The sequence below is a fragment of the Buttiauxella sp. genome (assembly GCF_049686335.1).
In the GTDB taxonomy this organism is placed as follows: Bacteria; Pseudomonadota; Gammaproteobacteria; order Enterobacterales; family Enterobacteriaceae; genus Buttiauxella.
On sequence record NZ_JBAVHX010000004.1, the window covers coordinates 1 to 115,343 of the forward strand.

The 115,343-nt window shown below is 51.0% G+C and carries 89 protein-coding genes and 2 pseudogenes (1 of these 91 running past the window's edge); 39 read left to right on the forward strand and 52 right to left on the reverse strand.

Annotated elements, in window-relative coordinates; all coding sequences use genetic code 11:
* The 4 genes from WBL83_RS00410 to WBL83_RS00425 all read left to right on the forward strand — a co-directional run.
* The coding region (locus WBL83_RS00410; protein WP_424587277.1) for a bacteriophage T4 gp5 trimerisation domain-containing protein at window positions 1–1,017 on the forward strand (1,017 nt) is incomplete at its 5' end.
* Between the two features lie 3 nt (window positions 1,018–1,020).
* A complete protein-coding gene (locus tag WBL83_RS00415) occupies window positions 1,021–2,226 on the forward strand; it encodes a hypothetical protein (protein ID WP_424587278.1) in 1,206 nt (401 codons plus the stop codon).
* A 63-nt stretch (window positions 2,227–2,289) separates the two neighbouring features.
* Window positions 2,290–2,685, forward strand: coding sequence for a hypothetical protein (locus tag WBL83_RS00420; RefSeq protein WP_424587279.1), 396 nt, complete (start codon window positions 2,290–2,292; stop codon window positions 2,683–2,685).
* Window positions 2,686–2,700: 15 nt separating this feature from the next.
* On the forward strand, window positions 2,701–2,970 hold the full coding sequence (locus WBL83_RS00425; protein WP_424587280.1) for a PAAR domain-containing protein: 270 nt from the start codon (window positions 2,701–2,703) through the stop codon (window positions 2,968–2,970).
* A gap of 223 nt (window positions 2,971–3,193) precedes the next feature.
* Here WBL83_RS00425 and WBL83_RS00430 read toward each other — a convergent pair whose 3' ends face one another.
* Window positions 3,194–4,792: an ABC transporter substrate-binding protein gene (locus WBL83_RS00430; protein WP_424587281.1), complete on the reverse strand. Its 1,599-nt coding sequence runs from the start codon at window positions 4,790–4,792 to the stop codon at window positions 3,194–3,196.
* Window positions 4,793–4,993: 201 nt separating this feature from the next.
* The gene (locus tag WBL83_RS00435) at window positions 4,994–5,707 is read right to left on the reverse strand and encodes a glutamine amidotransferase (protein ID WP_424587282.1); all 714 of its coding nucleotides are present in this window, start codon (window positions 5,705–5,707) and stop codon (window positions 4,994–4,996) included.
* A gap of 195 nt (window positions 5,708–5,902) precedes the next feature.
* On the opposite strand from WBL83_RS00435, the gene WBL83_RS00440 reads away from it, so the two are divergent.
* The 3 genes from WBL83_RS00440 to WBL83_RS00450 are packed head-to-tail and all read left to right on the forward strand — an operon-like array spanning window position 5,903 to window position 12,345.
* The gene (locus tag WBL83_RS00440) at window positions 5,903–7,237 is read left to right on the forward strand and encodes an SrfA family protein (protein ID WP_424587283.1); all 1,335 of its coding nucleotides are present in this window, start codon (window positions 5,903–5,905) and stop codon (window positions 7,235–7,237) included.
* Between the two features lie 3 nt (window positions 7,238–7,240).
* A complete protein-coding gene (locus WBL83_RS00445) occupies window positions 7,241–10,213 on the forward strand; it encodes a virulence factor SrfB (protein ID WP_424587284.1) in 2,973 nt (990 codons plus the stop codon).
* A complete protein-coding gene (locus tag WBL83_RS00450) occupies window positions 10,210–12,345 on the forward strand; it encodes a virulence factor SrfC family protein (protein WP_424587285.1) in 2,136 nt (711 codons plus the stop codon). Before WBL83_RS00445 ends, WBL83_RS00450 begins: the two co-directional genes overlap by 4 nt.
* A gap of 215 nt (window positions 12,346–12,560) precedes the next feature.
* Here the strand turns inward: WBL83_RS00450 and WBL83_RS00455 are convergent, their stop codons facing one another.
* The 6 genes from WBL83_RS00455 to WBL83_RS00480 all read right to left on the reverse strand — a co-directional run bounded on the left by WBL83_RS00455 (window position 12,561) and on the right by WBL83_RS00480 (window position 20,570).
* Entirely contained in the window at window positions 12,561–13,358 is a 798-nt protein-coding gene (locus WBL83_RS00455; RefSeq protein WP_424587286.1) for an MBL fold metallo-hydrolase, read from the reverse strand.
* 47 nt (window positions 13,359–13,405) lie between these two features.
* Window positions 13,406–14,245 (reverse strand): sugar phosphate isomerase/epimerase family protein, encoded by an 840-nt coding sequence (locus WBL83_RS00460; RefSeq protein WP_424587287.1) that lies wholly within the window; start codon window positions 14,243–14,245, stop codon window positions 13,406–13,408.
* Window positions 14,246–14,327: 82 nt separating this feature from the next.
* The gene (locus WBL83_RS00465) at window positions 14,328–15,971 is read right to left on the reverse strand and encodes an alpha-glucoside-specific PTS transporter subunit IIBC (protein ID WP_424587288.1); all 1,644 of its coding nucleotides are present in this window, start codon (window positions 15,969–15,971) and stop codon (window positions 14,328–14,330) included.
* Window positions 15,972–16,012: 41 nt separating this feature from the next.
* On the reverse strand, window positions 16,013–17,086 hold the full coding sequence (locus tag WBL83_RS00470; protein WP_424588006.1) for a glycoside hydrolase family 88/105 protein: 1,074 nt from the start codon (window positions 17,084–17,086) through the stop codon (window positions 16,013–16,015).
* Window positions 17,083–19,545 carry a hypothetical protein gene (locus tag WBL83_RS00475; protein ID WP_424587289.1) on the reverse strand — a complete coding sequence of 821 codons (2,463 nt, stop codon included), beginning with the start codon at window positions 19,543–19,545 and terminating at the stop codon, window positions 17,083–17,085. The genes WBL83_RS00470 and WBL83_RS00475 overlap by 4 nt, the downstream gene beginning before the upstream one ends.
* Window positions 19,546–19,805: 260 nt before the next feature.
* Window positions 19,806–20,570, reverse strand: a complete 765-nt coding sequence (locus WBL83_RS00480; protein WP_424587290.1) for an oligogalacturonate-specific porin KdgM family protein — start codon at window positions 20,568–20,570, stop codon at window positions 19,806–19,808.
* Window positions 20,571–20,851: 281 nt separating this feature from the next.
* Between WBL83_RS00480 and WBL83_RS00485 the strand changes: the two genes are divergently transcribed.
* Complete coding sequence (locus WBL83_RS00485) at window positions 20,852–22,318, forward strand: aldehyde dehydrogenase (protein ID WP_424587291.1); 1,467 nt, start codon at window positions 20,852–20,854, stop codon at window positions 22,316–22,318.
* A 353-nt stretch (window positions 22,319–22,671) separates the two neighbouring features.
* Window positions 22,672–24,402 (forward strand): ABC-F family ATP-binding cassette domain-containing protein, encoded by a 1,731-nt coding sequence (locus tag WBL83_RS00490; protein WP_424587292.1) that lies wholly within the window; start codon window positions 22,672–22,674, stop codon window positions 24,400–24,402.
* A gap of 177 nt (window positions 24,403–24,579) precedes the next feature.
* Here the strand turns inward: WBL83_RS00490 and WBL83_RS00495 are convergent, their stop codons facing one another.
* Window positions 24,580–26,271: a methyl-accepting chemotaxis protein gene (locus WBL83_RS00495; protein ID WP_424587293.1), complete on the reverse strand. Its 1,692-nt coding sequence runs from the start codon at window positions 26,269–26,271 to the stop codon at window positions 24,580–24,582.
* A 241-nt stretch (window positions 26,272–26,512) separates the two neighbouring features.
* On the opposite strand from WBL83_RS00495, the gene WBL83_RS00500 reads away from it, so the two are divergent.
* Window positions 26,513–28,810, forward strand: coding sequence for an FdhF/YdeP family oxidoreductase (locus tag WBL83_RS00500; RefSeq protein ID WP_424587294.1), 2,298 nt, complete (start codon window positions 26,513–26,515; stop codon window positions 28,808–28,810).
* Between the two features lie 300 nt (window positions 28,811–29,110).
* Window positions 29,111–31,501 carry a glucose/quinate/shikimate family membrane-bound PQQ-dependent dehydrogenase gene (locus WBL83_RS00505; protein WP_424587295.1) on the forward strand — a complete coding sequence of 797 codons (2,391 nt, stop codon included), beginning with the start codon at window positions 29,111–29,113 and terminating at the stop codon, window positions 31,499–31,501.
* Between the two features lie 153 nt (window positions 31,502–31,654).
* On the opposite strand, the gene WBL83_RS00510 is transcribed toward WBL83_RS00505, so the two are convergent.
* The gene (locus tag WBL83_RS00510; protein WP_424587296.1) at window positions 31,655–33,256 is read right to left on the reverse strand and encodes an ABC transporter substrate-binding protein; all 1,602 of its coding nucleotides are present in this window, start codon (window positions 33,254–33,256) and stop codon (window positions 31,655–31,657) included.
* A gap of 124 nt (window positions 33,257–33,380) precedes the next feature.
* Here WBL83_RS00510 and pepT point away from each other — a divergent pair, with 124 nt between their 5' ends.
* From pepT to WBL83_RS00535, 5 genes and pseudogenes are all read left to right on the forward strand, one after another.
* Window positions 33,381–34,610 carry a peptidase T gene (pepT, locus tag WBL83_RS00515; RefSeq protein WP_424587297.1) on the forward strand — a complete coding sequence of 410 codons (1,230 nt, stop codon included), beginning with the start codon at window positions 33,381–33,383 and terminating at the stop codon, window positions 34,608–34,610.
* A 228-nt stretch (window positions 34,611–34,838) separates the two neighbouring features.
* Window positions 34,839–36,068 carry a sensor histidine kinase gene (locus WBL83_RS00520; protein WP_424587298.1) on the forward strand — a complete coding sequence of 410 codons (1,230 nt, stop codon included), beginning with the start codon at window positions 34,839–34,841 and terminating at the stop codon, window positions 36,066–36,068.
* 17 nt (window positions 36,069–36,085) lie between these two features.
* Complete coding sequence (locus tag WBL83_RS00525) at window positions 36,086–37,138, forward strand: response regulator (RefSeq protein WP_424587299.1); 1,053 nt, start codon at window positions 36,086–36,088, stop codon at window positions 37,136–37,138.
* Between the two features lie 138 nt (window positions 37,139–37,276).
* Entirely contained in the window at window positions 37,277–38,434 is a 1,158-nt protein-coding gene (gene metK, locus WBL83_RS00530; RefSeq protein WP_424587300.1) for a methionine adenosyltransferase, read from the forward strand.
* 20 nt (window positions 38,435–38,454) lie between these two features.
* A pseudogene (locus WBL83_RS00535) lies at window positions 38,455–38,718 on the forward strand (BMC domain-containing protein); the annotation flags it as partial.
* A 469-nt stretch (window positions 38,719–39,187) separates the two neighbouring features.
* Here the strand turns inward: WBL83_RS00535 and WBL83_RS00540 are convergent.
* The 13 genes from WBL83_RS00540 to WBL83_RS00600 form a co-directional block, all read right to left on the reverse strand.
* On the reverse strand, window positions 39,188–39,994 hold the full coding sequence (locus WBL83_RS00540; RefSeq protein ID WP_424587301.1) for an MIP/aquaporin family protein: 807 nt from the start codon (window positions 39,992–39,994) through the stop codon (window positions 39,188–39,190).
* Window positions 39,995–40,043: 49 nt separating this feature from the next.
* The gene (locus WBL83_RS00545; RefSeq protein ID WP_424587302.1) at window positions 40,044–40,961 is read right to left on the reverse strand and encodes a glycyl-radical enzyme activating protein; all 918 of its coding nucleotides are present in this window, start codon (window positions 40,959–40,961) and stop codon (window positions 40,044–40,046) included.
* Window positions 40,962–41,058: 97 nt separating this feature from the next.
* A complete protein-coding gene (gene grpM / locus WBL83_RS00550; protein WP_424587303.1) occupies window positions 41,059–43,596 on the reverse strand; it encodes a glycyl radical diol dehydratase GrpM in 2,538 nt (845 codons plus the stop codon).
* Between the two features lie 77 nt (window positions 43,597–43,673).
* A complete protein-coding gene (locus tag WBL83_RS00555) occupies window positions 43,674–43,973 on the reverse strand; it encodes a BMC domain-containing protein (protein WP_424587304.1) in 300 nt (99 codons plus the stop codon).
* Window positions 43,974–43,994: 21 nt separating this feature from the next.
* On the reverse strand, window positions 43,995–45,521 hold the full coding sequence (locus WBL83_RS00560) for an aldehyde dehydrogenase family protein (RefSeq protein ID WP_424587305.1): 1,527 nt from the start codon (window positions 45,519–45,521) through the stop codon (window positions 43,995–43,997).
* 49 nt (window positions 45,522–45,570) lie between these two features.
* A complete protein-coding gene (gene pduB, locus WBL83_RS00565) occupies window positions 45,571–46,356 on the reverse strand; it encodes a propanediol utilization microcompartment protein PduB (protein WP_424587306.1) in 786 nt (261 codons plus the stop codon).
* 21 nt (window positions 46,357–46,377) lie between these two features.
* A complete protein-coding gene (gene grpH, locus WBL83_RS00570) occupies window positions 46,378–46,659 on the reverse strand; it encodes a propanediol utilization system shell hexameric protein GrpH (RefSeq protein WP_424587307.1) in 282 nt (93 codons plus the stop codon).
* Between the two features lie 303 nt (window positions 46,660–46,962).
* The gene (gene tdcD, locus WBL83_RS00575; RefSeq protein WP_424587308.1) at window positions 46,963–48,162 is read right to left on the reverse strand and encodes a propionate kinase; all 1,200 of its coding nucleotides are present in this window, start codon (window positions 48,160–48,162) and stop codon (window positions 46,963–46,965) included.
* Between the two features lie 110 nt (window positions 48,163–48,272).
* On the reverse strand, window positions 48,273–48,782 hold the full coding sequence (locus WBL83_RS00580) for a GlcG/HbpS family heme-binding protein (protein WP_424587309.1): 510 nt from the start codon (window positions 48,780–48,782) through the stop codon (window positions 48,273–48,275).
* A gap of 12 nt (window positions 48,783–48,794) precedes the next feature.
* Window positions 48,795–49,064 carry a EutN/CcmL family microcompartment protein gene (locus WBL83_RS00585; RefSeq protein ID WP_424587310.1) on the reverse strand — a complete coding sequence of 90 codons (270 nt, stop codon included), beginning with the start codon at window positions 49,062–49,064 and terminating at the stop codon, window positions 48,795–48,797.
* An 8-nt stretch (window positions 49,065–49,072) separates the two neighbouring features.
* The gene (locus WBL83_RS00590; RefSeq protein ID WP_424587311.1) at window positions 49,073–49,819 is read right to left on the reverse strand and encodes a hypothetical protein; all 747 of its coding nucleotides are present in this window, start codon (window positions 49,817–49,819) and stop codon (window positions 49,073–49,075) included.
* Between the two features lie 12 nt (window positions 49,820–49,831).
* A complete protein-coding gene (pduL, locus tag WBL83_RS00595; RefSeq protein ID WP_424587312.1) occupies window positions 49,832–50,515 on the reverse strand; it encodes a phosphate propanoyltransferase in 684 nt (227 codons plus the stop codon).
* Between the two features lie 129 nt (window positions 50,516–50,644).
* Window positions 50,645–51,763 carry a 1-propanol dehydrogenase PduQ gene (locus tag WBL83_RS00600; RefSeq protein ID WP_424587313.1) on the reverse strand — a complete coding sequence of 373 codons (1,119 nt, stop codon included), beginning with the start codon at window positions 51,761–51,763 and terminating at the stop codon, window positions 50,645–50,647.
* A gap of 172 nt (window positions 51,764–51,935) precedes the next feature.
* Between WBL83_RS00600 and WBL83_RS00605 the strand changes: the two are divergent.
* Window positions 51,936–52,046, forward strand: a pseudogene (locus tag WBL83_RS00605) (methyltransferase); the annotation flags it as partial.
* Here WBL83_RS00605 and WBL83_RS00610 read toward each other — a convergent pair.
* On the reverse strand, window positions 52,043–52,807 hold the full coding sequence (locus WBL83_RS00610; protein WP_424587314.1) for an SDR family oxidoreductase: 765 nt from the start codon (window positions 52,805–52,807) through the stop codon (window positions 52,043–52,045). The pseudogene WBL83_RS00605 and the gene WBL83_RS00610 sit on opposite strands and share 4 nt — an antisense overlap.
* A 176-nt stretch (window positions 52,808–52,983) precedes the next feature.
* Entirely contained in the window at window positions 52,984–56,883 is a 3,900-nt protein-coding gene (gene hrpA / locus WBL83_RS00615) for an ATP-dependent RNA helicase HrpA (protein ID WP_424587315.1), read from the reverse strand.
* Window positions 56,884–57,206: 323 nt separating this feature from the next.
* Here hrpA and azoR point away from each other — a divergent pair, with 323 nt between their 5' ends.
* The gene (azoR, locus tag WBL83_RS00620) at window positions 57,207–57,812 is read left to right on the forward strand and encodes an FMN-dependent NADH-azoreductase (protein ID WP_424587316.1); all 606 of its coding nucleotides are present in this window, start codon (window positions 57,207–57,209) and stop codon (window positions 57,810–57,812) included.
* Between the two features lie 586 nt (window positions 57,813–58,398).
* Here the strand turns inward: azoR and WBL83_RS00625 are convergent.
* The gene (locus WBL83_RS00625) at window positions 58,399–59,868 is read right to left on the reverse strand and encodes a pyridoxal phosphate-dependent decarboxylase family protein (RefSeq protein WP_424587317.1); all 1,470 of its coding nucleotides are present in this window, start codon (window positions 59,866–59,868) and stop codon (window positions 58,399–58,401) included.
* Between the two features lie 18 nt (window positions 59,869–59,886).
* Window positions 59,887–61,272, reverse strand: a complete 1,386-nt coding sequence (locus tag WBL83_RS00630; protein ID WP_424587318.1) for a diaminobutyrate--2-oxoglutarate transaminase — start codon at window positions 61,270–61,272, stop codon at window positions 59,887–59,889.
* Between the two features lie 525 nt (window positions 61,273–61,797).
* Between WBL83_RS00630 and dgcJ the strand changes: the two genes are divergently transcribed.
* A complete protein-coding gene (gene dgcJ / locus WBL83_RS00635; RefSeq protein WP_424587319.1) occupies window positions 61,798–63,279 on the forward strand; it encodes a diguanylate cyclase DgcJ in 1,482 nt (493 codons plus the stop codon).
* Window positions 63,280–63,285: 6 nt separating this feature from the next.
* Here the strand turns inward: dgcJ and WBL83_RS00640 are convergent, their stop codons facing one another.
* From WBL83_RS00640 to WBL83_RS00650, 3 genes are read right to left on the reverse strand one after another with little or no spacing between them, the layout of a single operon-like run.
* Window positions 63,286–63,609, reverse strand: coding sequence for a YdbL family protein (locus WBL83_RS00640; RefSeq protein WP_424587320.1), 324 nt, complete (start codon window positions 63,607–63,609; stop codon window positions 63,286–63,288).
* Between the two features lie 5 nt (window positions 63,610–63,614).
* Window positions 63,615–63,815, reverse strand: a complete 201-nt coding sequence (locus WBL83_RS00645) for a YnbE family lipoprotein (protein ID WP_424587321.1) — start codon at window positions 63,813–63,815, stop codon at window positions 63,615–63,617.
* Window positions 63,812–66,466, reverse strand: coding sequence for a YdbH family protein (locus tag WBL83_RS00650; RefSeq protein WP_424587322.1), 2,655 nt, complete (start codon window positions 66,464–66,466; stop codon window positions 63,812–63,814). Before WBL83_RS00650 ends, WBL83_RS00645 begins: the two co-directional genes overlap by 4 nt.
* Window positions 66,467–66,688: 222 nt before the next feature.
* Here WBL83_RS00650 and WBL83_RS00655 point away from each other — a divergent pair, with 222 nt between their 5' ends.
* Window positions 66,689–67,678 carry a 2-hydroxyacid dehydrogenase gene (locus tag WBL83_RS00655; protein WP_424587323.1) on the forward strand — a complete coding sequence of 330 codons (990 nt, stop codon included), beginning with the start codon at window positions 66,689–66,691 and terminating at the stop codon, window positions 67,676–67,678.
* Between the two features lie 290 nt (window positions 67,679–67,968).
* Window positions 67,969–68,394, forward strand: a complete 426-nt coding sequence (gene hslJ, locus WBL83_RS00660) for a heat shock protein HslJ (protein WP_424587324.1) — start codon at window positions 67,969–67,971, stop codon at window positions 68,392–68,394.
* 5 nt (window positions 68,395–68,399) lie between these two features.
* Here the strand turns inward: hslJ and WBL83_RS00665 are convergent, their stop codons facing one another.
* Complete coding sequence (locus WBL83_RS00665; RefSeq protein WP_424587325.1) at window positions 68,400–68,684, reverse strand: DUF333 domain-containing protein; 285 nt, start codon at window positions 68,682–68,684, stop codon at window positions 68,400–68,402.
* A gap of 290 nt (window positions 68,685–68,974) precedes the next feature.
* Between WBL83_RS00665 and nifJ the strand changes: the two genes are divergently transcribed.
* Entirely contained in the window at window positions 68,975–72,505 is a 3,531-nt protein-coding gene (nifJ, locus tag WBL83_RS00670; RefSeq protein WP_424587326.1) for a pyruvate:ferredoxin (flavodoxin) oxidoreductase, read from the forward strand.
* 286 nt (window positions 72,506–72,791) lie between these two features.
* Here the strand turns inward: nifJ and WBL83_RS00675 are convergent, their stop codons facing one another.
* The 3 genes from WBL83_RS00675 to WBL83_RS00685 form a co-directional block, all read right to left on the reverse strand.
* Window positions 72,792–73,853 (reverse strand): YncE family protein, encoded by a 1,062-nt coding sequence (locus WBL83_RS00675; RefSeq protein WP_424587327.1) that lies wholly within the window; start codon window positions 73,851–73,853, stop codon window positions 72,792–72,794.
* A 189-nt stretch (window positions 73,854–74,042) separates the two neighbouring features.
* Window positions 74,043–75,482, reverse strand: coding sequence for an aldehyde dehydrogenase (aldA, locus tag WBL83_RS00680; protein WP_424587328.1), 1,440 nt, complete (start codon window positions 75,480–75,482; stop codon window positions 74,043–74,045).
* 212 nt (window positions 75,483–75,694) lie between these two features.
* The gene (locus WBL83_RS00685) at window positions 75,695–76,639 is read right to left on the reverse strand and encodes a sugar-binding transcriptional regulator (RefSeq protein WP_424587329.1); all 945 of its coding nucleotides are present in this window, start codon (window positions 76,637–76,639) and stop codon (window positions 75,695–75,697) included.
* A gap of 210 nt (window positions 76,640–76,849) precedes the next feature.
* Between WBL83_RS00685 and WBL83_RS00690 the strand changes: the two genes are divergently transcribed.
* The 8 genes from WBL83_RS00690 (at window position 76,850) to WBL83_RS00725 (ending at window position 85,887) form a co-directional block, all read left to right on the forward strand.
* A complete protein-coding gene (locus WBL83_RS00690; RefSeq protein ID WP_424587330.1) occupies window positions 76,850–77,791 on the forward strand; it encodes a D-ribose ABC transporter substrate-binding protein in 942 nt (313 codons plus the stop codon).
* Window positions 77,792–77,804: 13 nt separating this feature from the next.
* Complete coding sequence (locus WBL83_RS00695; RefSeq protein WP_424587331.1) at window positions 77,805–78,407, forward strand: DUF2291 family protein; 603 nt, start codon at window positions 77,805–77,807, stop codon at window positions 78,405–78,407.
* On the forward strand, window positions 78,407–79,924 hold the full coding sequence (locus tag WBL83_RS00700) for a sugar ABC transporter ATP-binding protein (protein WP_424587332.1): 1,518 nt from the start codon (window positions 78,407–78,409) through the stop codon (window positions 79,922–79,924). The genes WBL83_RS00695 and WBL83_RS00700 overlap by 1 nt, the downstream gene beginning before the upstream one ends.
* Before the next feature lies 1 nt (window position 79,925).
* Window positions 79,926–81,026 (forward strand): ABC transporter permease, encoded by a 1,101-nt coding sequence (locus WBL83_RS00705; RefSeq protein WP_424587333.1) that lies wholly within the window; start codon window positions 79,926–79,928, stop codon window positions 81,024–81,026.
* A gap of 86 nt (window positions 81,027–81,112) precedes the next feature.
* Complete coding sequence (locus WBL83_RS00710) at window positions 81,113–81,943, forward strand: transketolase (protein ID WP_424587334.1); 831 nt, start codon at window positions 81,113–81,115, stop codon at window positions 81,941–81,943.
* Window positions 81,936–82,880, forward strand: a complete 945-nt coding sequence (locus WBL83_RS00715; protein WP_424587335.1) for a transketolase family protein — start codon at window positions 81,936–81,938, stop codon at window positions 82,878–82,880. Before WBL83_RS00710 ends, WBL83_RS00715 begins: the two co-directional genes overlap by 8 nt.
* Before the next feature lie 2 nt (window positions 82,881–82,882).
* A complete protein-coding gene (locus WBL83_RS00720) occupies window positions 82,883–84,388 on the forward strand; it encodes an FGGY family carbohydrate kinase (RefSeq protein ID WP_424587336.1) in 1,506 nt (501 codons plus the stop codon).
* A gap of 80 nt (window positions 84,389–84,468) precedes the next feature.
* A complete protein-coding gene (locus tag WBL83_RS00725) occupies window positions 84,469–85,887 on the forward strand; it encodes an L-fucose/L-arabinose isomerase family protein (protein WP_424587337.1) in 1,419 nt (472 codons plus the stop codon).
* Between the two features lie 116 nt (window positions 85,888–86,003).
* On the opposite strand, the gene WBL83_RS00730 is transcribed toward WBL83_RS00725, so the two are convergent.
* From WBL83_RS00730 to WBL83_RS00760, 7 genes are all read right to left on the reverse strand, one after another.
* Window positions 86,004–86,810, reverse strand: coding sequence for a YdcF family protein (locus WBL83_RS00730; protein WP_424587338.1), 807 nt, complete (start codon window positions 86,808–86,810; stop codon window positions 86,004–86,006).
* 223 nt (window positions 86,811–87,033) lie between these two features.
* Entirely contained in the window at window positions 87,034–88,683 is a 1,650-nt protein-coding gene (locus WBL83_RS00735; protein ID WP_424587339.1) for an alpha-glucosidase, read from the reverse strand.
* Window positions 88,684–88,685: 2 nt separating this feature from the next.
* Window positions 88,686–90,326, reverse strand: coding sequence for a glycoside hydrolase family 13 protein (locus WBL83_RS00740; RefSeq protein WP_424587340.1), 1,641 nt, complete (start codon window positions 90,324–90,326; stop codon window positions 88,686–88,688).
* Window positions 90,327–90,464: 138 nt separating this feature from the next.
* Window positions 90,465–91,559: an ABC transporter ATP-binding protein gene (locus WBL83_RS00745; RefSeq protein ID WP_424587341.1), complete on the reverse strand. Its 1,095-nt coding sequence runs from the start codon at window positions 91,557–91,559 to the stop codon at window positions 90,465–90,467.
* A 2-nt stretch (window positions 91,560–91,561) separates the two neighbouring features.
* Window positions 91,562–92,407: a carbohydrate ABC transporter permease gene (locus WBL83_RS00750; RefSeq protein WP_424587342.1), complete on the reverse strand. Its 846-nt coding sequence runs from the start codon at window positions 92,405–92,407 to the stop codon at window positions 91,562–91,564.
* A complete protein-coding gene (locus tag WBL83_RS00755; protein ID WP_424587343.1) occupies window positions 92,407–93,324 on the reverse strand; it encodes a carbohydrate ABC transporter permease in 918 nt (305 codons plus the stop codon). The genes WBL83_RS00750 and WBL83_RS00755 overlap by 1 nt, the downstream gene beginning before the upstream one ends.
* Window positions 93,325–94,590: an ABC transporter substrate-binding protein gene (locus tag WBL83_RS00760; RefSeq protein WP_424587344.1), complete on the reverse strand. Its 1,266-nt coding sequence runs from the start codon at window positions 94,588–94,590 to the stop codon at window positions 93,325–93,327.
* 317 nt (window positions 94,591–94,907) lie between these two features.
* On the opposite strand from WBL83_RS00760, the gene WBL83_RS00765 reads away from it, so the two are divergent.
* The 3 genes from WBL83_RS00765 (at window position 94,908) to WBL83_RS00775 (ending at window position 97,058) form a co-directional block, all read left to right on the forward strand.
* Window positions 94,908–96,086 (forward strand): hypothetical protein, encoded by a 1,179-nt coding sequence (locus tag WBL83_RS00765; RefSeq protein WP_424587345.1) that lies wholly within the window; start codon window positions 94,908–94,910, stop codon window positions 96,084–96,086.
* The gene (locus WBL83_RS00770) at window positions 96,083–96,529 is read left to right on the forward strand and encodes a hypothetical protein (protein ID WP_424587346.1); all 447 of its coding nucleotides are present in this window, start codon (window positions 96,083–96,085) and stop codon (window positions 96,527–96,529) included. The genes WBL83_RS00765 and WBL83_RS00770 overlap by 4 nt, the downstream gene beginning before the upstream one ends.
* A 103-nt stretch (window positions 96,530–96,632) precedes the next feature.
* Window positions 96,633–97,058, forward strand: a complete 426-nt coding sequence (locus WBL83_RS00775) for a hypothetical protein (protein WP_424587347.1) — start codon at window positions 96,633–96,635, stop codon at window positions 97,056–97,058.
* Between the two features lie 57 nt (window positions 97,059–97,115).
* Here WBL83_RS00775 and WBL83_RS00780 read toward each other — a convergent pair whose 3' ends face one another.
* Genes WBL83_RS00780 through WBL83_RS00795 form a run of 4 tightly spaced genes read right to left on the reverse strand, consistent with a single transcriptional unit; the run spans window position 97,116 to window position 101,617 of the window.
* Window positions 97,116–98,231 (reverse strand): Gfo/Idh/MocA family protein, encoded by a 1,116-nt coding sequence (locus WBL83_RS00780; protein ID WP_424587348.1) that lies wholly within the window; start codon window positions 98,229–98,231, stop codon window positions 97,116–97,118.
* Window positions 98,232–98,233: 2 nt separating this feature from the next.
* Window positions 98,234–99,292, reverse strand: coding sequence for a sugar phosphate isomerase/epimerase family protein (locus tag WBL83_RS00785; protein WP_424587349.1), 1,059 nt, complete (start codon window positions 99,290–99,292; stop codon window positions 98,234–98,236).
* Entirely contained in the window at window positions 99,292–100,380 is a 1,089-nt protein-coding gene (locus WBL83_RS00790; protein WP_424587350.1) for a Gfo/Idh/MocA family oxidoreductase, read from the reverse strand. Before WBL83_RS00790 ends, WBL83_RS00785 begins: the two co-directional genes overlap by 1 nt.
* Window positions 100,370–101,617: an MFS transporter gene (locus WBL83_RS00795; RefSeq protein ID WP_424587351.1), complete on the reverse strand. Its 1,248-nt coding sequence runs from the start codon at window positions 101,615–101,617 to the stop codon at window positions 100,370–100,372. The genes WBL83_RS00790 and WBL83_RS00795 overlap by 11 nt, the downstream gene beginning before the upstream one ends.
* A 306-nt stretch (window positions 101,618–101,923) precedes the next feature.
* Here WBL83_RS00795 and WBL83_RS00800 point away from each other — a divergent pair, with 306 nt between their 5' ends.
* Window positions 101,924–102,895: a LacI family DNA-binding transcriptional regulator gene (locus WBL83_RS00800; protein WP_424587352.1), complete on the forward strand. Its 972-nt coding sequence runs from the start codon at window positions 101,924–101,926 to the stop codon at window positions 102,893–102,895.
* Window positions 102,896–103,003: 108 nt separating this feature from the next.
* On the opposite strand, the gene WBL83_RS00805 is transcribed toward WBL83_RS00800, so the two are convergent.
* On the reverse strand, window positions 103,004–103,783 hold the full coding sequence (locus WBL83_RS00805; protein ID WP_424587353.1) for a hypothetical protein: 780 nt from the start codon (window positions 103,781–103,783) through the stop codon (window positions 103,004–103,006).
* A gap of 363 nt (window positions 103,784–104,146) precedes the next feature.
* Between WBL83_RS00805 and WBL83_RS00810 the strand changes: the two genes are divergently transcribed.
* Window positions 104,147–104,950, forward strand: a complete 804-nt coding sequence (locus WBL83_RS00810; RefSeq protein WP_424587354.1) for a hypothetical protein — start codon at window positions 104,147–104,149, stop codon at window positions 104,948–104,950.
* Window positions 104,951–105,183: 233 nt separating this feature from the next.
* On the opposite strand, the gene WBL83_RS00815 is transcribed toward WBL83_RS00810, so the two are convergent.
* Both WBL83_RS00815 and WBL83_RS00820 read right to left on the reverse strand, forming a co-directional pair.
* Window positions 105,184–105,654: an NUDIX domain-containing protein gene (locus WBL83_RS00815; RefSeq protein WP_424587355.1), complete on the reverse strand. Its 471-nt coding sequence runs from the start codon at window positions 105,652–105,654 to the stop codon at window positions 105,184–105,186.
* 107 nt (window positions 105,655–105,761) lie between these two features.
* Complete coding sequence (locus WBL83_RS00820; RefSeq protein WP_424587356.1) at window positions 105,762–106,520, reverse strand: hypothetical protein; 759 nt, start codon at window positions 106,518–106,520, stop codon at window positions 105,762–105,764.
* 563 nt (window positions 106,521–107,083) lie between these two features.
* On the opposite strand from WBL83_RS00820, the gene WBL83_RS00825 reads away from it, so the two are divergent.
* Window positions 107,084–108,037, forward strand: a complete 954-nt coding sequence (locus WBL83_RS00825; RefSeq protein ID WP_424587357.1) for a hypothetical protein — start codon at window positions 107,084–107,086, stop codon at window positions 108,035–108,037.
* A gap of 74 nt (window positions 108,038–108,111) precedes the next feature.
* Here the strand turns inward: WBL83_RS00825 and WBL83_RS00830 are convergent, their stop codons facing one another.
* Complete coding sequence (locus WBL83_RS00830) at window positions 108,112–109,470, reverse strand: esterase-like activity of phytase family protein (protein WP_424587358.1); 1,359 nt, start codon at window positions 109,468–109,470, stop codon at window positions 108,112–108,114.
* 184 nt (window positions 109,471–109,654) lie between these two features.
* Between WBL83_RS00830 and WBL83_RS00835 the strand changes: the two genes are divergently transcribed.
* Window positions 109,655–111,193 carry a methyl-accepting chemotaxis protein gene (locus WBL83_RS00835; protein ID WP_424587359.1) on the forward strand — a complete coding sequence of 513 codons (1,539 nt, stop codon included), beginning with the start codon at window positions 109,655–109,657 and terminating at the stop codon, window positions 111,191–111,193.
* Window positions 111,194–111,461: 268 nt separating this feature from the next.
* Here the strand turns inward: WBL83_RS00835 and WBL83_RS00840 are convergent, their stop codons facing one another.
* The gene (locus WBL83_RS00840) at window positions 111,462–112,574 is read right to left on the reverse strand and encodes a cobalamin-independent methionine synthase II family protein (protein WP_424587360.1); all 1,113 of its coding nucleotides are present in this window, start codon (window positions 112,572–112,574) and stop codon (window positions 111,462–111,464) included.
* Window positions 112,575–112,814: 240 nt separating this feature from the next.
* Here WBL83_RS00840 and WBL83_RS00845 point away from each other — a divergent pair, with 240 nt between their 5' ends.
* The gene (locus tag WBL83_RS00845; protein WP_424587361.1) at window positions 112,815–113,735 is read left to right on the forward strand and encodes a bestrophin family protein; all 921 of its coding nucleotides are present in this window, start codon (window positions 112,815–112,817) and stop codon (window positions 113,733–113,735) included.
* A 16-nt stretch (window positions 113,736–113,751) separates the two neighbouring features.
* Here WBL83_RS00845 and WBL83_RS00850 read toward each other — a convergent pair whose 3' ends face one another.
* Together WBL83_RS00850 and WBL83_RS00855 are read right to left on the reverse strand one after the other, a co-directional pair.
* Window positions 113,752–114,255 (reverse strand): DUF1993 domain-containing protein, encoded by a 504-nt coding sequence (locus WBL83_RS00850; RefSeq protein ID WP_424587362.1) that lies wholly within the window; start codon window positions 114,253–114,255, stop codon window positions 113,752–113,754.
* Window positions 114,256–114,333: 78 nt separating this feature from the next.
* Window positions 114,334–114,723 (reverse strand): rhodanese-like domain-containing protein, encoded by a 390-nt coding sequence (locus WBL83_RS00855; RefSeq protein ID WP_424587363.1) that lies wholly within the window; start codon window positions 114,721–114,723, stop codon window positions 114,334–114,336.
* A 128-nt stretch (window positions 114,724–114,851) separates the two neighbouring features.
* Here WBL83_RS00855 and ftrA point away from each other — a divergent pair, with 128 nt between their 5' ends.
* Window positions 114,852–115,343, forward strand: the 5' portion of a protein-coding gene (gene ftrA / locus WBL83_RS00860) for a transcriptional regulator FtrA (protein ID WP_424587364.1). 489 nt of this gene lie beyond the right edge of the window; the window shows 492 of its 981 coding nt (coding positions 1–492); it begins with the start codon at window positions 114,852–114,854; its stop codon lies off the right edge, out of view.

Consider the following 115,343-nt stretch of genomic DNA (forward strand, 5'->3'; position numbering starts at 1 on the left):
GTCGGTCAGGAAGTGATTGTCGACTTCCTCAACGGCGACCCGGACCAGCCGATTATCACCGGGCGCACCTATCACGCCGCCAACCGCGCGCCGGGCGACCTGCCGGGCACCAAAACGCAGATGGCAATCCGCTCGCAGACCTATAAGGGTAACGGTTACAACGAACTGATGTTTGAGGACCAGACCGGCCAGGAATTGCTGTCGATGCATGCCCAGAAGGACATGAAAACGGTGGTGCTGAATAGCCAGTTTTATAACGTTCAGCGTGACCGAGAAAAGTGCATTGGTAACGATCAGCGTCTGTCTGTCGGACGAGATGACACCATTGTGGTAGAAAGGGACCGACACACTACGATAAAAGGTGGCTGGCATCTGGATGTAAAGACCCATCGCGAGGAATATTCCCAGGCCAATTTTCATAATGAAATTGCAGGCGACTACTCACGGTTAACTGAAGGGAAAGAAACTATTTTAACCGGAAAGGAAAATACCACTCAGGCCAAAAAAATAATTCTGAAAGGAAATGAAAAAATTGATATTTATGGGCCAATGGGGAGGATCACTATAGATGATAAAGGGATAACTCTTGACGCTCCCGTTATTAATCTGTGTGGCATAGTCAAAATCACACCACCAACAGCGAATGTTCTGGCTAAAATGAACAACGCTGGACAAAGTTTTACAGATTCAGAAATAAATCAGTCCGCATTTACAGAAAATACTGAAAATACCGAATCCCAACCACCAGAAAATGACAACCCGAATTCTGACATTCCTCCGCCCCAGGATGACGGTGATGACGAAGATGAAAATGCACCTTATCAGTTACGCTTCCAGCTTACTGATGATGAGCATAAACCATTCATCACCAAAAATTACATCGCATTTCTTAAGGATGGAAGTACCACCAGCAGTACCACAGACAGCCAGGGATACACTGAAATATTTCAGGCTGAGGAAGTAGAAAATATACATATTGATGTGATACTTGATAACAACCAAAAGGACATCTTATAGCCTATGAATATATATGCTAAATTCTCCGTAAAAGCTGTCGGTATCGATGACTGCTCCGCTATCGATTTCAGTCGATACAGTTATATAATTAAACTTTGTCATACATCAGATCGCGATAATGTCATTTCCTCCGAACCTGAAACAAAATTTTCTCAATCAGGTGAATCCTCGCTGCACTGTATTAATTATACAGACTCCTCATCCGAATTCCCTGTTACCTATTGCGATATCTATTGTGCAGGTGTTTGTACGGATAAAATTTATATAAAATCTTTTCCCGACGCAGGAAGTAGTCACGACTGGACGGTACTGAATAAAAAATTCAGCAAAGGTGAAACGACTCAAAGTAAGAACTACGATAAAATCTGTAATATTTCCAGTCATCGCATCTTTATTGATTCGCAGTTTCCAGTGGGCCATCCGGATGACCCATTTGAGAAAAGTAAGATAGAACGACAACTGGCGGCACGGTTGAAGTTTCAGCCATCGCCAGTAGATTTTATGCATTATCAATTTCCTGACCAAGGAAATGCAAGTATTTGTGGTCCAGCAGCATTTTTTTATACCTTGCTAAAAGATCGTCCTGATCTATATAGCCAATATATAAAGGATCTGTGGAACAATGGTGAAGCAAGTTTAGGTAAACTAAGAATCACTCCATCCAAAGGTGTATGCCATCCTAACAATTATACAGAACGTACGGGGGACACCAGGGTACCCGCTATTGATTGGATATCTATGGCCAGTTTAAGAGATGATGAAAATATTTTTTTAGATTATGACAATCCTGACAATGAATTGAGTGGATTAACCATGCCAGAGGGTATTATAAAATGGGTTAAAGCAGTTGGCTCAGATGTAATTTTTCATGAAATGTCTCTTTTTCACTGGCCAAAAAATATGGTTGCAAAATTAAGTGATTACGTTGACGCAACTAACCATGTAGCTGTGTTGATCCATCATGGCATGCTTAAAGGCATTGATAGCCAATATCCAACTCACTGGATAGTTTGGGATGGTAAAGTTACTGTTGTTAATACACAGAAACCAGTGGATGAACACACGCCAGATAATGAACTGGTTGATGTTAAACTTTTCTCTTGGGGACAATCTAAAAATATGAGTTCATACTCTATATCCAGAACACTACCATTCAAAAAACTCTGTTCTTACATATATGGAGGGGTGGTGTTTAACAAAATACCATAAATCATGATGAATAAATTATATCTACTTCCCTTTGTTTTTACCTTGTATGGATGTTGCTCATTCGTGAGCGATAATGAATTAACATTCACTCCGGACAAGTTATCTTACGCAGTTATGGGGCAACCATACACTGCAGAAATAAAAAATTCTGGTTCAAATATTTCTAGTTTATGGGTAAAAGGATATAAACCTCATTACCAAACTGCTGACCTCCGAAATGGTTTGGTGGTAAATACTTATAATCCAGAATCTAACTGGAACATTAAAATATCTGGAACGCCTAATAAAACCGGGACTGAGAGTTTTACAATTGAAGGCTTCACATCAGGCACCCAATGCCCAGGACTTCAGTTCAGTAAAACCTACACCATCACCACCGTAACAAATAAACTAGAAGCAAAGACACCAACAATAACAGTCCAGGATAATCAACTGACACCGGCATGCCGCAGAAAATAGCGAAGGAACGATACTATGGTCGATATACCCATCATTCTGAAAGGCGACAAAACCACTCACGGAGGAATAGTATTAGAAGGGTTTTCAGGGGTTACCTGGCAAGGCATTCCTGTTGCAGGTGTTGGGCATATGGTCGTCTGTCCTCTATGTGATGGCAAATTCCCTATTATGGCGGGATCACCACAAATGACTTTTTGTGGCGTAAATGTTGCTACACAAGATATGAAAACTGCCTGTGGTGCTAGCTTGATTCCCTCTCAGCAATTGTTTTGCATTTCGGTTTGAGGTTTATCCAATTCAAGTTAGGAGTAACTGTGGGAATTTCTCTCTCCGCATTACTACCCGCTAAAGCGCGATGAACCCTATTCTTTAATGGTGGATGACGCTTGCGCTTATCCACCCTACAACTTCGGTCCAGCTTTCACTGGTCGTATAAACGCAAGCGTCATCCACCCTACAAAACTGAGTAGGTCGGATAAGCGCAAGCGTCATCCGACATTTCCTGGCGTTAATTCAATTTCGCTTTCGAGAAATCGCTACCGTTGGTGCTGACCGTATAACCCGTCACATTGCTGCGCGTGGCGTAGAAGGTTTTGCCATTCGCCAGTGGGATCCACGGCGCTTGCTCATAAAACACTTCTTGTGCCTGCTCGTAAAGTTTGGCGCGAGCCGCAGGATCGCTGATTAATTTCGCCTTCTGCGTCAAGGCATCGTACTGCTTGTCGCACCAGCGCGCCGCGTTCGAGCCGCTTTGGATGCTGCCGCAACCGAGCAAGGTATCTGCAAAGTTATCCGGGTCACCGTTGTCGCTCATCCAGCCAAACAGTGCGGATGAGTGTTCGCCCTTGCGCATGCCCGACAGATATTCGCCCCACTCGAAGGTGACGATTTTGGCGTTCACACCGACTTTCGCCCAGTCCGCCTGAATCATTTCCGCGATGCGGCGCGAGTTCGGGTTGTACGGACGTTGCACTGGCATTGACCACAAATCGGTCTCAAAGCCCTTTTCTAAGCCCGCCTGCTTCAATAAAGCTTTCGCTTTTTCCGGATTGTAACTGCGATCGGCAAGATTTTTATTAAACCCTAACATCGCTGGCGGTATGGGTGATTTTGCGATGGTGCCGGAGCCCATAAACACCGCATTAATAATCGCCTGTTTATCGACGGCGTAATTCAGTGCCTGACGAACCAGCACATTATCAAACGGTTTTTTGGTGGTATTAAACGCCAGATAACCGACGTTCAGGCCATCAACGGTGTGCAGCGCCAGATCTTTATTCGCTTTAATCGCGTCAAACTGGACCGGTGCCGGAGCCGGGATAATCTGGCATTCGTTCTTTTGCAATTTCGCCATACGGGTTTGCACGTTTGGCGTGATGGAGAAGATCAGGTGTTTAGTCGGCACTTCGCCATTCCAGTAATTCGGGTTCGCCACAAAGCGAATCAACGAATCAACTTTGTACTCCTGCAATGCATACGGGCCGGTGCCGATAGGTGCGGTATCCACCTTTTCAGGCGTGCCCGCTTTCAGCATCGCGTCGGCATATTCAGCTGACAGGATCGACGCAAAATCCATTCCCCAGTCCGCGAGGAATGCCGCATTAGGCTCGCTCAGGGTGAACTGCACGTGATTGTCATCGATTTTCTTCACTTCAGTGATGAGCTTATCGAAGCCAACATCATTGAAGTATTCGTAATTAGCTTGCGAGACGTTGTGATACGGGTTTTTCGGGTCTTTCTGGCGCATCACCGAGAAAACCACGTCGTCGGCGTTAAAATCGCGCGTCGGTTTAAACTCTTTATTGCTGTTGAACTTCACCCCTTTACGCAGAGTAAAGGTATAGGTTTTGCCATCCTTGCTGATGTCCCATGCGGTTGCCAGAGACGGCACCGGCACGTTATCGCTTGGGCGAAACTCTACCAGGCGGTTGTACAGCGTTTGCGAGCTGGCAACAAAGGTTGGGCCGGAACTGGCGATTTGCGGGTTAAAAGATTCTGGAGAGGCTTCTGAGCAGTAAACCAGCGTGTTATTTGCAGCAGCAAATGCAGCACTGGCGGGTAATAAACTGGTTAATAGCAGTGCGAGAAGAGTTTTCCCTGTCGACATATTTTTGCCTTTTGTTTGTGCTTGCCAAATGAAACGTGATGGGGCTGATATTGCCAGGTGCATGACCTGGCTTTTTTAGGACAGCAATAACACCATAGCTCATCATCGCTGACAAATAACAAAAGGCTCTCACGTTATGCAAAACCAGTGAGATTTGTGTAGTTTTACGCCAGGCGCAGCAGGATATCGCGCCATCTGCGTTTACAATGATGCAACAAACCGCTGAAGGATCGCGCGGGCTGACGGTGTGTCGCTGACTTTGCCCAACAATTCATCACGGTCTTTGCCCTTCATCGCCACCCTTTCACTGCGGCTGGTAATGATTTTATTCATCACCGCGGCATTAAATTCTGGATGGAATTGCACTGATAAGGCATTTGCGCTGTAACGGATTATCTGGTGCGGATCGTGGCTGGATGCGCCTAATACCACCGCATCTGGCGGCAGCGTCAGGACACTTTGCTCATGGCTTAAAAAGGTATCGAAGTTGTATGGCAAACCACTCAGCAACGGATCGTGCAGGGCGGCATCGTTTAGCGTGACGGGGAGTTGCCCCACTTCGCTGCCCTGCGGATGGTAATCCACCACACCGCCCAGCGCATACGCCATTAACTGATGCCCGTAACACACGCCAAGCACCGGAACGCCAGCCTGAATGATGTCCCGCACCCATTCGGCGGTGCGCTCGCTCCACGGCAGTTTGTCCGTCACCATCGCCCACGAACCTGAAATCACCGCACCGCTAAAGGTACCAACGGCCGGCAGTGGTTCATCGTCAAACGGACACACCACGCGAATCGGCCCAACATCACCTAATGCGGCGTGAAACCACTGCGGTTGCTCACCCACGGCGGTGCGGATATCTAACGGCGGATGACCCATTTGAACCAATAGTAACGGCAGTTTATCTGACATTTTTGAGTGCTCCCAAACGTGTTGCGAAGTTTAATCAGTAGCACAAAACCGGAGAACGCCCCAAAGACTTAAGTGCAATCGCCCGATAATTAGAAAAAAACCCCGTCTCTTCCACCGTTTAATTGCGCAAAGAGTCAGTACAGTGGCAAGCGTGAAGATGGCTCAAGTTGAGCTGAAAACAGCAGGATTGATGACGTGGCAAAAACATTATTGCGCAGCGGATGCCTTGATGACTTCCTTTCGCTTGGCGAAAACGGGCAGACGGTGTTCGACTCAGCGCTACAAATTCGCGAAACTTTGCGCTTACGCAAACAGCAGGCGGTGGTCGATAGCCTCGCCATCCCTCAGCCAAACGATGAGGGCGACAGAGTTGACTGGTATGCGCCTTTTGAAGGCAACGTTGTCAGTTGGGCTGCGGCCAGTGACGAACAACGCAAAAAAGCCCTGCGCTATCTCGATAACTGCCAGGCCAACGTCGCGTCGTTAATTCAGCGCTGCCAGCAGGCGGAAAAAACCGCCATCCAACTGTTTGGTTCGTTGCTCGCCAATGCGTTGCAGTTCCCCGGCAGCCAGCATGTCTATCTTGTCGATGGCAAACCGGTGCTGACGTTCTGGGGTTTCGTCAATCTCAATAGTAGTGCCCGCACTGACGCGCTGGATTGCCTGCGCAACACGCAAGAGCATGAACCCGTCATTGAGTTTCTCCCGGAACCACCACCAGCCGCCCCGCCAGTGATTGTGCTAAGCGAGCCAGATGAACCGCTCTATTCGGTCGCACCAACGACTGTTGCCGCCCCCGTCAGCGAAACGCCCGTGGAACCCGAGCCCGTGCCTGAAATCGTGCCGCAAGCGTTGCCTGCTAAAAAAACCAGACGCTGGATATTGCCGGTCGCGGCCATGATAGTTGCCTGCATCGCTGCCCCGCTCACTTACTATCTGGTATCGGCACCACTTGCAGAACCTTTAGCGCAGGTTGCGCCAGACGTTAAACCGAAGCCTGTCGCGCCTGCAGTGATTCAGGCTGAACCCGCAGCCCCGGTTGCAACGCTGCCAGTTTCGACTTTGCCCGTCAGCCAGGCCGCGGTGGCAGAAACGCCAGCGCCAGAACCTGTCGCGGCTGTCACCCCACCGCCTGCGGACATCCCTAAAGGGACGATGATTTTACCCGCTGATGCCTTAAAACTCGGCTCCACCAAATTCCTCAACGGCAACTGGCGTGTGGCCATCAACGTTAAAGATTCCATCACCGGTAAACCGCCAACGCTGCGTTATCAGATTGCCAGTAACAAAGGCACCGTGCGGCTGGTGCATGGTGACAATATTGTCTGCAAAGCGGAAGTGTTCTCCGGGTTGATGCAGTCAGGCACGCTGATGATCAAAACCCGTGGCAATGCACGCTGTAGCGATGGTTCGCGTTATCCGTTGCCAGAGATTTCCTGTAATGCCGGCGCGAACGATGTGGCTGAGTGTACCGGGCGCTACGAGGGCGACACCGTGGTTCCTGTGACGTTTAAAAAAGTGAGTGATTAATCCATGTTTGCCACCCTGTATCCTTATAAGCCGAGCGTCACGCTCATCAAAGACAGCGGCATTCAGTTTCTGGATTTCGGCCTTGCCCCGCAGCCAAACGCCCCGCACACCGGTCGCTTTGTGCGCAAAACGGCGAATGGCCCGCTGCTGCGCCTCGATTATGATGTGGTACCTGGCAAATTTACTCTGCCCGGTACGCAGGGTGCGGCTCACGAAGTCGTCAAACCTGAAAGCACCATTACGCTCGGTCATTCGCTGAAACTACTGGATAAAACCTGGTTGCCGCTGCCTTTCCTGCGTTTTAACCCGCCGCGTACTTTTGTCGGCGGCCCGGATAACTGGGCGCGCGTACAAATCCGCTGCCTGGAAACGCCAGACTCCGCAGGCAACACGGTGCGCATTACGCTTGCGCTGGATACCAAAATCCTGGCCGATGACAACCCTGCCGCGCACCTCGCACCGACACAGAACGATGTGCGTAACGGCGCACGCTTTGCGCTGGCCTGGCAGAACGAAGAAATTAACGATTTTATCGACCAGACCTGGGTCGATGGCTGGCTGCGCGAAGTGTTCACGCAGTATGCTTCGCGCCATGAATCACGCAGCGAGCGCGATATCAGTAATGCGCTGAAAACCTTTGAATATCAGGCGCATTACCTCAATATTATCGAGATGCTGGGCGCACAACTTGCGGTGCCAGAAGTGAAAATCGTCACCGCGACCCTGCAATCCCCGGCGATCCCGGTCGATCTGGTGCTGGATGTCGGTAACACCCACACCTGCGGCGTTTTGATTGAAGATCATGGCGAAGCCAACGACGGCCTGCGCCAGACTGCCGAGCTGCAAATTCGCTCACTCAGCGAACCGCAAACCATCAACGAAGCGATGTTCACCAGCCGCCTCGAATTCTCAGAAGCTAAATTCGGCAAACAGCATTTCTCGGTGGAAAGTGGCCGCGATGACGCGTTTGTCTGGCCGTCGATTGCTCGTGTCGGCGATGAAGCGCGCAGTATGGCTTCCGCCCGTTTAGGCACCGATGGTGCCAGCGGGATTTCCAGCCCGCGCCGCTACTTGTGGGATGAAACTCCCGCCAATCAGGACTGGCGCTTTAGCCAGATGGGCGTGAAAACGCAACGCGAGCCGCTGGCCACGGCTTATCCATTGATGAACCTGATGAATGACGATGGACAGCCGCTCTATTCGCTGCCGTTAGAAGAGAGGCTGCCGGTGTTTTCGCCGCAATACAGCCGCAGTTCGTTGATGACCTTGATGCTGTGCGAACTGCTGGCGCAGGCGTTGATGCAAATCAACAGCGTCGGCTCCCGGCAAAGCATGGGACATCTTAATGCGCCACGTCAGTTGCGCAGTCTTATCCTCACGCTGCCTTCAGCGATGCCGAAACAAGAACGTGAAATCTTCCGCCAGCGTATGCAGGAAGCGGTCGGTCTGGTGTGGAAAGCGATGGAATGGCACCCGACTGACGAGAGTTTTAGCAACGATCGGGATTTCCAGAAAAGTGTGGTTCCGGTACCAGACGTGCAGATGGAATGGGACGAAGCCACCTGTGGGCAACTGGTGTGGTTGTATAACGAAGCGCTGGTTAACTATGCCGGACAGAGCGGTAACTTCTTCCAAAGTCTGGCCCGACCTGACCGCAAACTAGCCGCCGATGAGCTACCGGGCAAAACGCTGCGTGTCGCCTCGATTGATATTGGCGGCGGCACTACGGACATGGCTATCACGCAATATCATCTGGATGATGGTGTTGGCAGCAATGTAAAAATCACGCCGCGCTTGCTGTTCCGCGAAGGCTTTAAAGTCGCGGGTGACGACATTCTGCTGGATGTTATTCAGCGTTGCGTGCTGCCCGCGCTACAGGCGCAAATCCATCAGGCGGGTGTTGCGGATACCGCAGGACTCATGACCACGCTGTTTGGCGAGTCCGGACGCATGGATACCCGTGGCACGCTGCGCCAGCAAACTGCGCTGCAACTGTTTATCCCGCTGGGCCATGCGGTGTTGTCGTGCTGGGAAAACAGCGATCCGGACGACAGCCATGCCATGCTGGAAGCGACTTTTGGCGAGCTGTTAACCCAGCGCCCAACCGATAACGTTATCAACTATGTGCAACAGGCGGTGCAGCATGCACTGCCAGCCGACGCGCCAGCATTTGATCTCTTTAGCGTGCCGCTGCATGTGGAAATGGCGGAGTTGCAGGAAGCGATGCTCGCGGGTCACTTTACGCTGACCACGCCGCTGCAAGCCCTGTGCGAAGTCATCAACCACTACTGCTGCGATGTGTTGCTGGTCACCGGGCGACCGGGCTGTTTGCCAGGCGTTCAGGCGCTATTGCGCTACCAACAACCGGTGCCGGTAAACCGCATCGTCTGGCTGGATAACTATCAGACTCATGAATGGTATCCGTTTAGCCAGCAAGGCCGCATCGGCAACCCGAAATCCACCGCTGCCGTCGGCGCGATGTTATGCAGCCTGGCAATGGATTTACGTCTGCCTGGCTTTAACTTTAAGGCCTCCGACATTCAGGCTTACTCCACAGTGCGCTATCTGGGGATGCTGGATGGCAACAATACGTTGGTTGAGAAGAACGTCTGGTATCGCGATATCGATCTCGACGATCCTAAATCCACGCTCGATACGCGTCTGCATTTTCCACTGCGCGGCAATGCGTGCCTCGGGTTCCGTCAGCTTGATGATGCGCGCTGGCCAGCCACGCCGCTTTACACCCTTGCGATTAATTCCCCGCAGCTGGCAAAAGCCATCGCTGGCGAAGGCGTGCTGAATGTGCGTTTACAGCAGACCCGTGAAGCCGACGCCTTTGTGCTGGCAGAAGCGTGGTTGCAAGACGGCAGCAAAGTGCCGCTCAACCAATTAAGTTTTAAATTGAATACCCTGGCAGGTAGCTATAGCGGTGCCAGCCATTACTGGATTGACAGCGGGAGCGTGTATCAAAAATGAATTCAACAACCTCAACGCTGCAACAGTTAGTGGACTGGGTACAACAGATGCGTGTGTCGGTGCCGTTAGTGGACAACGAAGCTGACGGACTGTTGCAAAAACTGGCTGCCTTTCAACAACGCCAGAAACAGATTGACTTGCAGGCGGAGCAACCACTAACCATCGGCTTGTACGGCCACTCGGTTGAAGGAAAACATCATCTGCTCACCACGCTGCTGGGCGATAATCATGATCGCATTGAGATTATGCTCGGCGGGAAAGTGCTGGATTACCTGACACACATTAATCCCGGCCACCCACCCGGTGTGGCGGTGCGTTTTACACGTCGTGAACTCACCGTGGCGGAACATTACCCACTGCTGCTGACGCTGTATAGCGCAAGCGAACTTGCCCAGCGCATGATTCGCCAGTATCACACCGCACCAGCGGCACGTTTTGCGCAGCCAGAAGTTATCGCCGCGAAGTTGAAAGAGTTGCAGACCCGACGTCTGGCACAACCGACTGCCGGTATGACATCGCTTCAACTGTCTGACATTGCCCGGACTTATCATCAACTGGTGCGCCGCCAGTATCATCTTGATAACGCGCTGTGGCAGCAAATGGCGGAACTGCTGCCATGGTTAAGCAGTACCGATCAGGCATCGTTACTGGCACCGCTGTGGGGCGACAACGCCACCCAGACCACGCGCTGGCAACAGCTTGCTGAAATGCTCAATCACCTCGGTCACGCGCGCAAGATTTTGGCTCCGGCCAATTTGTTAGTCGATACCTTCCTGCTACCGGTTGAGGGGTTCCTGTTCCCGGCGACACCGGACGTCGAAGAAATTAACGCCGATGTTCTGGTGTGCCCACTGGTCAATGACGAAATCGGCAGCCAGGTGAGCCTCGCACAGCTTGATTTGCAGCAGCTTTGCGCGGAAATCACCCTGACGCTGAACCATCCGCCGAAACTTACCCAGGTGGATGTGGTGGACATTCCGCTGCTGCAACTCGACGATTACGGCCACTATCTGCAGCCGGATAAATTAGTGGTGTGCAATGCCGCATCCGAGCGACACGAAGTTAACGCTGCGGGTAAAATGCTGGCGCGGTGGGTGGATAAAACCCAGGCGAGCAACGCCACCACACCGGGCTTAATTTGGGCGATTACCCCGCGTGATGCGCGTTTTACCGGCGCGAATCTGGATGAAGGCGTGCAACGGATCATCGGCCTGCCGGGGAAACGCTGGGGCACGCTGCAAGCGCTCGACAGCCGCAATATGCACCGTTTGCTGGATTGGCTCACCGATGCGCTGATTCCGGCACAACGCACGCTGCGCATTGAGATGCTACAGGCGGCGCTGAACAGACAAATCAACGCCCTGTTCGCTCATATTATTGAAGGCGAAAACCTGACGCCGGAGCGTGCGCGCCTGCAGGCAGAAGATCTGGTGCGTACTTTACAGGCCCGTGCCGCTATTCATGGCGAACTCCTCGCCAGCCTGCTGCCGGAGCGCCATGCGCTGCAACAAAGCTGGCTGAGCCATCAGCAGTTACGCAAACAACAACCCGCCGGATTTAGCCTCGATATCGACCTGTTCGCCGACGAAGAGAGCCATCACGCACAAACAACGGGCAGCGACAACTTTGCCAGCGTCGTGCATCTGTTATGGATTAACCATTTGCGCCAGTGGGTCACGCGTCGGGAAATCACCCAACTTTCAGGGCTCGATAACACCCAACTGCAGGCGCTGTGCCAGTTGCTGATAATCGCCAGTTATCGCCTGAAATTGTCGGAACAACTCGACACAGCCTTGCGCCACGGCGATGGCGGAATGGCGCAGGAAATCACCTGCGTCAGTGCGGTGTTAGGGGATTTTGTCAGCTGGTTAGGCTACGCGCATATTGAACCGGCATTACGTCCGGCAAGCCGCGTTAATAAAGGCTCACCGGTGTTTACCCCGCAAACCCAGGCAACCGCCAATACCCGGCTGGTACGTTTGGGTGACCAGCCTGCTCGCGGCAACACACTCTATGTCTACGACTGGCTGGTTGCGCTGTATACCCGGGCGCTGGAGAACATCGGTTATCGCCACCCGCAGGATGTGAGTGACGCGCAAAGAGCGCGGTTAAAAGCAATATTGGGAGAGTAAGCGCCTGATGTGATTCCGGGTGAGCGAGATTATTCTCACCCGGATGACGGACAGCGGCAAAGTCGCGTCTATAGTTTCCATTCTGACGAGTCCGCCAGGCTAATGAGGTTAATTCGTACTGGAGTTAATTCGGCGTGATTTTCCCCGTGTGCCTCGCCCGTCAGATTTAAAAGCACATCTCACGCTCTGTGGATATAAACGAGCCAGCCGCCCTGTTACAAAACAAAAGTCGCGCCTGTTGCCGGAGAAATCATATCCGGCAGCCACCAGCGTCCCCATGCGCCGGTGCAATGGCAACCCATGAGTTTGGTTATTTGTTGCTGGTTAATAAATCGCCTGACACGCAGCAACTCCCACGGCGTCGCGCAGCGTAGATGGAAACCGCCGATCAACGCGTAGATTTTCCTGACGCCAGTGATGTTCTGGCAGTGACGCACGATATGGGTGATCCCTCGATGGCCGCAGCCGGTAATAATCACTAAACCCTGATCCGATTTATAAATGAGTACGCCTTCGTCAATAACGTAATCCACTGCCGAATCGTTGCCATTAATAATCCCGTATGCCCTGGGTTCATCCACTTTAATCTCCCCCGACCATAAGAAATGTTCGCTTATTTCTACAGGCGAACGGGTGTACTCCATCTGGTGACGTGAGTAATCAATATCCAACGATAATTTCTTGAGTTTTCGGGTGAAGCCCGCAAACTGGACTGCCGCGTAGCGTTCATTGGCGATCTGTGGGTGGCAGATGATACGGCTGTTGTCAGGCAACCAGGGAACACCACCGCAATGGTCATAATGGCCGTGGGAAAGAACCGTCGCGGTTAACCGTGTCAGGTCAACCCCCATCCGTTCAGCGTTATGCAGGAAGGTACCATCAGGGCCGGTGTCGAATAAAATCGAGGTGGCCTCATCCTGAATCAACAGACTTAGCCCGGCCTTAGCGACCAATGAACTCTCTGCGCCATCGGCGAGCCGGTTTTCCAGTAATACCTTGATAGTTAATGCCATGTTTGCTCGTTCCTGAGAAGAAATCCCTTTCGCCCCAGTATGCGAGATTATTCTGAACGATTCAAACGACGCAGGTACGCCACGCTTTCCCGCAGTGGCTCGCCAGTCAGCTCTTCTACAATGACCGGAATATGGGTCAGTTGGCGTTGCTCCAGCACAGAAAGCACCTGCGCATAATCGATAAGCCCCTGTTCCAGCCCTGTCGGTATCTTGTTCCGTCCCTCAAGGATGAAATTCTTGAAATGGAACAGTCGGATGCGACCAACATGCTTGTTGAGGAAATTGACCAGCACGTTGTGCCAGTCTGCTGCATTATCCGCATACAGCAGGTTAGCTAAATCGAGAGTCACTTTGAAATGCTTGCCCAACTCGCTGTTCAGGCGCAAAAGGCAATGGGAGTCGTGAATGATATGGTCTCTGACTGCTTCGACCAGGAAGTCACAATCGGCCAGCGCCAGATGGGGCTTTAACAACGTGAGGCTCCGCTCCACTTTGTTAAAAGCGTCGATGCCATGGTTATCCGGATGCCAGGTCCAGTCATTATCGTTAAGCGAGCCCGTCTCACTCCCCACAACGCCGACATCACAGATTTGAGCAAGCTCAATATTAATACGCACGCGCTCAATTTCGCTCGCAAGGAACCCGGCGTCAGAGTGGGCTGGGTTGAAGTAGCTGGCCAGCAGGAATATGGAGATACCGGCCTGCTGGATCTGTTTGATATTGGCGACCAAAGTGGGAATGTCGCGAGCCTGCCAGGCCTCTGGCCAACTCTTATGTACCGCCAGTTGTAGTCCGTCAATCCCCAGCAGGCGAGCCTGAAAAATCAGCTTCTCCGGGGACTGCTCTGCAAAATCATGGGCGCGTGCGCCAATCTGTAGCGTTGTCATATGATATTCCTTTGAGACCCTGGAATGACTTGCGAGCCCGGACAGGCTCGCAAGTTAAATCGATAATTTACGTCCGGTGATATCAGATAGCCGGAACCGGGGCGACCATATCCGGTTGATTGACCGGCCCCTTATTGTACTCCTGCTCGAAATACTCGCGCACCATCGGGGCCGACAAACCGACGACGACCTGCAAGTTTTTACCAGAGCGCATCACCCCCAGTGCACCAGCCTGCTTCAGGGCTTTATCATCCTGCACCAGAGCAGCATCCTTTACCACCAGGCGCAGACGGGTCTGGCAGTTGCCGATTGTCTCGACGTTTTCACACCCTCCCACACAACGCAGGATAGCGGCGGCTCGGAGGCGGTCCGGCTCTTGTCCGGCTACTGCCTGGCCTGACTGTTTACCACGGTAGTCCTGTTTGGAGTAAAGGCGGACATCATCCTCCTCTTCATCATTAGCACGGCCTGGTGTCAGGAAGTTGAACTTCAGGATCATGTAGCGGAACACGAAGAAGTTGATGGCAGCAAAGCCCAGGCCCAGAGCAAGGTGGATCCAGATAAGATGAGCGTGATTCTTCGCATAGAAGACCCAGTTGAACAGGATGATATCGTTCAGACCGCCGCCCATGAAACCGACGACCCCGCACAGATAAAGCGCGACACAAAGGGTGGCACCAATCAGCGCATTCACCAGATACAACACCGGTGCGACAAACAGATAGGTAAACTCGATTGGTTCGGTAATGCCGACCGCCATCGCGGTGATAATGGCCGGGATAACCAGGGCGGCAATCTTGCGTTTCATCTTCTTCTTAGCAGTGGCATAAATCGCCAGACCAGAACCCAGAGAGCAGAACACGCTGATGTTGCCATATAGCGAGTAACCCGCGGCCGGGAACTGTTCGACCAGAGGCGTGGTTGACGCTGCATAAGTCGAAACGTTTTCAATCCAATGGGTGTAAAGGCCCCCATCTACCACGGCCGGGCCGAAGAAGAACGGGAAGTAGACGAAACGGTGCAGGCCGGTTGGAACCAGCATGCGTTCTACGAAGGCAAGCATCCACATCCCGAAGGCATCGGCTTCAACGTAGAAACCCTGCATGGCATTGATGCCAACTTGAACCTTTGGCCAAAGCTCGCAGGTCAGCCACGCCATAGGCAACATGACGCAGAAGGAAACGATAAAGACCAGACTCATCCCCTGGAAAATGGTGAGGTAATCCGGCAGTTTCTTTTCGAAGAAACGGTTGTGAATCCAGGTCACCACGCCACCGATAATGAGCGAGAAGACGATACTGGTATCGAGCGTTTTAACGCCGCCCACCATCGCCAGGCCGCTGGAGCCGCCGACATTCTGATTAAAATCGACCCCGAACTCAGGCCCCCAGAAGGTCAGCATGCTGTTGGTGAAGTAGTTGTAAGCCATGTAGGCAAAGAAGGCGACCAGTGCCGCACGTGCCTGCCCCGTCCTGGCCAGTCCCACGGGTAAGGCCATACAGAACAGCAACGGGAAATTGCGGAAAATGGTCCAGCCACCAGACTTGATGATGGTCATCACTTTGTAAAAGTTCGAGTCCGGGTGAGCAAGACTGCCCATGATATCGGGCATGGTGAGCAGCCCGGTTATCGCAAGCAGCAAACCGGTGAAAGGTAAAAAGGCAATGGGGACTGCCATAGCACCGCCAAAAGTCTGGAAGGCCCCCATAAAATTCCGTTTAGACATCTCTCTGTTTCTCCAAAAAAAATAACAAATAAATCAAATCGTTATGCCAGCCACTGACCTTGCTCGAGTTCGAGCAGCAGCAACATGGTCAGCGCCTGCGCATAGGGAACCGGTGCAATGGGAATGTCGCAGTAGTATTGGTGGTCATGGCCTACCATCGTGCCCTTTGAGGCCTTGAGTACGATGCCGTCCTCGTCAATGCACTCCCACACGGCGCGCGCGGCTTTCAGCGCCGGTTCAATCACGCTTTCATCCAGCAAACCGAGCCGCACGCCGCGCAACATGCCGTAGGCAATACCCGCGGTTGCCGAGGACTCTTGAGGTGACCATGGATCATCAAGAACCGTATGCCACATGCCGTTTTCAGCCTGCAGTTCGCACAAAGAACGCACCTGGCGTGTCACCACCTGGGTGAGGTAGCGCCTGACGCCAGCGTCCAGGTGCTCGCCCATCAGATCGATAAATTCGGGAATAGCGACGGTTATCCAGGCATTGCCTCTCGCCCACAAAACGCCAGCAAAATGGTGTTGTTCGACATAGCTCCAGCCGTGATACCAGAGCCCACTTTTGGGCTCGCTCAGGTAGCGGGTGTGCAACAGAAACTGATAGACCGCCTCGTCAATCAAATCCCGCCGCTCCAGCACGGTCCCGGCGGTGCCGAGGAACAGGCACGTCATGAAAAGGGTGTCATCCCAAAGCTGACCGGTGTTGGGCTGCTCTTTCACCACATGCTGGAATCCGCCCTCTTCGGTTCTTGGCAGATTTGCCATGAGGTCATCGGCCCAGGCGTTCACCGTTTCGCGCAAATCGGCGCGACCGCTGTGGCCCGCCAGCAATGCCAGGGTGATCATTGGCGCCGTGGTATTGATCTGCATCTCGGGAAGACCTTTGCGGATCTGCCCTTCGTACCAGGCCAGCAGAGAGGCATGAAGTTCGGCATCGTTCTGGTAACGGGCGTAACCCCAGAAACCGTAAAGCCCGACACCAACTTCCCATTCCCACTCCTCAAAATGAATGGCCAGGCCTTTACTGGCCGTTAACTCACCCATGCCTTTCAACTGGCAGAAACCACGAACCACCAGCTCCAGGGTGTGGATCAGATCTTGTTGCTTCATGTTGCGTCTCCACAGTAGGTCACGATGGGGTCGCATCCCGCCTCAATGGGGAAACTATGTACAACCCCCTTGACCAGGCATCTGCCCTGCCATTCCAGGCGCATAACTTCACCTTCCGCCGTAGCGACGGTGGCGATTTCGCCATCAATAGTGACCTCGAGCGTTGCCATGTGATGACAGAACGCGGCAAAGGCCGCGTCATCGCCATGACCAACCTCGGTATACCAGGCCACACGATGCGCTTCGGCACGGTATTCGTTACCCGCAGTCATCCCGGTCGTGACCGCATTGAGCGGCGCTGAACAGCCGATGACAGCAAAGGCGTTACCCGCGCGAACCAGACAGGCACGCGGCAGTGCAATGACCTCATCAAAGGCTTCTGCGGGTAAATAGAGGTGGGTCCATGGGAAGGCGGCATCTTCGCCCAACTGATAGAACTGCAAGGCGCGATTCTCCACCTGCATCAGCTGTGGCAGCACACCGTTACCGGACCAATACGACGGACGCTGCTCCCCGCCAGGCTCGGCTTCACCCGGGTGATTGACCCACAATTTGGCATCGTGATGGGAGGCAAATTGCACATCGACCAGATGCTGCTGGTGACCCCGCTTGCCGGGATGGTGATCCACACAACTGGAGAGGCTGACGCCAGGCTCTTTCCAGACGACGATCTTGCCGCCGCCTGCCTGATAGAAGGCTTGCAGCGTGCCTTTTGACAGCATGGCGTAGCGGTTTGACTCAACCGGGGGTTGATAATCGCTGGCACAAAACAGCGGCAAAGAGGCACATTTACGGTTATACCAACCGCCGCCCCAGGCGACATTACCGTACGCTGATAACTCCGTGAGAACGCCCGCCAACAGCTCTTTCTCGTAGACTCGTCCCATGGTGCCGGCGGCAATCCCATCCTGATAATGCAGAGCACTGAGCAGCATCAGGCGATCGATAAGCCCTTTCGCACGCTCACGCACCCAGGCATCTCCCGCCAGTTGATAAAGCGCAAACAGACCGATGTAATCGACCGGATAATAAGGCGCAGAATTCCACTCGACGAAGCCGTGTTGTTCAATGGCATCGAACCAAAGCGCCAGGCGTTGGGCTGCGATTTCGCGCTGCTGTTCGCCACTGCGCCCGGAGGCCAGAAACAGCTCGTTGGGGAACATCTGCCCTGCCAGATATTGGGCAGTATGGAAGCAGAGCGTATGGTTCTCACTCCAGAACCACATCACGTCGTTGCCCTGCTCGTCCATCCAGTATCGATAGCCAAGGATAGAGCTGCGAACCCGTCGCCAGAGAACTGGCGGGAAATGTTCACCCTTGTGCTGGTGCCAAATCCAAAGCAGTGGAACCAGAGAAAAGTCGGAGCAATCTTCACGGGCGCTGATCCGCTTGAGTGTGTCGAGCAACAGCTGATCCGCTTCGGAGGTGATTTCGCCGCAGTGCATCATGGCGAGCAGACGCGCGGTGCGCTCCATGCCATTTTGAGCCGTGTGCTGCAGCGCCTTCAGTTTGCGGTCGGCAAGGCTACCAGACCGTTCGGCGTCGCCAGACGGCTGCATAAGGTTCACACCAAAACTGCGGTTAATGGCAACGCCCGCACAACGCATGTGCAGCACAACCTGATAGTGCGCGGTACCAATCTCATCGGGCAGCGACAGCGTCAGTACCTGGTTGTCTGGTGTGACGGTCCCGAAATCCACCTGGCGTGGGGTGAAGTTATCATTGCCCATGCCGTGGATTTCACCATGCAGATGAATGGGTTGCGACGGTGCCTGCTCACCCAGCCGAACCTTGACCTGGTTGCTCCAGGCGGTGAGTTCCGGGCGCATGGCTAAAGCAAACTGGCTTAATTCATCAAGCAAAGTCGCATCAATATGCGGCAGCGAAACAGCCAAAGGCACGTTGCCACGGTAAATAAACCGCAGCGCAAACACGGTATCCCGTTCAAACAGCTCATCCAGATGGATCAACAGCGTGTTTTTACCCGCCTGCAAGGGAAGCATCAGCTCACAATTTTGCATTTTGTTGCGCGTAAAAGGGGTGAACCGGGCAACAGGAACTTCATTGCACCAGAGTCGGGCCCCACCGCACGTCGACAGCTCGAAGGGGTAATGACCCGCGTCATTGGCGTGAAGTTCCACCTCGAGCCAGCGTTGCACATGAGTAGGTACTCGCTGGAACGACGAGAAAGAAACGGTGTCGCTTTCCCCCGTAAAACTGACCTGAGTACGTGGCAGAGCCGCGCTTATTTCGACGTTACGTTCAGCCATCTTCTGGCGAAAAATACGCCGACAAAAGGCATCCTCTTGCGGCCCGCTTCCATTCTGGAAGCGGTAATTCATCGCCATATCCATCGGCTCACCGGCATAAAACTCGGCGAATCGCTCCTCCCGGGGAGCTGAGACACAAAAACGGGTGAGAGCTGAGTTAGGCTCAAGCACCCAATTCCCAATTTTCATACAACATTCCTTTAAGCTATTAGCACGCGGCGGGTGCTAATAGAGTTAAATCACCACCCCCCTTTTCCTGGTTCGAAAATTAGGGGGTGAGTTTTGGTAAGGTCAAAACATTGCCATTAATGAGGCGCGATTTTTATTTCACCGTTTAATCTTTTCCATGATTCTCCCACCAGATAACCCACCAGAAATAGAATGGTGTCTCAAATACAAAGAATTCACAGATAGATTTATTAAGTTACAATTAGAGGCCAGGGGTAATTTTAGAACACATATTCAATCCCGACGCGCCAACGCCACTGCCAGTCATTAGGATAAGGGCTATTGTCAGCGGGATCGTTGTAGGACACATATCCTATTTCGGTATACGGTCGCCAGTTTTTATTAATTGGGACGCGAATAGTGACATTATTAAGATATGAATATTCTTCCCCGTTAAAATCAGGATAATCGAGTCTCTTATACTCGAAGTCATAGGCAATAGACCATTTTTCAGTATTGTAGCCGAGGTAATAGTTCAGCTGAAAATAATGGCCATTATCTTTATTGACATCATCGGTATAGTTTCGCTGGCCAACACGGAAACGAGCCGCGGTATACAAATTTTCGTTGAACCAGTAAGTTGGCTTGAAATGGACTCGCAGATCTTGCACGGTATCGGTAATTTCAGTATTAAATCCCGCTTCCCACCACCATGTCTCATTGGGTTTGGCAAGATAACTCAAATCATACTCAGTACCCGTGGTGTGGAATTCATCGAAAGCGCCTTCATTCTCACCTCCGTTGGTAAATTTGGACTCAACACCAAAACCCCAGCCATTGTCGAAACGATGCGAAACGACCAATCGGTCGCTTTGCTGCTCCTGTTTTTCCAGAAACTCGTGGCGATAATTAAGGCTCCATGCATTGGCATTCATGCTGGTTAACACCGAACAAACGGCAATAGCGGCACATGCTAATTTTAACTTCATACCTTTTGAAAAATCTCCTGTGAAAACGGCAAAAAATAGCCAAAGCGGCATCACCATGAACGCCACTTTTAATTTTTTTAACTATCAATCTATTTTTCGAAACAGCGGTTTGAATATACTGTTATTGCTTTTCAGATTCAATTAGATAACCAGCGGTGATATTTAAAATGAGACTTCGCTTCAAATTAAATAAAACAATGACTATTATTTTATTTAATTATAAATTTATAATTAAATAACAGAACAAAAATACACCGCAGGTTAATCGCTGGGAAAACAAGCTGATTCTGACTACACTCGATGGCACCTTAACATTTCAATAACAAAAGAGGTGTCGCATGCAGCACACATCCCCTGTCTCTATTTCTATGCTCATCAATGGATTAGCTGTTGAAGCCCAAAACCAGGCGACGTTTGAACGCCACAACCCGCTCGATGAACAGGTGGCCACCATCGCACCAGCCGCGACTGCCAGCGATGCCCGTGCAGCGGTGGACGCCGCAAGCCAGGCGTTCGTCAGCTGGTCGCAGACCGGGCCGAATCAACGCCGCGCTCTGCTGTTGAAAGCAGCGGATGCGCTGGAAGCAAAGCAAGCTGCGTTTGTCGCCGCGATGGAATCAGAAACCGGTGCTACGGCGCAGTGGGCAGAATTTAACGTGCATCTGGGTGCCGGGTTGTTGCGTGAAGCCGCCGCACTGACTACGCAAATAAATGGCGAAGTGATCCCCTCCGACGTGCCCGGAAATCTGGCCATGGCCATCCGTCAGCCTGCTGGTGTGGTTCTGGGGATCGCACCGTGGAATGCGCCCGTAATCCTGGGCGTGCGGGCAATTGCTACCCCGCTCGCCTGTGGCAACTGCGTGGTGTTGAAAGGCTCAGAAATCTCTCCTGCCACTCACGGCTTAATTATTGAAGCGCTGTGTGAAGCCGGATTCCCCGCAGGCGTGGTCAACTTTGTCACCAACGCGCCAAAAGATGCAGCAACGGTCGTCGAGGCGATGATTGCTCATCCGGCGGTGCGACGGGTGAATTTCACCGGTTCGACACACGTCGGGAGGATCATCGCGCAAACTTGTGCCCGCTACCTGAAACCGGTGATTTTAGAACTGGGAGGCAAAGCCCCATTGCTGGTGTTACACGATGCCGACCTTGAACTGGCGGTGAACTGCGCGGCCTTCGGTGCCTTTGCCAACTCGGGGCAAATCTGTATGTCGACTGAGCGAATTGTTGTCGACGAACGCATCGCCGATGAATTTGTCGCGCAGTTTGCCGCAAAGGCTGCCAGCTTGCCGTGCGGCGACCCACGCCTCGGCCCGACCGTTTTGGGTTCAGTCGTTGATGTGCAGACGGTTTCGCGTTGCAATGATTTGATTGATGACGCGCTGGCAAAAGGGGCAAAAATTGTCGCCGGGGGTAAAGCGTCCTCCACGTTGATGCCTGCCACCGTGCTGGATTTTGTCACCGCTGAGATGCGCATTTACCACGAAGAATCCTTTGGCCCGGTTAAAGGGATCATTCGCGCGAAAAGCGATGACGAAGCGGTGGCTATCGCCAATGATAACGACCTCGGACTTTCTGCCGCCGTATTTAGCCGCGACACCGCGCGGGCGTGGAATATTGCCAGCCGTATTCAAAGTGGAATTTGCCACATCAATAGCCCAACGGTACACGATGAGGCGCAAATGCCATTTGGCGGCGTTAAAGATTCAGGATATGGGCGTTTTGGCGGGCTTGCGGGCGTCAGGGAATTTACCGAATTACGCTGGATAACCATGCAAATGCAGCCCCGCCCGCTGCCGTTCTGATTCTGCTAGTGCTTGTCACGTACGCTGGCACAAGACTCGCGTACGTTTCTCGCTAAACAATCGTCATGCTGGCGAAATGTTCAGGGAAGAAATCAGTAGCTGGAATTTATTACTTTTTTCTGCCAGGATTTGTCTAACCATTAACCAACTGAATATAAGGAGGATCCCATGCTGTTTTGTGAAATGTTATTTATTTCGCAGACTTTTGGTGATCGCCATAGCTCAAGCGTTATCGATATCGCACTGCGATAATCCGGCTTGAGCGAAGCAAACCCTTTTCTCGGGCTTACCGGGTTATCGTCAGCCATATTTGACGAGGCGTTTTATCGCCAGTAACTCTTGAGTAAGCAACAATGAGCACTTTATTAACCGCACAATCTCTAAACCTTGATACCGCTTTTGGCCCGCTGCTGGCCGATATCACCTTTACCCTGAAAAAAGGCGACCGCCTCGGCTTAATCGGTCACAACGGTTGCGGTAAAAGTACCCTTCTGAAACTGCTCGATGGCACGATTTCGCCCAATGCTGGCGGCGTGACGCGTGCACATCATTGCCTGCTGGCGCGGGTCGAACAGCATCTCCCTGAAGATTTGCACGCCCTGACGCTGCTCGATGCGGTCATGGCGCGTTTAAGCGAGGCGCAACAGCATACCGATTCCTGGCGTGCGCAGGCGCTTCTGGCGAGCATGGGGTTTGATGAAACCGCGTGGCAACTCACCGCTGGCACCCTCAGTGGCGGCCAACATACGCGTTTATTGCTGGCGCGTGCGTTGATAACCCAACCGGATCTGCTGCTTCTGGATGAGCCGAGTAACCACCTCGATTTGCCGACTTTGCTGTGGCTGGAGCAGTTCTTGCGTAACTGGAATGGCAGCTTTGTGCTGGTTTCCCACGATCAACATCTGTTGGATAGTGTCACCAACGGCACGTGGATCTTGCGCGACCGCACGCTGAGTTTCTTCCAGTTACCCTGCTCTGCTGCACGTGCAGCGCTGGAAGAACGTGATCGTACCGATGCCCACCGCCATCAGTCGGAGCAAAAGGAAATCGACCGCATTGCCGCCAGTGCGAAGCGTCTCGCCATTTGGGGACGGGTGTACGATAACGAAGACCTGGCGCGTAAAGCCAAACAGATGGAAAAGCGCGTCGACAAATTAAAGGACAGCCAAACCGAACTGGCGGCGGCGAATCTGTGGCAACTGATTTTAAAAGGAGAAGCGTTACCGGCGGATCGTCTGCTGGAAATGGAAAACCTCGCCGTCAGCCCGGCACCCCATTGCCCTACGCTGTTTAATCTGGATGTGCAGCGAGTGAAAAGTGGTGATCGGGTGGCAATAATCGGGCGTAACGGCTGTGGTAAATCGTCGTTGCTGCGTCTGCTTTGGCAGCAATATCAGCAACCGCAGACAGACGATGGGATTCGCCTGCATCCTCGCGTCGAGATGGGCTATTACGACCAGACCTTGCATCAGCTTAAAGACGGTGACACGTTGCTCGAAGCACTCGAACCTTTTGCGCCATTAACCGAGAGTTCCCGCAAAATGGCGCTAATTAGTGCTGGTTTTGCGTGGCTACGTCACGGGCAAACGGTCAGCACCTTAAGCGGCGGCGAGCGTTCCCGGCTGTTATTTGTTGGCCTGACGCTGGCGCGTTATTCGTTGCTGCTGCTTGATGAACCGACCAACCATCTGGATATGGAAGGTAAAGAAGCGCTGGCCGAAACGCTGCAAAGTTACGAAGGTGGCGTGTTGCTGGTAACGCACGACCGGACGTTAATCGCGAAAAGCTGTAACCGCTTCTGGTTGATTGATGATGGCAAGCTTAGCGAGTGGCACAGTTTGGATGGGCTATATGCACAGCTGACAAGTGAAACCGCCGAGGTGACGTTGTCACCTTCACCGCCGGAGATGTCAGCTGTTGCGGCAACTTCCGGGGCGGCAGACGGCTGGCTGGAGCGACTGGTTGAACTGGAGGAGAAGCTTGCGCAGGATTTAGCGCGCAAAGCCAGCCATCAGAAACCCGCGTTGCAGCAGCAATGGCGCAAGGAGATAGCCGCACTGAATGTCCGGCTGGATCTGGAGTAAAGACTGCGTCGGATGACGCTTCGCTTATCCGACCTGGGTAAGCTGGTTTTGCGGCGGTTGCGTCGGATGACGCTGCGCTTATCCGACCTACGGTTTCGATTTCGATTTCGGTTTCGATTTCGGTTTCGATTTCGTAGGGTGGATAAGCGTTAGCGTCATCCACCGCTTTTACTGTGATTAAAACGTCGCCCAATTGTCGTCATCGTTCACCACGGTGCGCGACAATGGCGACGACTTCTTCGGCGTCTCGCGCTTCGCCACCACCTGGTGATGATGACTGTCTAAACGGAAAATACCCACCGCGGCGGTTAACCGCGCGGCCTGCTCTTCGAGGGACGACGCGGCCGCTGACGCCTCTTCAACTAACGAGGCGTTCTGTTGCGTCACATTATCCATCTCGTTGATGGCAATACCCACTTGCTCGATACCCCGGCTTTGTTCATCCGATGCGGCCGCAATTTCCTGCATGATATCGGTGACACGCCGCACTGCGCTCACGATACCGGTCATGGTTTCTCCGGCATGTGCCACCTGGCTTGAACCGCTATCAACCAGCGAAACCGACTCGCTAATCAGCCCCTCGATCTCTTTCGCCGCCTGCGCACTGCGTTGTGCCAGGGTGCGCACTTCGGTTGCAACCACTGCAAAACCGCGCCCCTGCTCACCGGCACGCGCCGCTTCTACCGCCGCATTGAGCGCCAGAATATTGGTCTGGAAGGCGATGCTATTGATGACCGCGGTTATCTCAGAAATTTTCTTTGAACTGGATGAGATATTGTTCATGGTGCTGACCACACCCGAGACAATACGCCCGCCATCACTGGCTTTGTGCGAGGCTTCCTCAGCCAGTTTGGTGGCGTGATGAGCGTTATCCGCGTTCTGTTTCACTGTGGCGGTTAACTGCTCCATGCTGGCGGCCGTTTGTTCCAGTGCCGCCACTTGTTGTTCGGTGCGGGCAGACAAATCGGTATTGCCCGCAGAAATCTCGCTGGTGCCCTGATAAATCGCTTCGGCACCTAAACGCACCTCGCCGACGGTATTCACCAGTGACGCCTGCATTTCTTGTAAGTTCTGATTGAGCTTGCCGATTTCACTACGACCATGGGCTAGCGGTGCCAGGGTTAAATCCCCCTGAGCGATATGCTCGATGCGCGTAGCCGCTTGTTGCAGCGGTTGTATCACCACACGACGCAGCACCACAAAGGTGAAAGCAGTCATGAAAATGGCCAGTGCAAACGCGCCTGCCATCAACATCACACTCAAATGCGAGCGTTCCTGAGCCTGCTCTTTCAGGGCAATCGCCCGTTCGGTACGGATCTGCGCCGCCTGTTCCAGAACCTTGCTGTAGTCCGCATCCAGCTTTCGTGCCTCTTCGTTTTCATGGTTGATGATGGCTTCAAACATGCCGTTTTTGGCATATTTCATCATTGGCTCCATGCCTTTCTTCAGGTAGTCGCTGAAGCGGGTGCGCAGCTGGCTATCCAGCGCATCACCTTCATCAACATTGTCGGCACGCGCCATATAAATGTCGAAACCGGCCTGTGCTTGCTTCATCAGTCTGTCGGCTTCAGCAATATTGAACTTCATATCCTCCATGTCAGCCACGCGCCCTGCCGCACCCGCATGAATGATGTTTAAACGCGCACTGCGCAGATTGGTTGAGCTGTCGGAAAGACCGATGCGCACCTGAATTTCATCGGTGACGTCTTGCAACGCCTTGTCACTTTGCACCAAAAAGTAGCTCGCCAGCCCAACGCACAAGGCGAACAGCACTAAAATCCCAACCAGAATGGAGGTAAACAGTGGCACCAAACGAATGTGATGCCAGAAACGCACAGTCCCCTGCGGGGAGATTTTTGTCTTTGCCATGTCCTTGGTTTCTCTTTTGTAAAAGGATATTGCTGTAAGCAGGTCATCGGCCTGGCGAAACCAAAGGTTGAAGATAAAGTCGTCGTTTTGTGGAGGGGTTAACAAAATTATGTTTAAAAGATAACCAGATCACAGTTTCTTATGAAATTAACCGGGCTTACATGAGGGTTAAACAGGAGTAAACTATTTGTAATGATTAATGGTGGACCGCGTGCGGTCGCCCAAAGGATGTACCGTTAATATGAAATTTAAATCTGCAATAAAACCCTATCATGCTGCCGCCGGTGGCTGGGGCTCGCTTGAAGCTACCACTCGCTTTGTTATCGATAGCAAACACGCCTTAAAAAACCTGCGCAACCTGATGCGCATGAACAAAGCCAAAGGGTTTGACTGCCCGGGGTGTGCATGGGGTGATGATAATAAAAGTACCTTTAGCTTCTGCGAGAATGGCGCGAAAGCCGTCACCTGGGAAGCGACGCGCCGTTTCATCGACCATGAATTTTTCGCCCGGCACAGCGTCAGTAAGCTCTACCAACAAAGCGATTATTTCCTTGAATATCAAGGACGCCTCACCGAACCTTTGTCATACAACCCGCAGACCGACCATTACGAAGCAATAAGCTGGGATGACGCGCTTGCGCTTATCGCTCAACATATCAAAGCGCTGGATAATCCCGACCAGATGGAGCTGTATACCTCCGGTCGCGCCAGCAACGAAGCCTCTTATCTGTATCAATTGTTTGGCCGTATGGTGGGGACGAACAACTTCCCTGACTGCTCGAACATGTGTCACGAAGCCAGCGGATCAGGGCTTAAGCGCAGCATTGGCGTGGGTAAAGGCACTATTCATCTCAATGATTTTGATAAAGCCAGTGCAATTTTCGTGTTTGGTCAAAACCCGGGCACCAACCATCCACGCATGTTGCACAGCCTGCGTCACGCCGCAGAAAACGGCGCGCAAATCGTCACCTTTAATACGCTACGCGAACGTGGCCTTGAGCGTTTTGCCGATCCGCAAAAGCCATTAGAAGTGGTCACGCCACTTGCTGGAAACATCAGCACCTATTACTACCAGCCGAATTTGGGCGGTGACATGGCGGCCATTCGCGGTATGGCGAAAGCGTTGCTGGAAACCCATCGTGCGCAACTGGCGCAAGGCGGCACGGGCATTTTTGACCGTCAATTTATCGATGAACAAACCCATGGCGTGGAAGCGTGGTTTGCCGAAGTCGATAACACCCGCTGGGAACACATCATCCAGCAGTCTGGTTTGAGCGAACAGCAAATACGCGATGCCGCCGCAGTCTGGCAGCAGGCCGGGCGTGTGATTTGCACCTGGGCGATGGGAATAACCCAGCATAAACATTCGCTCAATACGGTGCGTGAAATCGTTAACCTGCAACTATTGGGCGGCCATTTGGGTAAAGAAGGTGCCGGACTTTGCCCGGTACGCGGCCACAGTAATGTGCAGGGCAACCGCACCATGGGTATTGATGAAAAACCTTCTGCGGCGATGCTCGACAGTCTGGCTGCGCATTTTGATTTTGAACCGCCACGCGCGCAGGGCCATAACACCGTCGAAGCACTTGCCGCCATGTTGCGCGATGAAGTGAAAGTGCTGATTACCCTTGGCGGGAATCTCGCGGCGGCGGCACCTGACAGCCCGCGCACCGAAGAAGCGTTGCAGCGCTGCGGCCTGACCGTCCATATCAGCACCAAACTTAACCGTAGCCATCTGGTGCCGGGTCAAGCCGCGCTTATTTTGCCAACCCTTGGGCGTACTGAAGAAGACATGCAAGCCAGCGGACGTCAGTTCATTACTGTCGAAGACTCGTTCAGCATGGTGCATGCCTCCGAAGGGATCGGCAAACCGATTGCAGACACGCAACGTTCAGAAACCGCGATTGTCTGTGGGATCGCCAACGCCGTGCTGGGGCGTGAGAAGCTCGACTGGCTGGCACTGGCTGATGATTACAATCTGATTCGCGACCATATCGCCGCCACCGTGCCGGGCTTTAAAGACTTCAACCAGCAATGTGAGAAACCCGGTGGTTTCTATTTGGGCAATGCAGCGGCCGAATTGCGTTTTAATACGCCATCGGGCAAAGCTGAATTCAGCGCCGCCCCGCTGCCAGCGTCTCTGTTCGGGGAGGTAAACGCACCGTTTGTACTGCAAACTTTGCGCTCCCACGACCAGTACAACACCACCATTTATGGGCTGGACGATCGTTACCGTGGTGTTTACGGCCAGCGTGAAGTGTTGTTTATCAATCCGGAAGATCTTGCGGCACTGGAATTACGTGACGGCGATTTAGTGGATATTGAAACTATCTGGAATGACGGAATTACCCGTAAAGTCAGCGGATTCAAAATCGTGCCGTACAATATTCCCCGTGGCAATCTGGCTGCGTATTACCCTGAAACGAACCCATTGGTTCCCCTGACCAGCGTCGGTGATGGCACAGGCACGCCAACCTCAAAATCTGTACCGGTCAAAATCAGCCGTAGCGCGGCTGTGGCAGATAAACGCATCGCTTAAAAGCAAAAACCTCGTGTCGGGTAACGTTCAGCTTACCCGACCAATCCCCTCATCCAGTTACCCATTCGCAATAAATGCGAAATTTCTCATTAACAACTTTGCAATATCATAACGGGAGATTATGATATCCGCACATTAACCATTTGGTTCATTAATATGTAATCGCTTCCATTTAACCCCCGTTAAACGCGAGTCGCTACGTTAATCATGACACCAGGCGGTACAAATCGAACGATCTCCTGCGACAAGGAGACGTTGTTGCAAATGAAGTGTGCGGACACACTTCGACAGGAGAATGGTATGGAAAGGTACACTCCCCCGCGCGGCCTGGCATTAGGGCTGCTCTGGGTTCTTGGCGGGCTGATGGCTTTAATTGGCCTCGCGATAGGTATTGGCGGAGCTTATCTCGTCGCACTGGGCGGGAGCTTTTACTTCCTGCTGATGGGCATCGCGATGCTTATCTCCGCTGTTTTGATTCTGAGAAAGAAAATCGCAGGCCTGGTACTTTATGGTCTGGCATTCATCTGCTCTATATTTTGGGCGATTAGCGATGCGGGCATGGATTTCTGGCCGCTGTTTTCGCGCCTGTTTACCTTCGCGGTGCTGGCTTTCCTGGCCGCCATTGCCTGGCCAATTTTACGTGCAGCACGTACTCGTGCGCCGGTAAAAAAAGCGCCAGCTTATGGCATCGCCGCCCTGCTCGCGGTTTGTATGTTGGTGAGCGCGGGCTGGATGTTTGTGCCACAGGTACAAGTTGCCGCCAATGAAGAGGTGCCGGTAAAACCGGTTACGGCGGATACTGCGCAAAAAGACTGGAAGCACTGGGGGAATACCACCCATGGCGACCGTTTTGCCGCACTTGATCAAATCAACAAAGGCAACGTTAGCGAGCTGAAAGTAGCGTGGACTGCCCACACGGGTGATATTCCACAAAGCAACGGTTCAGGTGCTGAAGATCAAAACACCCCATTGCAAGTTGGCGACACGCTGTTTGTCTGTACGCCATACAGCAAAGTGCTGGCGCTGGATGTGGATTCCGGTAAAGAAAAATGGCGTTTTGACAGTAAAGCGACCGCGCCAAACTGGCAGCGTTGCCGTGGCCTCGGTTATTTTGAGGAAACCACTCAACAAGCCACAGCACCGGTAGCTGACACCGCACAACCTGCGGCCTGCCCTCGCCGCCTGTTCCTGCCAACCACCGATGCACGCCTGCTGGCGATTAACGCCGATAACGGCAAATTATGCGAAGACTTTGGTGACCACGGTACCGTGGATTTGAAAGTCGGCATGGGTGAAGTCAAACCGGGCTATTACCAGCAAACTTCTACGCCACTGGTGGCGGGGAATGTCGTGGTGGTAGGCGGTCGTGTGGCGGATAACTTCTCCACCGGCGAGCCTCCGGGTGTCGTGCGCGCTTATGACGTTCACACCGGCAAACTGGCGTGGGCATGGGATCCGGGCAACCCGGCGATTACCGGCGTTCCGCCGGAAGGTCAGACCTATACGCGCGGCACACCGAACGTCTGGTCTGCCATGTCTTACGACGAGAAACTCGGCCTGATTTATCTGCCGACGGGTAACGCGACGCCTGATTTCTTCGGCGGCACACGTACCGCGCAAGACGATAAATACAGCTCCTCAATTGTTGCAGTGGATGCAGCAACCGGACAGGTACGCTGGCATTTCCAGACCACTCACCACGACCTGTGGGATTTCGACCTGCCATCACAGCCGCTGCTGTATGACTTGCCAGACGGCAAAGGCAGCACCACACCGGTGATTGTCCAGACCTCAAAGCAAGGCATGATCTTCATGCTTAACCGTGAAACCGGTGAACCGGTCGCGAAAGTGGAAGAACGTCCGGTTCCGCAGGGCAATATCGAAGGCGAACGCTACTCGAAAACCCAGCCGTACTCTGTCGGGATGCCAATGATTGGCAATCAAACCCTGAAAGAGTCGGATATGTGGGGCGCAACCCCTATCGATTTGCTGATTTGCCGTATCGAATTTAAAGGGATGCGTCATGAAGGCGTCTACACGCCGCCAGGTCTGGATCGTTCCCTGCAATTCCCCGGTTCGCTGGGCGGGATGAACTGGGGCAGCGTTTCTGTTGATCCGAACAACAGCCTGATGTTCGTTAACGATATGCGTCTGGGGCTGGCAAACTACATGGTGCCGCGGGCAAACGTCGCCAAAAATGCCAGCGGTATCGAGATGGGTATCGTTCCAATGGACGGCACACCGTTTGGCGCGATGCGCGAGCGTTTCCTCTCGCCGCTGGGTATTCCTTGCCAGAAACCACCGTTCGGTACCATGTCTGCGGTTGACCTGAAATCCGGGAAAGTGGTCTGGCAGGTGCCGGTAGGTACGGTGCAGGATACCGGCCCGCTGGGGATCCGCATGCATATGCCTATTCCAATCGGTATGCCTACGCTGGGTGCGTCGCTTTCGACACAGTCCGGCCTGCTGTTCTTCGCCGGTACCCAGGATTTCTATCTGCGCGCCTTTGATACGGCGAACGGTAAGGAAATCTGGAAATCACGTTTGCCAGTGGGCAGCCAGTCCGGCCCAATGACTTACGTGTCACCGAAAACCGGCAAGCAATACATCGTGATTAACGCAGGCGGTGCTCGTCAGTCTCCAGACCGTGGCGATTACATCATTGCTTACGCGTTACCAGACGCGAAATAAGCGATAAAAAAACGGGTGCATTTGCACCCGTTTTACTTTTTATCATTTGTTGGCTGCGTTGACGTAAATGGTGGATGACGCTAACGCTTATCCCCCCTACTACGAGCGTTAGCGTTTCACAGGTCGGATAAGCTTGCGTCATCCAACAACCAATTACTTCACATCTGCCTGATAAAAAATGTGCTTACCAAACGGATCGACTTCGTATCCGCTGACTTCTTTGCGAACCGGCTCGAAAATCGTCGAATGGGCAATCATCACCGCTGGCATTTGGTCATGCATCATCTGCTGCGCTTCTTTGTATAACGCCACACGTTTTTCGTGATCGCTCGAGGTTCTCGCTTCCAGAATCAATTTATCAAATGGCTGGTAACACCATTTTGCTGAGTTGGAACCGCCATCTGCCGAACGGCAGGTGAATAACGGGCCAAAGAAGTTATCCGGGTCGCCCGTGGCTGTCGTCCAGCCCATCAACGCCGCCTGATGCTCGCCGTCTTTCACGCGTTTTAAATACTCGCCCCACTCGTAGGTCACCACTTTTGCCGTCACGCCAATTTTCGCCCAGTCGGCCTGAATCATCTCGGCCATACGTTTAGCATTCGGGTTATACGGACGCTGCACCGGCATCGCCCACAGGTCGATGGTCATGCCGTTGGCAAAACCCGCCTCTTTGAGTAACGCTTTGGCTTTTTCCGGAGAATATTCATAATCTTTCAGCGAGTCGTCAGCGCTCCAGATCCCCGGCGGTAACAGATTTTTAGCCGCCGTGCCGGTGCCACGGAATACCGCTTCAATAATGGCTGGTTTATTAATCGCCATCGCCAACGCCTGGCGGACTTTGACGTTGTCCAGCGGTGCTTTCTGGGTGTTGAATGCCAGGAAGCCAGTATTCAGCCCCGCTTTTTGCATCAGATTAATGTCGGCGTTTTCCTTCAGGCGCGGCAGATCTGCCGGATTCGGGAAGGGCATCACCTGGCACTCGTTCTTCTCGAGTTTTGCCACGCGCACCGAGGCATCTGGCGTTATCGAGAACACCAGTTTGTCGATTTTAGCTTTGCCCTGCCAGTATTCCGGGAATGCGGTGAACAGAATGCGCGAGTCTTTTTGATATTGCGCCAGGCGGTATGGCCCGGTGCCGACAGGATCCATATCCACACGTTCCGGGGTACCGGCTTTTAGCATCGCATCGGCGTATTCAGCAGAAAGAATGGAGGCGAAATACCAACCCAGATCGGCAATAAATGGTGCCTCTGCGTGTGCCAGCGTGAAACGCACGGTATTATCGTCGACTTTATCAATCGCCGTAATTAATTTTCCGAACTCAAGACTTTCGAAATTAGAATAGTTTCCGTTGGAAACATTATGATAAGGGTGTTTGGGATCTTTCTGGCGCATAAACGAGAAGATGACATCGTCTGCGTTAAAGTCGCGGGAGGGTTTGAAGTATTTATTGCTCTGGAACTTAACCCCTTTGCGCAGATGGAAAGTGTAAACCTTACCGTCTTGGCTAATGTCCCAACTTTCTGCGAGGCTGGGCTGCAACTCTGTGGTGCCTGTTTTGAAATCAACCAGACGGTTATAAACCGGCACCGCGCTGGCATCCACACTGGTACCCGATGTATATAACTGCGGATTAAAGTTTTCCGGTGATCCTTCGGAGCAATATACCAAAGTCTTTGCCGCGACAGTGGAACTGACTGTCAGCGCCGCTATTATCAATGCAAGTTTTGTGGTTGTTGTGGTGATAGTTTTCATGCCTGCCCTTATATTTATATTTTTCACCCAGAATAATGCTTGTACAAAGCAACTTAATAAATAACATTAAAAGTCGCATGCAAACAAATGAATATATTCGTCGATACTAAAAGAAGGAATAACGATGACCACGCAACTCACTGACCAATTAACCAGGCGGTTCTTCCGCTATCTGGCCATTACCAGCCAAAGCAAGGCGGGTACTGCCACGTTGCCAAGCACACCTGGGCAACATGAAATGGCGCAACTACTGGCGCGCGAGCTGCGTGAACTGGGTCTGGATAACGTGGTTATTGATGAGCACGCCACCGTGACTGCCGTCAAAAAAGGCAATGTTGCGGGTGCCCCACGCGTAGGGTTTATCACGCATATTGATACGGTGGATGTGGGTTTATCGCCAGATATTTATCCGCAAGTGTTACGTTTTAACGGCGAAGATTTATGCCTCAATCAAGAAAAGGATATTTGGCTACGCACCGCTGAGCATCCGGAAATTCTCGCCTATCCAGACGAAGATATTATTTTTAGCGATGGCACCAGCGTACTGGGAGCGGATAATAAAGCCGCCGTCACCGTGGTCATGGCGATGCTGGAAAACCTGACGCCAGAAATGCGACATGGCGATATTGTCGTCGCGTTTGTTCCCGATGAAGAAATTGGATTATGTGGTGCAAAAGCGTTGGATCTTGCGCGCTTTGATGTGGATTTTGCCTGGACTATCGACTGCTGTGAATTAGGTGAAGTGGTGTATGAAAACTTTAATGCCGCGCATGCTGAGATTCGTTTTACCGGTGTAACCGCCCATCCGATGTCCGCAAAAGGGGTATTAGTGAACCCGCTGTTGATGGCCCATGATTTCATCAGTCATTTCGACCGCAATCAAACCCCGGAAAACACCGAAGGCCGTGAAGGTTATATTTGGTTTAACGGCATGCATACCACGCAAAATGACGCGGTATTAAAGGCGAATATCCGTGATTTTGATACCCAGTCGTTTGAAGCACGCAAACAACAGATCCGCGACGTTGCGGCTAAAATTGCCGCTCAACACCCAACCGCAAAAGTTGATGTCGAGATAAGCGATACTTACAGCAATATCAGCAACGCTATCAAAGAGGATCGTCGGGCCATTGATCTCATCTTCGACGCCATGAAAGAGTTGAATATCGAACCCAAGATCATTCCTATGCGCGGCGGCACTGACGGTGCGGCACTGTCCGCAAAAGGATTATTAACGCCGAACTTCTTTACCGGTGCGCATAACTTCCATTCCAAATTCGAATTCCTGCCCCTGCGCGCCTTTGAAGCCTCTTACAACGTCGCGTTAAAGCTATGTCTATTAGCGGCTAAATAAAGAATGTTACGGGTAAACGCTTAATCGTCTGCCCGTTCATTATCCCATCGTGATTGTAAAAATATTGTTGTCAGAAATTTAACACATCAACTTAATTAACAATCGCTCAGTCATGTTAACACATAGTTTAGAGTATTCCTGCCCGATGTGACCCGATTCAATCTTTATCTGGAATCTTTAGTGTATATTTTCGAGTGCAATAGAGAATATCTGCAGTCGGAAACCAAAATGAAAAACAAATATATATTACAAGAATTTCTGGATGTGAATCGTCTTCAGACATTACAGGATAACTTTAGTAAATCGATGATGATTGCACTTGTCGTGGTCGATCAAGATGGGATCCCTGTTACCAAACCAAGTGGGTTCTCCGACTTTTGTGCACATTCACGTCTCAATCCGACCCTTGCCCAACATTGCCATGTCAGCGACAACGCAGGTGGGCGAGCCGCGATGGAATCGCTTAAACCTGTTGTCTATCGCTGTTATTGTGGTTTTGTCGAATTTGCCGTTCCGATCATGATTAATGACCATTATCTCGGCGCTTTTATTTCCGGCCAGGTGAAAGTCGAGGAGGAAAAAGAGCAAACCATTCCTTATATTTTAAATGACAATCAGATTTGGCGTGAGAATCCGCAGCTTATTCATTTACACGAAAACACTAAAAGAATGCCGTATGATCGGTTTGAATCCACAGCTTCAACATTATTACACGTCTCTTCTTATTTGGTTGAGCAGGCACATGCAAATAATATTCAACGCGAACTCCGTAAAAAAGATCTTGAGTTAACCGATGAATTGCGAAAACGTGTCGAGATTGAACGTTCATTACATGAAGCTGAATTTAAAGCGCTCTCATACCAAATAAACCCGCACTTTTTATTTAACGTGTTAAACACCATCGGCCGCCTTGCTTATCTGGAAGAGGCGCAACGTACCGAAACCATGGTTCATGATTTCTCTGACATGATGCGTTACTTATTACGGAAAAATAACCATGGTTTGATCACCATGAATCATGAGATTAATTACGTTAAAAGTTATATGTCGATACAAAAAGTCAGAATGAGAGACCGCTTTGACTATCATTGTGACATTCCTGAAAAGTATCTTAATATCGTTTGCCCATTTTTGATTCTGCAGCCGCTGGTCGAGAACTTTTTTAATTACGTGGTCGAGCCGCGTGACATCAGCAGCTTCCTGGAGATTAGAGCGAACGACGATGGGCACGATGTCATACTTGAATTGACTGACAATGGCGATGGCATTTCACAACAAGATATCGCTAACATTTTATCGGGTGATCAAAATCGCCAGAAAGGTTCTATCGGTATTAATAACATTCAAAATCGTCTTCGTTTATTATTTGGTGATAGTTATGGATTGGAAATAATCAGTGCACATCAACCTGCAATGGGCACCACCATTAAACTACGATTTCCTATGCTACCAGCCTGATTACAAGGAGAGTAAGCATGTTTAACATTGTGATTGTAGAAGATGAACTGATTGAATCGGAGTCACTGCGTCGCATTATTACACGTTGTGTGGATAATTCTGTGATTCATGAAGCCTCTACCGGAAAAAAAGCGATTCAACTTATCGATACTTTAGATCGTATCGATATGATTTTTGTCGATATAAATATCCCCTTACCTAATGGTAACCAGGTTATTGAATATCTGAAAAGCAAAAAAAATGACACTAAAGTTATTGTCACCACCGCGAACGATGATTTTGATATCGTACGCAGTATGATTAACCTGAAGGTTGATGATTATTTACTCAAACCGGTTAAGCAAAGCATTCTCACCGAAACCATTAAGAAGACACTTAATGTAAATGAAGCTGATGTTGCTGCATTAAAAGCACTAAAGCAAACCATGATAACACTGATTGAAAGCTGCGATTATGCACAGTGGCACAGCTTTTTATTTGAAAGGCTAAATGATGCTTGCACGCGCAAGGCCCTTACTTCGGATCAACGTAAAACCGTAACGGATGTGCTGGAGTTGTTGAACCAATATATTGCGACCCAGGGCGAGAAATTGTTGCCTACCGAAAAAAAAGTCTCAGCTTTGATTCAAGATATTAGCCATCACGGTTTAACCAGCACAGGTTACTATCGAATTATGACTAGCCTGATGTCCATTAGTGAAGACGTATTTGACCAGGCGTTAAAAAAATATAATGGCAATATGGACTTCACCGAACGAGCAAAATTCCACATTGAAAAAAATGTGCTTAAAAACCTGACGCTCGATGATATTGCGACCAAATCATTCGTCAGTGCTTGTTATTTAAGCCGGGCATTTAAGAAAAATATTGGCGCGGGTTTCTCAAATTATATTGCGAATCGCAAAATCAGTATTGCTAAGTCGCTGCTGCAATTCAGTAATTTAAAGGTTAATACTATCGCGCTGGAGTTATCTTACCAGGATGCGAATTATTTCTGTCGCATATTTAAAAAAGAGACCGGTGTGGCCCCTTCTGACTATCGCAAAATCGTCTCGCCGGAATTGCATTAATGACTGCCCTGCTCGCCTTTGCTATCTTGCACAAGGCGCGCCAGGTAAGGCAAGAAAGTCCACTATACCAACAAGATAGTTTACTGTTGTCAGAGGGGTTAGCTCCTAAAATAGGCATACCCTTCTCTTAACAGTGGTATGCCTTTGGACGATTATCTGTTTACCTCTGAATCGGTGGCCGAAGGGCATCCGGACAAAATGGCCGACCAGATTGCGGATGCAATTCTGGACGCGTACTTGCTCCAGGATCCCTGGTCAAAAGTCGCCTGTGAATGCATGGTGAAAACCGGTATCGCCATTGTTGCCGGGGAAATATCTTCTGCGGCTGTGGTTGATATTGAGTCCATTGTTCGCAGCACGATTAAAGCTATCGGCTACGATCATTCCGATCTCGGTTTTGACGGCAACACTTGCGGCGTGCTGAATATCCTCGGTAAACAATCGACTGATATTGCTCATGGTATTGCGGGCAATTCAGCTGATTCCTTTGGCGCAGGTGATCAAGGAATTACCTTTGGATTCGCCTGCAACGAAACACCGGAAGCCATGCCAGCCACGCTGGTTTATGCGCATCGTTTAATGGCGCGACAAGCGATGCTACGCAAAACCAAACGTCTCCCATTCTTATTTCCTGATGCCAAAAGCCAGGTGACTCTGCGTTATTCCAACAACCATATACAGTCGGCTGACACTATCGTGGTTTCCACGCAACACCGCCCTGATATTTCACCAGAGCATCTGCGGGAAGCCGTTATCGAAGAGATCGTGAAACCAGTAATACCGGCTCACCTGATAACAGCGGATACGCGCTTTCTGATTAACCCCGCAGGGAGGTTTGTCATTGGTGGTCCGGTTGGAGATTGCGGCCTGACGGGCAGGAAAATCATTGTCGACACTTACGGAGGAGCCGCCTGCCACGGTGGTGGTGCCTTCTCAGGTAAAGATCCCTCTAAAGTTGACCGTTCAGCTGCATATGCTGCGCGCTATGTAGCAAAAAATATTGTAGCTGCGGGTCTCGCTTCACGTTGTGAAGTTCAACTGGCCTGGGCCATCGGTTTACCTCACCCGGTATCGATTCGAATTAATACTTTTGGCAGCGGTAAACTTGCCGACAAAACCCTTCAGGAGCTGGTGACTCGTCATTTTGATCTCAGTGTTTACGGCATTATTCAGATGCTGGATTTACTGGTTCCCCGCTATCGTCAAACCGCCTGCTACGGTCATTTTGGCCGGGATATTTTCCCATGGGAAAAAACGGATAAAGCAGCGGCTCTGCGCTTAAGCGCAACATCATGAACAATTAACAGGAGAAGATTATGTCCGGGCAGAGTTTAGGTTTGATTGAAACCGTTGGGCTTGCCGCAGCGATTGAAGCCGCTGACGCCGCAATGAAATCCGCCAATGTCCAACTTGTGGGTTATGAACTGACAAAAGGTGGCGGTATGGTTACCGTCAAATTTGAAGGTGAAGTCGGTGCGATAAATGCGGCTGTTGCCGCAGGTGTGGTGGCGGCGAATAAAGTGAGTCAGGTTTACGCTCATCGGGTTATCGCGCGTACCGCCGAGGGTATTGAACGCATTGTTCACTCCGAAGACACCATTGGTATTGAGCCTGTCATAACGCAAGAAACACCGCCGGTAGTCAGTCTTGAAATTCCGGTGCTTGAAATACCGATAGTGATGTCAGAAGACGGAAGCAAGAAAAAACCAGGTTCCGGAAAGCATAAAAAGCGCTAATCCGTGAGCCGCCTGGTAATGGTGGATGACGCTCACGCTTATCCACCCTACGAAAACAAAGCCTTATGTCGGATAAGCGCAGCGCCATCCACCCTACGAAAACAAAGCCACATGTCGGATAAGCGCAGCGCCATCCATCCACGAAAACAAAGCCACATGTCGGATAAGCGCAGCGCCATCCATCCACGAAAACAAAGCCTTATGAAACTGCGTAGCTCGGATAAGCGCAGCGCCATCCATCCACGAAAACAAAGCCTTATGAAACTGCCCAGGTCGGATAAGCGCAGCGCCATCCGACGCCGCGCCTCGTAAACTACTGGCTATCACCCAGCTTACAGGTATTAGACGGTAAATTTCTGGCGATACCGAAACGATAGATTGCAGCTCCGAGACAAGCACCGATGACAGGTGCAATAACAGGCACAATGAAGTAAGGAATATCGCGACCGCCGGTCATGGATATTTCGCCCCAACCTGCAAAGAAGGTGAAGAGTTTCGGACCGAAATCACGGGCAGGATTCATAGCAAAGCCGGTTAACGGTGCTGTAGATGCGCCGATGACTGCCACCAGAATACCAATCAATAAAGGGCCTAATGGGCCACGAGGCACACCATTGCCGTCATCCGTCAGCGCCATAATCAATCCCATCAGCATTGAAGTGATGACAATTTCCACAAATCCTGCCTGCCACACGCTGATTGCTGGCGACGGGAATGTGCTGAAGATACTGGCGAGTTGCAGACTATCCGCGCTGCCACGCACCATGTTGTGCGCAGTTTCAAAATCCGTGAAGAGATTGTGATAGAGCATATAAGCAAGCATTGCTCCACCGAACGCGCCGGCAACTTGTGCAATGCTGTAAGGGATAACTTTGTGCCGCGGAAAGGCGGCAAACAGCCATAAAGCAATAGTAACGGCCGGATTAAGGTGCGCACCGGAAATCCCTGCTGTTAAGTAGACCGCCAATGAAATCGCAAGCCCCCAAACGATACAAATTTCCCACAAACCAAAACTTGCGCCAGCGACTTTTACTGCCGCCAGACAGCTGATACCAAAAAACAAAAATAATCCTGTACCGAGAAATTCAGCAGTACATTGCGCTCTGAGTGTGTCGTTCATAGGGTTATCCTGCTTGTGAGACTTGTGATTGATAAGATGTTTATTTAATTTATCCGCCAACCTGACAATGAAAACCTAATGACTCAATTTCATTTTTTAATAGAGACATTTTATTTTCAGCAATCCCTTGCGCATTTCCCATCGGGTAAATACGCCCTACCAGGCTATATTTATTTTCGCCATAAGAGTGATAAGGCAATAAATGGATTGTGTCGACGTTCAGCATTAATCGGGCAAACTCTCCAATACTGCGGATCTCTTCTGGATTGTCATTAACGCCCGGAATAACCGGAATACGAACGATGGCTTTGGTGAGAAAAGAAATCCTGATGAGATTTTCCAGAATACGGCGGTTGTCTATACCAGTATTGTCCAGATGCACGGCGGGATTGATCGCTTTGATGTCGGTCAGCGCCAGATCGACATACGGGAATACCTCATCAATGACCTCAGGTGTAGTGAAGCCCGTGGTTTCAATTGCGGTATGCCAGCCCTTTTCTTTGCATGCTTTCAGTAATTCACGGGCAAACTCAGGTTGAGCCAGAGGTTCTCCTCCAGATAGCGTAATACCACCGCCCGACCGGCGATAGAGGTTTTCCTCTTTTTGTAATTCACGCATGACATTGGCAACCGTTATGCGTTTACCTTTCATTTCCAGCGCTTGTGTCGGGCAAACTTCAGTACATTTCCCACACTGAATACAGGCGGAGCGATCAATAAAATACGGATTAGTCACCGATAAAGCACGCTGCGGGCAAATATCCACACATTTACCACAGCGAATACAGTCGTTCTTTTTAAAAATTAATTCAGGCTGTGGACGTTGTGATTCCGGATTACTACACCATTTGCAAGATAAAGGGCACCCTTTAAAAAAAGGAATAGTGCGAATACCTGGACCGTCATGTAAAGAATAGCGCTGAATATTAAATAGCACGCCTTCCATTTCGTAATCGACTTTATTCATAGCTTCGCTCGCTATCACCGCAGCGAATGACCTTTGCGGCGTTAAAAATTGATATATAGGCCATGCGAAAACATGGCCTATGTGGTAACGCAATTAATTACAGCTGCTGTTCAGTACGGCTAATAATGTCATCCTGAACTTCTTTAGCTAGCACAACCCACTGTGCGCTATACCCAGCAACACGGACCACTAAATCCTGGTACTGTTGCGGATTTTTCTGCGCTTCTATCAATAGGTTGCGGTCAATGACGTTAAACTGAACGTGCATACCCTTCTTGTCGAAGTAGTTTCTTACCAGGCCGCTAAAGTGGCGTAAACCATTTTCCCCAGCCAGGGATGACGGCAGGAACTTCTGGTTGTACAGCGTACCGTTAGAAGCAATAAAGTGGTCAAGTTTTGCAACAGAGTTCGCGGCAGCAGTTGGGCCAAACGTATCTTTGCCCTGACGTGGAGAAACCCCATCCGCCAGCGGTTCTTTCGCCAGTCGACCATCTGGAAGTGCACTAACATCTTTACCAAACAGTACGTTAGCTGATACTGGATAGATACCTGCCTGGAATTGACCACCACGCGGGTTGGTGTATTTCTCCACTTCCTGGCAATAGATCAGCGCACAGCGACGGGCAACATAGTCGACTTCATCAATGTCATTACCGAAGCACGGTGTATTTTCCAGAATATGGCGAATCTCTTCAAAGCGTGAGGTATTGCCTGCCGCAGCAGGAGCCGATGTCCCGTTTGAAAGCTGACGGTAAACTTCATTTTTAATCGCCGATGGGTCGAGAGAACCGTGGCTATCAATAATGCGTTTCACGATGTCATAAACATCTTTTTCACCCAAAGACGATTTTGCAGATACGCTACCCACTTGATGTCCAAAGTTGGCATCCAGCGCCCCTTTCAGCTCATTGAGGGTCACTTTGCGATCTTCAAATACCTGTTTCTGGATGGCGTAAACAGAGTCTCCAGTATCCGCGATACCGAATGCCTGTGGGCCGGTGAAGTTGTAGATTGCCCCACCTTCCTGCAAGGATTTACCCCGCCCGATACAGTCATCTACCAGTGCTGACAAGAATGGCAATGGGCAACGTTCACCGTGAGCAATATCAACACTGTTACACGCCTCAACCAGTTGGCGAACAAAGTACGCCATCTGGTTGGTGAAGGCGGTATAGAAATCTTCGATGCTGGCGTACTGGGTCATTTCACCCGTGACCGGGCCCAGTTGTTGATTAGCACTACGACCGTTGTTAAGGGTTATCTCCAACACTTTGGCCACGTTAAAGAATGCAGCATCGTGCCAGCCTTCAGTGCGATGCGGAGCCTGAGGTTCAACGCAACCAATGATGCAGTAATCACGTGCATCACGCAGTGATACGCCACGGTTCTGCAGCGACGGAATAATCACTTCATCGTTGTACATCGCCGGAACACCCAGCCCCAGGCGTACCAGTTCACAAGCACGATAGAGAAACTCGTCAGGCGAACCTTGCCAGACGCGAATCGAGAATGAAGGTTGCGGCAGGCGCACATGCGCGGTCGCTTCCATACACATGTAGCTCAGTGCGTTAGTGGCATCCAGCCCATCTTCTGTCTGGCCGCCGACGCATAAGTTCTGGAACACCGCGTAACCAGCAAAAGCCTGAGCAGACACTTCATCACGCGTTTTATTGATGTCGTTGAGTTTGATCCAGCAGCAGTCCACCAGTTCCTGAGCAAATTCTTTGGATATCGCGTTGTCTGCCACCAGGTATGGGTACATGTACTGGTCAAAACGCCCTGGGGAAATAGAGTGGCCGCTGGACTCAATTTGCAGCATGCTCTGGATGAACCAGAAGGTCTGGCAGGCTTCCCAGAAAGTGGTTGCGCCATGTTCAGGCACACGAGTACAGTTTTGCGCGATTTGTTCAAGCTCGCGTTTGCGCGTCGGGTTACTTTCCTGTTGCGCGAGGCGTGTCGCTTCTTGAGCATAACGATGAGCAAATTTAATCGCTGCGTTATAACTCATAATCACTGCGCGATAGAACTGCTCTTTCTTGATATATCCAGGCTCGCTACGATCAAGCGCTTCCATTGCGCGAGTCACTTCATTAATGATGCCGCGAAAACCGATTCTCAACACTTTGCCGTAATCTACACTCACGTGGCCCACGCCGCCGTAGAAGTAGTTACCTACCGTGAAAACGCCATTTGCCATGCTCTCTTTAGTGCTTTCTGACATATAGGATGCTGCAAGCGAACTGGTCGTTTTACCTGGCCAGTATTTAAAGGCTTCATGCAGTTCTTGCGCTGTCTTTTTAGGAATAATAAAAGGATCCGCAATACGGTGTTCCATAGTATCGAATTCTTTTTCTACCCAGTCATATGAAAATTCAGGACAGATTTCAGTTGAGCGCGGATTAATGGTTACCGCCCCCACAATGAGTTCGTCAGGGCGAATAGTTACCGGCAATTCATTAAATATTTTCTCAACCACTTTTGCTCTGCGCATAATAGCAGGCAATTGTTCACTTTCTTTATAAGCTTCGGTGGCCAGCACTGCACGCTCTGATTCCACATAGGGGGTAGCATGCAAAATCATATTTTTTAATCTGACAACACGATCGGTTGGATTAGAAAAACCTTTCTCTAACATAAAAGACTCCCGGAATTAATTATTTAACCTTGCGAGCAATAAACTGCGAGCTGTAATAGATTCTTCATCACGTATTATCAGAATGTATTAACGTCATCCTCTATTAATCGCATGGCTTCATTGACTGCTGACACCTCGCCAAATATAGCGAGCGTAGTAACATGTTGCGGGCAACTGCCATGAATCTCCGATACCACCACGTGCGCACTTTTACTTGCGACGTCTGCAAAGAAGTAGAGATCGGGTACCGGCAACATCACGAGTCCAATTGCATCGATACGAATCAAGTCCAGCCGTGTGCGAAACTCGCTGGGCATCCGCCGTTTTAGCATCGCCAGGGTTTCAGGCGTCGGTGCATTGATGATGCGTTTCTTCATCCCCGATCTCCTCTGGCTTAATCAGCGAATGTTGAGTGCTTCGACCATCACACAACGGCGGTTTCTTGCGAACGCACGGGCAGATGTCAAACCTTCACCCGTTGGCCCGGCAATCGTAAACGTCGGATAACCTTCTCCACCCACGCCCAATCCAGCATAAGAAGGACCATTTTTAACAAAAATAGTGGTCTGGATTTGGCGAGCCATTTTGGTGAGTTTATCGACATTGGTTGAGTGCATGATTGCGGTGTGACGATTACCGTGTTCAACCTGAACCGCCAACTCAATCGCTTCGTCAACGTTATCCACACGCACCACCGGCAACACAGGCATCATCAATTCATGCACCACAAATGGATGATTTTTCTCGGTTTCAATTAAAATAACTTTTGTCTCTTCCGGCGCATTTACGCCCAGCTTTTGCAGGATATAACGAGCATCTTTCCCAACAAACGCTGTGTTCGGACCCGTACCTTTTTCGTTTAACACCAGTGATTGCAATTGCTGAATTAACTTCTGATCGCACAACAGATAAGCCCCGCTTTTCTTCATGCAATGAATCAGATAATCAGCAACCTGGTTCACCACAATCACTTCTTTCTCAGCAATACATGGCAAGTTGTTGTCAAAACTGCATCCATTTACGATATCGCGAGCGGCTTTTTCAATATCTGCCGTTTCGTCTACCACAACTGGCGGATTGCCGGCTCCGGCACCGATAGCCTTCTTACCCGACGACATCACTGTTTTCACAATTGCCGGGCCACCCGTCGCAACCAGCATGCTGATGCGTGAGTCATTGATTAACGCGTTAGTGTTATCAATTGAAGGCTGCGACACCGTTACCACCATATTGGCGGGCGCACCCAGAGTTGCGAGTTTGTTATTAATGAGCTCAACAACGTACAACGAAACATTACGTGAGCGAGGATGTGGGCTGAACACCACAGTATTTCCCGCCGCTAACATACCGATACTGTTATTGATGATGGTTTCTGTTGGATTGGTGGTTGGCGTAATCGAACCTATCACCCCAAATGCTGAGTATTCCATCAGCGTCAGACCGTCATCACCGGTTAATGCTCCTGTAGTGAGATCTTCAAGGCCCGGGGTTTTCAACGCCGCAAGACGGTTTTTAGTAAACTTGTCTTCAACGTTGCCCATCCCCGTCTCTTCCACCGCCATACGCGAAATAGTCCGTAATACTTCATCTTGCAGAAAGACTTCGCGGATGCCCTGAATGAAGTTACCGCGATCGTGCATTGAACAATGGCGATATTGAACCTGTGCAATCACAGCCGCGGCAATGGCTTCATCCATCGTAGCGAATGCCCCGTTGCCTGCCGTTTTCGCCGGAAAAACAGAAGGCTCGACAGAAACCGTCTTATCCGTTTGATGAGCCAGTGCCCTGGCGATAAGCGCATCCAACGGGTCGCTTTCCTGCCTTTGGTGAGCTGCAGGAATTGCCTGTGGAGCGACGTCCGCTATGGTTTTGGTATATTTACTCAGCACGTTAGAAACTGCCTGAGCAATGTCATTATCATTCATGCTATTGATTTCCTTGCTTCACATCGCTTCACAAGCATTTCGCAGCGGCTTAGATGTACGGTTTAGTTGCGGACTTGAGCGGTGCAGGATCAAGCGTTGCAAGCAGTTGTAAACCAACTTCGCGCGCAGCAATCACCGCCTGGCGAACTGCACCGGAATCACCCGCAAAGGTGAAGATCACTTCATTACTGAAGCTGGTGCCGTTAGCTGGGCTTGCATAGCCAATAGGTTCAATGATTGCTGATTTCGCCGCAGCATCTGCAATCAATACGCCGATTGCCGCAGGGCAAGCGCAGGTCATGCCGAATGACTTACCTACCGGTGCCCCGAACGCTTTATTCAGTGCGTGGCTTGCGCGAGCGGTGTATTGAAATTCGAGGTGGCCTGCCGGTGAACCGTAAACATCGCCAAACGTGCGATCAATCTCCGACAGCGCCACTTCGATGGCGCGGCGAACATCAGAAACATCGGTTGCGCCAAAAATAATTAAGCAACCATGTCCACCGCCACCTTCTGTATCACGCGCCAGCTCAATGGATAATATTTCGCTGTTTGTCGCTTTAATGGCTTCATCCGCAGCAAAAATATGTGGTCCAGCGCCAGTACGTGCGCCAAGAATACCGATAGAGCGATATTTCTTATCGATATTCATGACGTCATGCAATTGATTATCGACATTGGCAATGACCAAACCAATAGTGTTCCCCATTGCGGTTCCAACAAATTCTGTTAAACCACATTTGGCAATACTGGTGACATTATTACCGGTTGTACTGACATCAGTTTGTTTATTCATTACTTCAGATATAATCTGCTCAACAAGATTATCTCTCATGGTCAGTATCCTCTGGCGTTATTAAACGACGGCTTTTGGTAGAATTTTCTCTACTTCCATATGCGGACGAGGAATAACGTGTACAGAAACCAGTTCGCCTACTTTTATTGCTGCAGCAGAACCCGCGTCAGTTGCGGCTTTAACTGCGCCAACGTCACCGCGCACAATCACAGTCACCAGACCAGAACCTATTTTTTCATAACCCACTAAAGTCACGTTAGCCGATTTAACCATGGTGTCTGCCGCTTCAATTGCAGAAACCAGACCTTTCGTTTCAACCATACCTAGCGCTTCTTGTTGCATAAAGACCTCATGTATTTCATTGGGAATTAAAAAACGCAGTGGAATAACCGAGTCGATTCTTCTGCTGCGGGTAATATGTTTTCTTAATATGATACTAAGGATATCTGGACAAAATGTTTTGCCCGTCAGCTTGATTATCTTGTTGTCTCGCATGTGTCTGGACAATAAAATCCACGCTCATATCCTTCATAATTCAAGTTGCATCTTTGTTGGCTACACTCACTCACCCGCATCACTGAGTTATGTAAGCTCAGCGGGATTTGCTTGCCGCCGCGATGCAACTTGAATTATTTTGGATATCTATTACAAAGTGCCAGAAATAGCCGCAGCATCCATGGCAATCATTTTCTCTTCATTGGTGGGGATGACTGCCACAAGTGGGCTATTGGCTTTTGAGATAACGCAACCGTGTCCAGCAAAAGTCTGTTGGTTCTTTTCTTCGTCAAGCTGTAATCCAAACACGCCGAGCCGTCTGACGGTTAATTCCCTCACTAACGCCGAGTTCTCACCAATGCCGCCAGTGAAAATCAGTGCATCCAGCCGGTGAAGTGACGCGAGATGCGCACCCAGATGGCGTGTCAGACGATGAACCATCACATCAATGGCCAACGTCGCACGCTCATTGCCCTGGCCACGCGCCTCTTGCAAAGTCCGGCAGTCACTGGATAACCCCGACAAGCCATATAGCCCGGACTGGTTGTTCATCATTTTGTACAAAGAGTCGACAGTTTGCCCGGTGCAGGAGGCGATATAGGCCGCAGCTCCAAAATCCAGATCGCCGCATCGCGTTCCCATGACCAACCCTTCAAGCGGCGTCATCCCCATTGAGGTATCCACACTTTTGCCGTTTTTCACCGCACATACCGATGAGCCGTTACCCAGATGAGCAATCAGAATGCCGTGATCGCCTGGGTCGAGATCAAATTCTTTGACGGCCTCTTCCGCAATGTAACGATGAGATGTGCCATGAAAACCGTAGCGACGAACCTGATAACGTTCCTGATATTCCAGAGGGATCGCGTAGGTGTAAGCCTCGGGCGCTAAAGTCTGGTGAAACGCGGTATCAAATACCGCAACCTGGGCAACGGCGGGGAGCAAGGCCATGGTTGCGTCAATACCGATAAGGTTGGCTGGATTATGTAATGGTGCGAGACCGGAGAGCGCTCGGATTTTTTCAATCACCTGCGCGTTAAGTGCCACAGAGTGTTTAAACTCACTCCCGCCATGGGCAACCCGATGCCCAATCGCTTTAACCGCTGTCAGCAGTTGGCGTTGGTCAAGTTCGTCAAAAAGCACTTTCAACGCACTAAGATGGCTGGCCTCAGGCAATCTCTGGCTAGATTTGTGACCTGCGTGGTCTTTAATCGTCATACAGGCTTCATCAAGCCCGAGTTTTTCAGCCAAACCTGAGAGTACTGGCGCATCATCACCAAATGGGATCAACGCAAATTTCAGCGAGGACGACCCGCAATTAATCACTAAAACCAGTGAAGCAATGGACATATTGATAATCCCAAAATCAATGTATATATGCGTAGGTGCAATGGGTGGATGACGCTGCGCTTACCCCCTACCGTAGGTCGGATAAGCGCAGCGTCATCCGACAACCTGTTTTATTTGCTGCTCGTTAACTCGAAATGTTCGCGGCTAAAACGGCGTAACGTGTTGCTGGCAATAGCCAGATCCTGTTCAACACTGCCGCCGCTTATGCCGATTGCTCCCACTAACACACCGTTTGCCCAACACGGCACACCGCCAGCGAAACAACAGATTCTTTTGTCGTGCTGTAGCCCATAAAGATCGGCACCCGGCTGAACAAGCGGCGCTAATTCGTGGGTGGCCATTTTGAGTGCGACGGCAGTCCAGGCTTTCTGATAAGCAAGACTATGGCTGACCAGTAGCGCGTTATCCTGGCTAAAAAAGTAGCGTTGATGTCCACTGGCATCGACCAGACTGAACACAATGGGAATGTTGAATATCCGGGCTTCGAGGCAGGCATTGCGCCCTAAAGCTTGGGCATCATCCAGACTCAGGGAAGGCTGCCGTTCAGATAATTGCTGCGTGAGAGCGGAATTTATCCAGTTATCTAACTGTGATGGACGGTGTTCATCTTGCCCAAACATATCCCTTCCTCGCTATACGTTAGAGTCCAGTGCGTCAACGATGCCGACAATCGCCGCATCAATAACCGAATGCTCTTTACTGTTACTCATGCGGGCGGAACTTCCGGTGGTCACGATGACAATTTCACCGTTCCCTGCCCCCACGAAATCAACCGCGACCTGCGCAGTTCCTGTCGGCTTATAGTTTTCATCAAGCCGGGCAACGACCAGTAATTTGCATCCGTTTAAAGAGGCATGCTTGGTGGTAGAAACCAGCGCACACGTGACTTTTGCCAGGTACATAAATCCTCCTAAGATCCCTGAATAACAGTGATGTTTTGACGGCGAATTTCATCCTGCGCAGCAGGCGTAATCAGCGTGTGGCTATCAATCTGTAAGTTTTTCGTCCCTGACAACGTGAGAATATCGCTTAGGGTTACCAGGTTTTTGGTGAAGCTGAGAGGTTTGCCGGTATTACCGAGGTTGCATGTCATGTTGCCCGGCATGTTCTTACCCGCGATCACAACCCCGTACTGCTCAATGGTTGAGACGTACTTTGCAAGGCGGTTAAGCAGTGGACGTGCAGACCCCGTCGGTGCGCCGTCCAGACATTCGGGGTTCAATGTAGCAATCACTTTTTTATGCCTGTTGAGGGCATGAAACACCCAATTACTGGCAAGGTTATCTCTGATACACAGGGCAATTTTGCTCAGGCTATTGGTTGAAAGCACAGGTAGAAAAAGGCAGTGGTAGTCGTCGTCAACTTCAATGGACTCATCTTCGATATACTGTGATCCGGTGCCACTTGAATTCATTGCGCTGATGCAGGCGGTTTTCAGCCCAGAGACTCTTGCACTGTAAGAAAACGACACCAGAAGTTGATACCCCGAGCGGTCCAGCGCCGAAAGACTTAACAGGGTCACGGGTAATGTACTGAAATTATTGCCCGTGATTAACACGCGGATTTTCTTACGCCCTGCGTTTAATTCGCGGCGTTTTTGTTCCAGCAATCGAGCAATCAGTGTATCCAGTCGTCGGGATAAAACCTGGTGTTCCATAGCGCCCTCACATCAATCGGTTGGGTTATTTCGGCAAACCAGATCCCCATTGCGAAGCCCAAATCCATTGGCCTCTTCCACATCAATATGCAGTTCAAGCACCGCGTCAGCGCTAACCCGCACCACAACGTGGCGTAATATACCGGCCCGCAAACCGTCGGCCTGAATATCAATTTCCATTCCATCTCGCAGGCCGTGCATCTGCGCCTCTTGCGGTGAAATATGAAGATGCCGCCAGGCGACGATAGTGCCCTGGGGTTTTACGACGCGCCCTTTGGGGCCAACAATCTCAATGCCTGGCGAATCATGCAGATCGCCAGACATGCGTACTGGTGCTTTAACGCCAAGGACAAAACTATCCGCCACCGAGATTTCAATCTGAGTCGAACGGCGCAATGGCCCCAAAATACGGACGTTGGGGATGTCCCCTTTTTGGGTGCGCAAAGTCACTGTTTCTTCTGCGGCATACTGACCGGGTTGCTTAACCGCTTTCATGCGTGTGAGCGTCGAGCCATAACCGAACAACACATCCATATCTTCACGGCACAGGTGAATATGGCGGTTAGAAACACCGACAGGAATAAGTAATTGCGTCCCTTCTTTCACAGGCGTTGACGACAGTCTATTTTTACCGACTGCCAACTCTTGCATAATTTGCCGGGTGATCCTTTCGGCCTGAAGCTGGTTTTCATTCATAATGGAAAAGCCTGGTAAATAATTAAAAATTAAGAATGGTTTTCAGAATAATCATCCCGGGAAATTGCTTCTTGCCTTCAGGCAGGATTTTTTTTACCAACTGGATGTTTCATGACAATCTTGTCCAGATTACCCACCAATGAGTGAAAGCAACCGGTCAATATCTTGAGTGGTTGGTTTTCGCGGATTCGTTGCAGTACAGCCATCTGCCAGCGTTGCATCAATTAAAGGCTGACGTAACTGTTCAAATACCACCATATTCGAACCTAACTCTTTTAATGTGGATGGAATAGTAAACTGACGATTGAGTTGGCGGATATTTCTGACCAGTTGTGAAATAGCCAACTGAGGGTTAGAGTTTTCTATTCCCAGAATGCGCGCGCATTTCATATAAGATTCGGTCGTTTGCGCTGTTGCTTGCGCTGCATTAAATTCAATCACTAGCGGCAACAGCATGGCGTTAATTTTGCCATGAGGAATATGCAGCATGCCGCCAATAGCATGTGCCATACCATGAACCAGTCCCAAACCGGAGGAGTTAAATGCCATACCCGCCATGCAAGAAGCGTTATGCATGTGCTCACGAGGCTTAATATTTTTCTCGTCGTTATAAACTTGCGGCAAATACTGCCAGGTCAGGGCAATCGCCTTTTCCGCCAGCGCATCGCTAAAATCATTCGCCCCTGTCGAAACAAGCGCTTCAATCGCGTGCGTCAGCACATCCATACCCGTATCAACCGCGATATGGCGTGGCACACTTAAGACAAGGTTTGGGTCCAGAATCGCAACGTCAGGCACCAGCGCCTGTGCTACCAGCGGATATTTACGACCATTTTGCGGATCAGAAATAATGGCATAAGAGGTCACTTCTGAACCAGACCCACTGGTAGTCGGAATGGCGATTAACTCAATGGTATGTGTACGATAATGTTCTTCAAGCGTGACTTTAATACCTTTTGCCGCATCAAGTGATGAACCGCCACCGAGAGCAATAATTACATCAGGTTTGAACGTTTTAAATTTTTCAGCGCCCGCCTTTAAAACATCGATATTAGGATCGGGTTTTACCTCCCCAAATATAGATACGGAAGCTTGTGGCATAACTTCGATGAGATAACGAGTTTTACCTGAAGAAACCATAAAGTCATCAGTAACAATGGCTACTCTTTTATTATTTAACGTACGTAAAGAGGTTATCGCCTCTTCACCGAAATATATTTTTGGACAGGAGAAAAGATAACTCGCCATGATGCTAATACCTTACACAGACTGGTTAATGGCATTTATAACCAGTAGCTGAAAATAGTTATTTAAGCTATCACGCGAGAGTTAAAACGATGCTACTCATGCTTGTGCAATAAAAGGATTATTTTGCTCTCTTGCTTTTAAAACCCGCAAAATAATGCAACTGGCAGGACTTGAGACAGTTATCGAATTGATCGGCAACAATCCCAGACTTACCGTCACAGCATTACAGACCGTGGGCAGCAAAGGCTGGGATAGTTTTTCCATTGCTCGATTAAATGACTAAACCCCGTTAATAGATGCACCGCCATCCACTAGCGAGGCGGTGCCGGTAACAAATGAAGATTCATCAGATGCAAGCCACAGCACGGCTCGCGCCAGTTCTTCCGGCTGTGCGACGCGTTTTAGCGCGTGTAGCCCGGTGATAAACGCCTGTGATTCAGCGGTGTTGTTCATATCCCGGTACATATCGGTATCGACCGCGCCCGGTAAAATAGAGTTAACGCGAATGTTCTGCGGGCCAAATTCTGAGGCTAACGCCTGGGTCAAACCTATCAGTCCGGCTTTGCTGGCGGCGTATGACGCCACTTGCGGGAAGGCAAAACTGTAACCGACAAAGGTTGAGGTGAAGATGATCGAGCCCGCGCCATGTTTGAGCATTTCGGCTATTTGATGTTTAGCGCCAAGAAACGATCCAGTCAGATTAATCGCGACCGCATTGGCAAACCCTTCGGCTGAGACTTCTGTGCTCGGGCCGTTTTCTCCCAGTGTACCTGCATTGTTAAACGCAATATCCAGCCGTCCCCATGTCTCTACCGCTTTTGCCACCAGCGCTTTGGCGTACGCTTCTTCCCGTACGTCACCGGACACTGCAACGGCCTCGCCACCCGCGGCTTTTATTTCGGCCACGAGCTGGGCCAGTTCGGCTTCACGCCTGGCTCCGACCACCACTTTCGCCCCTTCGGCAGCGAATAGTTTTGCGGTGGCATAACCGATGCCTGAGCTGGCTCCGGTAACAATGGCAACTTTATCGGCTAAACGTTTCATGGGTAACTCCGGGTCAACGCGGTCAAATATTAACCGCTCAAGGAGTATGGTAGCGGAAGGAGATTCTTGCATTGTTGGCTTTATGGACGCCCTCACCCCGGCCCTCTCCCTCAGGGAGAGGCAGAACACCAGACAGTCCCTTCTCCCTCAGGGAGAAGGTTAGGATGAGGGTTGTTTTAAACAGTGATCGCTTCCATCGCCTGCAAAATACGCTTATCCGAGATCGGATACGGCGTACCTAGTTGCTGCGCAAAGAAACTGACGCGCAACTCTTCAATCATCCAGCGGATTTCCAGCACATCGTCGTCAACGCGGCGGGCAGGAGGCAATTTATTCAGCCACTGCTGCCAGGTTTGCTGCACATGCTCCACTTTCAGCATTTGCACACGATCGCGATGCGGATCGACTGCCATTTTCTCGAGGCGCTTTTCGATGGCATTCAGGTAACGCAAAGTATCACCTAAACGTTTGTAGCCGTTTCCGGTGACAAAACCGCGATAAACCAGGCCGCTCATTTGCGCTTTCACATCTGACAAACCGAGCGCCATGGTCATGTCCACACGCCCTTTCAGACGTTTGTTGATATTGAAAACGCTGGTGAGGATTTGTTCGACCTGCTTCGCAATTTCCACCACGGTTTCGTTGAGTTCTGCGCGAACTTTCTCATGCAGAGCGGCAAAACCTTCTTCGCTCCAGACCGGACCACCCGCCTGCGCAATCAGCTTATCGACGCCGCAGGAAATGCAGTCATCAATCAAATCCATGACTTTGCCGTACGGGTTAAAGTACAGGCCGAGTTTGGCTTTGTTGGGCAGTTTTTCATGCAGGTATTTAATCGGCGATGGAATGTTCAGCAGCAGCAAACGGCGCAAACCCCGCCACATCGCCTGTTGCTGTTCGAGCGGATTATCGAACAACTTGATAGCCACGCTGTCTTTGTCATCCACCAGCGCCGGGAACGCCTTCATGCGGTAGTTACCGCGTTTTTGCTCGTAGCTTTCTGGTAATGAACCGAAGCTCCAGATATGCAGGCCGCTTTGTTCGATACCATCATCCGCGACTGCTGAGAGCGTTTGCTGGACTTTGTCTTTCAGACCGCCTTTTAACTCAGTGAGGTCTTTACCTTCTTTGAGCTTTTTATTGTGCTCATCGACGATGCGGAACGTCATTTTCAGGTGATCGGGTACCTGATCCCAATGCCAGTCTTCGCGGTCAATGGTGATACCCGACATACGGCGAAATTCGCGTTCTAAACTTTCCAGCAGCGGCAATTCCAGCGGCGTGGCACGGCCTAAAAACGCTTCGGCGTAGTTTGGCGCAGGCACAAAGTTGCGGCGCACCGGTTTTGGCAATGACTTGATGAGCGCAATCACCAGTTCGCGGCGCACGCCCGGGATCTGCCATTCAAATCCGGCTTCTTCAACCTGGTTTAACAGTGGCAAGGGAATATGCACTGTCACACCATCGGCATCGGCACCCGGTTCAAATTGATAGGTCAGACGCAGCTTGAGATTCCCCTGATGCCAGAAATTCGGATAGTCGAGTTTACTGACTTGTTCCGCGCCCTCTTTTATCAACATGCTCTTTTCGAAATTGAGCAGGTCGGGCGTCTCTTTACTGACCTTTTTCCACCAGTTATCGAAATGGCGTGCAGAAATCACGTCGTGGGCAATGCGTTGATCGTAAAACTCGAACAGCGTGTCGTCGTCTACCAGAATGTCGCGGCGACGGGACTTGTGCTCCAGTTCTTCAATTTCATTGCGTAACTTGAGGTTGTCACGGAAGAACGCGTGGCGCGTCTGCCAGTCGCCTTCCACCAGCGCGTGGCGGATAAACAGCTCACGACACAATGCAGGATCAATCTGGCTGTAGTTCACGCTGCGTGCCGCAACAATTGGCAGACCATAAAGCGTCACTTTTTCGGTCGCCATGACCGCGCCCTGCGATTTCTCCCAGTGCGGCTCGCTATACGAGCGTTTCAACAGATGTTGTGCCAGCGGCTCTACCCATTCCGGGTCGATACGGGCGGCAATACGCCCCCACAGGCGGCTGGTTTCCACCAGTTCAGCAACCATGGTCCATTTCGGCGGCTTCTTAAATAAACCGGAGCCAGGGAAAATGGAGAACCGCGCGTTACGTGCGCCGGTGTACTCTTGCTTATCCGCATCTTTCTGCCCGATATGCGAAAGCAAACCGGTCAACAATGCGCAGTGAACGGAGCGGAAATCAGCAGGTTCACTGTTAATCGGCAAGCCAAGTTCTTTCACCACCTGGCGCAACTGGGTGTAAATGTCCTGCCACTCGCGCACGCGCAGGTAGTTCAGGTAATCGAGCTTGCACTGGCGGCGGAACTGATTAGACGACAGCTCTTTTTGCTGCTCGCCGAGGTGGTTCCACAAGTTCACATACGCGAGGAAGTCAGATTCTTTGTCGTGGAAACGACGATGTTTTTCATCCGACGCCTGCTGTTTGTCCATCGGCCGCTCGCGCGGATCCTGAATCGACAACGCGGCGGTGATGATCATCACTTCACGCACACATCCAAAGCGCTGCGCTTCCAGCACCATCCGAGCCAGACGCGGGTCAACAGGCAGTTGAGCAAGCTGGCGACCCGATGGCGTCAATTTATAGACGCTGTGATCTTCATCGCTGGTAATCGCGCCGAGTTCTTCAAGCAGGCGCACGCCATCCTGAATATTGCGCTTGTCTGGCGCTTCGACGAACGGGAATGCGGCGATGTCCCCAAGACCCAGCGCGGTCATTTGCAGAATGACGGACGCGAGGTTGGTACGCAGAATTTCCGGATCGGTAAATTCCGGGCGCGAGAGGAAATCGTCTTCCGAATAAAGACGAATACAAATCCCTTCCGAGACACGTCCGCAACGGCCTTTACGCTGGTTGGCTGAAGCCTGGGAAACCGGCTCAATCGGCAAACGCTGCACTTTGGTGCGATAGCTATAACGGCTGATGCGCGCCGTACCCGGGTCGATAACGTATTTAATGCCCGGCACGGTAAGCGAGGTTTCTGCGACGTTGGTCGCCAGCACGATACGACGTCCAACATGCGACTGGAACACGCGGTTTTGCTCGCTGTTCGACAAACGCGCGTACAGCGGCAGCACTTCAGTGTGTGGCAAGTTCAGTTTGTTTAACGCATCAGCGGTGTCGCGGATTTCACGCTCACCGCTCATGAAAATCAGAATGTCGCCTGCGCTCTCGTGACCGAGTTCATCGACGGCATCAAAAATGGCTTGTAACTGGTCGCGATCGGTATCGTCAGCATCTTCGACAATCGGGCGATAGCGCACTTCCACCGGATAAGTACGGCCAGAAACTTCGATGATTGGCGCATTGTTGAAATGACGCGAGAAGCGTTCCGGGTCAATGGTCGCAGAAGTGATAATGATTTTCAGATCCGGGCGACGCGGCAGTAACTCACGCAAATAGCCCAGCAGGAAATCGATGTTCAGACTGCGTTCGTGCGCTTCATCGATAATGATGGTGTCGTATTGCATCAGCAGCCTGTCTTGCTGAATTTCAGCCAGCAAGATGCCATCGGTCATCAGTTTGACCATGGTGTTTTCACTGACGTGGTCAGTAAAACGCACCTTGTACCCGACGCACCCGCCCGGTTCAGTTTGCAACTCCTCGGCAATACGGTTGGCAACGGTTCGCGCCGCCAGACGGCGAGGCTGCGTATGACCAATCAGCCCTTTTACGCCGCGCCCAAGCTCCATGCAGATCTTCGGCAACTGCGTGGTTTTCCCGGAACCGGTCTCCCCTGCCACGATAACCACCTGGTTATCACGGACGGCTTCCAGAATATCCTGCTTTTTCTGACTAACAGGCAGATTTTCAGGGTAGATAATTTTTGGACGCGAGGCTTCACGCAGCAGTACCTTACCGGCTGCCGTGTCGAGTTCCTGGGCCAGTGAATCTAACAGTGCTTGCTGCGATTCAGGATTTTTCACCTTCTTCGCGCCATGCAAACGGCGTGAGAAGCGCTGTCTGTCGCGTAGCATTAAGCCATCAAGGCGTGAGAATAATGAAGACAGTGAGGGTTTTATGTTTTCCATTGCGTAGTCATCATGGCAGCGCACTGCCTGGTATACCCGTCGTATTTCAAGTTGCAGGTGCGTTGGCTACGTTCACTCGCCCAAATCACTTAGTTGACTAAGCTCATCGGGACTTATTCTCTTGCCGCCTGCCTGGAACATGAAATCCATAGGGTAAAATTTTCCGTTGAGCTAGATTAGCACATCACACCTTTCGACGCCTTGTTCAATAAAATCGAACATAGAGTTCGATATATTGCGCTATCACTGCAATCGGATTGTGAATAAAGTACTTCACAGAAACGGGCAATCTGTCCCGAATGAACACAACAAAGGAATCACCCATGAGCAAAGTATTAGTTCTGAAGTCCAGCATCCTGGCAGGTTACTCTCAGTCAAATCAGCTGTCTGACTATTTTGTTGAACAATGGCGTGAAGAGCATAGCGCAGATGAGATCACCGTGCGTGATTTGGCTGCAAACCCAATCCCAGTGCTCGATGGTGAGCTGGTTGGTGCGCTGCGTCCAGGCGATGCGCCACTGTCTCCACGTCAGCAAGAAGCGCTGGCACTGTCTGACGAACTGATTGCTGAGCTCAAAGCTCACGATGTGATTGTTATCAACGCACCAATGTACAACTTCAACATTCCAACACAGTTGAAGAACTATTTTGACCTGGTTGCTCGTGCGGGTGTGACCTTCCGTTACACCGAAAAAGGTCCAGAAGGCCTGGTGACGGGTAAACGCGCTGTGATTCTGACCAGCCGTGGCGGCATCCATAAAGATACCCCAACCGATTTGCTGGTTCCGTATCTGAACATCTTCCTGGGCTTCATCGGGATCACCGATGTGAACTACGTGTTCGCTGAAGGTATTGCTTACGGTCCAGAAGTGGCAAGCAAAGCGCAAACTGATGCGAAAGCTGCGATTGATAGCATCGTAACGGCTTAATCTTTTCGTCATACTTAAATTTTAAAAACGGCAAACCTATGTTTGCCGTTTTTTATTGTTTTAATTATTACAACAACATAAAAATTAATATGAACGAAGATGCTAAAAACATAAGCCCAAACCATTGAGTATAAAGTAAGGCAAAAACAAACAGGCAATGCATAACCCACCAAAAGAAAATCCGTTTTCGCAGACCATTCCAGTCATAATGTGGGTAGCATAGTTTTAATATATAAATAGTTAATGTTGTCAGAATAATCATAACGTTATCATCCGTGTAACGCAGGCATGCTCAATGAACAAGTAGTATAAGGACTCATTTTGTTTGCGAAATATCTTAAACAATATTAACCGTACTTAAAATGCTTTGCAATTAGTGTTATCTAATATTAATAAATAAAATAAACATTTTAAATCAATGAATTAACATTAATTAAACGATAAGAAATAACTTCGGAAAATGTGATTTAAAGAATTCATTCATTGAATGAATGTTATTAAGAGAAATATTGAAGGGAATAAAGCAGAAGTGGAATAAGTAGAATAAAAGAGAGGCGATTTAACATCGCCTCTCTTTTTAACGTAATTAACCAATTAATGGCTGGGCTGTTTTCTCAACTAACGCCAACAGGAGTTTAATATCCTCGAGCGTAACAATTGGATTCAGCAACGTCATTTTCAGACAGGTCACGCCGTTATGCTCAGTCACGCCTAAGTTGGCACGACCTGAATCTAACAACGCATCACCAATCTTCTGGTTCAGCAATGCGATAGCTTCATCGCTACTGTTAGCCATCTGCTCAGGACGGAAACGGAACAACACGCTCGCCAGTTGTGGTTTCATCACCAGTTCCAGAGAAGGTTGTTCAGTCACGTACTGCGCAACTTGCTGAGCAAGTGTCACACCGTGGTCGATGATCGCGGCATATTGCTTCTGACCCAATGCTTCCAGGCCCATCCACAGTTTCAACGCATCGAAACGACGCGTGGTCTGCAACGATTTGGACACCAGATTTGGCACGCCCTGCGCTTCATCGAACTCAGAGTTCAGATAAGCGGCCTGATAGCGCATCAATTCATAGTGACGGGCTTCTTTCAGCAAGAACGCACCGCAGCTGATGGTCTGGAAGAATTGCTTATGGAAGTCCAGGGTAATGGAATCCACTAATTCGATACCGTCCAGATAATCGCGATACTGCTCTGACATCAGCAAAGCACCGCCCCACGCCGCATCAACGTGCACCCAAATCTGGTGTTGTGCTGCAAGTGCGGCAATATCACGCAGTGGGTCGATTGCCCCTGCATCGGTGGTACCGGCAGTCGCCACTATCGCGAGGATTTGCTCGCCGTTAGCCTGAGCTTGAGCCACTTTTTCACGCAGATCGTTAAGATCCATACGCGCGAATTCGTCAGTTTTCACCAACGTCACTGACTGGTAACCGAGGCCCATCAACGCCATGTTCTTCTGCACTGAGAAGTGCGCATTTTCAGAACACAGGACTTTAATCTTTCTCAGATCGCCAGTCAGACCATCCTGCTGGATGGAGTGACCCTGGCGGGCGAAGAAGGCATCACGTGCCAGCATCAGACCCATCAGGTTACTTTGGGTGCCGCCACTGGTGAATACGCCAGCGTCGCCTGCCTGATAACCCACTTGAGCACGCAGCCACTCAATCAGCTTCATCTCGATAATGGTCGCTGATGGGCTTTGGTCCCAGGAGTCCATGCTCTGGTTAGTGGCGTTGATCAGTACTTCAGCCGCCTGGCTGATGACCAGACTTGGGCAATGCAAATGCGCGACACACTGTGGGTGATGCACCGACAGGCTGTCTTTTAAGAAGAACTCGATGGCACGTTCAATAGCAGCCTGGTTGCCCAGGCCCTGCGGATTAAAATCCAGTTGAATGCGCTCACGCAGTTCAGCAACGCTTTTCCCCTGATACATCTCAGGTTGCTGCAGCCACTGCACAACAGCCGCACTGGTCTGCGCAATCGCCTGCTGGTAGGCTTCAGTGCTTTGCGCTGAGCCGGCCAGAATCGGGTTTAAATCAGACATTGTGGTCATTCGCTCCACTCAGACAGGTTTGATGCCGGACGCCAACAGCGCCTGCTCAAATTTGTCGAGGAAAATAGCCAGCTCATCGTTAGTGATCAGCAAGGATGGTAGCAGACGCAGCACGCAACCATTACGGCCGCCACGCTCCAGAATCAGCCCAGCTTTGAAGCAGTTTTTCTGCAGCAATGCGGACAGCTCTGGGTCAGACGGGTAGCAACCCATATGATCTTTTGCTTCGTTTGGTTTAACCATCTCAATACCGATCATTAAGCCCAGACCACGAACCTGGCCGATGACCGGATAACGTTTTTGCAGGTTAGCCAGTTGGCCTTTCAGCCATTCACCTTGAGCGGCAACTTTGTCAGCAATATTGTTTTCTTTCAGCAGCTTCAGAGTCGTCAGGCCGGTTGCCATCGCCAGTTGGTTACCACGGAAAGTCCCGGTGTGATGGCCTGGTGACCATGCATCGAACTCTTTCTTAATACCCAGTACCGCCAGTGGCAAGCCGCCGCCAACGGCTTTAGACATCACGATGATGTCTGGCTCAATGCCAGCATGTTCGTAGGCAAACAGTTTGCCGGTACGGCAGAAACCAGCCTGCACTTCATCGATGATCAGCAGAATGCCGTGTTCCTGGGTGACTTTGCGAATGCGCTGCAACCACTCGGCTGGAGCCGGGTTCACGCCGCCTTCACCCTGAACCGCTTCCAGAATGACTGCCGCAGGTTTGCGCACGCCACTCTCAACGTCGTTGATCAGGTTTTCGAAGTAATAAGTTAATGCTTTAACGCCAGCTTCACCGCCAATACCCAGTGGGCAGCGGTACTGATGCGGGTAAGGCATAAACTGAACTTCAGGCATCATGCCGTCGACCGCTTCTTTCGGAGACAGGTTACCTGTCACAGAAAGTGCGCCGTGCGTCATGCCGTGATAGCCGCCGGAGAAGCTGATGATGCCTGCACGGCCTGTGACTTTCTTAGCCAGTTTCAGCGCCGCTTCAACCGCATCCGCACCGGATGGGCCAGTAAATTGCAGGCAATACTCTTTGCCCTGTCCTGGCAGCAAGGAGAGAAGATATTCAGAGAACTGATCTTTCAACGGTGTTGTCAGATCCAATGTATGTAACGGCAAGCCGCTAGTAATGACATTTTGGATGCTTTGCAGCACGTCAGGGTGGTTATGTCCAAGAGCAAGCGTACCTGCCCCCGCAAGGCAATCAAGATATTGATTATTCTCAACATCAGTGATCCAAACACCATTGGCCTTAGCGATAGCTAAAGGCAATTTACGTGGATAACTCCTAACATTCGATTCAAATTCAGCCTGTCTGGCCAAATAGGTTTCATTGTTACCATTTAATGAATTCGCACCTAAACTATCAATACGGACTTTATCCGTCATCATATCTCTCCCACAACTGCCGATTCGTTAATCAGCCGTTGAATTATTAAATGTAGAAAAACTGACCACTCTGTAAAAAACGCCGTCAATATAGGTTCTTTTCCCTCTCTACTCAATATTTTATTTTGTTAATCTCTGTATGTTGTCTTAATGTTTTTTTCTTGTACTTCTTTTATGAAAATCAGTGCGTTATCTGAACAGTAGTCATTAATGCTGTTTATATGAGATATTGCAGTCATTAAAATTGAATAACCACATTGATGATGCAGGATAATTCCTGAGCCAATAGCTTTCCTGTTACACACCTGCCAGTGAAACGCATAGACGACAATTTGCTTCTCAGTTTGTATGAGGCCCTGTCACTTGCTTAATTCCGTTATAAATACTTTTGACCGGCACTGTTAATTAGCAATCAAATTAAAATATGCCTGGTTATATTTTATTGATAAATTTCAAGAACAAAGCAATTGGTTTATGCTAAACTTTTTATTAAGAACTGATCTGTCAAGGGATAAATGGTTCATCACCATGATGTTAAAACATAAAATTTTACGCGGGTTAATTTCCACCGGCGTCATTGCATTCACTTCGATATTTTTCGTTTATGAATTAACGAATAGCTATCATTCTATGAATGCATACATGCATTATATTATTGAAAAAGCAGAATCTTCATTTATTTATGATAAATACCAAAACCAAACTATCGCGAGTAACTTAAGCCGCCATTTTAACGCACCGCACTCCCCTTTATCCCATGAAGAACAGCAAAGTCTCTGTGCACAACTTGAAAGCGCCCGCAATGTTAAAGGTTTTAATCTCACAGAGCCTGGCAGCCCATTACTACAGGGAACGTTTCAGACGTTAACATCAGGCTGTTCGGGCTGGACGCAGGATCTCATGGAATTGAAAGCACTGGATAATGCTGCCCGCCTGATGCAAAACGGTCTCAGGTCTGAAAGCAGCCCAGGTCACAGAGATAACCGCTCGCTTTATTATGTCGACCTTCAATACAGATATATATACTCATCATCATTTATCAATGCGAATAACTTTACCCTCAGCGACAATGACTTCATACAATATGAAAAATTAAGTCGCAGTATGACTGCGGTAAATGAATATGAGGCGGACAATATGGATACGCCGAAGATTTATCAGGACGCGCTCAGCAAACAAAATATTATGAGCATTCTGACTCCAGTGTATAACCACGGAAATTTAAAAGGCATTGTCATCTCTGACTACAAAATCAGCGATCTGAAAAGTATATTTTATCCTACTGACAGACCGTTAGTTTACAATAATTTAGACATTACCATTGTGGATCTTAAATCCAACAAAGAGATCATTGTTAAACGAAGTAAAAAATCCTTCTTTAATTATGTTCGCTACAATTACGACCTTCCACAAGGTGTGCAAATCCAGCTTTCTTTGGATGTACTCTATTTTCTTCTTTCCTCATGGAAAGTCATTCTGTTTTATATCATTTCTACGGCAGTGCTTCTGCACCTGGTTCGCCTACATTTTCGCCATCATATCAATGTCAGCAAAGACAATATCAGCGATTCGATGACCAACCTGTATAACCGCAAAGTCCTGAGCGCCGGGCTGGAAACGCGGCTGCAACGTCTTGTCAGCGCCAATATACCGGTGACATTTATTGCGCTTGACTGTGATAAGTTGAAATACATCAATGATACGTGGGGACACAAAGAAGGCGATCGGGCCATTATTACGCTTGGCAAGGCCATTTTAAGCTCGGTACGCCAGAGCGACTATCCAATACGTTTGGGTGGTGATGAGTTTTACCTGATCCTTATCGATTTCCCGATTACCGATAGCGAATCATTAATTGAGCGAATCGCGACAAAAATTAAAGAACTCGATGATTCCGGGCGCATTCACTTTTCCTGGGGAGCCTCTGCGATGGCGCCTGGCAATACACTGGATGAAATGTATAAGGCCGCAGACGCACAGCTGTATCTGAATAAAATGCAAAAGAAATGACGGGTATTATTTGCGCATCCACTGCCCGTTAATCCCGCGCACATACTCACCAGGTTGTGCGCGTGCCACGAGCTTTTGCCCTGCAAGCTCCGCAACCTGATTTGCCGATATGTTGTTGCTGTCCGCGAGCTTCTGATAATTTTCCGAGCGCGCTTGATTGATGGTTTTCACCAACTCCAGCGTCTCTTTGTCCTGTTTGACTGGCGCAATAAAGCCGCTGAGAGTCTCCCCTACGCGCCCCTGCTGGCGGGCTTCGGACAAGGTTAACGCCATGACCTGGCTGCTCAACAGCACGCTCGCCATAACAACACCTTTAACGATATTTTTCATGAGGCTCACTCCGTGCCGAACAAATCGCTGCGGTTTTTCAGCAACGTTTCCACGTCTTTATCCACTTTAATATGAATCTCATGCTCAATTTTTACATTCATATTAATGGTGATAGGTTCTTTCGGCGCCGCAACTTCGATACGTGGCGTACATCCTGATAATGTGGCAATCCCTGTCGCCAGGAGTGTAGCGATGACGATTTTCATTGTGTTTCCTCACAAGCTTTATCGCGTGTCTGACAACGCACATCCGGTGGTGCGGAAGGTAGTGCGGTATGTTGCTCAAGCCAGGTTTGTAAATTATCTCCAAAACGCAGGCTGCGCCAAAGCGTAAAGAGGTTTTCCTGATGGCTGTAATTCAGCCGAACTGCGTTCCTTTTCCCGTCAACCTGGCTGGTGCCCTGCACATTCGCCTGTAACTTTAATACGCCAAGGTTATCTAAATTAATATGGGTCCAGGAATGAGAAATTTCCATATATCGTAACCAGTTAACAGCCACACCTGCGGCTATATTGTTTTCAACAATGGCATCCGCCATGTCTTTATCCAGTCGTAATGTCAGCGGCCCTGGGTTGGTCAGCCAGCCGTCTTTAATTATCCATTGCGGATGATTCAGCCACAGCGGCAGCGCGCCGTTCACCCGCCCGGACATCGTGAACTGTTTAGGGTTCACCGCGCTCACCAGTTCGCTTGATGAGATATTTTCTAAGCGTAGCAACGCGGCGTCACGTTGGGGCAAGCGCAGCTGTTGCACACGCAATTTCCCACCCAAAATATCCACGCTAACATTGCTGAGCGACAGCGGCTGCGTGTCACTCCACGGATACCAGCCTTCAAGGTCAGCGGTGATATTGGTCGAGGTGACCTGGTTTTTCACTTCGGCAATGCGCAGCGTCACCGGCCCGTCCGTCCCCAACTGCCAGGTACCGTGGCTAAAACGGAATGGCAGCACAAAATCGACACCGTTTATCTGGTTATCCGGCATCCAGACACTGCCGCTTTTCACCACGCCATGCCCACCGGCTTCAAAACCCTGGCCAGCCGCCGCAGAAAAAGCGACCTGTGAATAGAGCGTGCCGTCTTTTAAGGTCATCTCCCAGTCGGCAGGGATTAGCGGCTGGAACACACTCAGCACTTGTTGTGGCCACCAGGCGTTACCACGCAGACGCTCCCCGTCCCAGCGGCCATTCACCCGCACCGGCCCAATCTCACCGGCATGCAGGTCACCTTTATACTGGAACGACGACGGGTCTGCGCCGGTGACGCTGAAGGTTAACACCGACGGTGGCAAGGTGCTGCCGCCGCTGAAGGTCGTTTTACCGGCGTTTAAGGTGAACGCACCATCAAATGAAGGCGCGGTGACATCGCGTTGCCAGTGCAGCGGTTTGTCGAGTTTCAGGCGCGGCTCGGTAACCAGCATCGTGCCGTACTCGAGTTTGTCAAATCCGGTCGAAAGCGACGTAAGCTCGATAACACTGTCGCGCCATTCACCAAAGCCGCGCACATCCCACTTCGCCTGCATCGGAGTAAATTCGCCATTACCCCAGTATTTCCAGCGCCACAAACCCGCATCGGGTAAAAAGTTGTCCGCACGGCCATCCAGATGAAGCACGAAGTTGCCCATCTGATTTTCATGAGCGCGAACAATGGCCTGCAAGCGCCCGTCCACGCCTTGTTGCGTAACGCTCACCCCCGCAAGCGGCCAACGGATCTCATCTACATCCAGCGCATCAATCACCCGCCCACGGGAACGGAGCAATGCCCCAGGGCGGAACAGTAGCTTAGGATTGGCAATCGCCCCGCTAATTTCACCAGGCAGCACCGCGTAAAACACCATGCCATCCTGCTTGGCTTCACCGGTTAATTGCACCGGCAATGCGCTGTTAACCAGACTGAGTTTCCCAGGGCCGATATTCAGCACCGCATTGGCTTTACCAGCATGGCCCTCGGTGATGACATTCATCCGGCCACTAATGACTGCTTTTTCGAACCCTTGTTTCCAGTCATCCACGCGTAATGCAATCCCTCCGCGCAGAGGAACGCCGGCATACGGCCAGAACCACCGACCGCCATTCACTTCAAAAATCGTGTCACTGACAGTCCAGGGCAGCGTCACCAGCGGTTCAGCATCGCCCGGTTTTTCTACGGTTAAGGCCCCTTCTTCTGCCTGCCATCCCAGCTCGACATTCACCAACTCAGGTTCTTGTGGAATGCGAAGCTGGGTCGTGAGATGGCCCTCTTCTGGCAAGCCAGTCGTGAGCGGCGGCAAGGTTATCTGACCGGCCAGTTCAAGCGGCTCCATCCCGGCTATCGCCTGAATCTTTAACTTTTGTAACGCTAATAACTGCCCGTTCAGTTGCGCATCTACACTTAACGAAGTACCGGCATAATGAATAGATTGTTGTTGCGGCGAGAGACTCAGACGCAAGCCGCCGGAGAACTGTTGAAACGGCGTTATATTGACCCTATCTATAGTAATAAGGCTTTCCGGCAGCATGGATTGCCATTCTGCAAGCGTACGGGGTGCCGCCGGGCCTGACTCGTCGAGCGGCATTTTGCTCAGGCAATCGACGTTAAGATTGAGCGTATCCATATGGATGCGCCAGCGGTTCGGGTGGCTCAGGGTGGCGTCTTTAACTGTCGCGAGTACGCAGTCGCCGGCAAGATAGCGCAAGTCAGGAACAATTATCGCGCCGCGCTTAAGTTTCGGGCTGGCTTCCATGGCGATACGTGTCCCTTGCGGCAACCAGATCCCGGCAAGCGTGGGTAGCCAATTGGCGATAGTCATCGTGAGCGTCAGCACCAGCAAGATGACAATCAACAGCAACGCGATAATGGCTTTATATTTACCCTTCATGGGCGATTAAGATCCTGATTCAGCGACAATTTTGTACCCAGCTATACAACATATGCGATGTATCCTGCATTATTCAAGCCGGGCGTGAAGGTCAAGCCTGGTTTAAGCGTAGCTAAGCTTGACTAAGCAGCAGAATTTCATCGATAAAAATGTTTTTTAAGATTTGTATGATTATTTTAAGCGTGGTAATTTTACAGCAATATCATTCTGGAGATAAGTCTCATGAAACTGGCAGTTTATAGCACAAAACAGTACGATAAAAAGTATCTGGAGCAGGTTAACACTGAATATGGCTTTGATCTTGAATTTTATGACTTCCTGTTAACCGAAAAGACAGCCAAAACTGCTCATGGCTGCGATGGCGTTTGTATCTTCGTCAATGACGACGCGAGCCGTCCGGTACTGGAAGAACTTAAAAACCAGGGTGTGAAATTCATTGCACTGCGTTGTGCAGGTTTTAACAACGTCGATCTGGAAGCGGCTAAAGAGCTCGGTTTGCCTGTGGTTCGCGTTCCAGCGTACTCACCCGAAGCGGTCGCAGAACACGCCATTGGCATGATGATGTGTCTGAACCGTCGTATTCACCGCGCTTATCAACGTACCCGTGATGCGAACTTCTCTCTCGAAGGGCTGACCGGTTTCACCATGTTTGGCAAAACTGCCGGTGTGATTGGTACCGGTAAAATTGGCCTGGCTGCGCTGAAAATTTTGAAAGGTTTCGGTATGCGCCTGCTGGCGTTTGATCCGTACCCAAGTGCAGCGGCGATTGAACTGGGCGTGGAATATGTCGATTTGCCAACGCTGTTCGCACAGTCAGACGTTATCTCCCTGCACTGCCCGATGACACCCGAAAACTACCATTTGCTTAACCGTGCGGCGTTCGATCAAATGAAGAACGGCGTGATGGTTATCAATACCAGTCGTGGTGGTTTAATTGACTCTCAGGCAGCTATCGATGCCCTGAAAAATCAAAAAATTGGCGCGTTAGGGATGGATGTGTATGAGAACGAACGTGATCTGTTCTTTGAAGACAAATCTAACGACGTGATCCAGGATGACGTATTCCGTCGCCTGTCGGCCTGCCACAATGTGCTGTTTACTGGCCACCAGGCGTTCCTGACTGCGGAGGCGCTAACCAGCATTTCTGAGACGACGCTTGAAAACCTGCGTCAGTTAGAGAATGGCGAGGCGTGTGCTAATCAGGTGAACTGATTTCAGTATTGACGCCCTCACCCTGACCCTCTCCCCCAGGAGAGGGGATAAAACCGTTTTACTCCTTCTCCCTCAGGAGAGGGGGGAACCTGTTTTCCCCTTCTCCTTCAGGAGAGGGAGGAACCTGTTTTCCCCTTCTCCCTCAGGAGAGGGAGGAACCTGTTTTCCCCTTCTCCCTCAGGGAGAAGGCCGGGATGAGGGTGCTTTAAGAATATCCTTATAATAATCAGATGTAATTTTGATATAGTGCGACAAACTCATTGATGACATGAATAACTTAGGGAAAAGAGATGAAAAAATTAGCTTCACTGGCACTGGCGGCAATGGTTCTCGCCGGTTGCGCCCAATCTGGCGATAAATCCTCTGTCACCGCACAAGATCTGCAACATCACCGTTATGTTCTGCAAACCGTAGACGGCAAACCGCTGACCGGCATCGAACGTACGCCGGAACTCAGCTTCGGTGAGAACATGCATATTTCAGGTTCGATGTGTAACCGCTTTATGGGTCAGGCAACACTTGAGGACAGTACGCTGAAATCGAAAGGTCTGGGAATGACCATGATGATGTGCCCTGAGCCACAGCTGAACCAGCTTGATCGTATGATTAGCGACATGCTGACCAGTGGCGCGAAAGTCGCTCTGGCACCGCAACAACTGACGCTGAAAACCAGCCAGCATACTTTAGTTTATAAACTGGCCGATCTGGTCAACTGATTCGACTAATACGCCCCACACGTTCCGGCGGCAAGCGCGTTTTCACTACAGCGTTTGCCGTTAGGCATCGCGCACATCCCGGTTACCGAACCATCCAGCTGACGAGCGACACTCAGCGCCCCTCCCACCATGGCACAACTTGCCTGCCCCTGACTGGACATTGCCGCGCGCATACCCGGTGGTACGTGAGCCGCGGTGGCTTGTTGAGGTGGTTCATTACTACTGCATGCCGACAGCATTGATGTGGATAACAACAGTGCGGCACAACCCGCTAAAAACGCAGCGCGCATTAATCCTCTCCCCCTAAACGTTGCAAAACCTAAGAATCATAAGCGCTGGTACTGTGTTCCGTCGAGAACATAAGGCCATAAAATGTGTGTGATTTTGCAATGCAGATCACTTTACCGCGCAAAACTCAAACAATACCCCCACTAAAAATATCAATATTGGCTCAACGCAGGACACAAAAGCGAAAATCACGATCTGTGGGCTTTGCTAGAATTAAATCATTATTCTTCGGTTCCGCGCGGTTATGCGGGCCTTGTTATGTTCATTTTGTTGCGCAATGTAAGGGTGTCTTATGATCACTACCGACGGCAATGGTGCGGTCGCATCTGTGGCGTTTCGCGCCAGCGAAGTTATTGCCATCTACCCGATAACCCCCAGCTCTACCATGGCAGAACTTGCTGATGCCTGGTCAGGAGATGGCAGGAAAAACGTGTGGGGTGATACGCCACGCGTTGTAGAAATGCAGTCCGAAGCCGGGGCAATTGCCGCTGTTCACGGCGCGCTGCAAACGGGTGCCCTTTCCACTTCCTTTACTTCATCGCAGGGCTTACTGCTGATGATCCCGACACTCTACAAACTGGCCGGACAATTAACGCCGTTTGTCCTGCATGTGGCGGCACGTACCGTTGCGACCCACGCACTCTCTATTTTTGGTGATCACTCAGATGTGATGGCCATTCGCCAGACCGGTTGTGCGATGTTGTGCGCAAGCAGCGTTCAGGAAGCTCAAGACTTCGCGCTGATTTCGCACATTGCCACGCTGAAAAGCCGTGTGCCGTTTATTCATTTCTTCGATGGTTTCCGCACATCCCATGAAATCAACAAAATCGTGCCGATTGCTGACAGCACTTTGTTGCAACTGTTGCCGCAAAAAGAGATTGATGAACACCGCGCCCGCGCCTTGAATCCTGAACATCCTGTTATTCGTGGCACCTCCGCCAACCCTGACACCTACTTCCAGTCACGTGAAGCCAGCAACCTGTGGTACGACGCGGTCTATCAGCATGTCGAAGAAGCGATGGACAGCTTTGCTACCGCCACCGGTCGCCAGTATCGTCCATTTGAATATTACGGCCATCCGCAAGCTGAACGCGTGATTATCCTGATGGGTTCTGCCATCGGCACCTGTGAAGAAGTGGTCGACGAACTCCTGACTCGCGGCGAAAAAGTCGGCGTACTGAAAGTTCGCCTGTTCCGCCCATTCTCAGCCGATCATCTGCTGGAAGTGCTACCTGCCAGCGCACGCCAGATTGCCGTTCTCGACCGCACCAAAGAACCGGGCGCACTGGCAGAACCGTTATATCTCGATGTGATGACCTCCCTTGCGGAAGCCTTCAACCGTGGCGAGCGTGATTCGTTGCCGCGCGTCATCGGCGGGCGCTATGGTTTGTCATCCAAAGAATTTGGCCCTGACTGCGTGCTGGCGGTATTTAACGAACTGACTCAGGCAAAACCTCGTCCGCGCTTTACGGTCGGGATTTACGACGATGTGACCAATTTGTCGTTACCCTTGCCGGAAAATACCCTGCCGAATCGCGCCAAACTCGAAGCGCTGTTTTACGGCCTCGGCAGCGATGGCAGTGTTTCCGCCACCAAAAACAACATCAAAATTATCGGTAACTCGACGCCGTTCTTCACTCAGGGTTATTTCGTCTATGACTCGAAAAAAGCCGGTGGCCTGACCGTTTCGCATTTGCGCGTCAGCGAGCAGCCGATTAATTCCACTTATCTTATCGACCGGGCTGATTTTGTCGGCTGCCACCAGTTGCAGTTTATCGACAAATATCAGATGGCTGAGCGCCTGAAACCCGGCGGTATCTTCCTGCTCAACACCCCGTATGGCGCCGATGAAGTGTGGCATCGCCTGCCGCAAGAAGTTCAGGCGGTGTTGAACCAGAAAAAAGCCCGCTTCTATGTGGTGAATGCCGCAAAAATTGCTCGCGAATGCCAGCTCGGTGCGCGTATCAACACCGTGATGCAGATGGCGTTCTTCCATCTCACCCAGATTTTGCCGGGCGACACTGCGCTGGCCGCGCTTCAGGGCGTGATTGCAAAAAGCTACAGCAGCAAAGGTCAGGAGCTGGTTGAGCGTAACTGGCAGGCGCTGGCGTTAGCGCGTGAATCGCTGGCCGAAGTGGCCTTGCAAGAGGTGAATGAAAGCAGCCCGATGCGCCCTCCGGTGGTTTCCGATGCGGCACCGGATTTCGTTAAAACCGTCACCGCCGCGATGCTGGCCGGTCTTGGCGATGCGCTGCCCGTTTCCGCGCTACCGCCCGATGGTACCTGGCCGATGGGCACCACGCAGTGGGAAAAACGCAATATCGCCGAAGAAATTCCTATCTGGAAACCGGACATTTGTACCCAGTGTAACCACTGTGTGGCGGCCTGCCCGCACTCGGCGATCCGTGCCAAAGTGGTGCAGCCCGACGCGATGGAAAATGCCCCTGCCGCTTTGCAATCACTGGATGTGAAATCCCGCGATATGCGTGGGCAAAAATACGTGTTGCAGGTTGCGCCAGAGGATTGCACCGGCTGTAACTTGTGCGTCGAAGTTTGCCCGGCAAAAGACCGCCAGAACCCGGAAATCAAGGCCATCAATATGATGTCGCGCCTTGAGCATGTTGAAGAAGAAAAAGAGAATTACGACTTCTTCCTCAAACTGCCGGAAATGGATCGCACCAGCCTGGAACGTATCGACATTCGTACTTCCCAGTTACTGACGCCGTTGTTTGAGTATTCCGGTGCCTGTTCCGGTTGTGGCGAAACGCCGTACATCAAACTGCTGACCCAGCTGTATGGCGACCGCATGCTGATTGCCAACGCCACTGGCTGTTCATCGATTTATGGCGGTAACCTGCCATCGACGCCGTACACCACCGATGCCTTTGGTCGCGGCCCAGCATGGGCGAACTCACTGTTTGAAGATAACGCCGAATTTGGTTTAGGTTTCCGGTTAACCGTCGATCAGCATCGCGCCCGCGTGATGCGTCTGGTGGAGAAATTCGCCGACCGTCTGCCAGCTGAACTCAACGAGCAGTTGCATGCCGAAGCCACGCCGGAAGTGCGCCGCGAGCAAGTTATTGCATTGCGACAGCATCTGGCGAGTATCGACGATCCGGATGCACGTCAGTTGATAACCGACGCCGACGCAATGGTAGATAAATCTATCTGGTTGATTGGTGGCGATGGCTGGGCGTATGACATCGGCTTTGGCGGTCTTGATCATGTGCTGAGTCTGACTGAAAACGTCAATATTCTGGTGCTGGATACTCAGTGTTATTCGAACACTGGCGGTCAGGCATCGAAAGCGACTCCGCTGGGTGCGGTGACGAAATTTGGCGAACACGGCAAGCGCAAAGCACGTAAAGATCTCGGCGTCAGCATGATGATGTACGGGCATGTTTATGTGGCGCAGATTTCACTCGGTGCGCAGCTTAACCAGACCGTGAAAGCGATTCAGGAAGCCGAGGCTTATCCTGGCCCGTCGCTCATCATCGCCTATAGCCCTTGTGAGGAACACGGTTACGATCTGGCACTGAGTCATGACCAGATGCGCCAACTGACGGCGACCGGTTTCTGGCCGTTGTATCGCTACGACCCACGCCGTGCCGATGAAGGCAAGCTGCCGCTGGCACTGGATTCGCGACCACCGTCTGATGCGCTGGCGGATACGTTGATGAAAGAGCAGCGCTTCCGTCGCCTGAATGCGCAGCAACCTGAAGTCGCAGAACAGCTATGGAAAGATGCCGCCGCAGATTTGCAAAAACGTTACGACTTCCTGGCGCAGATGGCCGGGAAAGCGGAAAAGGCGGATAGCGAGTAATGGGGTAAATGGTGGATGACGAGTAATGATGTAAATGGTGGATGACGAGTAATGGTGTAAATGGTGGATGACGCCTGCGGCTTATCCACCCTACGGTTCCGGTTCCGGTTTTAATTCCGGTTTCGGTTTCGGTTTCGATTCCGGTTTTGGTTTTGGTTTTGGTTTTGGCTTTGATTCCGGTTTCGGCTTCGATTCCGGTTTCGGTTTTGGTTTTGGTTTTGGTTTTGGTTTTGGTTTTGGTTTTGTAGGGTGGATAAGCGCAAGCGTCATCCACCTTTTTTATCTCTTATTTAAAACTGATGCGCACGATATCGTCCGGGCTCGCTGGCTCCTTCTCACGGCTGCCCGGCTGCTTCACACTGACAAACAACTGCTGCCCGTCTGGCGAAAGCGCGAGGCTGTTTGGCAATGCAGGCGTGTCGATAGTCTCCAGCACTTTGTAGCTTTTCGCATCAATCACGCTGACTTTCCCGGCTTTGCGATGCGTCACGTAAATTTCGTTGCGCGTCGGGTTAAACAGCACATCCAGCCCCAGCGGTACTTCCACTTTGTTCAACACTTTGCTGGTTTTGGTATCCACTACCAGCAACTGCGGAGATTTTGAATCGCTGACAAACGCGCGGTGGTTTGCGGTATCCAGTGCAATATTCAGATAAAAATGCTCCCCTTCGGTTTCCAGCTTTGTCCGCGAGACAACTTTGTCCGTTTTGCTGTCGATAACAATAAATTCGTTGTCGGCATTGGTCATGTAAATGCGTGATGCTTTCGCATCAATTGCCAGCCCCGTCGCCATTTTGCCGAGATCTTTAATGGTGTCGCGCAGCGTTAACTTATCGCCGTCAATCACCCACAATACACTCGACTCACCCAAGCCGCCCATATACAGCGTATTGGTGGCTTCGTTAACCACTAACTGGCGCGGCGCTAACGGGCGCACGGTCTCGGTACGTTTGGTTTCATCCACCACCAGCGACTTAATCACATCACCGGTTTTGCTGTTAATAGCCGTCACCGCGCTGCTGGTGGTGTTGCCGAGGAACAACGTGCCCGTGGTTTTGTTGAACGCCACACCGAACGGCTTCAGGTTGTTGTGAATCGCCTGAGTCACTTCGAGGGTTGCCGGATCAAGACGATAAACGACCCCGCCTTTATCCAGTTTGCGGCTTTGGGATGTCGCAACATACAGCGCAGATTGATCCGCGCTATACGCCATTTCATACGCACCTTTGCCGACCGGTTTTCTCTCGACCGTAAAAGAGGTATCAGCAAACAGAGAACTGGAAAACAGCAGGCTTGTGAGCATCAGGGCAGGCAACGCACGGAGACGGGTTTGTGGTAGAGCAGACATAAATATCCTTATCAACAGCAAGTGAATATCTTTAGCTAACAGAGCGTTAGTTAAAGTGTTGTTGATATTAATTATCATTTTCGCGCTTAAAAGTAAATGATTCTCATTTGAATTGTGAATTTGCTCTTGATATCCAGCGGGGAATGGAAAGGTTTGGGGCTTACCCGATTATCAGGTAAGCCCGAAGGACTACACCTGCAAATACACCACCTGGGTCTGCAAATATTCATTCAGCCCGTGACGGCCATCGGCACCGCCAATCCCTGACTTACGCCAGCCTGCGTGGAACCCCTGCATCGCTTCAAAGTTCTCACGGTTGACGTAGGTTTCGCCGAATTTCAGCCCTTTAATCGCTTTCATCGCGACATTTAAATCACGCGTATAAATTGAGGAGGTCAGGCCGTAATCGCTGTCGTTTGCCATCTCAAGCGCTTGTTCCAGCGTATCAAACGTCGTCACTGGCAGCACCGGGCCGAAGGTTTCATCGTGCATGATGGTCATGTCCTGGCGCACATCTACCAACAGCGTTGGTGGATAGAAGTACCCTTTCCCTTCTGGGGCTTTGCCACCCAGAACCACACGCGCCCCTTCGCTCACGGCACGTGCCACTTTCTGCTCGACACGTTCCAGTGCGGCGGCGTTGATCAATGGTCCCATCGACACATCGTTGCGCTCGCCGGTATCGCCAAAACTAACCTGCTTAAAGGCTTCGCTCAGACGGGTAATAAACTGGTCGTAAATTCCCTTCTGCACATACACGCGCTCAGCGCAGTTGCACACTTGCCCGGTGTTGATCATGCGGGAATCAACAATCGCTTTCACTGCGATATCCAGGTCTGCATCATCCATCACAATGGCTGGGGCTTTGCCGCCCAATTCAAGGCACACTTTGGTGATGTTTTTAGCCGCCGCGGCCATGATTTTCTCACCGGCCCCCACGCTGCCGGTCATGCTGACCATCGCCACTTTTGGGTTACCTGCCAGTTCTTGCCCTACCGTTTCACCGCGTCCCAAAACCAGGTTAAACACCCCTTTCGGCAGCCCGATATCGTGGACGATCTCAGCAAAAGCGATGGCATTATTTGGCGTGAATTCGCTCGGTTTAATAACGATGGTATTGCCGGTAATCAGCGCGGGCGCGAGTTTGCGGGCAATCAGGAAGAACGGGAAGTTCCATGGCAAAATCCCGGTGGTGACACCTAACGCGCGTTTGAACACCAGAATATTTTCACCCGGACGGTCACTTTGCAGGATTTCACCTTCGTAACGGCGCGCCCACTCGGACATGTAATCGAGGTAATCGGCGGTGAAAGCGACTTCCACTTCTGCCAGCTGTTGGGTTTTCCCGCCCTCAGCCACAATCAGTGCGCTGATCGCTTTTGCACGCTCGCGAATACCGGCGGAGATTTTGCGCAGCCAGCCTGCACGCTCAATGGCAGGTAACGCTTCCCACCCCGCCTGCGCTTTTGCTGCCGCGTCGATGGCGTCGCGAGCCTGTTGTGCTGCGCCGTCAGGAATGCGCGAAATCAGCGCTTCAGTGGCAGGATTGATGACATCAATCCACTGTTCGCCCTGCCATTGAACAAATTGACCATCAATATACATCGGGTGTTGTACAGGTGCTGTCATGACCGCTCCTTTATTTTCGCTGTTTTTGTTTCACATATGTAAATTTCATGTGAACACTTTAGTGTGCGTAAAACAGTCATTCGGGCAAAATGGTCATGATCTGTGATGGCTCTCAATAAAAACTGCCTAAAAGAACCAAATTCGCTACATTTCAGAAACATGAAAATGACCGTTTTCTCCTTGCTGGCGGGAAAACGGTCATCAGAGGAGGATTAGAGGAGCTGGTGTGCAGTCGGATAGTCGGTGATCAGCACATCGATATAGCCGCCCCGCAACGCACCGCGAATGGCATTAGCTTTATCACTGCCACCCGCCAGCGCCACCACGTGCGGGCAATCACGTACCTGGCTTAATTCCATGCCGATAACCGGATCTTCGGCTTTGCTCAACACCGGCTCGCCCTGGGCATTAAAATAATGCAGGCAGATATCGCCGACCGCCCCGCGCTCTGCGAGGGTTTTCAGCATCGCCTCACCGTAATAGTTACCGGAATTTTTCAGTAACTGAGAAGGTTCAAGTTCGCCAATCCCGAGGATCGCCACGTCCACTTCGGCAAATTTCTTCACCACTTCCGCCACATCTTCACTGGCCACCAGCTTTGCGCGTTCTTCAACGGAATGTTCGATACTTTGCGATGGCAACAGCCAGGCCGGGCAATCCAGTTGCGCCGCCAGGTTTTGCGTGAGAATCGTTGCCTGCACGTTGCCGTTCGGCCCCACGCCGCCCAGCAGTTGAATCACGCCGCGTGCTTTTATGCTTTGCGGATGCAGTTCATCGACCATTGCGCGAATGGTAGAACTCCAGGAAGAGATACCGACCAAATCGTTTGGCCGTAAACGCGTTTCGACATAGTGTGCCGCCGCACTGCCAATCGCATGTTTGATTTGTGCCGCAGGCGCCGCCTCATCAACATCCACGACTATCGCCTGGCGAATACCATATTTTTTCTCGAGAGCCTGCTCGAGGGAGAGGAAAATATTGGCTGGCTGAATGACGCTGATTTTCACCACGCCATCTTTCTGGCAACGCGTGATGGCGCGTGAGACAAATGACTGCGACAGGTGTAATAACCCGGCGATTTCTGACTGCTTCATCCCTTCTACGTAGTAGAGTGTCGCAATCTTGACCAACAAACGTTGTTCATCCTGCTTTGACATGAGCGCCTCCTGATTCTCTCCCTGTATTTTTATTCATGCCTGCATAAATAACAAGAAAGCTTTCTTTTCGCCCGCTCACGGTACGATTTGTGATCGCTTTCGCCTTTTTGTCATTTTGCTCAAATCCGCATGGACAGATTTCATACACCGGCATATCGTTACATTGAATAATAAATCATGTTTGAATATATATTCAATGTGGAGATAAAAATGAAATTGACCCTGGTTAAGACCTCACTTGTTGTCGCTATGCTGGCTTCATCTGCCCAACTCTACGCAGCGGATAATGGATTGATTGCCATTATTACCCCGTCTCATGACAACCCATTCTTCAAAGCGGAAGCCGATGGAGCGCTGGCGAAAGCCAAAGAGCTGGGTTACACCACGCTGGTGGCGTCACACGATGATGACGTAAACAAACAAAACCAGTTGATTGAAACCGCCATTGCCCGCAAAGCCAAAGCCATCATTCTGGATAATGCCGGTGCGGATGCCACAGTCGGTCCATTAGAAAAAGCCAAAGCCGCGGGCGTCCCCACCTTCCTAATCGACCGCGAAATTAATAAAACTGGGGTAGCGGTCGCGCAGATTGTTTCCAACAACTATCAAGGGGCGCAGCTCGGAGCCGAGAAATTTGCCAAATTGCTTAACGGCAAAGGCACCTACGTTGAATTGCTGGGTCGCCAGTCGGATACCAACGCCCACGTGCGTTCGCAGGGTTATCACGACGTCCTCGACGACTATCCCGACATGAAAATGGTGGCGCAACAAACCGCCAACTGGAGCCAGACCGAAGCCTTCACCCGCATGGAATCCATCTTACAAACCCAGCCTGACATTGTGGGCGTGATTTCCGGTAACGACACCATGGCGCTCGGTGCGGAAGCCGCATTAAAAGCCGCCGGGAAAACTAATGTCATCGTGGTGGGTTTTGACGGCAGCGATTACGTGCGCGACTCCATCATTGCCAAAAGCAACATCAAAGCCACCGTGCTGCAACCCGGCTGGGAACAGGCACAAATGGCGGTGGTTCAGGCCGATTATTTCCTGAAAAACGGCAAACCGCAGATGCAGGAAAAACAGCTGATGGACTGCGTATTAATTGACGACAGCAATGCATCTCAGCTGAAAACCTTCAAGCTGGCTAAGTAGTTCAGGAGGCTGTATGTCGCTCAAACAATGGGGTATTGGCTTGTTATGCAGCAGTACCCTGTTGCTCACTGCCTGTCGGGTGGTGGATCTGGATGAAAACGGAAAACCGATTATTCCTCCCGATCCGAATGCGAAAGCGAGTTTCGCCAACCAGACACCCGCGCAGATAGCGCAACAAACCTGGAACAGTAAAGTGCTGACGCCCGCCCAAACCCAGGCGCTGGATAGCAGCGCACTGAAAACCCGCGCCGCCACAGCGTCCAATGAAAGCGTGTTCGTTAAGGTACAGGGAAAAGTCGATAGCGTTGCGCTGGACAACGAACGCGAGCGGACCCTGACCGTCACCGTCAATAACCAGCCGGTTCAGGTGCAAGTGGGGCCAATGATTCGCGGCAACGCCATTCGCGATGCCACTGGCTACAAGTTCGAAGATTTCACCAACCAGGTGCAGTTTGCGCAGCTGTCGAAAGCCTATAACCGCGAAGCCGCAAAACACCTGCCGAAGGTTGATGAAAGCTGGCAACAGCAGCCGGTCACGGTGGTGATGGCTGTGACGCTACATAACGGGACGCTGAGTGATGCAGCCGCAATTTCACTGGAACGGGGGCAACCATAATGTCGCAAGATCCGATTGTTCTGCGTACCCGTGGTATTTCGATGCTGTTCCCCGGCACCGTGGCCCTCGACAACATTGATTACAACGTGTGGCGCGGCAAAGTGAACGTCATTATTGGCGAAAACGGCGCCGGGAAATCGACGCTGATGAAGATTCTGGCGGGCGTGCAGCAACCGAGCGTCGGTGAAATCGAACTCAATGGCGAAGTCGTGCAATTTACCAGCACCCGTCAGGCGGCCGCTCACGGCATTGGCATGGTGCATCAGGAGCTGAATCTGTTTGAAAACCTGACGGTTGCCGAGAACATATTTTTAGGTCGCGAACTGCAACATGGCCTGTCGCCCATTGATGAAGCGACTCAACAAGCACGCAGTGCGGAATTGCTGAAACGTCTCGATCAGCCGATTTCCCCGAAAGAGCTGGTGGCAAACCTCAAGGTCGGTCAGCAACAACTGGTGGAAATTGCCAAAGCGCTGGCCGAAAACGCCGACATTTTAATACTCGATGAACCGACCTCGGCATTAAGTAAAACCGAAGTCGACATCCTGTTTCGCGTCATCCGCGAACTCACCCGCCAGGGTGTGACCATCATCTATATCTCCCACCGCCTGGAAGAGTTAATGGCGATTGGCGATGTGATTACCATTTTGCGTGATGGCAAATTCCAGGCCGAGGCGCAGGTGTGCGACATCGACGTGCCATGGATTGTGCGCGAAATGCTCGGCAGCGAACCCGTCTCCAGCTTCCTGAAACCCGGCCGCCAGTTTGGCGCGGCTATTCTTGAAGCCGGGCATATCACCTGCGTCAATTCGGCGGGGAATACCGTGGTCGATGACGTCAGTTTCCAGGTACGTGCCGGAGAGATCGTCGGGATTTACGGGCTGATGGGGGCCGGACGCACCGAGTTATTCGAATGCCTGCTGGGAACGCAGCGTAACTATCTGGGCAAATTATGGCTCGACAGCAAGCCGGTGCCGTCGCGCCTCGCCACCGCTGAGCGCATCCGCATGGGAATGAGTCTGGTGCCCGAAGACCGTAAACGCACCGGGATTTTCCCGATTTCCTCTGTCGCCAGCAATCTGACTATCGCCAGTTTATGGCGGCGTTTGCAACGTGGTTTTGCCATTTCGCAGACCGATGAAACGGCAGTGGTTGCCAGCACCATCGGCAATCTGTCCATCAAGGTCTCCTCTCCCAATGTCGAAATTCAGGCGCTGAGCGGCGGCAACCAGCAAAAAGTGGTGATTGGTCGTTCACTGCTGACCAACCCCAAACTCCTGTTACTGGATGAACCGACGCGCGGTATCGATGTTGGCGCGAAAGCGGATGTGTTTCGCATGATGGTTCAGCTCTCGGAGCAAGGGATTGCGGTGGTGTTTTCCACCTCGGATCTGAAAGAGATTATGGCGGTTTCCGACCGCATTCTGGTGATGTCCGGCGGCAAAGTCACCGCTGATATTCCCCGCGAACATGCCGAAGAGTCGGCATTGGTTTCCGCTAGTGCACAAGGGTTCTGATATGAAAACGAATGATACTGTCGCGCTCAACGCCAAACCCACCTCGCCGTTTAGCTCGCGGGAAAACCTGCTGTTGCTGTTGCTAAAACTCCGCACCTTTATTGCGCTGTTTTTGATTGTCGGCTTCTTCGCCATCATGGTGCCGGATTTCCTCGCCATGGGCAGTCTGGTGATCATGATTAAACACATCGCAATCAACGCCTTCCTGGCACTGGGCATCACCTTTGTCATCATCACCGCGGGGATTGATCTGTCGATTGGCGCAACGCTCGGGCTGTGCGGCATGATTGCCGGTTGGCTGATTACCAAAGGCATTGTGTTGCCGATGTTTGGCATCGCCATTTTCCCGAGCGTGTGGGTGGTTGTGCCGCTGGTGCTGTTAATAGGCGGGCTGATTGGCGCGGGAAATGGCTGGATTATTACCCGCTACAATGTCGCGCCGTTTATCTGCACGCTCGGCACCATGTACGTGTTGCGCGGTGCCGCCATGCTGACCTCCGGCGGTGAAACCTTCCCCGGTCTTTCCGGTAATCCACAACTCGGTAATACCGGTTTTGACCTGATAGGTTCCGGCACCTTCTTCGGTATCCCGTGGGCTATCTGGATAATGATTGTGCTCGCCATCGCGATTGCTTATGTCGCGCGTCGCCTGCCGTTTGGCCGCCATGTTTATGCTATTGGCGATAACGAACGCGCCGCCGAACTCTCGGGCGTCAAAGTGCGCCAGGTAAAAATATGGGTCTACACCCTTTCAGGTTTTTGCGCCGCTATTGCCGGGATTGTGGTTTCCGCGCAACTGGTTGCCAGCCACCCAGCCAACGGTACCGCCTTTGAAATGAACGCCATCGCCGCGGTGGTACTTGGCGGCACATCCCTTGCCGGCGGGCGCGGCACGATCCTCGGCACCCTTGTTGGCGCATTTGTGATTGGTTTCCTCGCCGACGGGTTGGTGATGATGGGTGTGAGTGAATTCTGGCAAATGGTCATCAAAGGCATCGTGATTATCGTCGCGGTCATTATCGACCAGATGCAAAACCGCATGCAGCAGAAAGCCGCGGTGGTGGCGCAAAAGGCCATTATGGAAAGTAGCGGGAAAGTGTAGCGCGTCACAAATCCAGCATGATGGGCTTTTTTTTACCCATCCGGAATATTTATTCGTCTATGATTTTTAATGCAAGAGGTAACACTATGAATCCGTTCGCACTGTCAGTTACGGATCTGGAAAAGAGAGCGCGCGCTGTCCGTCGCCGCATCGTCCTTCTAAATGCCAACAGTCCGGCAGGTGGCCATACCGGAGCCGATTTATCACAGGTGGAAATCCTCACCGCCCTGTACTTTCGGATACTGAATTGTTCGCCAGAGCTGATAAATAGCGACGAGCGCGACATCTATATTCAGTCCAAAGGCCATGCGGTTGGCGGCTATTACTGTGTACTGGCAGAAGCAGGATTTATTCCGCTGGAGTGGCTGCCGACTTACCAGCACGCCGATTCACACCTGCCTGGTCATCCGGTGAAACATAAAACACCAGGTGTGGAGCTTAACACGGGCGCACTCGGCCACGGCCTGCCCGTCGCCGTCGGTATCGCGTTGGCAGCAAAGCGTAATAACAGCCTTCGTCGTGTATTCGTGGTCACCGGGGATGGTGAATTAGCCGAGGGCAGTAACTGGGAAGCCGCTCTGGTCGCCGCCCATTATCAGCTCGATAACCTGATCATTATTAACGATAAGAACAACCTGCAACTCGCGGGTTCGACCAAAGAGATCCTTAACACCGATCCGCTGGATGAGAAATGGCGCGCGTTTGGCATGGAAGTCACCGAATGTCGTGGCAATGACATGGCCGACGTCGTCGCGACACTGGAAGGGTTGGAGCCGCACGGCAAACCGCATGTGGTGATCGCCAACACCACCAAAGGCGCGGGCATCTCCTTTATTCAGGGACGTGCAGAATGGCACCACCGGATACCAAAAGGTGACGAAATCGAACTGGCGCTGGAGGAACTGAAAGATGAGTAATAGCGAACATCTGGCAACCGTGATGGTGAATGCCTTTATTGACGCCGTCGAACGCGGCGTGGACCTGGTGCCGGTGGTCGCGGACTCCACCTCTACGGCCAAAATATCTCCGTTTATCAAACAATTTCCAGACCGGCTGGTGAATGTTGGGATTGCCGAGCAAACCCTGGTGGGCACCGCGGTGGGTTTATCGATGGGCGGTAAAATTGCCGTCACCTGCAACGCCGCACCTTTTTTGATTTCACGTGCCAACGAACAGATCAAAGTGGACGTCTGCTACAACAATAGCAACGTGAAACTGTTTGGCCTCAATGCGGGCGCCAGCTACGGCCCGCTCGCCAGTACTCACCACAGTATTGATGACATCGCCGTGCTGCGCGGTTTTGGCAATATCGAAATCTATGCACCGTCCTGCCCGATTGAGTGCCGCCAGATTATCGACTACGCCCTCGAACACGTTGGGCCGGTCTATATTCGCCTCGATGGTAAAGCGCTTCCGGAATTGCACGACGCCGATTACCGCTTTACGCCAGGTAGCATTGACCTGTTGCGCGAAGGTGCAGATGTGGCGTTAGTTGCCATGGGTTCGACGGTACATGAAGTTGTCACAGCTGCGGCGCAGCTCGCAGATTTGGGCATTAATGCGGCGGTGATCAACGTTCCGTCTATCCGACCTTGCGATACCGCTCAACTTCTCACCATGCTTAAAAAATCACGTCACGTGATAACCGTTGAAGAGCACAACGTGAATGGCGGTGTGGGCAGTCTGGTGGCTGAAGTGTTAGCCGAAGCCGGTTGCGGCATCCCGTTGTTACGGCTGGGCATTACCGACGGTAGCTATGCGATTGCCGCGGATCGTAAGGAAATGCGTGCCCATCATGGAATTGATGCCGCAGGAGTGACTCGTTCCGCCACGGCGCTTTGCAAAGGAGCATAGCCATGTCCAGCCCGATAATTCTGGCTATTGATGAGGGCACCACCAACGCCAAAGTTGTGGCGGTCGATCGTGATGGGATTATTTGCGCCCGTTACAGTGTCGGCGTACCGATGAACCACCCCGCCCCCGGGCTTGCCGAGCAAGATCCGATGGTGTTATGGCAAGCGGTAAGCGAGGCACTGAGCGGCTGTTTACAGCAACTCGATTCAGTCAGCGTCGCAGGGATTGCCATCAGTAATCAGCGCGAATCGGTGCTGGTGTGGCAGCGTCACGACGGAAAACCGCTCACTCCGGTGGTGAGCTGGCAAGACCGACGTTCAGAAGCGCAGTGCCAGGCGTTACTCAGCGCGGGTCACGGCGAATTAATAACCCAGCTGACGGGCTTGCCGGTTGATCCTCTGTTCCCGGCGGCGAAGATTCGCTCCCTGCTCGATGCGATTCCTGACGGGTTGTTACGCGCCGAACGCGGGGAGTTGTGCATTGGCACCATCGATAGCTGGCTGTGCTGGCAACTGACTGACGGGCACGCTTTTACGACCGATTTTTCCAACGCCGCCCGCACCCAACTGTTCAATATTTATCAGGGCCAGTGGGACGATGAGTTGCTGAAAATATTCGGCATTCCTTGCGCAGCACTGCCAGAAGTTCGCCCTTCGGCCTCCCACCACGGTGAAGTGCAAATCGGCACAATTGCGGGACTGGCAACAGGAACCCCGATCCTGGCACTGATTGGTGACTCGCACGCCGCACTGTACGCCCAACGCAGCTTGTGCGGACAGGTGGTGAAAGCCACGTATGGCACCGGCTCGTCGTTAATGTTGTCGTTGCCCGAACCGGTCAAACGCAGCAATTCGCTGAGCACCACGCTTGCCTGGCATGACGGTGAGCTGAATTACGCTCTCGAAGGCAACATTACTCACACCGGTTCAGGTGCCGCCTGGCTGGGAAAAATGCTGGGAATTAACGACCCCGCCGCCCTGACGCAACTGGCGCAATCCACGCTGGATAATCAGGGCGTGTATTACGTCCCGGCGCTCTCCGGCCTTGGTGCTCCCTGGTGGGATTTGCATGCACGCGGCATGATTTGTGGCCTGACTGACGCCGCCACCCCCGCCGTACTGGCGAGAGCGGCACTGGAATCACTGGTCTACCAAATCGCTGATGTCTTTTTCGCGATGGAGCAAGCCACCGGCCAGCGTATTGAATCGCTGTGCGTTGACGGCACCGCCACCAAAAATCGCTGGTTGATGCAGTTACAAGCCAATGTGCTGCAACGCCCGCTCATCATTCAGCCAGCGGCGGAAATCTCGGCACTCGGTGCCACGCTGCTGGCCGGAAAAACCCTCGGTTGGTGGCAAGACGGCACAGCCCTTGCGGCCCTGGCAAACTGCGGCGAGCGTTTAGAGCCGCAGGCAGAACAACAAAAAGTAATGCAAGAAAACTATAAACAGTGGCTTGAAGCTGTGGCGCGCTGCCGCTTTGTGCCGAATCATAATCTTCTGGCCTAAGTCATTCGAGGTGCAGGCGAGCGAGAGCAGCTAACACGCCTGCAACTTGAAGAACGACGGCTAAATTCTGGAGTGAAGCCATGTCTCGTATCCCAAAACAACTCACCTTCGGCGTAATCATCGGTAACCGTGGGTTTTTCCCGAGCTATTTAGTGGCACAGGCGCATGAACAGGCCGAAGCGCTGTTTAGCAAACTGGGTATCAACACCGTGATGTTAAAAGATGGGCAAACCCATCTGGGTGGCGTAGAAACCCGTCAGGACGCCAAAGTGTGCGCCGAACTTTTCCGCCAGCATCGTGATGAAATTCATGGTGTTGTGGTGCTACTGCCGAACTTTGGTGACGAAAAAGCGGTCGCAGAAGCGATTCGTTTGTCGGGTCTTAACGTCCCGGTATTGATCCAGGCCGAAGAAGATAATCTCGACAAAATGGGGCTGGCGACTCGCCGTGATAGTTTCTGCGGGAAAATCTCCCTGTGTAATAACCTGCGCCAGTACAACATTCCGTTCACCCTCACCACACAGCATGTTTGCGCCTTAAGCGGTGAAGTGTTCGAAGCCGATTTACAGCGCTTTGCCCAAATTTGTCGGGTGGTGAAATCCATGCAGGGCGTGCGAATTGGTGCGATTGGTGCGCGTCCGGCCAGCTTCAACACGGTGCGCTATAGCGAAAAACTGCTCGAGAAAATGGGCGTGGCGGTTGAAACTCTCGACCTTTCAGAAATCTTCACCCGCATCAAACATATCAGTGATGACGACCTGCGCGTACACGAGAAGCGCGGCATCTTAATTGAGAATGCCGATGCCAGTGGCATCCCGGCAGACAAATTGACCACCATGGCAAAACTGTTTGTGGTGATCAGCGAATGGGTGGTGGCAAACGACATCGACACCACTGCGATCCAGTGCTGGACGTCGCTTCAGGAAAACCTCGGGATTAACGTCTGTTCCATCATGAGTGTGATGTCCGGGCAGTTAATGCCAAGCGCCTGCGAAGTGGATGTGATGGGTGCGCTGTCAATGTACGCCCTTGCCAGCGCGTCGCTCAATCCCGCCTCGATTGCCGACTGGAATAACAACTTCGGCGACGATCGCAACAAATGCGTGCTGTTCCACTGCGGCAACTTCGCCAGCAGCAGCCTGGAATCACCGTCGATGGGCACGGCGGATATTATCGGTACCACCGTGGGTAAAGAGAACACCTGCGGCGCGGTACATGGTCGCCTGAAAAGCGGCGCGCTGACCTACTTCCGTCTGTCATCGGATGATTTCACCGGCGAAGTTAAAGCCTATGTCGGCGAAGGCCAGTCGGTTGATGATGCGCTGGATACCGTCGGTTGCCGCGCGGTGATTGAAGTGCCGCATCTGGAGAATTTACTGGCGTGGATTTGTAATAACGGCTTTGAACACCACGTCGCCATGAACCACTCAGCGACGGGTGTGGTTTTGCAGGAAGCGTTCAGTAAGTATTTGAACGTGAATTGTTATTTGCATCGTTAAGGTGAAATGGTGGATGACGCATTCGCTTATCCACCCTACCTCTATCCACCCTACAACAGCACTACGTGTTTTGACTTTGTAGGGCGGATAAGCGCAGCGTCATCCGCCGAAATCATTCATATTGATAACCCACGCTCGCGCATCAACTGAGCGAGTGCGGCGTCCCTGGCCAGAACGTCCCAGGCATCAATCACCGCCGTCGGGATATCAACATGGGTGATAAAATCCCGCCCTTGTGGACCGTAACCCTGGGCATCATCTCTGATACGTGGAATCTCCCCGAGCGCCAGCGAAATATAACGCTCAACCGGCCATAAGCCCTTTTCATCAAGTGTAAACGTCGTCCGGGTACCGTGACTCTGCAGAACCGGCACCACGCCCGGCCAGCTGCGCCAGTGCGGTTGATGCGCTTCACCCTGCCAGACGCGTTCAAAAGTCGCGACGGTACGGCGTTGCATAGTCGGGTCCTGAACGATAATCACGCTCTTAGGGGTAATGTGCAGCGTTTGCATCAAGTCATAACTAAAACGCGCGTTCTCTCCGCAGTTGCTGGACTTCTCTTCCGTCAGCACTTTTTCTGCGGGGATCTTCCAGAACTGGGTAGCAATATCTTTGAGGATGGCAGCTTCCGCACGCCCGGTAGTGGGAATGGTGTTCAATAGCGGGTGTTTAGCGATAGCGCTGTATAAAAAGGTGGTGGAATGGCCGATGCCACCGGTAATCAGCAGCGGCAATTCACTGTTGGCCGCCAGCTGGCACGCCGCTTCAATCGTCGGGATAACGGCATTGCCGGCGAGGATAATCAGCTCCCCATCAGACACGGCGGGCGGTGCATCAAACTCATTATGAGAAAGCCACTCGCCAAGCGTATTAATGGCATCGATAGTTGTGGCCTGCAAAGCTGGAAATGTTGTCGTCAACATAACCCCTCCTTGTTAAAAACCAGCGCACATCATAACGCAGGCCATAACGTTACAGTATAGGGGAGCTCTGAGACTTCAATAAGCGTGGCGAAAACGGTGGATGACGCTGGCGCTTATCCACCCTACAAACCGTTTTTCGTAGGTCGGATAAACGTAGCGTCATGCACCCTACAAAACCGTAATTCGTAGGTCGGATAAGCGTAGCGTCATCCGACAAATCTGTTCACGCTAATTTATAAACCCGCGCCTCCCACGGGTGCAGCCGATAGATTTCATCAACCTGAGGGTAATTCCCCAGCACGCAATTGGCCCATTCGAGCGGTAATTCTTCGCTCAACCAACGGGCAGATTTGGAGGACATATTGCACAGCACCACAAACTCCGTCTCATCAAGTACGCGTCGATAAGCATAGATTTGTGGGTGATCTTTCAGCTCCAGCTCATAACGCCCGTAAATCAACGCGCGCTGTTGCTTGCGTAAATGGATCAGTGAACGGTAGAAGTTCAGCACCGAATCGGGGTCTTGCTGCTGGCTGGCAACGTTGATCATCTCAAAATTGGCATTCACCTTAAACCAGGGTGTGCCGTCGCTGAAACCGGCATTTGGCCACGAGTTCCATTGCATCGGCGTGCGCGAGTTATCACGTCCGGTGTTGGTCAGAAACGCGATAATCTCTTCTTCGCTTTTGCCCTCGGCTTCCATCTCGCGCCAGATGTTTTTCGCTGACACATCATCGAAATCGTCCAGCCCCTCGAAGCGGGTATTGGTCATGCCGATTTCCTGGCCCTGGTAGATAAACGGTGTGCCCTGCATTAAGAAAAACAGCGCGGCAATACAGGTGGCGCTCTCCCGCCAGTGATGTTCGGTGTCGCCCCAGCGCGACGTAATGCGCGTCAGATCGTGGTTTTCCACATACAACGCATTCCAGCCTTTGCCTTCCAGCGCCTCCTGCCAGGCAGTGAAGATTTTCTTCAGTACTGCCGGTTCCGGACGTAAACCCGCTTCCGGCTCCCATAAACGCACGTGTTCAAACTGGAACACCATGCTCAGCCGGTTGCGATGCTCGCCCACCCACTCCTCAGCGTGGTCGGCAAACAGGCCGTTCATTTCACCGACCGTGACGATGTCGTAATTTTTGAGCACGTTGCGGCTCATGTCATCCACATAGTCGAGCAGCCCGTCATAATTAAGATGGCTTTTCATTGAGGGTGCGTAACGCAGTTTGTCAGGATTAGGTACATCGGCAAACAGCGGCTCTTTTTTCAGATGGGCGATGGCGTCGATACGGAAACCGTCGATCCCTTTGTCCAGCCACCAGCGCATCATGTCGTAAACGGCCGCACGCATCTCTTTGTTTTCCCAGTTCAAATCCGGCTGGCGACGGGTAAACAAATGCAGATAATACTGGTCGGTTTGCGAGTCAAATTCCCATGTCGAACCTTTAAAGATCCCTTCCCAGTTATTCGGCTCTGCACCATTTTTACCGTCGCGCCAGGTGTACCAGTCGCGTTTCGGGTTATCGCGCGACGAACGGGACTCCAGAAACCACGGGTGTTCATCGGAAGTATGGTTGACCACCAGGTCGATAATCAGCCGCATGCCGCGAGCATGAACCTGCTGCAAAAGGCGGTCAAAATCTGCCATGGTGCCAAACTCCGCCATGATCTCCTGATAATCGCTAATGTCGTAGCCGTTGTCGTCATTAGGCGATTTATACATCGGGCAGATCCAAATCAGATCGATGCCAAGATCTTTGAGGTAGTCGAGTTTTTCGGTGATACCGTTCAGGTCGCCAATGCCATCACCGTTGCTGTCCTTGAAGCTGCGTGGATAAATCTGGTAGGCCACCGCCTCTTTCCACCAGTTCGCCATGGTTAACTCCTCATCAATAAGGCAAAAGATTCATAAGGTTGCAGTTCAATACTGACCGCCAGCTGGTCACGCGGCGCATAGTTGCTAATCAAACATTCGCCATGCCAGCCCTGCATCGATTCGGGTATCTCGAGGGTGAGGTGCTCGCGGGAGAAGTTGTTGATCACCAGCAAACGCTCGTCATCAAGTGCGCGCAGCCAGGCAAAAACCTGCGCATGCTGCTGCATCACCGGCTGGTAATCGCCGTACACCAGCACCGGATAATTTTTGCGTAGCGCAATCAGTTTTTGGTAGTGCCAGAGGATGGAGTCCGGCTCCTCAAGTGCTGCCGCAACGTTGATTTCGCGGTAATTAGGGTTGACGGCAATCCACGGTGTGCCCGACGTAAAACCGGCATTCGGGCTGGCGTCCCACTGCATCGGCGTGCGGGCGTTATCGCGTCCGTTAGCATGAATGCCGAGCATCATTTCCTCGTGGCTGACACCTGCCGCCAGCCGCTCGCGATAAAGATTCAGACTTTCAATATCGCGGTATTCATCGATATTTCCGAAGCGCACGTTAGTCATGCCGATTTCTTCGCCCTGATAGATATACGGTGTGCCTTTCAGGCAGTGCAGCGCGGTGGCGAGCATTTTGGCGGAAGGTTCACGAAACTCCCCTTCATCACCAAATTTTGATACCGCGCGCGGCAAGTCGTGGTTGCTCCAGAACAATGAGTTCCAGCCCTGGTCGGCAAGCTGCGTTTGCCACTTTTCGATAACCGCTTTGAAGCTCGCCAGCTCAAACGGCTTGCTGCGCCACTTCCCGGCATTTTCATCCCAGAATTGTTTGATGTGATCAAACTGGAACACCATCGACAGCTCTTCTCGCTCTTCACCGCTGTAAAGCAGCGCATCATCCGGCGTCGCACTCCAGGTTTCACCGACAGTGACGTAATCGCCTTTGCCAAAGGTGGCGCGGTTCATCTGGCGAATCAGGGCATGGAGATGTTTGCCGTTCGCCATGATCTGCTGATCCACCTCTTTGCCGATAAGATCGATAACGTCCATACGGAAGCCACCGATGCCTTTCGCCAGCCAGCGATTCATCATGGCGTGGACTTCATCGTGTACGCGCTGGTTGTCCCAGTTAAGATCGGGCTGGCGTACGGAAAACTGGTGCAGATAATATTCGCCGCTGGCTTCGTCTAACGCCCAGCCACTGCCACCAAAATAGGAGCGGAAATCATTCGGCGGGCCGCCATCTGCCGCAGGTTTGCGCCAGATATAAAATTCACGGTAAGGATTGTCTGTGGATTTCAGCGCCTCGATAAACCACGGATGTTCATCAGAAGTATGGTTGACGACTAAATCCATCAGGATATGAATATTGCGCTGTCTGGCCTGCTGGATAAGAGATTCCATTTCCGCCATGGTGCCAAATTCGGCGGCAATGTCTTCATAATCGGAGATGTCGTAACCGTTGTCGTCCATCGGCGAGCGATAAACGGGCGAGAGCCAAATCAGGTTAATGCCGAGTTGTTGCAGATAATCGAGCTTGCTGATGATGCCGTTGATATCCCCGATACCATCGCCGTTGCTGTCCATAAAACTGCGCGGATAGATTTGGTACACCACCGTGTTGTGCCACCATTTTTTTTCCACAGATTTCTCCTTTTTTGTCGGATGACGCTGCGCTTATCCGACCTACACGCAATATCCGTCGGGTGGATGATGTTTCGACATAGGCGCTGTTTCCGTAGGGTGGATAAGCGCAGCGTCATCCACCGCAATAATCATCGCCTAAATTCGCACAAACGCCCGCCCGTCGCTGTTAAACAAGTAGCAGTTTTCAGGCGGAAGACGCAGCCCGATACGACGGTCGGTTTGGATTTCAAGTCTTTGAGTATGGCGCATCACTAACGGTTCGCTACCGTAACCGCTATTAACATAGAGCAAAGTTTCGTTGCCCATCTGCTCAACAAACAGCACTTCGCCTTCAATATCTGCCTGCGCCAGCCCGGTAATCTGGATATGTTCCGGGCGGATCCCCAGTTGCACCACCTGCCCCTCATGAACACCAGCCCCGTTTATCGGCAGGGAAATTTGCTGGCGATTCTCAAGCCTCACGTCAGTGCGCAGTGAACTGCCGTGGGTTAACACACCCGGGATCAGGTTCATTTTTGGCGAGCCAATAAACTGTGCCACAAACACGTTTGCCGGGCGGTCGTATAGCTCAAGCGGCGTGCCAACCTGCTCAATTTGCCCCTGGTTTAACACCACAATACGGTCAGCCAGCGTCATCGCCTCGACCTGGTCGTGGGTGACGTACAAAATCGTGGCGTTGATGCGTTTATGAAGTGCGGCGATCTCCATACGCATCTGCACGCGCAGTGAAGCATCAAGATTCGACAGCGGTTCATCGAACAAAAACAGGCTCGGTTCGCGCACAATGGCACGGCCAATCGCGACGCGCTGACGCTGACCGCCGGAGAGATCTTTTGGCCGCCGTTCAAGCAAATGCTCAAGTTGCAAAATTCGCGCACTTTCCCGCACTTTTTCGTCGATAACTTTTACCGGCAGTTTTGCCATCTCCAGCGCAAACGCCATATTCTGGTACACCGTCATATGCGGATAGAGCGCGTAGGACTGGAACACCATGCCGATACCGCGCTCTGAAGGAGAATCATCGTTCACGCAAACGCCATCGATGCGCATCTCGCCGCCGCTTATCTCCTCAAGCCCAGCCACCATCCGCAGCAAAGTGGATTTCCCGCAGCCTGATGGCCCCACCACCACCACAAACTCCCCGCTGTTCACTTCCAGATCGAGGGGTTTAATCACTTCCGAGCTGCTGCCGTAGCGTTTTTGAATTTTATCGAGCACGAGTTGCGCCATGGTTATCCCTTAATCGCTCCGCTGGTAAGCCCACTGACAATACGTTTCTGGAAGATGAGCACCAGTACGATAATCGGCAACGTCACCACCACCGATGCCGCCATAATGCTGCCCCACGGCAGTTCAAAGGTTGATGCGCCGCTGAACATACTGATAGCCACCGGTACGGTGCGTTTGTCGCCAGAAATAATAAACGTCAGCGCGAACATGAATTCATTCCACGCGCCGATAAACGCCAGCAGCCCGGTGGTGACCAGCGCGGGCGCCAGAATCGGGGCAAACACGCGGCGAATAATGGTCCAGGTTTTCGCCCCATCCACAATCGCGGCCTCCTCCAGTTCAACCGGAATCGACTTCATAAAAGTGGTTAGCACCCAGACGGTGAACGGCAGCGAAAAAGTGGTGTATGAGAGCACCAGCGCACCGAGGGAGTCATAAAGCCCAAGAAAACGCACCAGCTCAAACATGCCCGTCAGTACTGCCACTTGCGGAAACATCGACACGCACAGAATGGTGAACAGCAGGAATTTGCGCCCGCGAAACGGCACTCGCGCCAGGGCAAACGAGGCGGTGATAGCGACTAACAAACAGATGCCCACGGTTAGGGTTGCCACCAGCACCGAGTTAAGCAAACTGCGGGCAATACCGTTATCAACCAGCGCCACCACATAGTTATGCCAGTGATACCCACTGGGCAGATACGCGGGTAAAAACAGCTCCTGCCCGGTGCGCAACGAGGTCAGAATCGCGTAATAAAACGGGAAAACGCAGAACAGCACGGCGAGCGTCGCGCCAGTATAGATAACCAGTTGGTGGCCGAATTTGCGTTGCCGACGCGTGGTTTTCATCAGCGCTTCTCCTTTTCGTTCAATCGTGAAACGCGGATAAAGCAGGCAGCAATCCCCGCCACCATCATAAACACCAGCACCGAGGCCGCCGAGCCGACGCCCATATCCTGATAGGAGATGATCTGCTCGCGGGCATATCCGGAAACGGACATGGTCGCCTCACTGTTGGAGGTCAGGACGAAAATCAAATCGAAGATGCGCATCGCATCCATCACCCGGAAGATCAGCGCCACAATCATCGCCGGCATGATCAGTGGCAGCGTGATGCGCTTGAACCGTTGCCAGGGGCTGGCACCATCGACACGCGCGGCCTCGTACAGATCGCCAGGGATCAGCTGAAGTGCGGCCAACAGCATCAAAGCCATAAACGGCGTGGTTTTCCAGACATCCGCAATCACCACCGCCCACATCGATAACGACGGCTCAGCAATCCACGCCAGATGCGCCTGATAACCGAATATTTTCGCCAGTAAATCGTTCACCACGCCGTATTGATCGTGGAACATCCAGCCCCACATTTTGGCGCTGACAATCGTTGGGATCGCCCACGGCACCAGGATAGCGGTACGTACTAACCCCTGGCCGCGAAATTTCTGGTTCATCAGTAGCGCCAGCAGCATGCCAAGCAGCAGCTCTAAACCGACGGAAACCACGGTAAACCACAGCGTGTTACCGACCGCCTGCCACCATAAAGGATCGACCAGCACGCCACTGCTGTCACCGTCGTTGGTGGCGTAATAGTTAGCCAGCCCCACCATCTGGTAATCGGATGGATTGTCGAGCATCGCATTGGTGAAACTGAAAAAGAAGGTGCGCACCAGCGGCCAACCCGCCGCCAGTGCAAGTAACAAGAGTGCTGGCGCCACCAGTATCCACGCGATACGGCGACGCCGCTGTTGGTAGCCTAAGTGCGCCAATTAATGCCAGTCCTTGCCTTTGACACGCTCAAGACGTTTTTCCAGATCCGCCACGGCGGTTTTGCCGTCGCTGCCGCCATTGAGCACCTTAAAGGTGACGTTAAAAATGGCGTTGGAAACACGCGGGTACTGGCTTTTGGTCGCCGTTGCCGGACGTGGTACCGCGTTGGCGAAGATCTCTTTAAACAGCGTCAGATGTGGCGCGGTTTCAAGCACCGCTTTGTCCTCATACAAGGCCGAGCGTGTCGGTGCGAAGCCCAGATACTTGAGCTGCATTTTCTGCGAATCGGCATCGGTAAGGATCTTCAGCAGCGCAATCGCTGCATCTTTGTTTTTGGTATTAGCATTGATAGACCACTGCCAGCCGCCGAGTGCGTTGGCCGACTTGCCATCCGGACCGGCAGGAAGTGGCGCCACGCCCACTTTGCCTTTGAGCGGGCTATCCGCCCCCTGGGAGAGCAGATAAGCGTAAGGCCAGTTACGCATAAACAGCGCGTCACCGTTCTGGAACACCGAACGTGACTCCTCTTCTTTGTAGCCTAACGCCCCTTTCGGCGTGATTTTGCCAATCCAGCCCGCGACCATATCCAGTGCTGCCGCAGCCTTCGGATTATTAATGGTCACGTTCCCTTTTTCGTCGATGAACGTGCCACCGCCGTAGGAATCTATCCACTCCAGCGCGTTACAGGTCAGCCCTTCATACGATTTACCCTGGAAGATCATCCCCCAGAAGTTTTTATGCCCGGCTTTGCGCTCTTCTTCCTGAATTTTGGTGGCGATGCGCGTCAGCTCTTCCCAGGTTTTTGGCGGCTGTTCGTTGTATTTTTCCAGCAGATCTTTGCGGTAATAAAGCACGCCAGTGTCCAGATAAGCTGGAACGGCTTTCACCTTGCCGTTTACCGTGTCGTTCGCCCATGGGCCTGGGAAGAAATCACCTTTCATGTCGCCGACGGCGTCAGTCAAATCGAGCGTTTGCTTATCCAGCAGGCCGACCCAGATGGTATCTGACTGGAACAAATCGACCGCTTTCTCATCTTTGGCGGCAAACAACTGCTGCAGCAAAGCCAGCTTCTCGTCAGATGCCGCAGGGAATTCGATGAACTCCAGCTTGTTGCTGGTTTGCTTTTCAAAACGGTCTTTGACGTAGTTGCAGTATTCCTTACCGCCGGGGGAGATCGGGCATTCCATACGCAGAGTATCGGCCAGCGCGGCGTTAGAAACGCCCGCCAGCGCTAAGGTAATAAGACTTAACGTCAGCTTTTTCATTGTTTCCTCTTTTGTTCAGGCCGGACCGGAGGGAGGTGAAAAAACAGCACACCATTTGAAAAGCTAGTTAATAACCAAGCCATGCGGCAACTTAGCACCCTAACCTTTGTGCGAATTCTCGACGTGGTGCACGTATCGCTATTTTTTATTTCACTTTTGCGCAGGACACGCTACGGGGTATCTACAACCCGATAATCTAGTGACCAACAGCATGGCAAAACGGGCAGTAATATCCGGAAACGGATAATTTTTGTGAAACCATAATTGATGTATGATTCCTGTCAATTTATAACCACTCTCTAATTAATGGATTAATTATGACTGTTTATCACCTCAGTACTCGTATTCATTCAAACGTATCACCCGGTTCTTTACTCTATGATTTATGTATTTATCGAATGGATTCCAACAACAATAAATTTCCTGTTGTTGACGTTAAGCAGCAACCTATTCAGGGTGGTTATGAAACGCTGAGTCATATTACTGAAAATATCAGCGAACCCCTTTCAACTATTTATAATATGGAAGTCACGCTTTACCTGAAAACCATGCTCCATATACATTGCATTACCCCTTTACCTTTTACCCGGATGTACACTTTAGAAGAGTTTGCCAGCGGCAAAGCCTGGTCTCCCGTTAAGCGTGAAAATCCCTGCTATTTCGTTTCAACAGGTACCTCGGAACTGGAAAGTGAGAGTGGAAACATCGTGACTGTAAACATATCCAGGCAGGAAAGACCTTTTATTGCTGAGCAATTTCCTGTTGGAGACCCACAAGATCCATTTGAAAAAAATATAATTAAAGAGCAGATAAAAAATAGATTTAACCACGTTACATTCCCCAACCAGAATGCAGGCAGCTTATGTGGACCTGCTGTCTTTTTCTATTGTCTGCAAAGGGACAGGCCAGATGTTTATGCCCAGGCTGCAAATGATTTGTGGCAATACGGGAAAACAAAAATTGGTGAGCTTGAAATAGCGCCCGGTGAGGGTTGTCGGCATCCTTCTGGGGATTTTTACGATACTTTTGGACCCAGAATATTGGGTCTGGACTGGATGACGCTTGCAGGTCTGAGAGATACAGAAAATACCGTATTAAGCTTTGATACGCTCGATTCCCCTGTTGCCGGGATTACTCTGTGGCATACGCTTACAGAATGGTTTGAGAAAGCAGGATATATAAAGGTATTCAGTAATGTCGGTATTACACAGGCGGGCATACAGGGAATTCAAGATTTAAATGACTATGTAAAGCAAGGCTATAAAGTTGTCTCACTCATCAATGACAGCTTATTAGAAGGAAGTTTGTCTGAACGGTCGACATATCCTACACACTGGGTTGTCTGGGATAGCCCTGTCATTGAGGATCCGGACGGAACGGTGCATCTGACGTTATTTTCGTGGGGACAGAGTGTAGATCAGATTAAACCCGGAAAAGATCTTTCATTTTTCATTAATCGTTTTTTTGGAGGGGTGGTTTTTAAACCAATCAAATGAATAAATACCTCTTACGCTGTGTTGTAGTCGGAGGACTATTCTGTCTTTCAGCTTGCAGTATTTTAAGCCCGAAGGCGGAATATATTCCCGATAATAGGGAATTAAAACCTGCCACAGTGGGTGTTCCATATTTTGTTAAAATCGATATTATCGGTGGTCGGGTTATTGGGGGGTGGTACCATCCCGAGCCTCAGTACAGGCCGGGATTAGTTACGCCGAATGATGCTGGCATTTTCCTTCGGAACTGTCAGTTAACTGGGCGGAAAACACAATCTCTGATGCCCAAAGAACGCCTTTATAATGGTAACTGTATCGAAGTGTATGGTACTCCGCTAAAAGCAGGGGAGCTAAAAATAAATATCAATGGGGGAATGTATGGAAATATGTTCGCCCCTGCCAGTGAATTTAGCAAAGAATACACACTAAATGTTGTTGAACCATAAATTTCAGCGCACTGGCGAAAAGGATGATCATGAGGTCCTTTTCGCGTTGTGAAAATAGACTTTTTCATTCATCTGTTTTAGACGGCGGGGGTAAACCAATTAAATGAATATATTGATCTTACGTAGTCTTGTATTAGGTGGGATAGTTTTCCTTTCAGCATGCAGTGTCTTAAGTCCTAAGGCTGAATATATCCCTGACAATGAAAATTTAAAACCAGCAACTGTTGGCGTGTCTTATTTTTTCAAGATTAAAATTTTAGGAGGCGCGGTTATTGGCGATTCTGAGAGACGAATTGGGTTTGTATCACCGGATAAAACCGGGATTTTTTTACGTAATTGCCCAATGGAAGAATGGAGAATTACCCCAAAAACGAGAGATCCCTTTGATTATAATTGTGTTGAAATCTATGGCACACCGGTGAAACCCGGTGTAATAAAAATTATAATTGGCGGAGGTATGTACGGCAGCATGATCGCCCCAGCGAGCGCATTTAGCAAAGAATACACACTAAACGTTGTTAAACCATGAAATATCACCCTGGCGAAAAGGACCGTTACAAGGTCCTTTTCACATGCTTCTGGAGTCTTACCACTCCAGCCATTCCCCGCCTCGTTCGCTACTTTCTCGTACCGTTTTAATAAACTTCATACCGGCCAACCCTTCCGCTATTCCTGGAAGCAATGGCGCATCACCGCCGCGAATTTTAACGGCCGCTTCACGGTAGATTTGCGCGAACCCTTCCAGATACCCTTCCGGATGCCCGGCGGGTGTGCGGCACTGATGGCGGACAGAGTCGTGGTTATTCACTCCATTTCGCGTGACGGTGTAACTATTTCCATGATGCGGATGTATTTCCAGAATTTCTGGCTGTTGCTGGCGAAAGCTTATCGTTGCCCGGCTACCGACGATGCGCAGACGCAAATCATTTTCGAAACCAGGTGCCACCTGGCTTGCCCATAAACGCCCGCGTGCACCATTGGCATAGCGCATTTCGGCGTACACTTCGTCATCCAGTACTCGCCCTGGAATGCGTGTTAACAGTTCTCCGCGCACCACTTCCGGCTCCATGCCGCTGACAAATGCCGCCAGTTGCCAGGCGTGCGTGCCGATATCGCCAATCGCCCCCGCACCGGCTAACGCTGGATTGCCACGCCAGCTGGCCTGCTTGTTATCGGTCAACTCAAGGCGGTCGTTCAGCCAGTCCTGTAAATACTCCACTTCGATGGCGCGAATATCACCGATTTCACTGTTGGCAATACGCGCACGAGCTTCACGCACCATCGGAAGCGCGCTGTAATTATGAGTGAGAATAAAGTGACGACCGGTGGTTTCGATAACCTGAGCAAGCTGCTGCGCTTCGGCAAGCGTCACGCCGAGAGGTTTATCGCAGATAACGTGAATGCCGTTTTCCAGGAAAACTTTCGCTACCGGAACATGCAGATGATTCGGCGTTACAATCGAGACAACTTCGATGCCGTCCGGACGAGATGCCTCACCCAGCGCCATCTCCTGCCAGCTTGCGTAACAGCGGTCGCTTGCGACAAACAACGCTTCACCGCTGCGTTTTGCCACCTCTGGTGAGGACGAAAATGCTCCGGCGACTAACTCAAACTGATCGTCCAGCCGTGCAGCAATACGATGTACACCGCCAATAAACGAGCCTTCGCCGCCCCCGACCATACCTAAACGGATACGCTTCATGGTTACTCCTCCAGCCCGAGCATACGACGCACCGCAGACGTTTCGCTTTTGCTGTTAGCAAAGTCGTCAAAGGCATAATCGGCCACCGGAATAATATGGTCGGCGATAAACCTGGCCCCTTCGCGCGCGCCCGCTTCGCCTGATTTCAGGCAACACTCCCATTCAAGCGTAGCCCATCCGGCATAGTCATATTGGGCGAGTTTACTGAAGATAGCGTTGAAATTAACCTGTCCGTCCCCCAGTGAGCGAAAGCGCCCGGGGCGGTCAATCCACGTCTGATAACCCGCGTAAACGCCGCTTTTTGCTGAGGTCTGAAACTCGGCATCTTTTACGTGGAAGGCTTTGATTCGTTGGTGGTAATGGTCGATAAAACCGAGGTAATCCATGTGTTGCAGCAGCATATGGCTTGGATCGTAGAGGATATTGCAGCGCGGATGGTTATCCACTAACGCGAGAAAACGCTCGAAGGTGACGCCATCATGCAGATCTTCACCGGGATGTAGCTCAAAACAGACGTCCACGCCCGCTTCGTCAAAACTGTCCAGAATCGGTTTCCAGCGCACAGCCAGTTCACGGAACGCTTCGTCGAGTAGTTGTTCATTGCGCGGCGGCCACGGATAAAAGTAAGGCCAGGCCAGGGCACCGGAAAATGTCGCATGAGCCTTAAGCCCTAAATTTTTCGATGCCATGGCGGCCTGTTTCAGGCTATTGACCGCCCACTGCTGGCGAGCGTGGGCATCTTGCGCCACGTCTGCGGGAGCAAATCCGGCAAATGCCGCGTCATAGGCCGGATGCACCGCCACCAGTTGCCCCTGCAAATGGGTTGAAAGCTCGCTGATTTCTAAGCCCACATTGGCCAGCACCGCACGAATTTCTGCGCAGTACTCCAGGCTTTGCGCGGCTTTGGTGAGATCAAAAATATGCGGTAAGTGAGTCGGGATTTGTACCGCTTTATAACCCAGCCCCGCCGCCCACGCCGCCAGCGAGTCGAGTGAATTAAACGGCGGCTTATCAGTAATAAACTGCGAGAGAAAAATGGATGGCCCTTTCAGGGTTTTCATTACAACATCTCCTTAATGAATACCGTGCGTTGTTCACGAACGGCGCGATCCGCCGCCAGCACCACCGCCAGGCTTTCAACCGCCTGCTGCTGATGAAGTGCCAGATCGCTATCGTCGTCAATCGCACGGGCAAAAAACTGTTGTTCGAGTTGGCACAAGGCAAAGTGATCCGGTTCATCACTTGCCATCACCCATTCATCCTGTTGAGCAAACTCGTCCTGCGCGTCTAACTTGGCGTGATGAATGCGTAACGATTCGGTGCGGGTGTGCGCCTCGACATTCGCCGATTGCCCTTCGCCGGCGGCTTCTCGCGCGACAATCGACACCGCCCCATTCGGCCCAATCACATCTTTTACAAAGAATGCTGTCTGGCTCATCATCGGCCCCCAACCTGCTTCGTACCAGCCGACTGAACCGTCGCTGAAACGCACCTGCAGCTGGCCGTAGTTAAACTGCTCGGGGGCAATGTCTTCGCTGAGCCGTGCGCCAATTGCGCTCACCGACAGCGGGCTGGCCTGGGTCATCTGGCACATCACATCAAGGTAATGCACCCCGCAATCCACAACAGGCGAAAGCGACTGCATCAGCATTTTGTGCGTGTGCCAGGCGCTGCCACTGCTTTGCTGATTGAGGTTCATGCGCATCACCAGCGGTTTACCAAGCCCGTGGGATAGCTCAATAAACTGCTGCCATACCGGGTGATGGCGCAGGATGTAGCCGACCACCAGTTTCTTGTCGGCAAGCCTCGCCGTCGCCACCACGCGTTTTGCCCCGCTCACCGTGGTGGCGAGGGGTTTTTCCAGAAACACATGGCAACCCGCAGCCAGTGCAGTCAGCGCCAGCGCCTCATGGCTATCAGGCCAGGTGGCGATGCATACCGCATCTGCCTGGGTGCTTTTAATCGCCTGCTGCAAATCATCGAACAGAGGAATGTCGGCGGCCAGTTGCGCTTTCAGGTGAGCTTTGGACTCTCCGCGAGCCACCAGCCCGCAGAGTGTAAATTCGTCCAGATGCTGATACGCAAGGCTGTGGGCTGCCCCCATATTCCCGCAGCCCACCACTAAGACGCGCAGCGGCTTATTTGCCATGCTGCTCGCCCTCTTTGTAATTGAAGGTGAAGAAGAAGATGGCGGCGATAACGACGGCGGCAATCGCTGGCATCCACCAGAACTGTTGCCATTGCAACAAGCCTTCCGCGCCCTTCGCGGTCACCGAGCGGTTAAATACCGCGCCGCTGATTTGCGAACCAATCAGCATCCCCAGCCCGTAAGTGAATAGCACCAGCAGACTTTGCGCTTGCCCTTTCACTTTGTTGCCCGCCACTTTATCGGTGTAGATAAAGCCGATGACGAAGAAGAAGTCGTAACACACCCCGTGCAAAATGATACCGATGTAGATCATCCAGCGGGTTTCTTCGGTGATACCTAACGCGAACATCGCGTAGCGCAGGAACCACGACAGCATACCGATAAGCAGCATCATTTTGATGCCCAGACGGCGGAAGAAGAACGGGATCAGCAGCATAAACACCAGCTCAGACATCTGTCCTAACGCCATTACGCCACTGACGTTTTCAAAGCCAACCGCTGAAATAAACGGTGCGGCGTAGGCGTAATAAGCCGCCAGTGGGATGGAGATAAGCGTGGCGCAGATGATAAACACCATAAAGTGGCGCTGTTTAAGGAGCGCGAAGGCATCCGCGCACAGCAGGTCACGCATCGACAACGGTTTGCCGCGATCCGGCGCAGGCGTATTTGGCAGCGTAAAGCTGTAAATCCCTAACACCACGGAAGCAACTGCCGCCATCGTGAAGATACCCGTGCTGTCTGAAAGGCCGCTGGTGCCAACAATCAAGCCCGCCACAATCCAGCCGATGGTGCCGAATGCACGTACCACCGGGAATCCTTTTTCACTATTCGCCAGACTGTGGAACGCCACGTTATTGCTCAGCGCGATAGTCGGCATGTAGCACAGCATGTAGGCGAAGATTATCCACAGCAGCCCGCTCTGCCCGCTTTCGAACGCCCCAGGCAACCACCACAACAATGCCGCGCCGACCAGGTGCAGTACGCCGAGCACTTTTTGCGAGGCAAAGAAGCGGTCAACTAACATACCCAGCACAAACGGCGATAAAATCGAGGCAATCGGCCCGGTGGAATACGCATCACCGATTAACGCGCTCAGGCCGTATTTGCCCATCACCACGCCGAGCGTCACATACCAGGCCCCCCAGACGAAAAACTCGAGAAACATCATTAACGACAGGCGCGGGATCACCCATTTATGGGTGGTCACTTGTGCCCCAACGGTCGACTGAGAAGACATAGATCCTCCGGTACAGAGTTTGCATTTGTTATTGTTGTTTACCCTGAATAATTCGTGGTGCAGGCAGGCGGCAACCGAAGGCATCCCGATGAGCTTACTCAAGTAAGTGATTCGGGTAACTGAGTGCGGCCAACGAACCTGCAACACGAAGTATGACGGGTAAATTTTGTAATCGATTACATTCGCACTTCATTAAAAATGTAATCGATTTCAGAAGGACTTCCATCATGCTGATGAATTATTTGGTAGTATCAATTCAAATATGGAATGTGGTTCACAATTCAAACGATCGTGCAAAGGATCAACATGTCGATAGATAAAGTGGCACGAACTGCGGGTGTTTCTACTGCGACCGTTTCCCGGGTGCTCAATGGCAACCCTGCGGTAAAACCTGGCACGCGCGACAAAGTTCTGGCGGCGATCGCGGCGTGTGAATACCAACCTAACCTGCTGGCGCGCCAGTTGCGTACCTCACGCAGCCGCATGTTGCTGGTGCTGGTGTCAAACATCACCAACCCCTTCTGCGCCCGCGTGGTGCGCGGCATCGAAGAAGAAGCAGAAAAGCACGGTTACCATATTCTGCTGTGTAATTCGGAATCACGCCTGACCCGCGAATCCGCCTATTTGCGCCTGTTGAGCGGTAAAGTAGTCGACGGGGTGATCACCATGGATGCCATCAGTTGTTTACCTGGGCTGACCACGTTGATCGGCGATTCGCCGTGGGTGCAATGTGGTGAAGGCGACCCCGGTTATCGCGCCTCATCGGTGACGATTGATAATTCTAAAGCAGCAGCGGCAGCCGTCACTCACCTGAAAAGCGCGGGCTATAAACGCATCGCCCTGATTAACGGTGATTTACGTTATCTCTATTCTCAACAGCGGGAAGCGGGTTATCGCGCGGCCTGCGGCAAAAACTGGCAAGCGGTAGTGTATGCCGACGGCCTGGAGTATCAGGCGGGTGTGCAGGCGATGGCGGAACTGTTTACCCTGCCAGAGCCGCCCGATGCGGTATTTGCCATCTCCGATGCGCTGGCGGGCGGAGCCATGCATTACGCCCACGAACAGGGTCTGCGCGTGCCAGAAGATGTGGCGATTATGGGCTTTGACGGCGTCCCGTTTGGTGCCGTCACCTTCCCGCCGCTCACCACCATCGAACAACCGATGCATCAACTCGGTGTGCGCAGCGTGCAGTTACTGCTCGAGCGCATTGATAACCCCGAAGTCGAAACCGTCAATGAGATCCTCGACTGGAAGTTAGTGGTACGGGGATCGGTATAACGTCTATAAGGTAGCTGAGCATTCGACTTCATCATCTGAAGTTCAACGCTCATTCCTGGCTATAGGGCCGGGTCAGTCCCATCATGGTCACCTAAAGTTTTTCTGTGATCACACAATTGAGCGCTGTTCAATGGTTATGTTCGTTAACCAGAATTGCGCTTTAGATGAACGAGTACCATCTTCAGTTCCAAATACGTCCTCACAATATATATTTGTATCCATAGCCTTTTTGGCTGCGTAAAGCTTATCTGCTCTACTTATCGTCCCAAATGACTGGAAAATGACTTTCCATTTCGCATCACTGAGTAAATCAGCGAGGGTATACGTTCTTATATCCGAGTTATTACTTTTATGTTTATCAATGATAAATTGATCGATTGCACTACGATGTAGTATATAAAGAACAACACCATTGCCATCAATAATAGGCAACCTATTTCTTCCTGTTGTTTCGAGTTTCTCTTCCAACACACTTTTCAGTAAATTAATATTTGCGGCATCTCCAGGGTCTTTTAATATTAAAGTTGTCACGTCAGTAGATGTCATATCAATAGCCACATCTTCCGCACTGATTTCACTTAGTTTTTGATCGCTGGTTAAGTGTCTGATGATCTGATTGGTTTGCTGAGTCGCAGCATCCATACTTTTTTGCGTATAATAAAATGCCAACACAGTACCCATCCAGGTTGCCAAAAGTGGAAGAATTATATTAAGTATATCTTTAGTGTGAGAAAATCTTTCCTTTTCCGCTGGGTCATGCACGCCAACTATAATAGCAGTGGTGCTTAAAATAGCAATTAAAACCAACACAATACAGACAACGATAATGCTCAGTTTATTTCGGAGTTTCGCTGTAACAAATGATTCATTTTCAGTGTTAGTTCCCATGACATTACACCTTGCAAGTTAATTTTAGCCCCATAAGCCTGGATAATAGCAAGGGGTGTATCTATGATCTGCATATGGATCTGCATATGCGACCCCTTGGTACTCAATTAACTATTACAATGGCACAATGGATAAACTGTCATACAAAAGTTTAAATTTTTTAATTTGTTAATGCGGAAGTATTAAAGACTGTATATACCCGTCGTCCTTCAAGTTGCAGGGGTGTTGGCTTCACTCACAAATCCCAGTCACTTACTCAAGTAAGCTCCTGAGAATTTGCTTCCTTGCCGCCTACCTGCAACTTGAATTATTTTGGGTATAAATGATACTTTAAATATGTTAAATCTTGCAAAGGGTGACCGTATGAATCACTTTATCCATTACATCAGAAGAGATATCCTTCTTCAAAAAAATGATGACATTATTTCCCCGCCATTTTATGCGGCAAGAAAAAAAACTCCGGAATCTATATATTATCCCACTTATCACATAACTAGGTCTACGCAGGGGCCTGCAAGCCGCATTAAGCCAGGGGATGTTATCTGGGTTGTCGCTCAATTGTATTCTCCTTGGGATTCTTATAGGCAGCAGTTACCCCCTGCTTTAGACATGAAACTTATCGTTAAAAGCATTAGCCAAACAGTTGTCAATGACCGCCCGTTACTGCGTTTTAGAGCCGCAGAAGGGTCAATGTGGTTTCCATATAAAAATGCCGTTGAGATTTTGATTGAATTGCAAACGTTGAACCAAAATAATACCGAGATGCCTTTATGGGGAAATCCAGAACAACAAATTGGTTACTATTTGCAGAGCATTAGGCAGCTAAAAGATGGAGCTAAACTTCAGGAATGGGCTTCGAATATCAATCTTGAACCCTTCTATTTTATCAGTTACAGAATTAAAGATGGGACATTCCAGGCATGGCTTCAGGTTGCCAAATTGATCCATGAAGAAAAAGTTGTATTTTGGGACCGCTGGACATTACCGAGGCGTATGGTCGAAAGACGCGAGTTTATCGATGACAAGATTTTAACTGGCTTCCTTCAGCAAAAAATTCAGCAGTGTCGCCAGGTGATACCTATTCAAACCGATCTATACGGTGCAGCAGGAAGCTATTCTGCACTGGAAAAAGCATACGCGATAGGTTTAGGAAAATTAAAACCTTGAGAAACAATTAACACTTTTCCACCATATATTTCTACAAACCAGCCATCCTCATAGCAGCTGTAGGCAGCTTCAAGGTAGAAGCGGACATGATCAGAGCAATACCCTGCGATAATCAAACGGCTGGACCCTCACCCTGAGATGCTGAACATGCCCGGCACACAGAAAAAACCCCATACCTTCGGGGTTTAATACTTTATATAAAAATTCACGATCCTAAACTAACGGGCAATCGTTTAATCTTTGCCAAGTATTTTGCATGCTTCTTTCAGTCCCAGACCAAAGTAATCTGTATAAAAAGTATTATTAAAATTATTGTCTTTCCAACAATTTTCTAAGGGCAGACTGATCAATCCCGTAAATGGTTCATCATATATATTGGTTACTTTCGGACGATCCGCCTCATCGAGCTTATCGAACCATTCAACCCAATCAGGTACACTTTCAGTTTGTACGATTACAAATTTAGCACCACCGGTATTCTCTGGAGTCAGATCTTTACCCAACTGTTGAGGATTTTTTAGCGTAATACCCGTTTCCTCTTTAAGTTCACGAATAACGGTACCGAGACTATTTTTATCTCTGGATTCATATTTACCTCCGGGAAGATGATAACCACCCCGGACCTTTGGTGGGTTCCCCGACTTCCCCCCTTTCGCAACCAGCACGTTTTTTCCATCAGTGAGTATGAGATATATCTTAGCCATGATGAATTCCTTTATTTATACCCAACAAATTATCACCATACAGGTAAACTTAATGCTCAGATTACCTGTGAGAATAATTTTCAGGTTCGTTTAATTGAAAGTATTTTCTACAATGATGTTATTTTACTGTTGAAAACATCTAATGAATTATGACCGACAGAGGGCTGAAATTGCTCATGTGAATCAAGGTCTAATGAAAGATCAGATACATGATTCAGCGGTGTTGATTTTGGATTGAATACATAATAGAGATCCTGACATTTTTTAAGCATACCGGCAGTATCAATGTCTTTATTTTCTGCTTTAACAGTAACTTGATAAACCTGTATGAAATCATTCAACGTGACTTTGCTCATGTCCACAATGGAACGGTAGAGGACAAATGAGCTGACCTTATCGCATTTTGATTTCAATGATGTGGATGTCACCGTACGTGACCATCCGGCAAAATCCAGCCGAACCATTGACGCACCTTCAAGAATAGCGCAATACCTGCGTACTTCGCTTTCAGAACCCTCAGTTGAACCAAATAGAATATTAACAAACCCACTCACGATTGTTGCAACAGCAGATTTATTGTCGCCAGCAACGAAATCTGAAACGGAGTTATTAACAACATCAGTAATGTTTTTTGCATTATCTGACGTAAACGCTTTAGTCTGATAAATAAAAGATTGGATTGAGCTTATAGGAAACGTTCTGTTGGTACCCAGTCCTGCACCTAATAAATCAGTGTTTATTTTTTCTGCATAATATTGAGTTTTTGACTGACCAAGAGCCATGAGAGTATCAAGGTGAGCCGAACATTCATCGCGTAATTCTGGGGATAAATCCTGACCCAGTAATGCTTTAGTAATTGCAGCCATAATTACACCTCCAATAACTGTAAAATATCAGGAATGTTATTACTGAATTCGAAACAATTAATTTCGCCATCAATAATAACAAGCTCACTGGTGAAATAAAATTATGTCTCTGCCGGCTTATTGTATATATAATACTTTCAGTTGACGCCAGTAGTATTACTAAACCTTTTTGCTGATATTATTGTGACAAAAAGAAAGATAAGAGATCAAAATCAATAATTTCCCCGCTGACAAAAAACATTGTTAATTACATATTATCGGTGATCATCCCGTTGTCAGGAGTGATTAATAAGTGATGGTCACAATTTATTCAGTCGCCGCCAGGTAAAGCAAATTTCCCCGCAAAAAATTCAATCGCTTTTATACCCTTCATACCTCAAGTTGCACGTGCGTTGGCTTTCCTCGCTCACCCCAGTCACTTACTCAAGTAAGCTGCTGGGGACTCACTGCGTCGCCGCCTTCCTGCAACTCGAATTATTTTGGGTATATACTGAAAACAAAGGTATTCTCGCCAAATACATTCATACAGTTTATGTCCGTTCGATGGAGATACTGGAAGCAACATGATTGTACCCTACTCCTATGCTCTACCCATTATTGCCGCGCTGTCGTTAGCAAGCCAGGCGAGTTTTGCCGTGGATGCAAGTCGCCCGAAAAAACATGCCGATGCGGTGCTCGCGCTGATGAGCTATACCGTCTGGCCAGATGTCACCGCCAGCGACCTGAATATCGATAACGGCAACAGTGAATCCAAAGAGCTGTCCATTACCCAGTTTGGCGGTGGCGCGACCCTCAGCAAGGAAGTCCCGATTTATCTTGAAGGGACGATGGGCTATAGCCGCTACGACCCGCAATTTGTGCTATCCGATGGGACCCAAACCCGCAAAATCCCCACCAAATGGAACAGTCTGACCGCCACCGGAGGCATTGGCTGGGATTTTCACCTCTACACCGACAGATGGGGCGGCAATATGGTGTTGCGCCCTATCGCCAATTTCATGCTCGGCACCATGGCCAGTGATTTGCGTATTGGCTCGTATGTTTTCCAAAAACGCACCAATCGGGATTTTGATTTCCTCAATGGCGGGCGACTCAATGCCTATGGGCTTGGCGGGTCGCTGATGCTCGATTACGAATTGTTCTCCAAACCGCAGGACATCGATATCGAGTTGCGCTACTCCAATATGACGCTGCAAAGTTTTGGCAACACCTCAGAGGCGGTCAAAGGCGAGGCTAACACGCAAAATGTCGGCGTTTATCTGCGCCGCCGTGCGCCAGTTTTCGACTGGACGTTGCTTAACAAGCCAGTGCGTTATGTTCTCGAAGGGGCGCATACGGAATATATTGGCGAGCAACGCGGGCAACTCGGTTTTAATAGCCTGACGTCGATGGGATTAGGGTTTGAGCTCGATAGCAGTGATTACGACGTTTTCATCACTCGCACACGGCTGGTGGCACGTTATATGTTTGGTAATAACACCAACGGTTACGGCTTGGGTCTGGCGATGAGTTTTTAAAATCACGCAAAATCAACATAAAGGTGGATGATGCTTACGCATATCCACCCTACAAAACCGCCAGACCACTCAGTTTATTTCAACGCTTCCGGCAGCTTAATCACCCACAACTCGTTTTGCGACTCGGGTTTTTCCAGCGGTTTTAAAGCGATTTTAGTCGCGACCTCGCGCCCTTCACGCGTCAAATGGCCTTTGCCATCCACTTCATAATCGTCAGCTTTTTTGGCATCAGCTTCAGGATTTTCCAGCACCGCTTGCAGGCCGAAATCGTTATCGTTGATCACGGCGATAGTCTGGTTATCAATCAGGGTCATGCCTTCGGCTTTTTCTTGTTGCCAGCCGAGTTTACGCAGATCAACCAGCTCTTTTTTCTCTGCCAGTTTGATACCACGCGCCTGCAGTTGTGCCGCATCATCAAATTCCGGGGCTTTTTCTTTATCAAAACGGCTCAAGTCACTCGCCTTGCTAAGATCGACCACATACACCAGATTGCGCATCACTTTGTTTTTATCGCCGCCCTGTTCGATGATCAACAGACGGTTATCGTCCAGCGCCACAATATCGCCAATCTTGGCATCTTTGGCTTTCTTATAAACGTCGATATCAATCGGGTAGCCATACATTGCAGTTTTACCGGTTTCCGGATTGACGCTCACCAGGCGAGTGAATTGCGCACTGTTTTTACTTTTACCGTCAATATCCAGCGTACTTTGTACCGCAGCAATAATGCGCCCGTCCGGCATCCGCGTGATGCCTTCAAAACCCCGGTTGGCCTGACGCCATTTGATGATATTCGGCAAACCGTCCGCTACCCCCTGCTCACCTTGTTCTGCCTGCGGGCCATACTTTTTGAGGATTTTGCCTTTGCTGTCGATATTAATGATGAATGGGCCGTATTCGTCACACAGCCAGTAACCGCCCTTACCGTCCGGGGTAATGCCTTCGGTGTCCAGCCCGCGCTTGTCGCTCGACAATTGCTGCAACGTATCACTCAGTGCGATTTCATTGGTCGCGCCAATCAAACCTTCTGGCAAGGGTAAACCGCTGATCGGCCCGCTTTCGTCATGCAATGGGTGGGCGTCGGTGGCCAGTGCTTTGCCATCGGCCACGCGGATAGTCATCATCAATGGGGTGTATTTCGGGTTAGCAAAAATCTTCGACTCTTTTTTACCTGATTTCGGCGAGTCCGCATTCGGGCCGCGGTCAGTCACGGTGGCAAACACCAGCGTTTCCCCCTCTTTGCCGACAAACTGCAAACCTGAGCCTACGCCCACCGGCAATCCTTCAGGGAAATTCGCGGCATAGGCTCCCTGGTATTCTACATGGTCGCCTTGGGGGAATGTGACAACGTAACGATCAACATGCGGCTGTGCCGCCTGACTTGCCAGAGGAATTAAAGAGGTCAGTACTAGCGCAAAAGGTTTTAATTTCATTAGGTTCGCATCCGCGGTTGGGGTCACCGATTTTGGTCAACAAGGTATAAAGCAGCTATATGACACAAATATGACTATTTTTTGATGTGATTATTTCTGTGGCTAAATATCCCGCGCTACTTGCCGATAACCCTTAGGTACTGGCTGAAACGAGTCAGATCATTTTTCAACATAAGGGTATTGCATGTCAGTCAGGCGTTTTTCGATTCTTGTTTTCAGCACATTGCTGATTATTTTCCTTGTTAGCACCGCATCCAACATCTGGTCTTTAACTCGTAGCAATCAATCTCTGGATAACGTTAACCGCGAGATCCACGTGGTTTTATCGGTCATCGACCCGATTAACCATAGCCGTACCATGCGTGTTCGCGCCATGGAAGCGTTAGAAGAACATGAGCAAGGATTTAGCGATCAAGGTCAGCTGGCACTGGACGGTGCGCAAGCGGTGTTGGGCAAGGCTAATTCTGCGTTTCAGGCATATCTGGAAGCACCGAAACAGCCGGGTGAACAGGTGCTGACGGATGCCTATCAGAGCGCCTTTGTGAACTATCGTGAACAAGGTTTGCAACCCTTGCTGGATGCGGTCAAAGCCAACGATGCCACGCGGGCTCGTACACTTGTGACCACCACTTTGCCAGAACTTGATCGGCAGTTTGAAATTGCGCTGGATAAACTGCTGGCGTTCCGTCAGCAACACGCCCAGCAACTGAACGAGGATGCCCAGGACAGTTTCAACCAAAGCCTGATAAGCATCGCCATTTTTGCCCTGATCTTCGCCGTCATTCTTGGCGCGGTTTACTGGCTGCTGAAAAAACGCGTGCTTAACGAGCTGGATAAAGCGAAATCCCATTGCACGGAAATCGCCAACGGCCTGCTGCATACGCCGATTATCGCCACTGCCAAAGATGAAATTGGCGCGATGATGCGAGAGCTTGAGCAAATGCGTGTTTCTCTGGCGAGCATTATCGGCCAGGTTCGCGAGTCGAGCCAGACCGTGGCTTACGCTTCTGAGGAGATCGCCGCAGGCAATACCGACCTGTCTGCGCGTACCGAAGAGCAGGCATCGTCGCTGGGTCAAACCGCAGCCAGCATGGAACAGCTGACGGTCACCGTGAAACTGACTTCTGACCACTCGCATCAGGCGAATAAACTGGCGAGCGGCATGTTAGTTGCGGCCAATGACGGTAATGAAATTGTCAGTGATGTGATTGATTCAATGCGTAATATTGAATCCAGTTCCAGCAAAATCGACAATATCATTAGCATCATTGAAGACATCGCTTTCCAGACCAATATTCTGGCGTTGAATGCGGCGGTCGAAGCGGCACGCGCCGGCGAACAAGGGCGTGGATTTGCCGTGGTCGCAAGCGAAGTCCGCAATCTGGCGCAACGTTCGTCGGTGGCTGCCAAAGAGATTAAAGAGTTGATTGAGTTGTCGGGCGAGCAGGTCAATATCGGCAGCAATCTGGTGAATCGCGCCGGTGAAAGCATGCAGCGAATTTCCAATGCGATTAAACAAGTGACCGGTTTGATGGAAGAGATTGCGGTGTCGACCGGTGAACAGAGCCGTGGCATCGAGCAAATCAACCAGGCCGTGGTGCAGATGGATGTGGTGACACAGCAGAACGCCGCGTTGGTGGAGCAAGCTTCCGCAGCGGCGATGTCGCTTAAAGAGCAGTCACAGGCGCTTAATGAAACGGTGGCGGTGTTTAAGCTGGCTTAAACATCGGTGATAGTGGTGGATGACGCTGCGCTTATCCACCCTACCAAACCTAATACGTCGCACCATTCGACAATGCGGAATCACAGGTCGGATCATCCGACAAAACCCAACATTAAAGCCCAACGTAGGTCGGATAAGCGCAGCGTCATCCGACACAATCCAACATTCAAACCCAACGCAGGTCGGATAAGCGCAGCGTCATCCGACAAAACCCAACATTAAAGCCCAACGTAGGTCGGATAAGCGCAGCGTCATCCGACAATGCTAATTACCACACTTTTGCGGCAAGCTCCGTCACCAGGCGCACTTTGTCCCACTGCTGTTCCGGCGTCAGGCTATTGCCCTCTTCTGTTGACGCAAAACCGCACTGCGGGCTCAAACAAATCTGGTTGATATCGACGAATTTCGCCGCTTCGTTAATACGTTCCTGTATCAACTGCGGGTTTTCCAGCTCGCCATTTTTGGTGGTGATAAGCCCCAGAACCACCTGCTGATGACCCGGACGCACAAAACGCAGTGGTGCAAAATCACCTGAACGGTCGTTGTCATATTCGAGGAAGAAAGCATCGACGTTCACCGTGCCAAACAGCACTTCGGCTACCGGCTCATATCCGCCTTCTGAAATCCATGTTGAGCGGAAATTGCCACGACACACATGCAGGCCGATTTTCAAATCATCCGGTTTTCCTTCCAGCGCTTTATTCAGCACTTGTGCATAAATCTGTGCCAGTTGGTCCGGATCATCGCCACGTTCGCGGATCTCTTTACGCTGAGCGTCGGAACATAAATAAGCCCATACGGTGTCATCCAGTTGCAGATAGCGGCAGCCTGCTGCATAAAACGCCTGAATCGCATCACGCCAGGTGGTGGCCAGATCGTCGAAATACTCTTTTAAATCAGGATAGACCGTGCTGTCGATAGCGTTACGACCGCCACGGAAGTGCAACACGCTCGGGCTTGGAATGGTCATTTTCGGCACCGCGTTGCCGCTGATGCTTTTCAGATAGCGGAAATCTTCCAGCATCGGATGCGAGCCAAAACCCAGCTTGCCCACAACACGCACGCTGTGCGCTTTAGTTTGCACGCCGTTGAACTGAATGCCCTGCTCTGACTCGTAACGTTCCACACCTTGCAGGCCATCAAAAAAGTCAAAATGCCACCAGGCACGACGGAACTCGCCATCAGTCACCACATGCAGGCCGCATGCGCATTGCTGTTCAACCGATGCGCGAATCGCCTCATCCTCCACTTTACGCAGTTGGATGGCGTCAATCTCACCTGCGGCAAAGGCCAGACGGGCATTTTTGATGGTGGCCGGGCGTAAAAAGCTACCGACGATGTCGGCACGGAATGGCGCGTGATGTGGCGATGACTGTGGCATGTGATTTCTCCGCTAACCCGGCTAACTAATTTAGTCAGGTGATAATTCATTATTTGAATTTCAGCCATCTGGATGGCTATCTTGTGTAGCGGAGAATGGCAGATACCGGACAAGTGGGCAAACGAAGTTCTTTCATGGGTGTTGAAAATAATTCATGTTGTTAAGACGATGTGAAGAGTAAGTTGATCTGCATCACAGTTTGCCGTTAAATATGACGTCCTGTTTTTGAGCCTCCTGATTATGATTGTTCGTCCGCAGCAACACTGGTTATTCCGCCTTTTTGTCTGGCATGGTTCCGTTCTACAAAAAATCTATTCACGCCTGCTGTTGAATGTTGCGCTGTCAATTAGCGTGATTTTCTTTCTGCCGTGGTATGAAACGCTCGGCATAAAACTCACCATCGCGCCATTCAGTATTCTTGGCGTGGCGATAGCGATTTTCCTCGGTTTCAGAAATAGCGTCTGTTATGCCCGCTTTAACGAGGCCCGAACGCTTTGGGGACAACTGGCCATTACTCAGCGCTCGTTATTGCGTGAGACAAAAAGCCTGTTCGGCAGCAGCAATGAAGTGCATATCACGACTTTTGTAAATCTGCAGATTGCCTTTAGCCATGCGCTACGCCTGACATTGCGCAAGCGCCCGGTAGACGAAACGCTGAAAAAATACCTGTCCGAGGATGACTTACAATGGGTCACCCAAAGCCACGCGCCTTGTAATCGTATTTTGCTGTTGATGGGTGACTGGTTAGCTGACAAACGCAAGCAGGGCCTGATTTCTGACGTGGTGTGGAGCAGCCTGAATCATCATCTTAATGATCTTTCGGCGGTTGCTGGCGGCTGTGAGCGCATCGCTGGTACGCCAATCCCCTTCGCTTACACACTGATTCTGCATCGTACGGTGTATCTGTTTTGTATCATGCTGCCGTTCGCACTGGTGACGGATCTGCACTACATGACGCCATTCTTGTCGGTATTCATTTCCTATACCTTTATTTCGCTCGACACCCTCGCAGAAGAACTCGAAGAACCGTTTGGCACGGAAGACAACGACCTGCCGCTGGACGCCATCTGCAACACCATTGAGCGCGATTTACACGATATGGATGGGAATGAAGAAGTACCGGAAAGGTTGCGCCCGAATCGCCATTATCGGCTGAGTTAGTCGGGCGCTGATTTCATTAGAAAATAGCACCCACGAAATCACGCTTGCCTAACGGCACGCCCGCCTGGCGCAAAATGTCGTATGCGGTGGTGAAGTGGAAGTAGAAGTTCGGGGTGGCAAATTTATACACGTAGCTGCGCGCGGTGAAACGCAGTTCGTGCTCGCGAGCCATCACGACGATTGGGCGTTCATCGTCGCCATCCAGTTGTGCATCGCTAATCCCTTGCATAAACGCGATGGTCGCCTGGATACGCGCCTGCAACTGGGCAATCGTCGTTTCAGTATCTTCCATCACTGGCGCTTCAATATCAGCCAGGCGGGCAACGGCTCGTTTTGCCATATCGGTAGAGATTTGTACCTGACGCACCAGCGGATACATATCTGCTGCCAGCGCCGCCGTCAGCAGGCTCTCTTCTGTTTTGCCGTTCTCTTTCGCCCAGGTGGCAGCTTTCTCAAGGATTGCTGACAAATTGGTCAAACCATGGATGAACTGCGCATTGGTTTCGCTGTAAATCGACATTGTTACTTCCTTTAAACATGACAAAAGTGACGGCAAGATTACACTTACTTAGCGCTTTGCGGATAGCGAATTTCAGCCTCAGGCGAAGCTAAATCCTTCATCTGCCCAACCGGTCATCCCTCCAATCATGATTTTCACCGGACGCCCTAAACGCGCCAGTTTTAACGCTGCGCGGTCGGCTCCGTTGCAATGCGGCCCTGCGCAATACACCACAAACAACGTGTCGGCTGGCCACTCGGCCATGCGCTCTGCTGTCATATCGCGATGCCGCAAATGGGTAGCACCTGGTATATGGCGACGGGCGAACGCTTCAGGGGTTCCCACGACATGCAGCAGCACAAAGTCCACATCCTGTTCTTTATACGCACTATGAACATCATCACAGTCTGTCTCAAGGCACAGGCGCTGGAAGAAGTGAGCGGCGGCGATTTCAGGACTTGCAGCGGGAAAATCAGTGACATAACTCATAGTGATTCCTCATGAAGGTTCAACAATCGTGTGGGGGGTGTGCCATCACTATAGAGTGCGGGAGAGGTATTGACGTGTGGCATAAATGACAGATAACGTGAAGATTATGACAATCGTTCGGGATACTCATGCAAAACCCTCTTGTTGTCGCCCTGGCCTATGACGGTCTGTGCACCTTTGAATTTGGCGTGGTGGTGGAAGTATTTGGTTTGCCGCGCCCGGAAATGGGCGAAAACTGGTATCGCTTTGCGGTAGCGGGAATCGAAGCTGGCGAGCTGAGAGCCATGGGCGGGATCCGTCTGGCGGTAGACGGCGATTTGTCTCTACTGGAACAAGCCGGAACGATTGTTGTGCCCGGCTGGCGCGGTGCCGATGAACCGGTTCCCGAAGCATTGTGCAAAGCATTACGCAAGGCACATGCGCGCGGAGCGCGAGTGATGTCGATTTGCTCCGGCGTGTTTGTGCTGGCAGCCGCAGGTTTACTTGATGGATTGCAGGCCTCAACCCACTGGCGTTATACCGAAAAACTGCAACAGCGCTATCCGCAAATCGAAGTGATGCCGGATGTGTTGTATATCGATAACGGTTCGGTGCTGACCTCCGCAGGCAGTGCGGCAGGG

Excerpts from the sequence above, each read along its gene's own strand:
- WBL83_RS00480 (WP_424587290.1), bottom strand. The coding sequence starts at position 20,570 with ATGGTGATGCCGCTTTGGCTATTTTTTGCCGTTTTCACAGGAGATTTT.
- WBL83_RS00505 (WP_424587295.1), top strand. The coding sequence starts at position 29,111 with ATGGAAAGGTACACTCCCCCGCGCGGCCTGGCATTAGGGCTGCTCTGG.
- WBL83_RS00830 (WP_424587358.1), bottom strand. The coding sequence starts at position 109,470 with ATGAAATTAAAACCTTTTGCGCTAGTACTGACCTCTTTAATTCCTCTG.
- WBL83_RS00560 (WP_424587305.1), bottom strand. The coding sequence starts at position 45,521 with ATGAATGATAATGACATTGCTCAGGCAGTTTCTAACGTGCTGAGTAAA.
- WBL83_RS00735 (WP_424587339.1), bottom strand. The coding sequence starts at position 88,683 with ATGGCGAACTGGTGGAAAGAGGCGGTGGCCTACCAGATTTATCCACGC.
- WBL83_RS00720 (WP_424587336.1), top strand. The coding sequence starts at position 82,883 with ATGTCCAGCCCGATAATTCTGGCTATTGATGAGGGCACCACCAACGCC.
- WBL83_RS00470 (WP_424588006.1), bottom strand. The coding sequence starts at position 17,086 with ATGAAGCAACAAGATCTGATCCACACCCTGGAGCTGGTGGTTCGTGGT.
- WBL83_RS00630 (WP_424587318.1), bottom strand. The coding sequence starts at position 61,272 with ATGATGACGGATAAAGTCCGTATTGATAGTTTAGGTGCGAATTCATTA.
- WBL83_RS00525 (WP_424587299.1), top strand. The coding sequence starts at position 36,086 with ATGTTTAACATTGTGATTGTAGAAGATGAACTGATTGAATCGGAGTCA.
- WBL83_RS00850 (WP_424587362.1), bottom strand. The coding sequence starts at position 114,255 with ATGTCGATTTACAGCGAAACCAATGCGCAGTTCATCCATGGTTTGACC.
- pduB (WP_424587306.1), bottom strand. The coding sequence starts at position 46,356 with ATGAGAGATAATCTTGTTGAGCAGATTATATCTGAAGTAATGAATAAA.
- WBL83_RS00785 (WP_424587349.1), bottom strand. The coding sequence starts at position 99,292 with ATGAAAACCCTGAAAGGGCCATCCATTTTTCTCTCGCAGTTTATTACT.
- WBL83_RS00835 (WP_424587359.1), top strand. The coding sequence starts at position 109,655 with ATGTCAGTCAGGCGTTTTTCGATTCTTGTTTTCAGCACATTGCTGATT.
- WBL83_RS00500 (WP_424587294.1), top strand. The coding sequence starts at position 26,513 with ATGAAATTTAAATCTGCAATAAAACCCTATCATGCTGCCGCCGGTGGC.
- WBL83_RS00690 (WP_424587330.1), top strand. The coding sequence starts at position 76,850 with ATGAAATTGACCCTGGTTAAGACCTCACTTGTTGTCGCTATGCTGGCT.
- WBL83_RS00725 (WP_424587337.1), top strand. The coding sequence starts at position 84,469 with ATGTCTCGTATCCCAAAACAACTCACCTTCGGCGTAATCATCGGTAAC.
- WBL83_RS00415 (WP_424587278.1), top strand. The coding sequence starts at position 1,021 with ATGAATATATATGCTAAATTCTCCGTAAAAGCTGTCGGTATCGATGAC.
- WBL83_RS00775 (WP_424587347.1), top strand. The coding sequence starts at position 96,633 with ATGAATATATTGATCTTACGTAGTCTTGTATTAGGTGGGATAGTTTTC.
- WBL83_RS00795 (WP_424587351.1), bottom strand. The coding sequence starts at position 101,617 with ATGTCTTCTCAGTCGACCGTTGGGGCACAAGTGACCACCCATAAATGG.
- WBL83_RS00765 (WP_424587345.1), top strand. The coding sequence starts at position 94,908 with ATGACTGTTTATCACCTCAGTACTCGTATTCATTCAAACGTATCACCC.
- WBL83_RS00640 (WP_424587320.1), bottom strand. The coding sequence starts at position 63,609 with ATGAAAAATATCGTTAAAGGTGTTGTTATGGCGAGCGTGCTGTTGAGC.
- WBL83_RS00855 (WP_424587363.1), bottom strand. The coding sequence starts at position 114,723 with ATGAGTTATGTCACTGATTTTCCCGCTGCAAGTCCTGAAATCGCCGCC.
- WBL83_RS00555 (WP_424587304.1), bottom strand. The coding sequence starts at position 43,973 with ATGAAGAAACGCATCATCAATGCACCGACGCCTGAAACCCTGGCGATG.
- metK (WP_424587300.1), top strand. The coding sequence starts at position 37,277 with ATGCCTTTGGACGATTATCTGTTTACCTCTGAATCGGTGGCCGAAGGG.
- aldA (WP_424587328.1), bottom strand. The coding sequence starts at position 75,482 with ATGACAGCACCTGTACAACACCCGATGTATATTGATGGTCAATTTGTT.
- WBL83_RS00545 (WP_424587302.1), bottom strand. The coding sequence starts at position 40,961 with ATGAATAAAGTCGATTACGAAATGGAAGGCGTGCTATTTAATATTCAG.
- WBL83_RS00625 (WP_424587317.1), bottom strand. The coding sequence starts at position 59,868 with ATGTCTGATTTAAACCCGATTCTGGCCGGCTCAGCGCAAAGCACTGAA.
- WBL83_RS00705 (WP_424587333.1), top strand. The coding sequence starts at position 79,926 with ATGAAAACGAATGATACTGTCGCGCTCAACGCCAAACCCACCTCGCCG.
- grpH (WP_424587307.1), bottom strand. The coding sequence starts at position 46,659 with ATGCAACAAGAAGCGCTAGGTATGGTTGAAACGAAAGGTCTGGTTTCT.
- hrpA (WP_424587315.1), bottom strand. The coding sequence starts at position 56,883 with ATGGAAAACATAAAACCCTCACTGTCTTCATTATTCTCACGCCTTGAT.
- WBL83_RS00675 (WP_424587327.1), bottom strand. The coding sequence starts at position 73,853 with ATGTCTGCTCTACCACAAACCCGTCTCCGTGCGTTGCCTGCCCTGATG.
- WBL83_RS00585 (WP_424587310.1), bottom strand. The coding sequence starts at position 49,064 with ATGTACCTGGCAAAAGTCACGTGTGCGCTGGTTTCTACCACCAAGCAT.
- WBL83_RS00490 (WP_424587292.1), top strand. The coding sequence starts at position 22,672 with ATGAGCACTTTATTAACCGCACAATCTCTAAACCTTGATACCGCTTTT.
- WBL83_RS00810 (WP_424587354.1), top strand. The coding sequence starts at position 104,147 with ATGAATCACTTTATCCATTACATCAGAAGAGATATCCTTCTTCAAAAA.
- nifJ (WP_424587326.1), top strand. The coding sequence starts at position 68,975 with ATGATCACTACCGACGGCAATGGTGCGGTCGCATCTGTGGCGTTTCGC.
- tdcD (WP_424587308.1), bottom strand. The coding sequence starts at position 48,162 with ATGTCCATTGCTTCACTGGTTTTAGTGATTAATTGCGGGTCGTCCTCG.
- WBL83_RS00845 (WP_424587361.1), top strand. The coding sequence starts at position 112,815 with ATGATTGTTCGTCCGCAGCAACACTGGTTATTCCGCCTTTTTGTCTGG.
- WBL83_RS00600 (WP_424587313.1), bottom strand. The coding sequence starts at position 51,763 with ATGGCGAGTTATCTTTTCTCCTGTCCAAAAATATATTTCGGTGAAGAG.
- WBL83_RS00510 (WP_424587296.1), bottom strand. The coding sequence starts at position 33,256 with ATGAAAACTATCACCACAACAACCACAAAACTTGCATTGATAATAGCG.
- WBL83_RS00450 (WP_424587285.1), top strand. The coding sequence starts at position 10,210 with ATGAATTCAACAACCTCAACGCTGCAACAGTTAGTGGACTGGGTACAA.
- WBL83_RS00815 (WP_424587355.1), bottom strand. The coding sequence starts at position 105,654 with ATGGCTAAGATATATCTCATACTCACTGATGGAAAAAACGTGCTGGTT.
- WBL83_RS00590 (WP_424587311.1), bottom strand. The coding sequence starts at position 49,819 with ATGGAACACCAGGTTTTATCCCGACGACTGGATACACTGATTGCTCGA.
- WBL83_RS00780 (WP_424587348.1), bottom strand. The coding sequence starts at position 98,231 with ATGAAGCGTATCCGTTTAGGTATGGTCGGGGGCGGCGAAGGCTCGTTT.
- WBL83_RS00770 (WP_424587346.1), top strand. The coding sequence starts at position 96,083 with ATGAATAAATACCTCTTACGCTGTGTTGTAGTCGGAGGACTATTCTGT.
- azoR (WP_424587316.1), top strand. The coding sequence starts at position 57,207 with ATGAGCAAAGTATTAGTTCTGAAGTCCAGCATCCTGGCAGGTTACTCT.
- WBL83_RS00425 (WP_424587280.1), top strand. The coding sequence starts at position 2,701 with ATGGTCGATATACCCATCATTCTGAAAGGCGACAAAACCACTCACGGA.
- WBL83_RS00460 (WP_424587287.1), bottom strand. The coding sequence starts at position 14,245 with ATGACAACGCTACAGATTGGCGCACGCGCCCATGATTTTGCAGAGCAG.
- dgcJ (WP_424587319.1), top strand. The coding sequence starts at position 61,798 with ATGATGTTAAAACATAAAATTTTACGCGGGTTAATTTCCACCGGCGTC.
- grpM (WP_424587303.1), bottom strand. The coding sequence starts at position 43,596 with ATGTTAGAGAAAGGTTTTTCTAATCCAACCGATCGTGTTGTCAGATTA.
- WBL83_RS00745 (WP_424587341.1), bottom strand. The coding sequence starts at position 91,559 with ATGGCGCAACTCGTGCTCGATAAAATTCAAAAACGCTACGGCAGCAGC.
- WBL83_RS00610 (WP_424587314.1), bottom strand. The coding sequence starts at position 52,807 with ATGAAACGTTTAGCCGATAAAGTTGCCATTGTTACCGGAGCCAGCTCA.
- WBL83_RS00580 (WP_424587309.1), bottom strand. The coding sequence starts at position 48,782 with ATGTTTGGGCAAGATGAACACCGTCCATCACAGTTAGATAACTGGATA.
- WBL83_RS00540 (WP_424587301.1), bottom strand. The coding sequence starts at position 39,994 with ATGAACGACACACTCAGAGCGCAATGTACTGCTGAATTTCTCGGTACA.
- WBL83_RS00445 (WP_424587284.1), top strand. The coding sequence starts at position 7,241 with ATGTTTGCCACCCTGTATCCTTATAAGCCGAGCGTCACGCTCATCAAA.
- WBL83_RS00710 (WP_424587334.1), top strand. The coding sequence starts at position 81,113 with ATGAATCCGTTCGCACTGTCAGTTACGGATCTGGAAAAGAGAGCGCGC.
- WBL83_RS00730 (WP_424587338.1), bottom strand. The coding sequence starts at position 86,810 with ATGTTGACGACAACATTTCCAGCTTTGCAGGCCACAACTATCGATGCC.
- WBL83_RS00825 (WP_424587357.1), top strand. The coding sequence starts at position 107,084 with ATGATTGTACCCTACTCCTATGCTCTACCCATTATTGCCGCGCTGTCG.
- WBL83_RS00665 (WP_424587325.1), bottom strand. The coding sequence starts at position 68,684 with ATGCGCGCTGCGTTTTTAGCGGGTTGTGCCGCACTGTTGTTATCCACA.
- WBL83_RS00645 (WP_424587321.1), bottom strand. The coding sequence starts at position 63,815 with ATGAAAATCGTCATCGCTACACTCCTGGCGACAGGGATTGCCACATTA.
- WBL83_RS00650 (WP_424587322.1), bottom strand. The coding sequence starts at position 66,466 with ATGAAGGGTAAATATAAAGCCATTATCGCGTTGCTGTTGATTGTCATC.
- pepT (WP_424587297.1), top strand. The coding sequence starts at position 33,381 with ATGACCACGCAACTCACTGACCAATTAACCAGGCGGTTCTTCCGCTAT.
- hslJ (WP_424587324.1), top strand. The coding sequence starts at position 67,969 with ATGAAAAAATTAGCTTCACTGGCACTGGCGGCAATGGTTCTCGCCGGT.
- WBL83_RS00805 (WP_424587353.1), bottom strand. The coding sequence starts at position 103,783 with ATGGGAACTAACACTGAAAATGAATCATTTGTTACAGCGAAACTCCGA.
- WBL83_RS00820 (WP_424587356.1), bottom strand. The coding sequence starts at position 106,520 with ATGGCTGCAATTACTAAAGCATTACTGGGTCAGGATTTATCCCCAGAA.
- WBL83_RS00455 (WP_424587286.1), bottom strand. The coding sequence starts at position 13,358 with ATGGCATTAACTATCAAGGTATTACTGGAAAACCGGCTCGCCGATGGC.
- WBL83_RS00685 (WP_424587329.1), bottom strand. The coding sequence starts at position 76,639 with ATGTCAAAGCAGGATGAACAACGTTTGTTGGTCAAGATTGCGACACTC.
- WBL83_RS00435 (WP_424587282.1), bottom strand. The coding sequence starts at position 5,707 with ATGTCAGATAAACTGCCGTTACTATTGGTTCAAATGGGTCATCCGCCG.
- WBL83_RS00495 (WP_424587293.1), bottom strand. The coding sequence starts at position 26,271 with ATGGCAAAGACAAAAATCTCCCCGCAGGGGACTGTGCGTTTCTGGCAT.
- WBL83_RS00700 (WP_424587332.1), top strand. The coding sequence starts at position 78,407 with ATGTCGCAAGATCCGATTGTTCTGCGTACCCGTGGTATTTCGATGCTG.
- WBL83_RS00790 (WP_424587350.1), bottom strand. The coding sequence starts at position 100,380 with ATGGCAAATAAGCCGCTGCGCGTCTTAGTGGTGGGCTGCGGGAATATG.
- WBL83_RS00655 (WP_424587323.1), top strand. The coding sequence starts at position 66,689 with ATGAAACTGGCAGTTTATAGCACAAAACAGTACGATAAAAAGTATCTG.
- WBL83_RS00465 (WP_424587288.1), bottom strand. The coding sequence starts at position 15,971 with ATGTCTAAACGGAATTTTATGGGGGCCTTCCAGACTTTTGGCGGTGCT.
- WBL83_RS00695 (WP_424587331.1), top strand. The coding sequence starts at position 77,805 with ATGTCGCTCAAACAATGGGGTATTGGCTTGTTATGCAGCAGTACCCTG.
- WBL83_RS00840 (WP_424587360.1), bottom strand. The coding sequence starts at position 112,574 with ATGCCACAGTCATCGCCACATCACGCGCCATTCCGTGCCGACATCGTC.
- WBL83_RS00430 (WP_424587281.1), bottom strand. The coding sequence starts at position 4,792 with ATGTCGACAGGGAAAACTCTTCTCGCACTGCTATTAACCAGTTTATTA.
- pduL (WP_424587312.1), bottom strand. The coding sequence starts at position 50,515 with ATGAATGAAAACCAGCTTCAGGCCGAAAGGATCACCCGGCAAATTATG.
- WBL83_RS00750 (WP_424587342.1), bottom strand. The coding sequence starts at position 92,407 with ATGAAAACCACGCGTCGGCAACGCAAATTCGGCCACCAACTGGTTATC.
- WBL83_RS00475 (WP_424587289.1), bottom strand. The coding sequence starts at position 19,545 with ATGAAAATTGGGAATTGGGTGCTTGAGCCTAACTCAGCTCTCACCCGT.
- WBL83_RS00760 (WP_424587344.1), bottom strand. The coding sequence starts at position 94,590 with ATGAAAAAGCTGACGTTAAGTCTTATTACCTTAGCGCTGGCGGGCGTT.
- WBL83_RS00800 (WP_424587352.1), top strand. The coding sequence starts at position 101,924 with ATGTCGATAGATAAAGTGGCACGAACTGCGGGTGTTTCTACTGCGACC.
- WBL83_RS00715 (WP_424587335.1), top strand. The coding sequence starts at position 81,936 with ATGAGTAATAGCGAACATCTGGCAACCGTGATGGTGAATGCCTTTATT.
- WBL83_RS00485 (WP_424587291.1), top strand. The coding sequence starts at position 20,852 with ATGCAGCACACATCCCCTGTCTCTATTTCTATGCTCATCAATGGATTA.
- WBL83_RS00520 (WP_424587298.1), top strand. The coding sequence starts at position 34,839 with ATGAAAAACAAATATATATTACAAGAATTTCTGGATGTGAATCGTCTT.